Here is a 115,343-nt window from a genome sequence, read left to right as displayed (position 1 = left end):
AGCGGGCCTGGTTGTAAGCCGCCTGATTGGCGCGGACCAGCTCGCCAGCGCTCTGATAGTTGTATTCGACATGCTTGACCAGGTCGTCTTCCAGCTTGCCGGCCAACTGGAAAAGATCGCCGCCGTCCAGCTGCGCGTTCGCTACGGACATGTAATTGGAACGGGAGTTATTGAAAAACTCGCCCATTGCCGCGCGATAGCGCGCCATATCGTCCTTGTCCTGCTTCACCAGCTTGCGGTCGGTGTCTTCATCCGCCAGGTTCTTCTCGTAATAAGCAATCGCCTGATCGAAATCCGTCAGCGCCGCCTCCACCTCTTTCTCATCCAGCTGCTTTTTTTCCGCATTGACGTGCGCGGCGTGATTGCGCAGCGCAATACGAACCCGCGCCAGCGACTTTTGCGCGGTTTCCAGAGATTTCAGGCTGGGGAAAGTATTGCTGCTGATGTATTCGAAGCGGGATTGCGCCGCGCTCAACTGAAACAAACCGACACCGCTGAGCACCACCAGCGCAAGCAGCGCCATGGCCAGCAGCAACGTAATACGAATCTTGATAGTCATCCACTGACTCCCTTATTTGCTTGTAGTTTTGCTGTCCGGCTGCCTGAAGGCGGGATCCGCATCGACGCTCTGCTGGCGACTGTCTGCGGACTGCAGCCGGTTTGCTGTTTTATACATCATGCCCAAGGGATTCAGCCAGCCACATCACACACTTAGGCGGTTGCGCTGACTTAGCGCGCCATCGCATGCAAATTGGATGACCGGCGGCCATGAAAAACCCCGGTCAGCCTCTTCGGCCAACCGGGGTTTCAGATTATGCAACAGAGGCTCAGGCCTTTTTCACATACATGGATTTCAGCTGCATCGCGCCAATGCCGTCGATTTTGCAATCGATATCGTGATCGCCATCCACCAAGCGGATGTTCTTCACCTTGGTGCCAACCTTTACCACCAGCGAAGAGCCCTTGACCTTGAGATCTTTGATCACGGTCACCGTATCGCCGTCCTGCAGTACATTGCCGTTGGCGTCTTTCACCTCCGCCTTGCCGGCGGTCTCCTCTTCCGCGCCAGGCTGCCACTCATGCGCGCATTCCGGGCAAATCAGCATTTCGCCATCCTGATAAGTGAACTCGGACGCACACTGCGGACATTTGGGCAAAGCGCTCATAGCGATCTCCAGAAACAGTACGGCCAGCCGGGGCCGGTAAGCAAAAACCCCAGTCATTGCTGACTGGGGTTTGGAATGGTTGGCTCCCCGAGCAGGGCTCGAACCTGCGACCTGCGGATTAACAGTCCGTCGCTCTACCGACTGAGCTATCAGGGAATTGCCTTGAGAGATCGACATAATACTGATGCGCCAACCTCTCGTCAAGCCCTTGATCCGAAGATCAAGGGCTTGACAATGCGCTTAGGAGCGGGTTTCCACCTGCACCAATTGCACCGGCGCGGCTTCCGCATCCGCCGCCTTCACGACATCGCGACGACGCGGGCCGGCGGCCACTTCAAGCTGCGGCGCTTCTTCCTGCTGGCTGGCCGGCTTGGTGGACACCATGACCAAACCACCCAGATCCTGCGGCGCATCTACCTTGGCGGTTTCCACCGGCTTGACCTGCTCGGCCACAACAACGGTTTCGACTACTGCAGGCGCTTCAACAGCGGCCTCCACCACCGGGGCAGGCTCCATCGGCGCCGGCTCGGCTGCCACGGTTTCCACCACCACCGGTGCCGGCTCGGCCGCCACCGTTTCAGCCACTACCGCTTCCGGTTGCGCCGGTGCGACGGCCACTTCCGCAGCTGCGGTTTCTACTGCGGCTTCCGCCACGACAGGCGCCTCAACCGGAGCCACAGCGTCGACAGCTTCAACTTGCGGAGCCGGCTCTTCCACCACAAGCGGCTGCTCGGCAACCGGCTCGGCCTGCGGCGCAGGCGCGGCAGCCTCTGCAACGGCGACTGCCGCTACAGCCGCTGCGGCCACGCCGGCTGCGGCTGCTACGCCGGACTCGGCGTTGTCCTCAGCGGATTGCTGCTCCTCGCCGCCTTCCACTTGATCGCGACGACGATCGCGACGACCGCGACGACGACGGCTGCGCTCACCACGCTCTTGCTGCTCGGCGGACTGCTGTTCGGCAGCCTCGGTCACGCCTTCGGCCAACAGCGGCTTTTGCTCTTCGCTCAGCGGTTGCTTGCCGGCCTTCTCGATTTTTTCCGCTTCGTTGCGATCATTGTTCTGACGACGACGACCACCCTTTTCCGCAGCCTGCAGCGGCGCTTGCTGATCGCCAGCCTGCTCATTCAGTTCAGCGGCGTTCTGCGGGCGATTGTCGCGAGCTTCGCGCGGTTCGCGTTCGCGACGGCTGCGCTCGCGGCCTTGCTGCTCGCCACGCTCCGGACGCTCTTGACGCTCTTGACGCTCTTGACGCTCTTGACGTTCCTGGCGTTCGCCGCGTTCAGCGCGGACTTCGGCATTGCGTTCGCCGCGCTCGTTGCGATCCTGACGGTTGCGGCCGCGAGACTCTTGACGCTCGCCCTCGGTGCGCGCTTCCGACGGATTACGCTTGCCGGCCTCTTCACCATTCGGGTGACGACGCTCGTTGTGCTCGCGACGCGCCTGGCTGCCCGGACGGCGATCGCCGTTGCGACCACGGTTGTTGCGCTGGCCGTCGCGGTTGGCGGCGGGCTTTTTCTTCTCAGCCGGCTCTTCGGCCTTTTCCGGTTCGGCCAGCAGGCTCTTGAACCAGGCGCCGATACGGGACAGCAAGCCGGCGGATTCAGCCGGCACAGCCGGTTTGGCTTCCGACTGAGCGGAAACCGGTGCCGGCTGCTGCGGCGTGATGCCCTTGACGGCGGCTTCCTGGCGCTCGACCTTCGGCTTTTCCTGACCGAAGTTGGTGATGACGTCCTCTTCCTGCACCTCCACGCGCAGATAGCTCGGCTCGTCGCCCATTTCCGCCAGATCGTCGTGACGCACGCGCACGATCTTGTAATGCGGGGTTTCCAGATGAATGTTGGGAATCAGCACCACGCCGACATCCAGACGCTCTTCGATCGAGTAGATCTCGGCGCGCTTTTCGTTCAGCAGGAAGGTGGCTACATCCACCGGCACCTGCGCGTGCACCGCGCCGGTGTTTTCCTTCATTGCCTCTTCCTGAATGATGCGCAGGATGTGCAGGGCGGAGGACTCCGTGCCGCGGATGAAGCCGATGCCGTGACAACGCGGGCAGGGTTCGTGGCTGGTTTCGCCCAGGCTGGGTTGCAGGCGCTGACGGGACAGCTCCAGCAAGCCGAAGCGGGACAGCTTGCCCATCTGTACGCGGGCGCGGTCGTGCTTGAGCACGTCGCGCAGCTTGTTTTCGACCTCGCGCTGGTTCTTCGGGTTTTCCATGTCGATGAAGTCGATCACGATCAAACCGCCCAAGTCGCGCAGACGCAACTGACGGGCAATTTCCTCAGCCGCTTCAACGTTGGTGCGCAATGCGGTTTCTTCGATGTCCGCGCCCTTGGTGGAACGGGCGGAGTTGACGTCGATGGAAACCAGCGCTTCGGTGTGATCAATGACGATCGCGCCGCCGGACGGCAGCTGCACGCTGCGCGAGAAAGCGGTTTCGATCTGGTGTTCGATCTGGAAACGGGAGAACAGCGGTACGTGGTCTTTGTAGAGCTTCACGCGATGCACCATATTGGGCATCACGTGGCTCATGAACTGACGGGCCTGTTCGTAGATTTCATCGGTATCGATGAGGATCTCGCCGATGTCCGGGTGGTAGTAGTCGCGAATGGCGCGAATCACCAGGCTGCCTTCCTGCAGGATCAAGAAAGGCGCGTTCTGTGCGCCGGCAGCGCCTTCAATGGCGCGCCACAGCTGCATCAGATAGCCCATGTCCCACTGCAGCTCTTCCAGACTGCGGCCAATACCGGCGGTGCGAGCGATCAGGCTCATGCCGTTCGGTACTTCCAACTGGGAGAGCAGGTCTTTCAGTTCCTGACGCTCTTCGCCCTCGATGCGACGGGACACGCCGCCGCCACGCGGGTTATTGGGCATCAAGACCAGATAGCGACCGGCTAGGCTGATGTAGGTAGTCAACGCCGCGCCCTTGTTGCCACGTTCGTCTTTTTCCACCTGCACGATGACTTCCATGCCTTCGCGCAGCACGTCCTGGATGCGCGGACGGCCACCTTCATAGCCCTGGAAATAGGAGCGGGAAACTTCCTTGAACGGAAGAAAACCGTGGCGCTCGGTGCCGTAATCGACAAAGCAGGCTTCCAGCGAGGGCTCAATGCGAGTGATGATGCCCTTGTAGATATTGCCCTTGCGCTGTTCCTTGCCAACGGTCTCGATATCGAGGTCGACAAGCTTTTGCCCATCGACGATGGCGACGCGCAGCTCTTCAGCTTGCGTCGCGTTGAACAACATGCGTTTCATGTAACGTTCCCTGCGCGGCACTCACGCAAGGGCGCAGCCAGTATTTGACGGCCCAGAGACTATTGATGGGCGCTTTCCGAAAGAAGTATGGATCTAAAGAGCGCGATAAAACCGAATTATCAAGCCGACTTCCTGATTGTGCTCACACGTGCCCGTGCATCGGGCGCCTTGGCGCTCCGGAAAACCTTCAGGCCGCCATGTAAGGGCAACCTGAAAAAACTGTGGGGCAAACGTGCCGGGTCAAACTTCGCTGCGATATTCCCTGACTGGCTTTGCATCAGGAAATGGAATACTCGTGAGTGCGTTATGCGTATAAATGCATTACCATCGCTGCTTTTTGGTGAGCGAGTTAACCTTGGCTGCGGCCGGTGACGAAGGGCATCAGGTCAGGATGCGACATCCTGCCGGCCGTTTCGTTTATCCCGCAGCGGCATCACGGACAGACTGCCCGCGACCTTGGCTTGCCGGTGCGCTGTCATCGCACTGAAATATGCGACGGAGCGCCAGAAGTATAAGCAATATGACTGACATTCGCAAAGATTCCGTCTCCTTCCTCAAGGTGGACGAGGCCGACGCCGGCCAACGCATCGACAACTATCTGGTGCGCATTCTCAAAGGCGTGCCCAAAAGCCACGTTTACCGCATCCTGCGCTCCGGCGAAGTGCGTGTTAACAAGGGGCGCGTCGACGCGTCTTACCGCCTGCAGGCGGAGGATGAGCTGCGCATTCCTCCGATCCGCATCGCGGAGCGCGCGCCCTCCGCCGTGCCGCCGGGCAGCTTCCCCGTAGTGTATGAAGACAACGCCATGCTGGTGATCGACAAACCGGCCGGCGTTGCCGTGCATGGCGGCAGCGGGGTGTCTTTCGGCGTGATCGAGCAACTGCGCCAGGCGCATCCGGACTGGAAATATCTGGAGCTGGTGCATCGTCTTGACCGTGAAACTTCCGGCTTGCTGATGCTGGCGAAAAAACGCTCCGCCCTGGTGAAACTGCATGACATGATGCGCGACAATGTGCCGGACAAGCGTTATCTGGCGCTGGGCATCGGCCAGTGGCAAGGCGCAGGCAAAGCCGTCAAGTTGCCGCTGTTCAAGTTTCACACGCCGGAAGGCGAACGCCGCGTCAAGGTGGCTGATGGCGACGGGCAATCAGCCCACACCATTTTTACCGTGGTGGAGCGTTTTGAAGCGTTCACCCTGGTGGAGGCCCGCCTCAAAACCGGCCGCACTCATCAGATTCGGGTGCACATGCAGGCCAGCGGCCACGCCATTGCCGGCGACGAGAAATACGGCGACTTCGCGCTCAACAAGGAACTGGCCCGCCGCGGCCTCAAGCGCATGTTCCTGCACGCGCGCAGCCTCACCCTGCCCCACCCACTCACCGGCGACCCGCTCAAGCTGGAAGCGCCGCTGCCCGCCGAGCTGGAACGTTTCCTGGCGACACTGAGACCTCATGGCTAGAGCATACGACCTCATCGTTTTCGACTGGGACGGCACCCTGATGGATTCCACCGCCCATATCGTCAACTCTATCCAGAACGCCTGCCGCGAGCTGGCGCTGCCGGTGCCGGATCGCAAAAGCGCCAGTCATGTGATAGGCCTGAAGCTGGATCAAGCCTTGCACATGGCCTGCCCCGGCCTCGACGCCCAACAGCATCAGGCGCTGACGCAGGCTTTTATCCGTCATTACCGCAGCAACGACGATGGTGTCGCCTTGTTCGACGGCGTGCGCGAGGGCCTTGGCGCGCTGCAGCAGCGCGGGCTTTTTCTCGCCGTCGCCACCGGCAACAGTCGGGTCGGCCTCAATCGCTTGCTGGGCGAGACCGGCCTGGGCCCGCTGTTCGACGCCACCCGCACCGTGGATGAGTGCCACTCCAAACCGCACCCGGCCATGTTGCTGGAGCTGACCGACCAGCTGGGCGTGCAAACTGCGCGCACGCTGATGGTGGGCGACACCACGCATGACCTGCAAATGGCGCAAAACGCCGGCACCCACGCCGCCGGCGTCGCTTACGGCGCTCATCACCCCGACGCGCTGGCTGGCTTTGGCGCTCGCATCATCGCTGGCGATTTTGCGGAATTCATGGCATGGCTGCTGCCGCTCGTCGACTGATCTGCCCTTCGGCCAACCTTGTGGACGGTCATCGAGCCTTCCGCTTTGACGTCACCAATAGCCAAGGCCAAACGCAAGCCGCGCTGGCGTTGCGCTACCAAGGGCGCGTGTACGCCTATCTCAACGCTTGCCGCCACATCCCGGTGGAACTGGACTGGCAGCAAGACGGCAATGTTTTCGACATCAGCGGCCAGTATCTGGTGTGCAGCATGCACGGCGCCATCTATCGCCCGGACAACGGCGTTTGCGCCGGCGGCCCCTGCCGCGGCCAAAAGCTGGTTTCACTGCCGGTGCATGAGGAGGACGGGCAGGTCTGGCTGAATGTCATCGAAGAATGATCTTTGCTAGACTGCCGGCATCGGCAAAAAAGGAACGACAGCATGAACGACAACCCGAACTGGGAACGACAACTGGTGGAGAAACTGGCCATGGCCGCACTGGTGGAGCAACGTCGCGCGCGCCGCTGGAAGATTTTCTTCCGCCTGGTCTGGCTGGGCCTGATCGGTTTCATCGTCGCCATGCTTTTCCTCAAGAAGGATGACGACGCCGCCGAAGCGCTTACCGGTGGCGGCCATACCGCAGTCATTGCGCTGGATGGCGTGATCGACAGCGAGAACAACACGGCGGACAAGCTGATCGCCGGGCTGGAGGACGCCTACGCCAGCCGCGCCACCAAAGGCATCATTATCGAAGCCAACAGCCCCGGCGGCAGCCCGGTGCTGTCGGGCATGGCCTATGATGAAATCCGCCGCCTGAAAAAGCTGCACCCGGCCATACCGGTTTATGTCGTGGTGGATGAAGTCTGCGCCTCAGGCTGCTACTACATCGCCTCGGCCGCCGACAAGATTTTCGTCGACAAGGCCAGCATCGTCGGCTCCATCGGCGTACTGTCCGACGGCTTCGGCTTTACCGGCCTGATGGAAAAGCTGGGCGTTGAGCGCCGTCTGAAAACCGCCGGCGAAAACAAGGCGATGGGCGACCCCTTCTCGCCCACCAATCCGAAACAGGAAGCCATTCGCCAGCAACTGCTGGACGACATCCACCAGCAATTCATCAAGGCGGTGAAAGACGGCCGCGGCAATAGGCTGAAGAACGACCCGGAACTCTTCTCCGGCATGGTGTGGCTGGGCGACCGCAGCATACCGCTAGGCATTGCCGATGGTATCGGCAACACGCGCTCGGTGGCGCGCGACATCATCAAGGTGGAGAAAACCGTGGATTTCACTCAGCAGGACGACTTGTCCAGCCGTGTGGCGCGCAAGATCGGCGTGGAGTTTGCCGGCGGCGTGAAAACCCTGTTCAATACGCGCTGGTTCTGACACGAATCCTTGCCGGGGAGCATAAGCGATGGCGCGCAGAAGACGCAGACAGGAAGAAGAACACGAGAACCATGAACGCTGGCTGGTTTCCTACGCCGACTTCATTACCTTGCTGTTTGCCTTCTTTGTGGTGATGTACGCCATTTCCTCTGTCAACGAGGGGAAATACCGCGTACTGTCCTCCGCCATCCTAGATGCTTTCCGCAGCGGCTCAACCGTCAATATCCAGACCACCCCTCCCACCGGCGGGGCCAACACCATGATCGAGATCCCGGAAACCAAGCCCATCGCCAAGGCGGTGAAAGGGGATCACAGCATCCAGCCCAATCCCAAACTGGGCTCGCTGGCCGAGGATCTGTCCAAGGTGATGGACCCTCTGGTGAAAGGCGGACAGGTAAAGATCACCCAAAGCCCCAAGGGCATCACCATCGATATTCGCGACAGCGCCCTCTTCCCCGTCGGCCAGGCCCAGCCCAATGAGCAATCCACCCGCATCATGGCCGGCATGGCCGCCCTGCTGGCCAAGGTGGATAATCCCATCCGGGTGGAAGGTTTCACCGACAACGTGCCTATCCGCAATCCGGTCTTCCCGTCCAACTGGGAATTGTCCGCGGCGCGTGCCGGCAGCGTGGTGCGCCTGTTTCAGGAAAACGGCATCAAGGCCGACCGGCTGGTGGCAGTGGGCCGCGGCGAAAACCTGCCGATAGCCGACAACGCCATTCCGGAAGGACGCGCCACCAATCGGCGCGTGTCGGTCACCGTGTTGGCCGAAGACCAGAATGAAGCAGAGGTCATGCCATCCCAGCCAAGCACCACCCCCGCCCCAGCGCCTGCCGCGGCGGCGAAACCATAATCAAGACCGGCGCCAGACGCCGACTCCGGAGGAAACACCATGTCTACGCCAATCGCCAGCACCGCGCTGGAACAGCTGTTTCATAACGCCCGCACTCACAGCCACTGGCAAAACCGCCCGGTGAGCGACGAGCTGATGCGCCAGCTGTACGACTTGCTCAAACTGTGTCCGACCAGCGCCAACTGCTCGCCGGCGCGCTTTGTCTTCATCAAGTCGGCCGAAGCCAAGGCCCGGCTCAAGCCCTTCCTGATGGAGGGCAACATCGAAAAAACCATGGCTGCGCCGGTCTGCGTGATCGTGGCGCAAGACCAGCGTTTCTACGAGCACCTGCCCGCGCTCTACCCCCACGCCGACGCTAAAAGCTGGTTCGAAGGCAATCAGCCCGTCATAGACGCCACCGCATTCCGCAACAGCAGCCTGCAAGGCGCCTACCTGATGCTGGCTGCGCGCTCGCTGGGGCTGGATTGCGGCCCAATGTCCGGTTTCGATGCCGCCGGACTGGAACAGGAATTCTTCCCCGACGGCCGTTTCAAGGCCAATTTCCTGGTCAATCTGGGTTACGGCGAGGCCGGCAAACTGCACGCGCGCTCGCCGCGCTTCGGCTTTGACGAGGCCTGCAGCATCCTCTGACGCCTCCTGACGCCAGCCCGATGGCGCTTCGGCCAACCTCATTGCCCGGTTATAATGCCGGGCAATGTCATTTTGGAGACGCGCCATGCTTTACCCGCTTCTGCGCCCCCTGCTGTTCCGTATGGACGCAGAAACCGCGCACGAACACACCTTGTCCATGCTGGACAAGGCCTACAGCCTGCACCTGACCAGCCTGGCCGTAGACGCGCCCACGCGCCGCCCGGTGGAGGCCATGGGGTTAACCTTCCCCAATGCGGTAGGCCTGGCCGCCGGCCTCGACAAAAACGGCGAGCACATTGACGCACTGGCGGCGCTTGGCTTCGGCTTCATCGAAATCGGCACCATTACTCCGCGGCCGCAAGACGGCAATCCCAAACCCCGCCTGTTCCGCGTACCCGAGCATCAGGGCATCATCAACCGCATGGGTTTCAACAATCTCGGTGTGGATGTGCTGCTGGACAATGTGCGCCGCTGCCGCTTCAAGGGCGTGCTGGGCATCAACATCGGCAAGAACGCCGTCACGCCCATCGAAAATGCCGTGGATGACTACCTGATCTGCCTGGACAAGGTATACGCCTACGCCAGCTACGTGACGGTAAACATCTCCTCGCCCAACACCAAAAACCTGCGACAGCTGCAGCAAGGCGACGAACTGGCCCGCCTGCTGTCGCAACTGAAAACCCGCCAACAGGCGCTGGCCGACCAGCATGGCCGCTACGTGCCGCTGGCAGTGAAAATTGCGCCCGATCTCGACGACGAGCAGATCGTCGAGATCGCCCGCCTGTTGACCGAGCACAAGATCGACGGCGTCATCGCCACCAATACCACGCTGTCGCGCGCGGAAATCGCCGGCCACCCGCTGCAGGACGAAGCCGGCGGCCTCTCCGGCGCCCCCGTGCGCGAGCGGGCTACAACACTTATTCGCAAATTGGCGCGTGAACTCGACGGCAGTCTCCCTATCATAGGGGTGGGCGGCATTCTCGCCGGCAAGGACGCCGTAGAGAAGCTGCAAGCCGGCGCTTCGCTGGTACAGGTATACAGCGGCCTGATCTATCGCGGCCCGCAACTGGTATCCGAGTGCACCCGCGCCGTGGCCGAAGAACTGGCGCGTAGACAGTAAATATCGAATCAAGGAGGACAATATGGTTAACAAATACGCAGGCATGGCGCTGATCGCAGCCCTGTCGGCCGGCATGCTCACCGGCTGCGCCTCGTCCGACTCCGCAGCGGTCTACTCCAAAAGCCAGATGCGCCAGGCGCAAACCGTACGCTTTGGTACCGTGGTGTCGGTGAACCAAGTAAAGATGGAAGGTCAGAACAACGAACTGATCACGCTGGGCGGCACCGCGCTGGGCGGTCTGGCCGGCAGCAGCATCGGCGGCGGCAAGGGCTCCATCGCCGCCGGGATCGTCGGCGCCATGGCTGGCGGCCTCGGCGCACAAGCAGCACAACGCAATATGGGCGGCAAGAACGCGCTGGAAGTCACGGTGCGATTGGATGAGTCCGGCAAGATGCTGTCCATCGTGCAAGAGGCTGATATCGCCCTGAGCGCCGGTCAGCGCGTGCGAGTGCTCTCCGGCGGCGGCTCCGACCGCGTCGTGCCCAACTGAATCCTGTCCGGACTCTAAACAAAACAGGCTGACATAGTCAGCCTGTTTTTCTTTATGCCACCCCTCGCTTGCCAAACTGGTTCTACCCCAGGGCCTGCCAGCGCCCGTCCCGCAATTGCTCCAAAGGTCGAAAACCGGACTTGTAAGACATCTTGCGGCAATCCTCAATCCAGTAGCCAAGATACACATAAGGCAGGCCCCAATCGCGCGCCAAGGCTACCTGCCACAGCACATTGAACACGCCATAACTGGCCTGCGGCTCATCCGGCTCGTAAAAGGTGTAAACCGCGGACAACCCGTCATCCAGACGGTCGATCAGACTGACCATTTTCAATACGCCATCCCGGCGGAATTCGGCCAGAAAACTGTCCACGCCGCTCTTGAGAATGAATTCGGCGTACTGCTGGCTATTATCCTCGGACATGCCGCCGCCCGCGTGTCTCGCCTGCTGGTAACGCTGATAAAGACGATAGTGCTCATCCCGAAACACCAGCGGTTGCAGCGACGCCTCAATGTCCGCCAGTCGACGGAATGCCTTGTTCTGCGTACGGGACGGCTGAAAGCGTTCTATCGGCAAGCGTACCGGGATGCAGGCCTGGCAACCATCGCAATAAGGACGGTAGGTATAGAAGCCGCTACGGCGAAAACCCAGCTTCACCAGCTGGCTGTAAACACTGGCATCAATGGCCTCTGCGGGAATGGCCACCTGTGAACGCGCCTGCTTCCCCGCCAGATAACTGCAGGCGTAGGGCGCGGTGGCGTAAAAATGAATGGCAATGGCCTGGGTGCCGTCACGATGACTCATGGCTGTAACGATAGGTCCAGAAAGTGTCCAGGGGTGCCTGGCGACAGGCATGCTTCAGGTTAGCAAGAAAATCGCCCCTTGGAATCATTCTCGCGCCAAGGCGGGCTAGGTGCGGCGTGTGCATCTGGCAATCAATCATCGCCACGCCCTGCTCGCCCAGATGGCGCGCCATGTGCGCGAAAGCGATCTTGGAGGCGTCAGTGCGGCGCGAGAACATGGATTCGCCATAAAACATCCTACCCAGCGACACGCCATACAGACCACCTGCCAGTTCGCCGTCCATCCACACTTCAAACGAGTGTGCATGCCCCAGTTCGTGCAAGCGGCAATAAGCGTCGATCATCGCTTGCGTAATCCAGGTGCCGTCCGCATAGGGGCGCGGTGCGGCGCAGGCTTCGATGACAGCAGGAAAGGCAGCATCCACCGTCACCGAATACGGGTGATTGCGCAAAGTTTTGCTCAGCGATCGGCTGAGCTTGAGCTCTTCGGGGAACAGCACCATGCGGTGCGATGGGGACCACCAGAGGATGGGTTCGCCTTCGGCAAACCAGGGGAAGATGCCTTGAGAGTAGCCGGTCAGCAAGCGCACCGGCGACAAGTCGCCACCGGCGGCCAGCAGCCCGTCTGGCTCGGCAAGCGCTTGCGACACAGGAGGAAACACCGGCTCGGGGCCGAGCCAGGGAATCATTACTTCTTGCCGTCCTTGCGCAGGCAATTGGCACACTCGCCATACAGGTAGAGGGCATGCTCCGCAATGCGGAAACCATGCTGCTCGGCGATGCGATCCTGCAGGGCTTCGATTTCAGGGTCGAAGAATTCCTGCACACTGCCGCACTTCACGCACACCATGTGGTCGTGATGGCCGCCCTGATTGAGCTCGTATACCGCCTTGCCCGACTCGAAATGATGACGCACCAGAATGCCGGCCTGCTCGAACTGCGTCAGCACGCGGTAAATGGTGGCAAGACCGATATCGATGTTCTCGGCAAGCAGTTTGCGGTAGACATCTTCGGCGGACATGTGGCGATCGTCGGCCATCTCGAACAGGTCGAGGATTTTCAGCCGGGGGCCGGTGGCTTTGAGGCCGATATCTTTGAGGTGACTGGCTTTGCTCATCGTGATATAAATTAGGTCGATTTTGAATCATGATAAAGCCTTTTCACGGCTTTGCCTAATCATCGCCAGATTATCCATTCAGCCCATTCGGAGTCCCATGCGCGCCCTGATCTTCGCCGCCGTCATCGCCCTCTCCGGCTGCAGTTCCATGAATCCCCTTAACTGGATCTCCCCGCACAAGATGGAAATCCAGCAGGGCAATTACGTCACCGCCGACGCCGTCGCCAAACTGAAGCCGGGCATGACCCGCTCGCAAGTACGCTTCTTGCTGGGCACGCCGTTGTTGACCGATGCCTTCCACGCCAACCGCTGGGATTATCCGTATCAGGACACCAAGCAAGGCAAGCTGGTCAGCAACAAGCTGCTGACGGTGTACTTCGAAGGCGACACCATGGTGCGCGTCGAAGGCGACAGCCAGCCGGCCGAGAAGGCCATCCTGCCGCCTGACGCTTCCGCACCGGCGCAAGAATCCGCCAAACAAGACGCTTCCGGACCCGCCAAACAATGAGTGACCTGAACATTGTCATCGTCGGGGCCGCCGGTCGCATGGGCCGCACTCTGATCGAATCCGTGCTCGCCACCCCCGGCGCGCGTTTGCATGCCGCTGTCGAGCGCGACGGTTCCAGCTTCATCGGCCAGGATGCCGGCCTGTTCCTTGGTCAGCAAACCGGCGTGCTTATCGGTAGCGACTTCGCCACCGCGCTGGATGGCGCTGATTGCGTGATCGACTTCACTCGTCCGGAAGGCACCCTCCATCATCTGTCGCTGTGCGTCGAGCGCGGCGTGCAAATGATCATCGGCACCACCGGCTTCGACGACGCCGGCAAGGCCGCCATCAAGGCGGCGGCGGAAAAGGTGGGCGTGGTATTCGCACCCAACTTCAGCGTGGGGGTCAACCTCACCTTCAAGCTGCTGGACATGGCCGCCCGCGTACTGAATGAAGGCTACGACATCGAGATTACCGAAGCGCACCATCGCCACAAGGTGGATGCGCCGTCCGGCACTGCGTTGCGCATGGGTGAAGTCATTGCCGACGCGCTGGGCCGCGACCTGAAAACCTGCGCCGTTTACGGCCGCGAAGGCGTCACTGGCGAGCGAGACCCCAACACTATCGGCTTCGCCACCGTGCGCGCCGGCGACGTGGTGGGCGACCATACCGCGCTGTTCGCCGCTATCGGCGAACGCGTGGAAATCACTCACAAGGCCTCCAGCCGCGCCACCTTCGCCAATGGTGCCGTGCGCGCCGCCAAATGGCTGAAATCCCAACCGCGCGGCCTGTTCGACATGCAGGACGTGCTGGGCTTGCGTTAAGCCCTCGGGCCGGCCTTGCGCCGGCCCGTTGCTTTCTTCCCTCTCTCATGCGGCCCATCCTGCTGCTTGTTCCGCTCGCCATCCTGCTGACCGCCACCGCCGCCTTGTCCTTGCTGGGCGTCCACGGCTTCGGTCAACTTGCGTCCGGCGCTGGTCTGCCGCCACTGGAATGGCATCTGATCCGCGAACTGCGCCTGCCGCGCGTGCTCGCCGCCGCGGCGGCCGGGGCCTTGCTCAGCGCGGCCGGGTGCGCGGTGCAGGCACGCTTTCGCAACCCTTTGGCCGAACCCGGCCTGATCGGCATCAACAGCGGTGCCGCCCTGGCGGCGGCTCTGGCGCTGGCCTTGGGCGCCGGCATGGGTACTGTGTTCATGTCAGCCTTTGCCGGCGGCATGCTGGCGCTGCTGGCCATCCGCCTTCTGGGTCGCGCCCATCGCGACAGCGTGCGGCTGATTCTGGCGGGCCTTGCCGTCAGTACCATACTGGGCAGCCTGCTCACCTTGCTGATCAGCCTGCTGCCCGACGGCGCGCTGCGCAGCGTCACCTTCTGGCTGATGGGCAGCTTTGCCGGCGCAGACTGGCCACAGGCCTTGACGCTGGCGCTGGCCGCCCCCGCCGTCTGGCTGCTGCTGTATCGGCGCTGGCCGTTGCTCAATGCGTTGCAACTGGGAAACGACGCCGCCTTCCACCTTGGGTTCGATGTGAAACGCGGAGAATGGCAGGTCACCACGCTGGCTGCGCTGGCGGCCGGATTTGTGGTGGCGGCCTGCGGCATGGTGGGTTTTGTCGGACTGATGGCGCCCCATCTCACCCGCCAACTGGTGGGCGGCGATGCGAAGCGACTGTTGCAGGCGGCCCCGCTGACCGGCGCGCTGCTGACCGTGCTGGCCGACTGGCTGGCGCGCAGCGTGATTGCGCCCGCCGAGCTGCCGGTAGGCGTCATCACCTCGCTGATCGGCGCGCCCTTCTTCCTCTGGTTATTGCAACAGGATGGCAAACACCATGCTTGAAGCCGTCGACGTCAGCGTGAGCCGCCAGGGTCGCCAACTATTGGATAAAGTCTCCCTGACCGTGCGGACGGGAGAGGTGTGCGCCGTATTGGGCCCCAACGGCGCGGGCAAAAGCACCTTGCTGCATATTGTTTCCGGCTATGCTAAACCCGATGCCGGACTGGTGCGCATGGCGGACATCACCGTTCATCAAGGTTTGCCGAAGGCGCTGGCGGCTCACCGCGCCGTCATGGAGCAACATCCGGCCGCCCCTGCAGGCTGGACGGCGGCAGACCTGATCCGCACCGGGCTGTACGCCCACCCGACCAGCGCTGGCGAGTCCGCGGTCGGGGAAGCGGTAGCGCTGACCTGCACGGAGGATTTATTGCCGCGCGGATTGCAGGGCTTGTCAGGCGGCGAGCGCCAGCGCGTACATTTGGCTCGCACGCTGTGCCAGTTGTTGGCCTCCCGCGCCCCGGAACGCTATCTCCTGCTGGATGAACCCACCGCAGCGCTGGACTTTGCCGCCGCCGACGGCTTGATGACGCAATTGCAGCGCATTGCCCGCCAATACGACATCGGCGTGCTGGTGGTGCTGCACGATCTCAACCTGGCCTTGCGCCACGCCGATACTGTGATGCTGCTGAAGGCAGGAAGCAGCCAGGCTTTCGGCCCGGCTGCAGAAGTGATGCGCAAAGACCGGCTGGAGGCCATTTATGGCGTGGCGCTGGCTGAATTAATCAGCCCGGACGCGCGCGTCCGGGCTTTCGTACCGATGAGCGGGCACTAACTCCGCTCAGGCGTGCAAGGAGTCCAGCGTCGATTTCACCTCCCAGCTTTGCCGGACCACGCCGTCGGCATCCACGCTTTCCAGCTTCACGTCAAACGCCCACAACCGCCCCACATGCTTGAGCACCTCCTGTGCGCTGCCTTCGTCTAGCGGGCGGCGGTTGTGCATGGTGTGCCGCAGGATCAGGCTGCGATCGCCGCGCACATTCACCGACCACACCTGGATGTTGGGTTCGCGCGAGCCGAGGTTGTATTGTTCGGCCAACTTGGCGCGAATGTCGCGATAGCCCGCCTCATCGTGAATGGCTGACACTTCCAGCTTGTCTTCTTCATCGTCGTCGCGAATGGCAAAGAAACGGAAATCGCGAATCAGCTTGGGTGACAGGTACTGGGAAATGAAGCTCTCGTCCTTGAAGTTCTTCATGGCGAATTCCAGCGAATCCCGCCAATTGCTGCCAGCCAGATCCGGAAACCAGTAGCGATCCTCGTCGGTAGGCGCCTCGCAAATGCGCTTGATGTCCTGGTACATGGCAAAACCCAGGGCATAGGGGTTGATGCCGTTGTACCAGCGCGCGGTAACCGGCGGCTGGTACACCACATTGGTATGGCTCTGCAGGAATTCCATCATGAAGCCGTCGGTAACCAGCCCCTTGTCGTACAGGCGATTGAGAATGGTGTAGTGCCAGAAGGTGGCCCAACCCTCGTTCATCACCTGTGTCTGCCGCTGCGGGTAGAAATACTGCGCCACCTTGCGCACGATGCGCACTACCTCCCGCTGCCAGGGTTCCAGCAGGGGGGCGGATTTTTCGATGAAGTACAGCAGGTTTTCCTGCGGCTCGGCCGGGAAGCGCGGCTGCGCCTTGTTGGCGTCGTCTTTTTCACGTTTGGGAATGGTGCGCCAAAGATCGTTGACCTGCATCTGCAGGTATTGCTCGCGCTCCTCTTGCCGTGCCTGCTCCTTGGCCATGGACAGTTTCTGCGGCCGCTTGTAGCGGTCTACGCCGTAATTCATCAGCGCATGGCAGCTGTCCAGCAACTCTTCCACCGCATCAATCCCGTAGCGCTCTTCGCACTTGCTGATATAGGCCTTGGCGAACACCAGGTAGTCGACAATGGCGGAGGCATCAGTCCAGGCGCGAAACAGGTAATTGCCCTTGAAAAAGCTGTTGTGACCGTAGGCGGCGTGGGCAATCACCAAGGCCTGCATGGTCATGGAGTTTTCTTCCATGAGGTAGGCGATGCAGGGGTTGGAGTTGATGACGATCTCGTAGGCCAGCCCCATCTGACCGCGCTTGTAGCTTTTTTCGGTGGAGACAAAGTGTTTGCCGAAGCTCCAGTGGTGGTAATTCACCGGCATGCCCACCGAGGAGTAGGCGTCCATCATCTGCTCGGCGGTAATCACCTCCAGCTGGACGGGGTATGCATCCAGCTTGTACTCGCCCACGGCGATCTCGCGGATCTTGCGGTCGTATTCGTCTATCAGGTCGAAGGTCCATTCGGACCCGGTGGAAATGGGTGTCATGCTGCAGTCCCCCTTGACCGGTCGGCCTCTCAGCCGCGGTTGCTCGGCTGCCGTTTGAACAGCTCCCGGAACACCGGATAAATGTCGGATGCGTTGCGGATCTTCTGCATGGCAAAGTGCCGTTGCCGCTCTTTCACCTTCAGGTACTCGTACCAAAGGTTTTGCGGCTCGCCCTCGGTGATTTCGATGTAGGCGAAATACTGGCAGTACGGCAGCAGGTTTTCCTCCATGATGCGGCCGCAATTGGCCGAATCGCTGTCCCAGTTGTCGCCGTCCGACGCCTGGGCCGCGTAGATGTTCCACTCACTGCCGGCGTAACGCTTCTTGACAATGTCCGCCATCAGATTGAGCGCGGAGGACACCACCGTGCCGCCCGACTCGCGCGAATGGAAGAAGTCGTGCTCGTTCACCTCAACAGCGCTGGTATGGTGACGGATGAACACCACTTCAATCTTGTCGTAATTGCGCTGCAAGAACAGGTACAGCAGGATGAAGAAACGCTTGGCCATGTCCTTTTTTTGCTCATCCATCGAACCGGACACGTCCATGATGCAGAACATAACCGCCTGGCTGGTGGGCTTGGGCTGTTTGACGCGATTGTTGTAGCGCAGGTCGAAAGGATCGATCCAAGGAATGCTAGACACCTTTTCGCGCAGGGAGTGAATCTGCTTGCGCTTCTCCCGCACTTCCAGCGTGTTGTCTTCATCGTCTTCCAGCAACTCGTCCAGCTCTTCTTCCGCCTCGCCCAAGCGCGCCATGGTGGGTGCCGCCATGGCCACCCGCCGCGCCAGCGCGCCGCGCAAGGAACGCACGATGCTGATATTGGCCGGCGTGCCATCGTTGGTGTAACCGGCGCGCACCGGCTTGAGCTCTTCAACGCCCATCAGCTGGGTCTTGATCAGATTGGGCAGGGCCAGATCGTCGAAGAAAACATTGAGAAACTCTTCACGCGACAGCTCAAAGACGAAATCATCTTCGCCCTCGCCATCCTGACTGGCCTTGCCGCCCCCTCCGCCGCCGCCGCCGCCCTGAGGACGGGCGATGCGATCGCCGCGAATGAACTCTTCATTACCCGGATGCACCTGCTCGCGCACCCCGCCCTGGCCATGGTGGAACACCGGTTCGGAAATATCCTTAACCGGAATGGAGACTTTCTCGCCGCTTTCGATGTCGGTGATGCTGCGGCCCTTCACCGCGCGGGAGACCGCTTCCTTGATTTGCGCCTTGAAACGGCGCAGGAACCGTTCGCGGTTGACCGCGGACTTGTTCTTGCCGTTCAGACGTCTGTCTATGATGTGCGACATGGCAACCTCGCTCTCGTCTCGTGCCTTGCGGCGACGGGCTTGACCACCCGCCGTCGGCGGTATCCCTTCGGCCAACCTTGAGCACCGCAGGTTGGCCGAAGGGATGGCAGGCTATCCCCTTCAGGGCCGGCCACCGGAATGATCCATGCAGGGCATGGACCGCGTCAGGACGACTTGCGCACGCGCAGATACCATTCGCACAACAGACGCACCTGCTTGGCGGTGTAGCCCTTTTCCACCATGCGGTTGACGAAGTCCTCGTGCTTCTTGGCGTCCTCTACGCTGGCTTTGGCGTTGAAAGAGATCACCGGCAGCAGCTCTTCGGTGTTGGAGAACATCTTCTTCTCGATCACCGTGCGCAGCTTTTCGTAACTGGTCCAGGTGGGATTCTTGCCGCCGTTGTTGGCGCGGGCCCGCAGCACGAAGTTGACGATCTCGTTGCGGAAATCCTTCGGATTGGAAATGCCGGCCGGCTTCTCGATCTTTTCAAGCTCCGCATTCAGCGAAGTGCGGTCGAAGATCTCGCCGGTATCCTGATCCCGGTATTCCTGGTCCTGAATCCAGTAGTCGGCGAAGGTGACGTAGCGGTCGAAAATGTTCTGGCCGTACTCCGAATAACTTTCCAGATAAGCGGTCTGGATTTCCTTGCCGATGAACTCCACGTACTTGGGCGCCAGATACTCCTTGAGAAAGGTGAGGTACTTCTGCTCTGTTTCCGCCGGGAACTGCTCACGTTCTACTTGCTGTTCCAGCACATACAGCAGGTGCACCGGATTGGCGGCCACTTCCTGGGTGTCGAAGTTGAACACTTTGGACAGGATCTTGTAGGCAAAACGGGTGGAAAGGCCGTTCATGCCCTCATCCACGCCGGCGTAGTCGCGGTATTCCTGCAGCGACTTGGCCTTGGGATCCGTGTCTTTCAGATTATCGCCGTCGTATACCTGCATCTTGCTGAAAATGCTGGAATTTTCCGGCTCTTTCAGGCGGGACAGGATGGCAAACTGGGCCATCATTTTCAGCGTGCCGGGAGCGCACGGCGCGCTGGAGAGCGAGGAGTTGCGGATCAATTTGTCGTAGATCTTGATCTCGTCGTTAACGCGCAGGCAATACGGCACCTTGACGATGTAGATACGGTCGAGGAAGGCCTCATTGTTTTTGTTGTTGCGGAACTGCTTCCATTCGGACTCGTTGGAGTGGGCCAGGATGATGCCCTCAAACGGAATGGCGCCAAAACCTTCCGTGCCCTTGAAGTTGCCTTCCTGGGTGGCGGTCAACAGCGGGTGCAACACCTTGATCGGGGCCTTGAACATTTCCACGAACTCGAGCAGGCCCTGATTGGCCAGGCACAAGCCGCCGGAGTAGCTGTAGGCGTCAGGGTCGTCCTGCGCGTATTTCTCCAGCTTGCGGATATCCACCTTGCCCACCAGCGAAGAGATGTCCTGGTTGTTTTCGTCGCCCGGTTCGGTCTTGGCCACCGCCACTTGACGCAGCACCGAGGGATAGCGTTTCACCACGCGGAACTGGCCGATGTCGCCATTGTATTCATGCAGACGCTTGACCGCCCACGGGCTGGGAATGGTCTTGAGATAACGGCGCGGAATGCCGTATTCCTCTTCCAGAATGGCGCCGTCTTCATCAAGATTGAACAGCGCCAGCGGCGAGTCGTTCACCGGGCTGCCCTTGAGGCAGTAGAAGGGCACCATCTCCATCAGCTCTTTCAGCTTTTCGGCGATGGAAGACTTGCCGCCGCCCACCGGCCCGAGCAGATAGAGAATCTGTTTCTTCTCTTCCAGCCCTTGTGCAGCGTGACGGAAGTAGGCCACCACTTGCTCGATCACCTCTTCCGTACCGTAGAACTCGCGGAACGCCGGGTAGACCTTGATGACCTTGTTGGAAAAAATGCGCGACAGGCGAGAGTCGTGGCGAGTATCCACCAGCTCAGGCTCGCCGATGGCGGCCAGCATGCGCTCGGCCGCCGTGGCATAGGCGCCTGGATCCTTCTTGCAGAGTTCCAGGTACTCCTGAATGGTGTATTCCTCTTCGCGGGTCTTGTCGTAGCGGGAGGCGTAGTGACTGAAGATATCCGGGTGCATGGCTCTCTCCTGGCTGGATGCAGGGGTGCGCTCGGTGTGCATGGCGCACCCGGTTCCCCCTTGCAGAATTAGAGTACTGACTACCTTTCGGGTTCTCTTTTTCTGGGTATAGCACAAGCCGCCTGGCGCACGAGGCAAATGCAAGGTTGGCGCAAGCCATTTCGCCAGCAAAGCAAATCACTGTTTCTATTGAATTTTTCCTGAAATTTACGCTGAAAATTCCATAGTCATTTTACGGAATTTTTTATCAGGAAATTTGGATTCTCTGGAAAATCAGCGTCTTAACGCAAAAAGGCCGGCTTGTAAGCCGGCCAAGAAAATTTATGTATCAGGATGCAAGTAAATGTATCAACTCTTGCGCTCGATGATGCGGGCGCCGATTTCGTAAATCAGCCCGCGCTGGATTTCGTTGCAGCGCCTTACCTCCACCTCGGCTTCCAGCTGCTTGCCGGGCAAGCCGCCAATGGCGGGCGCCAGTACGATGATGGACAGTCTTTCACCGTACTGCGGCACATAAGACGAGCGCAGCGACAAGCCGTCTACCGATAGGTCCACGCATTCGCCGTAGTGGGTTTCACCGGTATGCAAGGATTTGATGCGTGCCTTGCAGCCCATTTGCAGCCGCCGCGCCCGACGGCGCTCGTTGTAGGGATCAAACGGTGGCACCCTGCAACCTCCCCTCAAGATAGGCGGCCAGCCAGTGCAGACCGACAATGGATTTGCTGTCGCAGATGTCACCGGTGAGGGCCAGATCAAACACCTCAGTCAGCGGCATGCTGAGCACTTCCAGAAACTCGCCTTCGTCCAGCCTCCGCTCGCCGGCCACCAGTCCCCGCGCCAGGTAATAACTGATCTTTTCATTGGAGTAGCCGATGCAGGGGTAGGCCGTACCCAGGTAAATCCATTCACCGGCGGTATAGCCGGTTTCTTCCAGCAACTCGCGGCGCGCGGTATTTTCCGGCGCTTCGTCCGGGTCCAGCTTGCCAGCGGGAATCTCAAGAAACGCCCTGCCCGCCGGATAGCGATACTGACGCTCCATGATCAGTTTCCCGTCCTCTGTCATGGCCAACACGGCCACCGCGCCAGGATGGGTGATGTATTCGCGATGCGCTTCAGCGCCGTCCGGCAAGCGCACCCTGTCCTTGTGAACCTTGAGAAAACCGCCTTGATATACCTGCTCGCTGGAGAGCTGCTTTTCAACAAGATCCACGACTTGCCTTTCTGTGTTGCCAACGATGAATCACGGCCTGCCCCCAGGCCACCCTCACCAGCACATAGCCGACGAGCGCCAATCCGCTTCCCATTGCCAGCAGGCCTAGCAGCAACGGCCAACCCAGCGACAACAGCCAGCCGCCCATGGCCAGCGACCAGTCGCTGAGCGCCAGCGCCCGCCAGTCAGGAGGCTGGCTCATTGTACCCGCAGCGGCGTCTCCCAGTAACAGCCGCCCAAGCGAGAACGCAAGAAAGTACAAAGGCAAGATGGTGAAGGGGTTGCTATACAGCGTGGTTAACAGCGCAGCAGGTAGATTGACCCGCAGCAACACCGCCAGCGCCAGCGTGCTGAGCCGTTTCGGCGGGCCCGGAATCAGCCCGGTGAAGAGGCCCAGTGCCACGCCGCCAGCGACCTTGCGGCGATTCATCGCCCAGCAGGCAGGATGATCGAGCCAAGGCGCCAGCCAGCGCAGGCCGGGTTTGCCGAAGAGACGGTGTCGGTACTCGCCGACGCGCCGCAATGTTGTCCGGATGCAACGCATGCGGGGTGAAAACCTCCGTTGTCGATATGCCACAAAGGGACAGGGGGCATGCGAAAGGGCTTGTCAAAGCCGGCGGAATAAATTAAACAAGCGTTTGAATTAAACAAGCCGACAGCAGTCGGCGCCAGACAAGGCTATTCGACCCGGAAAATCCGGGCGGCGCAACCAAGGAGAGACCGCATGCCTGCCTACAAAGCCCCCCTGCGTGATTTTGACTTCGTCCTCAACGAGCTGATCCGCGTTCAGGAAGTGATTCCCACCCTGCCGGGCTATGAAGAGGCCACCCAGGACATCTTCAGCTCCTATCTGGAAGCCGCCGCCCAGTTCTGCGAAGCCGAACTCGCGCCGCTGAATCGTCAGGCCGATGAAGAAGGCTGTCAGTTCGACCCCACCACCAAGGCCGTCACCACCCCGCCGGGCTTCAAAGAAGCCTACAAGCAGTATTGCGAGCTGGGCTTTCCGGCGCTGGATTGCGATCCGGCCTACGGTGGTCAGGGCATGCCCAAATCGCTGGCCTTCCCGGTGATGGAAATGCAGTGTTCGGCCAACGTGGCCTGGTCCATGTACCCGGGCCTGTCCCATGGGGCCTACGCCGCCATACACGCGCACGGCACGCCGGCGCAAAAAGACGAATACCTGCCGCACCTGGTGGCCGGCGACTGGACCGGCACCATGTGCCTGACCGAGCCGCACTGCGGCACTGACCTGGGTTTGCTGAAGAGCAAGGCCGAACCCAATGGCGACGGTTCCTACAGCATTAGCGGCACCAAGATTTTCATCTCCGCCGGCGAGCACGACCTGGCCGACAACATCATCCATCTGGTGCTGGCGCGTCTGCCGGATGCCCCCAAGGACGTGAAGGGCATTTCCCTGTTCATCGTGCCCAAATTCCTGGCCGACGGTAGCCGCAACAGCGTGGCCTGCGGCAGCCTGGAACACAAGATGGGCATCAAGGCCAATGCCACTGCGGTCATCAATCTGGACGGCGCCAAGGGTTTTCTGATTGGCGAGGCCAACAAGGGCCTGTCCTGCATGTTCACCATGATGAACGCCGCGCGCCTGGGATGCGGCATGCAGGGTCTGGGTATTGGCGAGGCGTCTTTCCAGGGCGCGCTGGCCTATGCCCGCGAACGCCTGCAGATGCGCGCGCTGACCGGGCCGAAGTGCCCGGACAAGCCGGCCGACCCCATCATCGTGCACCCGGACGTGCGTCGCATGCTGCTGACGCAGAAGGCTTACACCGAAGCCGGTCGCGCACTGACCGCCCTGCTGGCGCTGCAATTGGACATCGAAGACAAGCACGCCGATGAAGCTGCCCGTCAGGACGCTGCGGATCTGGTGGCGCTGCTGACCCCGGTGGCCAAGGCTTTCATGACCGACAACGGTTTTGAAGCGGCCAACCTCGGCATGCAGGTATTCGGCGGCCACGGCTTCATCCGCGAATGGGGCATGGAGCAACTGGTGCGCGACTGCCGCATTTCGCAAATCTACGAAGGCACCAACGGCATTCAGGCTATCGACCTGCTGGGCCGCAAAGTGCTGATGGATCAAGGTCAGAAGCTGCGCAAATTCACCAAAATCATCCACAAGTTCTGCCAGACCCACGAGAGCAATGAACAGCTGGGCGAGTTCATCAAGCCGCTGTCGCAGTTGCTGAAGGATGTGGGCGAACTGACGATGGGCATCGGCATGGCCAGCATGCAAGACCGCGACGCCGCCGGCGCCGCCGCCACTGACTACCTGCGCGTGATCGGCCATCTGAGCTACGCCTGGCTGTGGGCGCGCATGACCGAAGTGGCGCAAGCCAGCCTGGGCAAGGGCGACGACGCGTTCTATCAGGCCAAGATTGCTACCGGCCGCTTCTACATGGCCAAGCTGTTCCCCGAAGTGTATGCGCTGATGGCTCGCATCAAGAGCGGCGCCAAACCACTGATGGCGCTGGACGCTGAGCACTTCGCTTTCTGACAGTTGCCGCCCGTGCAACGGGCGGGACGTCCGACTCCATGTTCACGGCCCGCTGGGGCCGTTTTTTTTGCGCCAAGCCTTTGTTCTGGATCAAGATTGTCGCCATCAGCGATGCCATGGGCCTTCTTCTCATTTATATTAGTGTTTAATTATATTTTGATTAGAGGTGTGCCATGGAACTGCTGACAGGCGCTCTGATAACGCTGCTGGTGGGGCGTTACATCTTCAAGGGCTACTCCCCTACCGGCGTACTGATGCTGGGCGGGCTTGCCCTGCTGGGCATGGCCGCCGGGCTGGGTCACGACATTTTGCCCAAATCAGTGGAAACCACTGGCCACGCCGCTACCGACATCGCGGAGTTCGTCAAATACTTGCTGTCCACCCGCGCCGCCGACCTTGGGCTGATGATCATGGTGCTGTGTGGTTTTGCCGTGTACATGACGCGCATCGGCGCCAACGATGTGGTAGTGAAGCTGGCGGCCAAACCGCTGGCGCGCATCCGCTCTCCCTATCTGTTGATGGTGGCCACTTACCTGGTGGCCTGCCTGCTGTCGCTGGCGATTTCCTCCGCCACCGGGCTGGGGGTACTGCTGATGGCCACACTGTTTCCGCTGATGGTGAACATGGGTATCAGTCGCGGCGCGGCCGCCGCCATCTGCGCGTCTCCGGCGGCCCTGATCCTGTCTCCCACCTCGGGCGACGTCGTCATGGCTGCGCAAGCTTCCGGCATGCCGCTGATCGATTTCGCCTTCCGCACCACGCTGCCGATTTCCTTGCTGGCCATTGCAGGCATGGCCGTCAGCCATTTCTTCTGGCAACGCTATCTGGACCGCAAAGCCGGCTGCGAACCGGTGCTGCGCGACGCCAGCGAACTGAACACCAGCGCACCTGCGCTCTATGCTTTGCTGCCGTTCACGCCTATTGCCGGCGTGCTCTTGTTCAACGGCAAGCTGGCGCCGCAACTCAACATCATCACGGTGCTGGTGATCTGCATCCTGTTGGTGGCGGTGATCGAGTTTGCGCGCCACCGCGACGCGCAGCGCGTGTTTGCCGAAATGGAAGCCGTATACAAAGGCATGGGGGAAGCCTTCACCGGCGTGGTGATGCTGATCGTGGCGGCGGGTGTATTCGCTCAGGGTTTGTCTTCGGTGGGTTTCATCGCCAAGTTGATTGAACTGGCGCAGTCCTTCGGCTCCGGCGCGCTGGTACTGATGCTAGTGCTGGTAATCATCACCACCCTGGCAGCCTTCACCACCGGTTCAGGCAATGCGCCCTTCTACGCCTTTGTGGAATTGATCCCCAAACTGGCGACACACTCGGGCATTAACCCCGCCTTTCTCGCCATCCCCATGCTGCAAGCCTCCAACCTGGGCCGCACCGTCTCGCCGGTAGCGGGCGTGGTGGTGGCCTGCGCCGGCATGGGAGAGGTCAGTCCGATGGAAATCGTCAAGCGCACCTCGGTACCTGTGCTGACAGGCTTGGTGCTGGTGGTGGCGGGAACACTGTTGATGGTGCCGGCCTGAGTACGCATTCGCGGCTGGCGACGGCAGGCTGCGAAAGCAGCTTGAGGCCAGCCGCTGCGCCGTGCCGACAACGGAACGCTGAACCGGCGCCGTAATCGCTTTTTTGCCTGTCGGATCAACGCCTACAAGGTTAGCCAAAACACAAAAAAACGGCCCGAAGGGGACACCTCGGGCCTGGCAAATAAAGGAATGAAAAAAGAGAGCTCGTACTCTCAGACGTCATTGTATTCAAATCTTGCATGGCATGCATGTTTTTTGCTGATGACTGTAATGCCGGCGCTACAAAAAAAATGCCCCGCGTAAAACCACGGGGCATTTTGACGGGTGCGGGAGAGATCAGTTCTTACCGCAGCAAGCCTTGTACTTCTTGCCGCTGCCGCAGGGGCAAACGTCGTTGCGGCCTACCTTGTCGCCGTCGCGGCGCACCGTGCTGGGCGCTTGGCCCTTGGCGCGCCAGTAGCGATGGACGGCCACCAGCGCTTCGGCCAACTGTTCCTTGAAGTGGTTTTGTTCTTCGTCTGTGAAGGAGACCAGATCCTCGCCTTCTTCTTCCTCGAACATGCCGCCCAACACCAGCATCGGCATCAGCAGGTCTTCAAAGCCTTCGTCGTCGGCGGCCTCAAACCAGTCGGTGTCCACCACGTCCAGCGCGTACAGGTAGGCATTGCACCACGGCCAGTAGTCGGCCTCTTCATCGTCGGCGTCGTCGTCAGCGTACAGGATGAGGTCCAGATCGCGGCCATCGGCCAATACATGAGCGGTGACGTCGTACAGCTTTTGCAACAGCGCCTTGAGTTCGTCCAGATCCGCCGGGTTTTCGAAAGCCGGCGCATCGCCCAGCACTTCGGGCAACCACATGTCGATGTCCACGCTGTCCGGGCCGCTGGCCAGCGCGGCGAAGAAGCCCTGGGCCTCGTCAGGGCGCATGGTGCTGCCGCTGACGGAGAGCGGGGTCAACAGCTGCTCCAGCCGGGTGAGGTCGGCGTCGTTGAATACGATGTCAGTCATGATGCGCTCCTGCTTATGGTGGATTTGCGCGCATTGTAGCGAAAAAGCCCCGCGCTGGCGGGGCTTTTCTGCATTTGCTTGACCCAGTACCACGTCAGGCGGTGCGGGCATCGGCCAGGCCCAGCTTTTCCTTCATTTGCTGGCGCATGACGAATTTCTGGATCTTGCCGGTGATGGTCATCGGGAAGCTGTCGACAAACTCGATATAGCGCGGAATCTTGTAATGGGCGATCTGACCCTGGCAGAAGGCGCGGATGTCTTCCTCGGTAGCGGTTTCATCATCCCGCAGGCGGATCCAGGCGCACAACTCTTCGCCAAAGCGATCATCCGGCACGCCGATGACCTGCACGTCCTGAATCTTCGGGTGACGATAGAGAAACTCCTCCACTTCGCGCGGATAGATGTTCTCGCCGCCGCGAATCACCATGTCCTTTACCCGGCCGACGATGTTGACATAGCCCTGTTCGTCCATCACCGCGAGGTCGCCGGTGTGCATCCAGCCGGCGGCATCGATGGCTTCCTGTGTTTTGGCCGGGTCGTCCCAATAGCCCAGCATGACCGAGTAGCCGCGCGTCAGCAGCTCGCCGGTATCGCCATGCGCAACGATGCGGCCATCGTTGTCGACAATTTTTACCTCCACATGCGGATGTACGAGACCTACCGTGGACACGCGCTTGTCCAGCGGCGTATCGGTGCGGCTCTGGAAGCTGAGCGGGCTGGTTTCGGTCATACCGTAACCGATGGTGACTTGCGACATGTGCATCAGTGTGGCCACCCGTTTCATCACTTCAATGGGGCACGGGCTGCCGGCCATGATGCCGGTGCGCAAACTGGAGAGGTCAAACTCGGCAAAACGCGGATGATCCAGCAGGCCGATGAACATGGTCGGCACGCCGTGCAGACCAGTGCAACGCTCCAGTTGCACGGTTTCCAGCACGCTCAGGGCGTCAAAGCTTTCCGCCGGAAACACCATGGCGGAGCCGTGAGTGAGGCAGGTAAGCGTGCCCAGCACCATGCCGAAGCAATGGTAAAGCGGTACCGGGATGCACAGGCGATCGTTCGGGCCAAAGCGCATCGCCTCGCCCGCAAAGAACGCATTATTGAGGATGTTGTGATGCGACAGCGTGGCGCCCTTGGGGTTGCCCGTGGTGCCGGAGGTGAACTGGATATTGATGGCGTCGTCGAACTGCAGCGTCGCGCCCAGCGCCTGCAAGGCGGCTTTCTCTTCCGCCTCCGGAGCGGATAACAGATCGGCGAAGCCCAGCATGCCCGGGGTGGCCTGCTGACCCATACGGATCACCCATTCCAGCTTCGGCAAACGTTGCGCCTGCAGACGGCCCGGCTCCGCCCCGGCCAGTTCCGGCGCCAGATCCTGAATCATCTCGATGTAATTGCTGCTCTTGAAGCTGGGCGACAGGATCAACGCCCGACAGCCTACCTTGTTGAGTGCGTATTCCAGCTCCGCGCGGCGATAGGCCGGGTTGATGTTCACCATCACCAGTCCGGCCTTGGCTGTGGCGAACTGCGTCAACACCCACTCCGCGTTGTTCTGCGACCAGATGCCGATGCGGTCGCCCGGCTTCAGGCCCAGCCTGATGAGCCCGCAAGCCAGCCTGTCCACCTGATCGCGCAGTTCGGCGTAAGTCCAGCGTATGCCTTGATGGCGCACCACCAGCGCCTCGCGGCGGGCATGGGTATCGCAGGCTTCGTCGAAGAACTGCCCGATGGTCTGGCCGATGAGCTTTTGCTCGCTCGCGCCGTGGACATAACTGGGGTGCATCATGATTGCTCGTCTCCTGTGAGTGGTCTCTTTGCCCTTGGGGACGCCCTGTGCCGGGCGCTGACGCCGCTCCCCGTCGCGGTCTGTTTTTTTGCATTAATCCCACAAGTTGACGATTACGTAAACGTAATGCATATCAAAGAGTGAGATGGCGTGGGAAAAACGCTACAATCACCGTCAATTGAGAGCCAATACCATGACAGAACAAGACCTTTTCACCATTTCCGATCTGGCGCAGGAATTCGACGTCACACTGCGCACCATCCGCTTCTATGAAGAACAAGGCCTGATCGAGCCCGAGCGCGATGGCCGCCAGCGCGTCTTCACCCGCCGCGACCGCGCTCGCCTGCGCCTGATTTTGCGCGGCAAGCGCATCGGTCTGTCGCTATCGGAAATTCGTGAAATCATTGATCTTTACGATCTCGCCAAAGGCGAAGCCAGCCAGTCGCTGAAGCTGCTGCATCTGTTGGTGGCGCGACGCGAGCAACTGGAAGAGCAGCGTCGGGACATCGACGTCGTGCTGGCGGAGATTGATGCGCTGGAACAACATTGCCGCACCGTGCTCGACGAAATGACCGCCAAGAGCGATCACGCCGCCTGAGCGCCAGCAGCTCTGCGCCGATCATGCCGCGCCAGGCGGGGCCGCCTCCCTGCCCTTGCAATCATTTGCCATCGCGGCGCGGCGGAATCATGCGCAAACGCTGAACGCCCCTCTGACGGAGGGGCTTTTTCATCAAATCGTATTGACGTTTACGTAAGCGTAATGGAAGATAAAGGCATGACAACGCATGGCGCGTCGTCACCGGCCGGACTCTTGGCCGCCATGCCGCGCCGCCACCTCAGGGCGGCTAACAAAGCCTCGCGCAGAGCCTGTCCGGCACATGCCGGCCGATGCACGGAAAGTTGCGATGCTCAGGCGGGATTCGGGTTTTTGTTAGCCGCGCTTACTTCGGGAGACAACATCATGTATAGCAGCCTGCGTTTTGATTTCGGTGAAACCTACGATCTGCTGCGCCAGAGCGTGAACGACTTCGCCAATGCGGAAATCGCCCCCCGCGCCGCCGATATCGATCGCGACAATCTGTTTCCCGCCGATTTGTGGCGCAAGTTTGGCGACATGGGCCTCTTGGGCATCACCGTGGAAGAAGAGTACGGCGGCAGCAATATGGGCTATCTCGCCCACATGCTGGTGATGGAAGAAATCAGCCGCGCCTCCGCCTCCGTCGCGCTCTCCTACGGTGCGCACTCCAATCTCTGCGTCAATCAGTTGCGCAAAAACGGCAACGCCGAGCAAAAACAACGCTACCTGCCCAAGCTGATCTCCGGCGAGCATATCGGTGCCTTGGCCATGTCCGAACCCAATGCCGGCTCCGATGTGGTCAGCATGAAGTTGCGCGCCGACAAGAAGGGCGACCGCTACGTGCTCAACGGCAGCAAGATGTGGATCACCAATGGCGGCGATGCCGACACCCTGGTGGTGTATGCAAAGACCGACGTCAATGCTGGCCCCAAAGGCATTACCGCCTTCATCGTGGAAAAAGGCTTTTCCGGCTTCAGCCACGGCAGCAAGCTGGACAAGCTGGGCATGCGTGGCTCCAATACCTACCCCATTTTCTTTGACGATTGCGAAGTGCCGGCGGAAAACGTGCTGGGCGGCGAAGGCAATGGGGTGAAAGTGCTGATGAGCGGCCTGGATTACGAACGCGCCGTACTGGCGGCCGGCCCCTTGGGCATCATGCAAGCCGCCATGGACATCGTGGTGCCCTATCTGAGCGACCGCAAACAGTTCGGCCAGGCTATCGGCGACTTCCAGCTCATGCAGGGCAAACTGGCCGACATGTACGTCAAGCTGTCCGCCAGCCGCGCCTATGTGTATGCGGTGGGTCAGGCACTGGATCGCGGCGAAACCGGCCGCCAGACGCGCAAGGACGCCGCCGGTGCCATTCTCTATGCCGCCGAGGGCGCAACCCAGATGGCGCTGGACGCCATTCAGTGCCTGGGCGGCAACGGTTACATCAATGAATACGCCGCCGGCCGCCTGCTGCGCGACGCCAAGTTGTATGAAATCGGCGCCGGCACCAGCGAAATCCGCCGCTGGCTGATCGGCCGCGAACTGATGGCGGAAACCCGCTGAATACAGGGGCGGCGAGTGGGAAATAAAATGCCTGCTCCCCCGCTGCTGAAACATGACGGGGAGCGGGCGCTACCACTCCCCATTCACAACATCACCGACTCCTTAAAATCATGCCCATCATCGAATCCAAACTTTCGCCTCGCGCCGCCGACTTCCAGGCCAACGCCGAGCGCATGCGCGCGCTGGTGGCCGATCTCGAAGAGAAGGTGGCCCAGGCCGCGCAGGGTGGCGGTGACAAGGCGCGCGACAAGCATGTCGCCAAGGGCAAGCTGCTGCCGCGCGAGCGCATCAACCTGCTGCTGGACCCCGGCGCACCGTTTCTGGAACTGTCGCAGCTGGCCGCCTACGGGATGTACGGCGGCGACGCGCCCGGCGCCAGCCTGATCAGCGGCATCGGCCGCATCAGCGGCATCGACTGCCTGATCATCGCCAACGACGCCACCGTCAAAGGCGGCACCTATTACCCGATGACGGTGAAAAAGCACCTGCGCGCGCAGGAAATCGCCCGGGAAAACCGCCTGCCCTGCGTCTACTTGGTGGACTCCGGCGGCGCCTTCCTGCCACTGCAGGATGAGGTGTTTCCCGACAAGGAACACTTTGGCCGCATCTTCTTCAATCAGGCCAACCTGTCGGCCGAAGGCATTCCGCAAATCGCCGTAGTGATGGGCAGCTGCACCGCCGGCGGCGCTTACGTACCGGCCATGAGCGACGAAACCGTCATCGTCAAGGAACAAGGCACCATCTTCCTGGGCGGCCCGCCGCTGGTGAAAGCCGCCACCGGCGAGGTAGTGTCGGCCGAAGAACTGGGCGGCGGCGATGTGCATACCCGCATCTCGGGCGTGGCCGACCATCTGGCGCAAAACGATGCCCATGCCCTGTCCATCGCCCGCCGCATCGTGGCCGATCTCAATTGGAGCAAACAAGGCCGGCTGGACCGCGCCGACGCGCGCCCGCCGCGCTACGCGCCGGAAGACATTTACGGCGTGATTCCGGCGGATCCGAAAAAACCGTTCGACGTGCGCGAAATCATCGCCCGGCTGGTGGATGACTCGGACTTCGACGAATTCAAGCAAAACTACGGCGCCACGCTGGTCACCGGCTTCGCCCGGCTCAACGGCTACCGGGTAGGCATCATCGCCAACAACGGCATTCTGTTTTCCGAATCCGCGCTCAAGGGCGCGCACTTTGTCGAACTGTGCTGCCAGCGAGGCATCCCGCTGATCTTCCTGCAAAACATCACCGGCTTCATGGTGGGCAAGAAATACGAAAACGGCGGCATCGCCAAGGACGGCGCCAAACTGGTCACCGCCGTGGCCTGCGCCCGCGTGCCCAAGTTCACCGTACTGATCGGCGGCAGCTTCGGTGCCGGCAACTACGGCATGTGCGGCCGCGCTTACTCGCCGCGTTTCCTCTGGATGTGGCCCAACAGCCGCATCTCGGTAATGGGCGGCGAACAAGCCGCCGGCGTGCTGGCGCAAGTAAAGAAAGAGCAGCTGGGCGACGCCTTCTCCGCCGAACAAGAAGAAGCGTTGAAAGCGCCGGTGCGAGAGCAATACGAACGCCAGGGCCACCCCTACTACGCCAGCGCCCGCCTCTGGGACGACGGCGTGATCGACCCGGCCCAGACCCGCGACGTGCTCGCCATGGCGCTGGACGCCGCGCTGTCCGCCCCCATCGAACCCACCCGCTTCGGCGTATTCCGCCTGTAAGGACCCGGCCATGAACCGTTACAGCACGCTGGAAATCGAACATCAGGGCAAGGTAGCCACGGTATGGATGAACCGGCCCGACCTGCACAACGCCATGAATGAAACGCTGATTGCCGAGCTGACATCGGCCTTCGGCCAACTACAAACCGACGACACCGTACGCGTCATCGTGCTGGCCGGGCGAGGCAAGAGCTTCTCCGCCGGCGCGGACCTGGACTGGATGCGTCGCGCTGCCGGCTACAGCGAAGCGGAAAACCTGGCTGACGCCAACAAGCTGGCCGCCATGCTCAAAGCCATCTATCGCAGCAAAAAACCGGTCATCGCCCGCGTTCACGGCGCGGCCATGGCCGGCGGCACCGGTCTTACCGCGGTCTGCGACGTGGCTATCGCCACTGCCAACGCCCGCTTTGCGCTGACCGAAGTGCGACTTGGGCTGATTCCCGCCACCATCGGCCCCTATGTGGCCGACGCCATCGGCTGGCGGCAGGCGCGGCGCTACTTCCTCAGCGCCGAACGCGTCGACGCCGCCACCGCAGCACGCATCGGTCTGGTTCACGAAGTAGTGGATGCAGCCGAACTGGACGCCCGCATAGCCCACATCGCCGCCGAACTGGCGCAAGGCGGCCCGCAAGCGCTCTCCGCAGCCAAAGACCTGCTGGCGGCTCTGCATGAAGGCTCGCCCTGGGACGATGACCTGCTGGCCGATACCGCCAGCCGCATCGCCGGCACCCGTGTCGGTCGCGAGGCCCGCGAAGGGCTGGCCGCCTTCTTCGACAAACGTCCGCCCGTCTGGCAGCAAGAACAATAAGGACGCCCCCATGTTCAAGAAAATCCTCATCGCCAATCGCGGCGAAATTGCTTGCCGCGTCATCAAGACCGCACGGCAAATGGGCATGCGCACCGTGGCTGTGTATTCCGATGCCGACGCCGACGCCCGTTTCGTCAAAATGGCCGACGAGGCCTGGCGCCTCGGCCCGGCGCCAGCCGCAGAGTCTTATCTCAAGGCCGAGCTGATTCTGGACATTGCCCACCAAAGCGGCGCGGAGGCCATTCACCCCGGCTACGGTTTCCTCTCGGAAAACGAAGGGTTTGCCGAAGCCTGCGCCAACGCCGGCATCAGCTTCATCGGCCCCCCGGCCGCCGCCATCGCCGCCATGGGCAGCAAATCCGCCGCCAAAGCACTGATGGAAACGGCAGCCGTGCCGCTGGTGCCCGGTTATCACGGTGACAATCAGCAGCCCGACTTTCTGCAACAGCAAGCCGACGGCATCGGCTATCCGGTGTTGATCAAGGCCAGCGCCGGCGGCGGTGGCAAGGGCATGCGCATCGTGGAGGCGGCGGCCGATTTCGCCGCCGCCCTCGCCTCCTGCCAGCGCGAAGCCCGCGCCAGCTTCGGCGATGACAAAGTGCTGGTGGAGAAATACCTGACCCGCCCGCGCCATGTGGAAATCCAGGTGTTCGCCGACCAGCACGGCAGCTGCGTTTATCTGTTCGAGCGCGATTGCTCGGTGCAGCGCCGCCACCAGAAAGTACTGGAAGAAGCGCCCGCGCCTCACCTGCCCGCCGACACCCGCCGCGCCATGGGCGAGGCCGCCTGCGCCGCCGCCCGCGCCGTGGGCTATGTGGGCGCCGGCACGGTGGAATTCATCATGGATGTGGACAGCGGCCGTTTCTACTTCATGGAAATGAACACCCGCCTGCAAGTGGAGCACCCGGTAACGGAAATGATCACCGAGCAAGATCTGGTGGCCTGGCAACTGATGGTGGCCAATGGCCAGCCGCTCCCGCTGCAGCAAGACGCCCTGCGCATCCACGGTCACGCCATCGAGGCCCGCATCTACGCGGAAGACCCGGACAAAGGCTTCTTGCCAGCCACCGGCACGCTCATCCACCTGCGGCCGCCGCAAGAAACCGCGCAAGTGCGGGTAGACACCGGCGTGACGCAGGGCGACACCATCACCCCGTTTTACGATCCGATGATCGCCAAGCTGATTGTCTGGGGCGACACGCGCGAAGCGGCGCTGGCGCAACTGGATGCCGCGTTGGGCCAGTATCAGGTTGTGGGAGTCAGCACCAACATTCCCTTCCTGCGCCGCATCGTACGGCATCACAGCTTTGCCAGCGGCGAGGTGGATACCGGCCTGATCGCCCGTCATCACGACGATCTGTTGCCGCCGCCGGCCGCTCCCACGCCACAAAGCCTGGCGCTGTTGGCGCTGGCGGAAACCCTGGCCACGGCCTCCCCCTCCGACCTGCCCTCTGGCTGGCGCTTGAATGGTCAGCTGCAAAGCCGCCAGGTGTTTGAACAGGAAGACCAGCGCTGGTCGCTGGCGCTGACGCATCAGCGCGACGACTTTCTGGTGCGCGTAGGCGAGGTGTCGTATCAGGCCCGAGCCGAACTGGTCGGCGAACGCCTCACCGCCATACTGGACGGCAAACGCCTGACAGCCGACGTGGTGCGCCACGGCAAGCAGCGGGTGATGTTTGCCGAAGACGGCATCGTCAGTGTGCAATGGCACGACCCCTTCGCCATAGCCGCCGCCGAACTACACGGTGAAACCCATCTCAAGGCCCCGATGCCGGGCCGGGTGGTGGCGGTGCTGGCCGCAGCCGGCAGCAAAGTGGAAAAAGGCCAGCCGCTATTGATTCTGGAAGCCATGAAGATGGAGCACACCATCAGCGCGCCGGCCGACGGCGTCGTAAAGGCCTGCTTCTTCGCCGCCGGCGAACAAGTGTGCGACGGCGACGAACTGGTGGATTTCGAAGCGGCATGACAAGCAAGGCGCAGCAAGGCAAGGTGGCGATATGGAAACGGTAAAACTGGTGGAAGTGGGCCCGCGCGACGGCCTGCAAAACGAAAAACAGGCGGTAGGCACCAACGACAAGCTGGCGCTGATCCGCAAGTTGGCCGAAGCCGGCCTTAACACCATCGAGGCCGGGGCCTTTGTCTCGCCCAAATGGGTGCCGCAGATGGCGGACAGCCTGGCGGTGCTCAAGGCGCTGCCGCTGTCCGGGCCGGTGAACTACCCGGTGCTGGTGCCCAACGACAAGGGCATGGAGCAAGCGCTGGAAGCTGGCGTGAGAGAGATCGCCGTGTTTGGCGCCGCCAGCGAAAGCTTCAGCCAGAAAAACATCAACGCCAGCATCGCCGAGAGCCTGGCCCGCTTCGACAGCGTGATGGCCACCGCCCGCCGGCACAATGTGCGGGTGCGCGGCTATGTTTCCTGCGTGGTGGCTTGCCCATACGAGGGTCGCATCGCACCGGCCAAGGTGGCGGAGGTGGCCGCCCGCCTGCTCGACATGGGCTGCTATGAAATCTCGCTGGGCGACACCATTGGCGTGGGCACACCCAATACGGTGCTGGACATGCTGGAGGCCGTGAGCAAGTTCGTGCCAATGAACCAGTTGGCAGGCCACTTTCACGATACTTACGGCATGGCCATCAGCAACATTCATGCGTCTTTTGGCGCAGGCCTCAGGACATTCGATTCTTCCGTTGCCGGCCTGGGCGGCTGCCCTTATGCTCGTGGAGCGTCAGGCAATGTGGCTACGGAAGATGTGGTCTACCTGATGCAGGGCCTGGGCGTGGCCACCGGCGTTGATCTGTCGCGACTGGTGGCGGCCACCTGGTTTGTTGCCGGCCTGCTGGGCCGCGAGCCAGACTCCCGCGTTGCGCGGGCGCTTGGTCGCCCTGAAGTCTGAGCCTTATCCACATGACAAGAGCCGTCGGGACGGACGCAGCACCCGTCATCGCCGGCCACAGCGGAGCGGCCGAGCCCGCCTGGCGCCGCGCCCTCGCCTGAGCGGGGCAAGCCATGGCCGGGGATGCAAGCCGCTCCTGATAAAGACCCGCTAACCCAACCCCGGTCCCGGCGTTGCGCCTCCTTGTCGTACTTCTTGTACTGCCTGCGTCGGCGCGCCTTGTTCAGGGTCTCTACGAGGTTTTGTTAGTGGCTCTAAAGAGGAGATACCCCATCATGGCCGATCACCCCGTTTGGCAACCTTCCGCCGCCCGTCTGGCCGGCGCGCACCTGACCGCGTTCACCCGACTGGCCGAAGCCGCCTGGTCCCGTGACCTACCCGATTACCACAGCCTGTGGCAAGCCAGCGTAGACGACCCGGCCACGTTCTGGTCGCTGGTGTGGGACTACGCCGGCGTGATCGGCGACAAAGGCGAAGCAGCGCTGGAACACGGCGACGACATGCTGTCCGCCCGCTTCTTTCCCAAAGCCCGGTTGAATTACGCGGAAAACCTGCTGCGCCGCAACGACGACAGCCTGGCGGTAAGCTTTCGCGGCGAAGACAAAGTCAGCCGCGAACTGAGCCATGCCGAACTTTGCGCACTGGTGTCCCGCCTGCAGCAAGCCATGCGCGCTGCTGGTCTGCGCATGGGTGACCGGGTGGCCGGCTTCATGCCCAATATGCCCGAAACACTGGCCGCCATGCTGGCTGCCGCCAGCCTTGGCGCAGTATGGACCAGCTGCTCGCCGGATTTCGGCATTGACGGCGCCATCGACCGCTTCGGCCAGACCGAGCCGCGCCTGCTGTTCTGCCCGGACGGCTATTGGTACAACGGCAAACAGGTGGATATCCGCGACAAGATGCTGGCCCTGGCCGAAGGCCTGCCTTCGGTGGAAAAAATCATTGCCGTACCGTATCTGGGCGAGACGGCGGTGTTTGCCGAAAGCCTGCCGCGCACGCTAACGCTGGCCGATTTCATCGCCCCCTACCGCCCCGCCCCGCTGCATTTCGAACGCGTGCCGTTCAAGCACCCGCTGTTCATCCTTTACTCCAGCGGCACCACCGGCAAGCCCAAGTGCATCGTGCACGGCACCGGCGGCACCCTGCTGCAGCACCTCAAGGAACACCAGCTGCACAGCGACATCCACGCCGGCGATCGCTTTTTCTACTTCACCACCTGCGGCTGGATGATGTGGAACTGGTTGGTCAGCGGCCTGGCCAGCGGCGCGGCGCTGATGCTGTACGATGGTTCGCCCTTCGCCGCTCAGGGCAAAGTGCTGTGGGATTACGCCGAGCAGGCCGGCTTCACCCATTTCGGCACCTCGGCCAAATATATCGACGGCTTGCGCAAGATTGATCTGGCACCGGCCCGCCATTGGCGACTGGCGCCGCTGCGCGCCGTGTTCTCCACAGGCTCCCCGCTGGTGGCGGAGAGCTTTGACTGGGTGTACGACAACATCAAGCGCGACATCAATCTGGCGTCCATTTCCGGCGGCACGGACATCGTGTCCTGCTTCGCGCTGGGCTGCGCCAGCCTGCCGGTGCATCGCGGCGAACTACAATGCCGCGGCTTGGGCATGGCGGTGGACATCTATGACCACGCCGGCAAGCCGGTGCGCGGCGAAAAGGGCGAGCTGGTCTGCACCCGTCCCTTCCCCTCCATGCCGGTGGGCTTCTGGAAAGATGCCGATGGCAGCAAATACCGCAGCGCCTACTTCGCCCGCTTCTCCCATATCTGGTGTCATGGCGACTTCGCCGAGATCACCGAACACGACGGCATGATCATCTACGGCCGCTCGGATGCCGTGCTCAACCCCGGCGGCGTGCGCATCGGCACGGCGGAAATCTACCGGCAAGTGGAAACCTTCGACGAGGTGATCGAAAGTCTGGCCGTGGGCCAGCGTTGGCAGGACGACGAGCGCGTCGTGCTGTTTGTGCGCTTGCGCGACGGCCAGGCGCTGGACGAGACGCTGACCAGCCGCATCAAGGAGAAAATCAAGCTGGGCGCCAGCCCGCGCCATGTGCCTGCCCGCATAGTAGCGGTGGCCGATATCCCGCGCACCATCAGCGGCAAGATCGTCGAACTGGCGGTGAAAAACATCATCCACGGCGAAGCGGTCAACAATCTCAGCGCGCTGGCCAATCCGCAAGCCTTGAAGCTGTTCGAGAACCTGCCGCAGTTGCAATCCTGAGAGACGCGCCAAGGCCGTTGTCAGGCATGGCGCTGCTGTACTGTGTCATCCGGGGCCGCCGCCAGCGGCCCCGTTTGCGTTGAGCGCGGTCAAGGAGCCCGCTCAGCGCCCGCGCGCATACTCGGGGCATACCAAGGAGTCCGCCATGCAACGCCATCCTGCCCTGTCCGGGTTTTCCAGAGAACACCATACCGCGCTGTCGCTGGCTGCGCGGGCGCTGCGCGCGGCCGAGCATTCGCTGCCCGAGCGAGAAACCCTGGCGGCCAGGCTGCGCGAAGCCTGGGACAGCAGCCTCGCCCCGCATTTCGCCGAGGAAGAAGCCACCTTGCTGCCCTGGCTGCTCCGGCAGGGCAAAGACATCATGGCCCAGCGCATCAGTCAGGAACACGAACTGATGCGCAGACAGCTGCTGGAACCCGATCTGGCCAGCCCGGAAAAACTGGCCGCCTTCGGCCAACTACTGCAACAACATGTGCGCTATGAAGAGCGGGTAGTGTTTCCACTGGCGCAGAACATGCCGGACTTTCCCAGCCTGGCGGCCTTGCTGGAAGCCCGCTGACAAAGCCCCTCCAGCCATGCGCCTCCAGGTCTTACGCCCTGCACTGCCTGCGCAAGCGGGCTAGCCCTCAGCCGTGGCGCAGTATTTTTGCTAGCCGCTCTTGGCAAACATCGGCCCAGCAAAAACGCGCCGGCGACTTGCATCACCCGGCGCGTTGCGGTTTTTCCATCCTGTTTGTTCAGTGATTCATCCGCCGCATCAGGCCGAACAATTCCACCTTCTCGCGCGGACGCGCGCCTTGCCAGATCAGCTGCCAACCCGGCTCGGCCAAGCCTTGCTCACGACTGCGCATCACCAGTTCGTATTCACAGGGGCTGGTCGTGCCCGCAGGGTACGGCACCAGATTGATGCCCGAGTAGTACCGCCAGCTGATGCGGGCAATGACATTGCGACTTTCCGTCGCCACGCAGCGCGCCTCCGCCGGCATGGCCTTGACCATGCTTTCCACCACCGGACGGTAACTCTTGGCCGCATCCAGCCAGGGCAGCCACAAGGTCAGCGCCAGCCCCCAGAACAGCGTGATGCCCGCTGCCCAGTTGGTGACCGCTTGCCGGCCTCTCAAATGGCGACGCGTCACAGCCCATACCCAGGCCGCAGTGGCCACGAGCGCGAACACGGCCGCCACCAGCGACACGTGCGGCACATAGTAGGGGCTGAAATACTGCGCCCGGCCAGCCAGCCGTTCCGGCCAGCCATAGTTCATGGCCGCCCAACCGGCCCACACCAGCAAGCCGAAGAAGCCGAAAGTCATCAGACCGAACCAGTTGAGGAAGGCCGCCGCGCCGCGCCGCAGATTGTCCAGCTCCACCGCAGCCAGCACCGACAACGGCAACAGCAAGGGCATGGCGTACTCCATGCTCTTGTTTTCCGACAGGGTCAGCAGCAAGAGAATGACGGCGAAAAACACCAGCGGCAGTTGCAGCAAGGGCTCGTCGTAACGGCGGCTGCGAAACAGCGTCCAGGCCGCCAGCGGCCAGGCCGGCCAGGCAAACCACACCACGTTGAGGGTGTAATAGCCAAAGCTGTGAAACAGCGTGACATGACCGAAACCGCTCAAGGGGCCCAGCGCATGGTGCTGCCACCACACTTGGTATAGCGCCGGATAACTGCGCGCCAGTTGCATCGGCCAGATCAGCATCACCGGCACCGCCACCAGCAATGCCATGGCCAGCGTGATGGCGTAGCGCTTGTTGCGCCAGGCGCTGAAGGTGGGCAGCATGGCCGCCACCGCCCAGATCAGCATGACTTCCAGCAGGCTTGAACTGAGGAAAATCGCGCTGGTGGCCGCGCCCAATACCGCGCCCGCCAATCCGGGCGAACGCAGGGTAAGCGACAGGGCATAGAAGGCCGCCGCGAAACCGGCGAAAGTGGCAGTGACGGTACTGAGCAAGTGGCCGGTGACAATAAGCCCGATGCAGCCGATGAGGATCATCACCACGCTGCGGCCATGGCGACGGCCGATCAGATCGCGCCCGCTCATCCCCGCCAGCAACAAGGCCAGCGACATGAACAGCGGCGTTGCCAGCCGGGCCGCGTCATGCGCGGGCAGCAACCAGGGAGAGAACAGTTTGACGAAGCAGGCGGCCACCCAGTAGTACAGCGGCGGGTAGTCGAGATAGGGCATGCCGTCCAGCGTGGGTAGCAGCCAGTTGCCCGTGCGCAGCATGCCATCGATGACAGCCATCACATAGGGTTCGTCCGGCTTCCAGGGGTCGTGGCCGATGACGCCGGGCCACAGCCAGATGAAACAGAGCAGCAAGAGCACCCACGGTTTTTCCGTTGGCGCCGGCAAGGTGGCGGATTGCGGGGTGTACGTCAGCATCGGGTCGCGCCGGAATGGGAAACGCTCATTTTAATGGCCAGCAACGAAAAAAGGCAGCCGAAGCTGCCTTTTTTGTCTTACCGTTTCTTGCAAGCTTAGCGCTTGAAGAAGCTGCCGAACTTCTGGTTGAACTTGTCAACGCGACCGGCAGTGTCAACGATCTTCTGCTTGCCGGTGTAGAACGGGTGGCACTGGGAGCACACTTCAATGTGGAAGGCGTCTTTGGCCATGGTGGATTTGGTAGCGAACTTGTTACCGCAGGAGCAGGTAACTTCCACTGCCGTGTAATTCGGATGAATGTCAGCGCGCATTTGAGCTTCCTTTGATTAACGGGCACAGGGGTTTTGCCTGTGCTGCATGAACAAGAGGCGCATTATGCGCCCATCGCTCCGGCTTGACAAGTCTGCCCGGAGCGAGGCGCGCCCAAACACCTCTCACCAAACTTACTGGCGACGCCAGATGGTGCCCTGAGCGCCGTCTTCCAGCACGATGCCCTTGGCCAGCAGTTCGTCGCGGATGCGGTCGGACTCTGCCCAGTTCTTGTTGGCGCGCGCTTCCTTGCGCGCCACGATCAGGGCTTCCACCTCCTCGGAGGACAGCTCGCCCTCGCCCACCCCGGCCTGCAGGAAAGTCTCCGGGTCGCGCTGCAACAGACCCAGCACGCCGGCCAGATCCTTCAACAGGCGCGCCTGTTGCAGATCGCGGCTCTTGTTGACCTCGCCGGCCAGATCGAACAGCACCGCCACGGCTTCGGAGGTGCTGAAGTCGTCGTCCATCGCCGCCTTGAAACGGGCGGCGTAGGGGTTGGCCCAGTCGATGCCGTCGGAGGCCGGCAGGCTCAGCCCGCGCAAGGCGGTATAAAGGCGGGTCAGCCCCTGCTTGGCGTCGTTGAGAATGCTGTCGGTGTAGTTCACCGGGCTGCGATAGTGGCTGCGCACGATGAAGAAACGCACCACCTCGCCATCGAAATGCTGCAGCACGTCGCGGATGGTGAAGAAGTTGCCCAGGCTCTTGGACATCTTCTCGCCGTCCACATTGATAAAGCCGTTGTGCAGCCAGTAGTTCACGTACTGATGGCCGTGGGCGCCTTCGGACTGGGCGATTTCATTCTCGTGGTGCGGGAACTGCAGGTCCTCGCCGCCGCCGTGAATGTCGAAATGCTCACCCAGATGATGGCAACTCATCACCGAGCACTCGATGTGCCAGCCCGGACGACCGGGGCCCCAGGGGCTGTCCCAGGACGGCTCGCCCGGCTTGGCGGCCTTCCACAGCACGAAGTCCAGCGGATCGCGCTTGTTGGGGTCGATTTCCACGCGCTCGCCGGCGCGCAGTTTGTCCAGCGTGCGGCCCGACAGCTTACCGTAGCCTTCAAATTCGCGCACGGCGTAGTACACATCGCCATTGGCCGCCGGATAGGCTTTGCCGTTGGCGACAAGTTGCTCGATCAGCGCAATCATACCGCCCACATGATGGGTGGCGCGCGGTTCGAACGTGGGCGGCAACAGGCCCAGCGCGGCGGCGTCCTGATGCATGTCAGCGATGGTTTCCTCCACCAACTGCTCCGGGCTGATGCCGCGCTCCAGCGCGCGATTGATGATCTTGTCTTCGATGTCGGTGATGTTGCGCACATAGGTCACGTCGTAACCGGATTCGCGCAGCCAGCGGTAGATCACATCAAAGGCGGCCAGCATGCGGGCATGGCCGATGTGACAGAGGTCATACACGGTCATGCCACAGACGTACATACGCACCTTGCCGGCTTCGATAGGACGGAAGACTTCTTTCTGGCGGGTCAGTGTGTTGTACACGTTGAGCATGGTTGCGCTGCCTATGTCAGGGGGTAAAAGGAAGATTGTATCAGAGTCGTCAAGCCCCTTCCCGCGCGACGGGCCCGGATGACAGCCAATGTCGCAAGAGAAGGGGCTTACGGAAACTCGTCAGGTCCACCGGTCAAAACCGGCCGGACCGGATTCCAGATGGGGTCAGACCGCCGGCCATTCAATGCGGCGGTAATCAGGCAGGCCATGGCGGAACACCGGCATGCGCTCTCCCTGCATCAGCGGCAATACGTAATCGAGAAAAGCCGGCGTCACGCTGAAGCCGTCCGCGCCAATGTACTCCGGCGGCAATGCTTTTTCCTGATCGCCCACCACGCCCAGCGGCACGGCGTCCACGTCCCAGCGGTAAGGGATGCCCGGCAAGCGGCGGATGCCGGCCATCAGGCCGGTCTTGCCCGCCAGCGCCCACTCCACGCCCTTGCAGCCCATGGTGTAGGCCTGCTCGATATCCGTGGCCGAGGCCAGATGACCGGCGGCGCGCTGCAGATAATCCACCTGCGCCACATGCGCGGACAGGCCGCGTTCGCGTTTGATCAGCGCCGCCAGCCAGCTGCCTACGCCGCCCAGTTGCTCGTGGCCATAGATGGCTGAAGGATTCGCCTCGGTGACAAAACGGCCGTCCGGCCCTGTGATGCCCTCGGCCACGGCCACGGCGCACTGACCGTAGCGCGCCATATTGTCGTCCACCGCCGCCAGGAACTTGTCTGCGTCAAACGGCACCTCCGGCAACAGAATGATATGCGGCGCCTGGCCCTCCTTGCGTCGCGCCGCGCCGCAGGCGGCGGCCAGCCAGCCGGTATGGCGGCCCATGGCCTCCATGATGAACACCCTGCCCCGCCCCATGCTGATCATGTCCAGCCCCACTTCCAGCATGGTGCTGGCCAGAAACTTGGCCGCCGAACCGTAACCGGGGCTGTTGTCGGTGCCCATCAGGTCGTTGTCGATTGTTTTGGGGATACCAATCACCCCCAGCGGGTAGCCGGTTCTGGCCTCAAAATCGGCCAGCCGCTCGGCACAGCCCAACGAACCATTGCCGCCGTTCACCAGCAGATAGTGGATACCGTGGCGCTGCAACACATCGCGGATGCGCAGCCAGTCTTCCGGCGCCTCCTCATAACTGCCCACCATGCGGCGGCTCACGCCAAAATGCCCGCCGGGCAGATACCCCAGCCGCGCGATGCCCTCGTCCGGTACCAGATCGGTATTCACCAATCGTCCGTCCAGCAGGCCGGCCAGTCCGTCCAGCGCGGCATAGATGGAGACGCCCAGCTTGCGCGCGGTTTCGATCACGCCTTGCGCCGAGGCGTTGAGCACGGCGGTGGGGCCGCCGGATTGCAGGTACAGCATGCGGGGTGGGGTCATGAGCATGTCCTGTTTTGGCTATGGTGATGCGGTCGATGCTAGGCCGCCATGTTGTAGCCGGCAAATTACATTGGCAAGGATTGGATTTGGCTCAAGGTTTGCCGAAGCCGGCAGACGCCCGTTACTCAGACTCAGGCGTAAATGGCAGAAAATTTTCATATTCACGGCAACAATCTGCGATACATTATCGAATCAGCGCAATATATTAAACATTCATTTACAGCAGATTTTCCGGCTCATGCCATCCGCCCCCCTTCCCGTACTTGTCCCGGTGTTCATGGTTACCGAGGTGCTCAACTGCGCCATGCTGATGGTGCTGGCTTCGCTATGGCGCACTCGCTTGCCCGGTTGCCGCGAATGGATGGCGAGCATGGCGGCCGTGATCGTCTATCTGCCGCTGCTGGGCTTGCGCGGCATCATCCCGGACAGCCTGTCGATTGTGCTGGGCAATACCATGCTGGCGCTGTCCGCCGCCAGCCACTACGCCGGTTGCGCGCGCTTCCTGCGCCAGTCCGTCCCCGTGCGTGCGCTGACTCTGGGTGTACTCTGGGTGGCGCTGGGCGTATCGGCCTGCCACTATCTGGTGGAGAGTCTGGCGGGGCGCGTGGCGACGGTGTCGGTGTTTCTGGTGCTGTTGTTCAGCGTTGAATCCCGCCTGTTGCTGCGCCACCGCATTCGCGAGCACAAGCCCGCCGTCTATTGGGCCTCGGCCCTGTGCGCAGCGCTGCTGGCCGCCCTGCATCTGGCGCGCGGGCTTTATTTCGCCACCGGCCAAGCCGAAGCCGACCAGCTGCTGGCGCCCAGCCTTGCCAATGTGGTACTGCTGTCGCTGTCCGCCGCCATGATGCCGGGCCTCGCCATGCTGGCGGTGTTGCTGCTGCACGAATCCATGCTGGCCGACATGCGCTATCAGGCGCACCACGACGGCATGACCGGCTCGCTCACCCGCCGGCAGCTGGAAAGCCAGGTGGCTGCGCTGATCCGCGAGGCGGAGCGGCAAGCCGCTCCCCTGTCCCTGCTGGTGATCGACTTCGACCACTTCAAGCGCATCAACGACAACCACGGCCATGCCGCTGGCGACCAGGTATTGCAGGCCTTCATGCGCATCGCCCGCGCCCATATGCGGCAACAGGACCTGATTGGCCGGATGGGCGGCGAGGAGTTCGCCATTCTGCTGCCGGGCGCATCGGCCGATGCGGCGCGCCAAGTGGCGGAACGCCTGCGCCGCGCCGCCGAAGCGCAAGCGGTAACCGTGGCCGACAAGCTATTGCCCTACACCCTCAGCATCGGCGTGGCCACGCTGCTGCCGCAAGAAGGCTTTGCCGAGCTGTATCGCCGCGCCGACCGGGCGCTGTATCAGGCCAAGCACAGCGGGCGCAATCGCGTCTGCCCGGCCCTCGACGCGGAAGCGCTGCCTGTCGGCGCCTGAGGGCACGCGCTGCTTGAGCTGCATCTCAGCCTGAACAGGCCGGCTTCAATTCATCAGCAATAAAAAAAGCCCCGCCATGGCGGGGCTTTGCTTCGGCCAACCCGGGTTGGCGATGGGGCTTACTTGCTCCAGTTGTCGCGCAGGCCAACCGTGCGGTTGAACACCACCTTGCTGCCTGGCTGATGTTCATAGCGATCGGTGACAAAGTAACCGAGACGCTCGAACTGATAGCGGGTTTCCACCGGGGCACTCAGCACGGCGTCTTCCACATAGGCGGTGATGGTTTTCAGCGATGCCGGATTGAGGAACTGGCGGAAATCGACATATTCGCCATCCTCGCCGCGCACGGCGTCCGGGCGCGACTCGGTGAACAGGCGGTCGTACAGGCGCACTTCTGCGGGGATGGCGTGTTCGGCCGACACCCAGTGGATCACGCCCTTTACCTTGCGGCCTTCCGGGTTCTTGCCCAGCGTGTCGTGGTCGATGGAGCACTTCAGCTCCACCACTTTGCCATTGGCGTCCTTGATCACTTCTTCGCACTTGATCACGTAGCTGTAACGCAAGCGCACTTCGCCGCCGGCGGTCAGGCGCTGCCACTTGGGCGGCGGCACTTCGGCGAAGTCGTCCTGCTCGATCCAGATTTCGCGGGCGATGGGCACTTCGCGCTCGCCGAATTCAGGATGATGCGGATGGAAAGGCGCGCTGCGGCTGGCGGTCACGGCGGCGTCGTAATTGGTGAAGCTCACCTTGATCGGGTCCAGCACCGCCATCACGCGCGGCGATTCGTTTTCCAGCATCTCGCGCACAGCGCCTTCCAGCACGCTCATGTCGATGATGTTCTCGCCCTTGGACACGCCGATGCGCTGGGCAAACAGGCGGATGCCGGCCGGGCTGTAGCCGCGACGGCGCATGCCTTCGATGGTGGGCATGCGCGGGTCGTCCCAACCGGACACCAGGCCGTCATTCACCAGCGCCTGCAGCTTGCGTTTGGAAGTGAGCGCGTACAGCAGTTCCAGACGGGAGAACTCGTACTGGCGCGGATGGCAAGGAATGGTGATGTTGTCCAGCACCCAGTCGTACAAGGGGCGATGGTCTTCGAACTCCAGCGTGCACAAGCTATGGGTAATACCTTCCAGCGCGTCGGAAATGCAGTGGGTGTAATCGTACATCGGGTAGATGCACCACTTGTCGCCAGTGCGATGGTGATGGGCGCGGCGGATGCGGTAGATCACCGGATCGCGCAGGTTGACGTTGCCCGAAGCCATGTCGATCTTGAGACGCAGGGTGCGGCTGCCGTCCGGGAACTCGCCGTTCTTCATGCGGGTGAAGAGGTCGAGGTTCTCTGCCGGCGAGCGGTCGCGGTAGGGGCTGTTCTTGCCCGGCTCGGTCAGGCTGCCGCGATAGGCGCGCATTTCTTCTGCGTTAAGGTCACAGACAAACGCCTTACCGCTGTTGATCAGCTCGACGGCGTAATCGTACAGCGCGTCAAAGTAGTCGGAAGCGAAACGCACATTGCCGTCCCACTGGAAACCCAGCCAGGTCACGCTGTCCTTGATGGACTGCACGTACTCGTCGGATTCCTTCTCCGGATTGGTGTCGTCCATGCGCAGATTGCACTTGCCCTGGTAATCGTCGGCCAGGCCGAAGTTGAGGCAGATGGACTTGGCGTGACCCACGTGCAGGTAGCCGTTGGGCTCCGGCGGAAAGCGGGTGACGATGGACGTGTGTTTGCCGGAGGCAAGGTCCTCATCGATGATGTTGCGGATGAAGTTGCTGACGACTGGCGCGTTGTTTTCCGTGCTCATGATTCTGGCGCTGGCGAAATAATGGCAATCGGCCATTGTAACCGACTTGATCGGCAATTTTAAGCGCAGCGCCCGGCCCCACGCGCGGCCCTGCCGGGAGCTGGCCCGCAAGGCGCGGGAATCGCATGCTTACAGCAAGCGGCGACCGGCCAGTTTCTCCAGCCGCGCCAACGGCGATGCGGCCGGGTCCGCCATTTTGTCCGCCGGCAGCCACAAAGTCTGCTCCAGCATGAACTGGCCGGACATCACAGCGTGCGACACGTGGTCGGAAAAACAGATCCACATGCAACCGGCGGGAAACGGCATGCTTTCCTGCGGGCAGTTGGCCTGATAGCTCATGTCCGCTTTCATGGCGTCATGCAGGTTCAGCATGATGTGGTCGTAGGCGGAACGCTTGCGCTTGGTGATTTTCAGCGCCGCCATCAGCGAGGCGGAGCCAGGCCATTGTCGCGGTACGCGCGGCAGCATGCGCCGCGCCATGTCGTCGAAAGGCTCTCCCACGCGCCACACGCGCGGCTCGCCCTGCGGGTTGATGTTGCAGAACACGCGCAAGATGCGCTCGCCGTAAGTGGGGCGCGACGGAAAAGCGTCCACGTGCAGACGGCTGTCGTCCTTGCGCCAGGAAGTCTGGCGATTCTCCACTCGCATCAGGCGCAGGCTGGTGGGCGCCGCGCGCAGCTTGCCCTGATACTCCGGCAGCAAGCGCGCCACCGTCGCCATGGCCGCTTCGCGATAGCGATCGATCAGCGCGCGCACCGCCGCCTGGTTGCCGGCGTCGGCCACGCCGTGCAGCTTGCCGTCCACGCCCGGATCCAGGCTGATGTTCTTGCGGCCCGGGTCGGCCACGGCGGGGTTCATCAGCGCCCGCTCTTGCTCCAGCAAGGCGAAATCCGGCCGGCCGATGAACAGCACCTTGCCGTTTTCCAGTTGTTCCACCAGGCCGCCCTGCGCATCGGCCCCCACGTGAATGATCTGACTTTGCGTCATGTTATGGCTCCCTTTCTTCCGGCGTAGACTGGGCACATTGTTACGCCGGTAAACCGCCTAGCTTACGCCCCCGTCATGAGCAAGTCACATGCCTGCGGCGCGGCGAACTGGCGAAACGCGCCGCTTTGACGGACAATCGCAGCCCCGCCTCGCACCCCACCCTTCGGCAAACCCTATCGCCGCCGGGGTCAATTCATCAGAAAAAACAATCGTTTATGATGAAAGGCGAGGAAAAACATGGCATAATCGCCGGTTACCCGCAGGCCTTGCGCCGCGCCCAACAGCAGACAGCATTCAGCATGACGACACAGCACGCCGCCAAACCCATCACCTCTTACCGCCAGTACTGGGCCAGCCGCTTCGGCACTGCCCCGTTCCTGCCCATGAGCCGCGCCGAAATGGACCAGCTTGGCTGGGACTCCTGCGACATCATTCTGGTGAGCGGCGATTGCTACATCGACCACCCCAGTTTCGGCGTGGCGCTGATCGGCCGGCTGCTGGAAGCGCAGGGTTTCCGCGTGGGCATCATCGCCCAGCCGGACTGGCACTCGGCGGACGCCTTCCGCGCATTGGGCAAGCCCAATCTGTTCTTCGGCGTCACTGCCGGCAACATGGATTCGATGATCAACCGCTACACGGCTGATCGCAAACCGCGCTCCGACGACGCCTACACCCCGCACGGCGAGGCCAACAAGCGCCCGGACCGCGCCGTCACCGTCTACGCCCAGCGCTGCCGCGAAGCCTATCCGGGCATCGGCGTGATGATCGGCTCCATCGAAGCCTCGCTGCGCCGCATCGCCCACTACGACTACTGGAGCGACAAGGTGCGCCAGTCGGTGCTGGTGACCTCCAAAGCCGACATCCTGCTGTTCGGCAACGCCGAGCGCGCGGTCGTGGAAATCGCCCACCGGGCAGCCAAAGGCGAGAAGCTGAGCGAAATCCGCGACGTGCGCGGCACCGCCTTCATGGCGCCGCACGGCTGGCTGCCCGACGACGAGTGGCAGGAGATGGATTCCAGCGTGGTGGACCTGCCGGGCAAGGTGGACCCGCACCTGAACCCGTATCAGGAAATCCCGGAGCAAGCCGCCGAGGCGACAAAAAACAGCGACCCGACCGCGCCGCAAGTCATCCGCATTGAATCGCGCGAAGAGCGTTTGGCCAAGCGCCGCGCCGAACGCGCCAAGACCGTGATCCGCATCCCCGCCTACGAGGCCGTGGCGCATGACCCGGTACTGTACGCGCACGCCAGCCGCACCCTGCATCTGGAATCCAATCCCGGCAACGCCCGCGCCATGGTCCAGTTGCACGGCAGCCGCGATGTCTGGCTCAATCCGCCGCCCATCCCGCTCACCACTGAAGAGATGGACCACGTATTCGGTTTGCCCTACGCCCGCAATCCGCACCCCAGCTACGGCAACGCCCATATCCCAGCCTGGGAAATGATCAAGTACTCGGTCAACATCATGCGCGGCTGCTTCGGTGGCTGTACTTTCTGCTCCATCACCGAGCACGAAGGCCGCATCATCCAGAGCCGTTCGGAAGCATCCATCCTGCGCGAGATCGAAGAAATCCGCGACAAGACCCCGGGCTTCACCGGCCACATTTCCGACCTGGGCGGCCCCACCGCCAATATGTACCGGTTGTCCTGCAAGGACCCCAACATCGAGCGTTCCTGTCGCAAGCTGTCCTGTGTGTACCCGGACATCTGCGAGAACCTCAATACCGACCACAGCCACCTGATCCAGCTGTACCGCAAGGCGCGTGCACTGCCGGGCGTGAAGAAAATCAACATCCAGTCCGGCCTGCGCTACGACCTGGCCGTGCGCTCGCCCGAGTACATCAAGGAGCTGGTGCAGCATCATGTGGGCGGCTATCTGAAGATTGCGCCGGAACACACCGAAACCGGTCCGCTGTCCAAGATGATGAAGCCCGGCATGGGCGCCTACGACAAATTCAAGGAGCTGTTCGAACGCTTCAGCCGTCAGGCAGGCAAGGAACAGTATCTGATCCCCTATTTCATCGCCGCCCACCCCGGCACCAGCGACGAAGACATGATGAATCTGGCGCTGTGGCTGAAGAAGAACAACTTCCGCCTCGACCAGGTGCAAACCTTCACCCCGACGCCGATGGCGCTGGCCACCACCATGTGGCACACCCGCCGCAACCCGCTGAAGCGGTTGGGTCGCAGCTCGGAAAAAGTGGACGTAGTGCGCGACGGTTATCGCCGCAAGCTGCACAAGGCCTTCCTGCGCTACCACCATCCGGACAACTGGCAGATCATCCATGACGCACTGGTGCAGATGGGCCGCACCGACCTCATCGGCCACAGCAAGCAGTGCCTGATCCCGCCCACGCCGCCGGGCGACAAGGCCGCCGCCGCGCGCCACCGTTTCAGCGGCGCGGCGCACGGCAAGACGCAGGCCCAACGCAACAGCCAGCCCATCAACGCCAGTCGCGCCAAGCCGGCCGCCGGCAAACCGCGCGGCGCAGCCCCGGCCGGACGCCCGCCGGTAAAAAACGGCGGCAAGAACAAACACAGCCGATAAGAACGGCCAGCAAGACAACGCAAAAAACCTGAACCAAGACGCACCGACGCCAGCACTACAAGGCGCACAGCGCGCTGGATCAGGCGTTTTGTCAGCGAATCCAAGCCCCACGGCGCGCCGCTTCCCTGACGGCGTGCCCCACCCCGATGAGGTTTGCCGCCATGCGCATTGCCTTCCAGCACAGCTACGCCGAACAACTGCCGGACGCCTGGGCGGCAGCCCGGCCGGACGCGCCATCCGCGCCGGTCCTGTTGTACTGGAATGCCGGGTTGGCCGAAGAGCTTGGCCTGCCCACGGTGGATGAGGCGACGCTGGCCCGCCTGTTCTCCGGGGCGCAACTGCCCGACGGCGCCCGTCCCATCGCGCAAGCCTACGCCGGCCACCAGTTCGGCGGGCTGTCGCCCTCCCTGGGGGATGGCCGCGCCCTGCTGCTGGGCGAAGCGACAGACCGCTTCGGCCAACGTCGGGACATCGCCCTCAAAGGCAGCGGCCGCACGGCGTTTTCCCGGCGCGGCGACGGCAAGGCCGCTGTGGGCCCCATGCTGCGCGAACTCATCCTGGGCGAAGCCATGCAGGCGCTGGGCATCCCCACCACCCGCGCACTGGCGGTCTGCGCCACCGGCGACACCGTATATCGCGATCGCCCGTTGCCCGGCGCGGTGCTCACCCGGGTAGCCGCCAGCCATCTGCGCGTCGGCACCTTCCAGTACTTCGCCATTCGCGGCGACCGCGAGTCGCTGCGCCGCCTGGCCGACTACACCCTGCAGCGCCACTACCCGCAACTGGCCGAGCAAGACCAGCCCTGGCTCGCCCTGCTGGCGGCCATCTGCGAGCGTCAGGCTGATTTGCTGGCGCGCTGGATGCATGCGGGCTTCATTCATGGCGTGATGAACACCGACAACATGGCCCTCAGCGGCGAAACCATCGACTACGGCCCTTGCGCCTTCATGGAAGCGCATCACCCGTCCACCGTGTTCAGTTCCATCGACGAACAAGGCCGCTATGCCTACGGCAACCAGCCGGCCATCGCGCAATGGAATCTAGCCCGGCTGGCGGAAACCCTGCTGCCGCTGATCCAGCCCGACGACCCCGCTGCCGCCGTCCCGGCAGCCAGCGACGTGATCGACGCCTTTGCCGAACAGTATCAGCAATGCTGGCTGACGCAGGGCCGCCGCAAGCTGGGCCTGATGGGCGCCGAGCCCCGCGACGAAGCGCTGCTCTACAACTGGACCGCCCTGCTCACCGACAATCAGGCAGACCACACCCTGGCCTGGCGCGCGCTGGCGGATGAGGCGGCCGGCCAGCCCGCCGCGTTGCGCGCGCTGATTGCCAATCACGCCGCGCTGGACGACTGGCTGGCGCAATGGCGCGCCCGCCTGGGCCCCAGCGCTCAGGCCGCCACAACGTTGGCCGAAGCCCTGCGTTCGGCCAACCCGCTCTATATCCCGCGCAATCATCTGGTGGAAGAAGCGCTGGCCGCCGCCAGCGAATACGGCGACATGGCGCCCACCCTCGCCCTGCTGGACGTGCTGCGCAGCCCCTTTGACCAGCAATCCGGGCGCGAGCGCTACGCCCAGCCGGCAGCGCCGGAAGTGGCGCAGGACTACCGCACCTTCTGCGGCACCTGAGCCGAACTTGCATCGCGCCCGCATCGCCTGCATAAATTGAGGGTAACCTTGCCGCCTTAGGCCAAACCGTCACCCGGACTCCTGGCATGCCAGACACCCTCAAACTCTCAGAACTCATCGGCTCGCTCAGTTATGCGCTGGACCTCACCGAAGGCCAGCCGGTTGGCCATTGCGTGCGCAGCTGCTGGATAGGCGTGCACATCGGCCGGCATCTCGGCCTGGCGGACGATGCCTTGTGGGAGCTTTATTACGCCATTCTGCTGAAAGACCTCGGCTGCAGCAGCAACGCCGCCCGTATCAGCGAGCTTTACCTCGCCGACGACCGTCTGTTCAAACAGGATTTCAAACTGGTGGGCGACAGCCTACCGCAGATGCTCGGCTTCCTTTTCAGCCACACGGGTCGCCACGCAGGCTGGGCCGATCGCCTGCGCTCCATTCTCAACGTACTGCGCAACGGCAAGAAAATGGCCGACGAACTGATCCATACCCGTTGCCATCGCGGCGCGGATATTGCCCGTCAGCTGCGCTTCAACGAAAACGTGGCGCGCGGCATCCAGTCCCTGGACGAGCACTGGGACGGCAGCGGTCGCCCGCTGGGCGCGGCGGGCGACGCCATTCCCCTCAACGCGCGCATCGCGCTGCTGTCGCAAGTGATCGACGTCTTCCACGTTACCGGAGGACGCGAGGCCGCCGTCGCCGAGACCCAGCGGCGCGCCGGCGGCTGGTTCGATCCGGCGCTGGTGCGCACGTTTGCCGAAGGCCCAGCCCGCGATGAAGCCTTCTGGCGCACCTTGGAATCGGACGACATCGACGCGGCGGTATTCGCACTGGAGCCCGCCTGCCATCACATGACGGTGGACGAAGACTATCTGGACGACATCGCCGAGGGCTTCGGCCTGGTAGTGGACTCGAAAAGCCCTTTCACCGCCGGGCACAGTCAGCGCGTGGCGCATTACGCCGATGCCATCGCCCGCGACATGGGTCTGGACGACTCACGCCGGCGCTGGCTGCGGCGCGGCGCGCTGCTGCACGATGTGGGCAAGCTGGGTGTCAGCAACACCATCCTCGACAAACCCGGCAAGCTGGACCCGGAAGAATGGGTCGCAGTCCAGCGCCACGCCGTCCATACCCGCGAAATCCTATCCCGCATCGGCCTGTTCCACGAACTGGCCGACGTCTCCGCCGCGCATCACGAACGCCTGGACGGCAAGGGCTATCCGCTGGGTTTATCCGCGCCCGACATCGCGCTGGAAACCCGCATCATCACCACCGCCGACATCTTTGACGCCATTAACGCCGAACGCCCTTACCACCCTGAAACCCCGGTGCCGGAAACACTGGACATCATGCGCAAGAATGTCGGCAGCGCCATCGACCCGGACTGCCTGGCCGCGCTGGAAGGGGTATTGCGTCGCGAAGGGTTGCTGGACTGAAACGCCGTCATTCCAGCCGCCCCACTCTTGCTGACAGCGCACGACGGTCGCATATCGACACCCCTGTGCGACAGGCGTAGCATGGTTTCAACCACTTCACCAAGAGGGACACTGCATGACCGACGAGAAGAAATCCCCCGCCACTCCCGAAACCCAGTCCAACCCCGCCGTCGCTCCCGCACCCGCTGCGGCAGCCGCGCCGGCCGCAGCCAAACCCGCGCCGCGCCGTCGCGCGCCCACCAACGCCAAACGCGTTCACGACGAATCGGTCAAAGCGATCGAATCCGTCAGCCATGAGCCGGTTGCCCTGCAAGTGGCCGCCGCGCCCCACGGCACCAGCGAAGACAGTACCACCGCCGAACTGCCGGCCGGCTTTCCGTACCGCACGCGCATGCGCCGCGCCGAGTACGAGAAAATCAAGATGGAGCTGCAAATCGAGCTCCTGAAAGTGCAAAGCTGGGTGCGTGAAACCGGTCAGAAGATCGTCATCCTGTTTGAAGGCCGCGACGCCGCGGGCAAGGGCGGCACCATCAAGCGCTACATGGAACACCTCAACCCGCGCGGTGCCCGTGTCGTGGCGCTGGAAAAACCCTCCGAGCGCGAACGCGGCCAGTGGTATTTCCAGCGTTACATCCAGCACCTGCCGGCCGCCGGCGAAATCGTCTTCTTCGACCGTTCCTGGTACAACCGCGCTGGCGTTGAGCGCGTCATGGGCTTCTGTACGCCCGATGAATACCTGGAATTCATGCGGCAGACGCCGCAACTGGAACGCATGCTGGTCAACAGCGGCATCAAACTGTTCAAGTTCTGGTTCTCCGTCAGCCGTGAAGAGCAGTTGCGTCGCTTCATCTCCCGCCGCGACGACCCGCTCAAGCACTGGAAGCTGTCGCCCATCGATATCCAGTCGCTGGACAAGTGGGATGACTATACCGCCGCCAAGCAGGCCATGTTCTTCCACACCCATACCGGCGACGCACCCTGGACTGTAGTGAAATCCGACGACAAGAAGCGTGCCCGCCTCAACTGCATCCGCTACTTCCTGTCCCAGCTGGATTACCCCAACAAGGACCCGCGCGTGGCGCACGCCCCCGACCCGCTGATTGCCGGCTTGCCAGGCGACATGCTGACGGATGAGGAAAAATCCTCCCTGCGCTTCCCGGTGTAAACGCAAGAAACAGCTGCGCTCCCAATCAGGGGCCTGCCGGATGGCAGGCCCTTTTGCATGCGCCCGAAACTTGCGCTTTGCGACGCTGTGGTAGAATCCCGGGTTCTGCAGTCCGCTCCACAACACGGAAACCGTCATGAAAAAACTGATTTGCAGCCTGGCTCTCGCCACACTGCCTGTTTTCGCCCACGCCGTCACCATGGTGGAAATGACCACCAACAAGGGCAATATCGAACTGGCGCTGGACGAGGCCAAAGCGCCCAAGACCGTCGCCAACTTCGTCGCCTACGCCAAGGCCGGCTTCTACAACGGCACGGTGTTTCATCGCGTGATCGACGGCTTCATGATTCAGGGCGGCGGCTTCGACGCCAAGCTGCAACAGAAAGCCACCAAGGCATCCATCCCCAATGAGGCCGCCAACGGCCTGAAGAACAACATCGGCACCATCGCCATGGCCCGCACGGCCGACCCCAACTCCGCCACCGCGCAGTTCTTCATCAATGTGGTCAACAACGATTTCCTCGATTACAAGAACCCGTCCCCGCAAGGCATCGGCTATGCGGTATTCGGCAAAGTGACCCGCGGCATGGATGTGGTGAACCGCATCGCCAAGAGCCGCACCGGCAGCATGAACGGCATGGAAGACGTGCCGTTTGAACCCATCGTTATCCAGAAAGTGGTGGTCAAGCCGTAACGCGGCCCGACTCACGCACTGCGGGCCGTCCCCCGGGACGGCCTCACCCATTCGCAAGGAAGACATCATGATCAAATTCAGCACCAATTTCGGCGACATCGTCATCGAACTGTTCAGCGACAAAGCGCCGGCCACCGCCGCCAACTTTGAAGCCTATGTGAAGAGCGGCCACTACGACGGCACCATCTTCCATCGCGTGATCAACGGTTTCATGATCCAGGGCGGCGGTTTTGACGCTTCCATGAATCAGAAGCCCACCAACGACCCGATCAAGAACGAAGCCAACAACGGTGTCTCCAACAAGACCTACACCGTCGCCATGGCCCGCACCATGGACCCGCACTCCGCGTCCGCCCAGTTCTTCATCAATGTGGCTGACAACGACTTCCTCGACTTCAAATCCGAAACCACCCAAGGCTGGGGCTACGCTGTGTTTGGCCAGGTAGTAGAAGGCCAGGACGTGGTTGACCGCATCAAGACCGTGCGCACCGGTCGCAGCGGCGGCCATCAGGACGTCCCGCTGGAAGCCGTGGTAGTCGAAAAGGCCGAGATCATCTGATCCCGCGCCCACTTCGCAACGGGCCGCGCCCTATCTGGCGCGGCCCTTGTCTTATGGTTTGCCGATGACACTCCATTTCATTTCCGACCTGCACCTCGCCGATGACACCCCGGCGCTCAACCGCCTGTTTCTCGATACGCTGGCCGCCTGGCAAGGCCGGATCGACGGCTTGTACATTCTGGGCGATCTGTTCGAATACTGGGTGGGCGACGATGACGACTCCCCCTTTCTCGACGAGATGCTGAGCGCCATGCGCCGCTTTGCCGAGACGACGCCGCTATACGTGATGCGCGGCAATCGGGATTTCCTGTTCGGCGCCGGTTTTGCCCAACGCAGCGGAGCAACACTGCTGGAAGAGCCCTGCCTGATCGAGGCCTTCGGCCAACCTTGGCTGCTGTGCCATGGCGACGCGCTGTGCACGGACGACACCGCTTATCAGCAATTCCGCGCGGTAAGCCGCAGCCCGGCCTGGCAGGCCGCCATGCTGGCGCGCCCGTTGGCCGAACGTCACGCCATCGCGGCACAGGCTCGCCAACAAAGCGAGATGGCCAAACAGCAGAACGGCCTGACGCCCATTTCCGACGTCACTGAACAGGCGGTTGCAGCCTTGCTGGATGCTCATGGCTGGCCCACCCTGATTCACGGCCACACTCACCGCCCGGCCACGCACTGGCACCGCCATGGCGAGCACGCGGCGCAACGTTGGGTCATCCAGGACTGGCACGGCAGTGCTGGCGGCTATCTGCGACTGGATGAAAACGGCCTGCGGGCACTGCCGCTCAGCGCTTAGCCCCGCACTGTTTTCGCCGGTCTTGACGCCCTGGCTATCGGCAAAATCATTGGGGGACATTGTGCCGGGCCAGCCAGGCCCGTCCCTTCGACTCAACTTAGCGCGCCTAACAACAATCAGTATCACGACTGAGGCAAAATGCGCCGACACAGGCCGTGCTTGAGTACGGCAAAGAGGCGCAACGCAGCGTCAGGGGTTTGTCAGCGCTCTCAATTGCCGCCGCAGTCATCCCGTTTGCGACCCGTCCTTGCTCTGCAAGACAGCCTCCCTTTCTGCCCCCAAATCGTGAGGGGTTTGCCACAGCAAGTCTCTTGCGCAGCACCGGCGTAAAGGGACGAACGCCGCGCCCAGCCTGCTTTTCAAGGGTAAACCCGCAAGGGCAAGCCCTAAATGACGACTGGCTCTCTCCTCTCTACAGTTCGAGCATCCGCCACCCTCATACAGAGCGGAACTGCATGAAGCAACGCGGCCAACCGAGCCGCGATCCTCAACGCTTGAATCAACATTGGAGAGAACCATATGTGGTCGCAAGTCTATGACCCGTTGGGCAACCCCTGGCTGTCGACGCTGTGCGCGGCGCTGCCGGTGATCGTACTGCTGGGCGCGCTCGGCATTTTCCACATCAAGGCCCACATCGCCGCCCTGCTGGGTCTGGCAACTTCCTTCATCGTGGCCGTGGGCATCTTCGGCATGCCCGGCAGTATGGCGGTCAGCGCTTCGCTGATGGGCGCGCTCAATGGTCTGATGCCCATCGGCTGGATCATCCTGAACGTGATCTTCCTGTACCAGCTTACCGAGCGCAAAGGTCAGTTCGCCGTACTGCGCGAAAGTATCACCGGCGTCACCAAGGACCGCCGGCTGCAGCTCCTGCTGATCGCCTTCTGTTTCGGCGCTTTTTTTGAAGGCGCAGGCGGCTTTGGCACCCCGGTGGCAGTCACCGGCGCCATGCTGATCGGCCTGGGCTTCTCTCCGCTGGCGGCTTCCGGCCTGTCGCTGATCGCCAATACCGCGCCGGTAGCCTACGGCGCGCTGGGCACTCCGATCACCACGCTGGCCAAGGTAACCGGCATTGATGTGCTGCAGATCTCCTCAATGGTGGGGCGCCAGATGACCATCTTCGCCATCATCGTGCCTTTCTGGCTGCTGATTGCCTTCTGCGGCTGGCGCAACACCCTGCGCATCTGGCCGGCCGTACTGGTGGCAGGTCTGTCTTTCGCCATCCCGCAACTGATCGTGTCCAACACCATGGGCCCGGAACTGGTGGCCGTGATCGCCTCGGTCTGCTCCATCACCGCGCTGGTGCTGTTCCTCAAGGTATGGCATCCGGCCGAGATCTACGCCTCCACCGCCGGCACCATGGCCGGCGCCGCTGCCGAAGCCGCCAGCGTCACCCGCGAAGAGAAGAAGCACGGCTACTCCACCGGCGACGTGATCCGCGCCTGGCTGCCGTGGCTGATCCTGTCGGTTCTGGTGTTCGCCTGGGGCTCGCCCACCGTCAAAAAAGCGCTGGACGCCATCTTCACGATGGACATCCAATGGCCGGGCCTGCACAACCTGGTGCAGAAAATGCCGCCGGTGGTTGGCAAGCCGCATGCCGAAGCCGCCATCTACAAGCTCAACATCCTCTCCACCACCGGCACCGGCATTTTGGTGGCTGGCCTGATTTCCGGCCTGATCATGGGTTACCGTCCGGGCGAAATGCTGAAGGTGTACCGCCAGACTTTCTGGTCGCTGCGCTACTCGCTGATCACCATCGTCGCCATGCTGGCTCTGGGCTACCTGACCCGCTACTCAGGCGTAGACATCACCCTGGGGCTGGCTTTCTCCCACACGGGCGCGCTCTATCCCTTCTTCGGCACGCTGCTGGGCTGGCTGGGCGTAGCGCTGACTGGCTCGGACACAGCGGCCAACGTACTGTTCGGCGGCTTGCAGAAAGCTTCGGCACAGCAACTGGGCCTGTCCCCGGTACTGATGACCGCCGCCAACTCCGCGGGCGGCGTGATGGGCAAGATGATCGACGCCCAGTCCATCGTGGTGGCATCCACCGCCACCCAGTACTACGGCAAGGAAGGCGTGATCCTGCGTTATGTATTCCTGCATTCGCTGGCGCTGGCCTGCCTGGTGGGTCTGGTGGTTACCGCCATGGCCTATCTGCCGCCGTTCACCGCGCTGGTGATCCACTAACCCGGCCTTCGGCCAACATGACAAAGCCCCCGCATGCGGGGGCTTTTTTGTGTCTGGAAAGCGTTGATCGCCGGCAGGCGCTCAAACGGCCTTGGATTGCTTCCACACCTTGCGCATGTCGTGCACGGCATTCAGAGAGGCGGAGGAAAGACGGGTAGCGGCAAAATGCCCTACTTGGCGCGAAGCCTTGCTGAAAGCCGAACCAGAGGCTTGCCCCAGCTGCAAGGCCTGCCGCATCACATCCAGCGAGGGATGCAGCCCGGCACGCTGCAGCGAAGCCTGCATGTTGCGGTTCAGCTCGCTCCAGCATTTTTCGTTGAGCAGCATCAGGTCGCGCTGATTGTCGGCTTGCGCCTGCAGCAAGGACACGCCGCTCAACAGGCTTCCGTCGATACGGCGCTGCACTTCCACATCAGGCAGAGGATAGGCGGGCGACCAGGCGGCCGCCCAGCTTCTACAGGCCTCCTGTTGGGCATCCAGCAGGCGATGCTGGCTTTGTTCCAGAGCGGCAAGGTAACGCTGAAAGGCTTCGGCAAACCACTCATAGCTCATGGAACATCCTCATGTGGCGGGGAGAAATCAGACCTGATCCGGCGACAAGGCCCAGACCCGGATCAGCTCTTGCAGCAAGGCCTCGAGGATGGGGTCGCCCACCCGGTCGGAAGGATACACAAACTGCAATTCGGCCAGTTTGCGCACGCCCGGCACCACCGTCAACCGACCGGCGGCCTCCCAGGCCAGCGCATCGTCCTCCCGCGCCAGCGCCACCCCCACGCCACAGGCCACCAGTTCAAGGATGGCGGCCAGATTGTCGCTCTCCGCAACTTTTTTCGGCGAGATGTTGAGTTCTCGCCACAACTCTCCGGTGATCTTGTACAGGCTGGAAAACTGCGACAGGCCTATCCAAGGCAACTTGCCCAGATCCTTGCCGGTTTCCTGCCCCACTTTGTCCTTCCAGGCATTGGGCACCACTACGCGAAACGGCAAATTGGCTAGCATCACCGTATTCACGTTCACATAAGGGTTCTTGCCCAGATAAAAACCGGCGTCCAGCTCCTTCTTGCGCACCAGGTTGAGCACTTCGCCGGTGACGCCATGCTGCAAGCGCAAATCCAGCAGCGGATATTTTTCCACCAGCGCCGCCACCCACTCGCCCACTTTCAGCGTGCCCGGCGTAAGTGTGATGCCAATCTGCGCCTTGCCGGCAGTCTGGCCTTTCAGGTTTTTGGCGTGATTGAGAATATTGCGCGCCGACGCCAGGATGGACTGTGCTTGCGGCAGCAGCTCCTGTCCGGCGCGCGTCATGGTGACGCCGCCAGCGGTGCGCTCGAACAAGGGCATGCCCACCTCCTCCTCCAGAGCCTTGATCTGCGCCGTCACGGCGGGCTGGGACAGATGCAGCAGTTCCGCCGCCTGTGTCAGGTGCCCTTGCTGCGCAACGGTGACGAAGGTTCTCAGTTGGTAGATTTCCATGCTCGGCCTGTCTGTTGTCGGAGGTGGTAACGGGGCGACTACATCACGACGTCATTTCGCGTCTTTGTGAGACATTGTGCGGGGTTTTGCCTGTCCGCGACAAGAATGTTCCAGTGTTTTACACGAAAAAACCCCCACTCCCGGCACGGACAACAGAGTAAAAATTCCACTCCAACACCTTGAAAAAACTGGATTTTTGCATTGCAGCATCCGTCTGACAAATTTCCTCTATCAAAAAATGCGATTAGCTGAGCAACCGCTTGATCTTTTATGTTTCCTCCAACGATCCAGACGATCGTGATGACAAAGGAGGATGCAATGAACGAGGACGTACTCAAGCAGGTACAGTCCAACCCCAAGTTTCAAGAGCTTGTTCAGAAGAAGACAAGCCTGGGTTGGACGCTCACCGTGGTGATGCTGGTCATTTACTACGGTTTCATTATGGTGTTGGCCTTTTCGCCCGCCACGCTCGGCACGCCGCTGGGCGCCGGCACAACCATGACGGTCGGCATCCCGGTAGGGATTCTGATCATCCTGTCCGCCTTCGTGCTGACCGGCATTTATGTGAACAAGGCCAACGGCGAATTTGATCAGCTGAACCGTGAGATCGTCGAGGAGACAAAACAATGAAAAAACATCTTCGCTCCCTGGCCTGCCTCGCGCTGGCCTCGATGCCCGCCCTGGCTTTCGCCTCGGGCGCCATCGAGGGCGACGTGAAGCAGCAGGCCACCAACTGGCACGCCATCATCATGTTCCTGGCCTTTGTGCTGCTGACCATGGGCGTGACTTACTGGGCATCCCGCCGTACCCGCTCTGCCGCCGACTTCTACACTGCCGGCGGCGGCATCACCGGTTTCCAGAACGGCCTGGCGATCGCCGGCGACTACATGTCCGCCGCGTCTTTCCTGGGCATTTCCGCCATGGTGTTCGACAAGGGCTACGACGGCCTGATCTACTCCATGGGCTTTCTCGTCGGCTGGCCGGTCATCCTGTTCCTGGTAGCTGAACGCCTACGCAACCTCGGCAAGTACACCTTTGCCGACGTGGCCTCCTATCGCTTGCAGCAAACCCCGGTGCGCAGCTTCGCCGCCACCTCCACGCTGGTGGTGGTAGCTATCTACCTGATCGCGCAAATGGTGGGTGCCGGCAAGCTGATCCAGCTGCTGTTCGGTCTGCCCTACACTTACGCCGTGCTGCTGGTAGGCGTGCTGATGGTGTGCTACGTGCTGTTCGGCGGCATGCTGGCCACCACCTGGGTGCAAATCATCAAGGCCGTGTTGCTGCTGTGCGGCGCTACCTTCATGGCGCTCATGGTGCTGTCCTCGGTCGGCTTCAGCCCGGAACTGATGTTCGAGAAGGCCGTTGCCGCTCATGCCAAGCACGCCGCCATCATGGCGCCGGGCAAGGCCGATCCGGTCGACTCCATCTCGCTGGGCCTGGCGCTGATGTTCGGTACCGCAGGCCTGCCGCACATCCTGATGCGTTTCTTCACCGTGGCTGACGCCAAAGAAGCACGCAAGTCCGTGTTCTTCGCCACCGGCTTCATCGGTTACTTCTACATTCTCACCTTCATCATCGGCTTCGGCGCGATCATGCTGGTGCTGAACCAGCCGGGCATGATGGAAACCATCACCAAGGACGGCAAGCAAGTTACCCAGTTGATCGGCGGCAGCAATATGGCGGCCATCCATCTGGCCAACGCCGTCGGCGGCGATATCTTCCTGGGCTTCATCTCCGCCGTGGCCTTCGCCACCATTCTGGCGGTGGTGGCTGGCCTGGCGCTGTCCGGTGCCTCCGCCGTGTCGCACGACCTGTACGCTTCCGTAATCAAGAAGGGCAAGGCCAACGAAGCCGATGAAATCCGCGTATCCAAGATCACCACCGTGGTGCTGGGCGTGGTAGCCATCGTGCTGGGTCTGGTGTTCGAGAAGCAAAACATCGCCTTCATGGTGGGTCTGGCCTTCTCCATCGCCGCTTCGGCCAACTTCCCGGTGCTCTTCCTCTCCATGTTCTGGAAGGGTCTGACCACTCGCGGCGCGGTTATCGGCGGCTTCATCGGCCTGCTGTCGGCCGTGATCCTGATCGTGGTGGGACCGGCGGTATGGGTGGACGTCATGAAGCACAAGACTGCCCTGTTCCCCTACAAGAACCCGGCCCTGTTCTCCATGACCCTGGCGTTTGTCACCACTTGGCTGTTCTCGGTGTTGGACACTTCGCGTCAGGCAGAAGAAGAGAAGTCCAAGTTTGACGCCCAGTTCGTCCGTGCCATGACCGGCATCGGCGCCAGCGGCGCATCCAAGCACTAAAGCAGCACAGGACCGTCCGCCGCCCACGCTGGCGGACGGTCTTCATCAAAAGCCAAAAGCGGCTAACAAAACCACGCAACGCCTGCAACCGCTGTGCCGCCACAGCAAGCAAAGGCCAGACGAAACGGCCGGTTTTGTTAGATGCCGTTAAAGAAACAAAAACTGACTGACTAGGAGAAGGTAATGTCCACCCTCGAATCCATCCTGAAGGAAACCCGTAGCTTCCCGCCGTCCGACGACTTCCGTCGCAAGGCCGCCGTATCCGGCATGGAAGCCTACAACGCGCTGTGCGAACAGGCTGATGACCGCTACCTGTCCTTCTGGGGAGATCTGGCCCGCGAACTGATCACCTGGAAAAAGCCGTTCTCCCGGGTGCTGGACGACAGCAACGCGCCGTTCTTCAAATGGTTTGACGATGGTGTGCTGAACGTTTCCTACAACTGCCTGGATCGTCACCTGGCGGTCAACGCCAACAAGATTGCCGTCATCTTCGAAGCCGACGATGGCGAAGTGACCCGCGTCACCTACTCCGAACTGCATCGCCGCGTGTGCCAGTTCGCCAACGGACTGAAGAGCCTGGGCATTGGCAAGGGCGACCGCGTGGTGATCTACATGCCGATGGTGATTGAAGCCATCGTCGCCATGCAGGCTTGCGCCCGCATCGGCGCCATCCACTCCGTGGTGTTCGGCGGCTTCTCCGCCGGCGCGGTGCGCGACCGCATTCAGGATGCCGGCGCCAAGCTGGTGATCACCGCCAACGAAGGCCTGCGCGGCGGCAAGACCGTACCGCTGAAAGCCACCGTGGACGAAGCGCTGGCGCTGGAAGGCTGCGAGTCCATCGCCAATGTGGTGGTGTACCAGCGCACCAATGGCGGCGCGCCGTGGACCGAAGGCCGCGATGTCTGGTGGCACAAGCTGATCGAGGGGCAGTCCGAAGCCTGCGAACCGGAATGGATGGGCGCGGAAGACCCACTGTTCATTCTGTACACCTCCGGCTCCACCGGCAAACCCAAGGGCATCCAGCACAGCAGCGCCGGTTATCTCTTGGGCGCGATCAACAGCTTCCGCTGGGCCTTCGACTACAAACCGAACGATGTGTACTGGTGCACCGCCGATGTGGGCTGGATCACCGGTCACTCTTACATCTGCTACGGCCCGTTGGGCATCGGCGCGACCCAGGTCATCTTTGAAGGCGTGCCTACCTACCCGGACGCCACACGCTTCTGGCGCATGATCGAGCAGCACAAGGTCAGCATTTTCTACACTGCACCTACCGCCATCCGCTCCCTGATCAAGCTGGGTTCCGACCTGCCCAAGCAGTTCGACCTCTCCAGCCTGCGTCTTCTGGGCACGGTGGGCGAACCGATCAATCCGGAAGCCTGGATGTGGTACTACGAGGTGGTGGGCGGCGGCCGTTGCCCGATCGTGGATACCTGGTGGCAAACCGAAACCGGCTCGGCCATGATTGCGCCGATTCCTGGCGCCGTGCCCACCAAGCCGGGCTCTTGCACCCTGCCGCTGCCGGGCATCATGGCGGATATCGTTGACGAATCCGGGGCGCAGGTCGAGCCGGGGCGCGGTGGTTTCCTGGTGATCAAGAAGCCCTTCCCGTCTCTGGTACGCACCATCTGGAACGACCCGGACCGCTTCAAGAAAACCTACTTCCCGGATGAGTTCAACGGCCAGTACTACCTCGCCGGCGACTCCGCCAACCGCGACGAAAACGGTTACTTCTGGATCATGGGCCGCATCGACGACGTGCTGAACGTCTCCGGCCACCGTCTGGGCACCATGGAGATCGAATCGGCGCTGGTGGCCAACCCGCTGGTGGCGGAAGCCGCCGTGGTGGGCAAACCGCATGAAGTGAAGGGCGAAGCCGTGGTGGCCTTCGTGGTGCTGAAGGGCGCGCGCCCGGTTGGCGACGAAGCCAAGAAAGTGGCGGCGGAACTCAAGAACTGGGTGGCGCATGAAATCGGCAAGATCGCGCAACCGGACGACATCCGCTTTGGCGAGAACCTGCCCAAGACCCGTTCCGGCAAGATCATGCGCCGTCTGCTGCGCTCTATCGCCAAAGGCGAAGAGATCACCCAGGACGTGTCCACACTGGAAAATCCGCAGATCCTGTCGCAACTGCAACAGCCTCTGTAAGCAACGATTTGTTGGGAGCACACTGACTTTGGCCCGGCGCAAGCCGGGCTTTTTTCTTGTCTTGCCGGCTTGCGGCGCCCATCGCCGCATCGACAGCCCGCCACAAAGCCCCCGGGCAGCCTCGCAGCCCGATACGGCCTGGCTAGTGCAAGAAGATGCCGCGCGGCTCGGGCGCCGCCACCGTCATCGGCAGGCCTTGCATCTCGCGCACAGACGATTCGATGACATGACAAATGGCCGACAGGGGCAAATCATTGCCTTCCTTGCCAAACGGCTCTTCCAGCTCCTCCCCTATCACCTCCAGTGCCAGAAAGGTGTAGGCGATGAACATGGCAATGGGGGGTGTCAGCCAGCCAATGCTGCTGACCAGCCCCATCGGCAGCAGCAGGCTGTAGATGATGATGGTGCGGTTGAGCAGTACGCGGTAAGTAAAAGGAATGGGCGTGGTGGCGATGCGCTCGCAGCCGCCCAGAATCTCGGACAAGGTATTGAGATTGCGGTCTAGCGCATGCCATTGCAGCTCGCTCAGCGCGCCCTCCCGCTGCAAGGCGGCGGCCCATTGGCCCAAGCAACGCAAGATGACGGCAGAGGGAAAACGAGCGGCGGCCACTTCGGCAAACAGCGCTTCGGGCAACAGACGCCGCAAGCTCTCGCGTTCCGGCTCTTCGCGCAATTGCAATTTCAGTGCATAAGCCAAGGCGCAGGCGCCGTCCAGCATGCGGCCGGTCAACGCATGGTCCGGCGCGGCGGACAGCAATTGCCGTGTAATGGAGCGATTGGTGATCAGCAGGCTGCCCCACAACTTGCGCGCCTCCCAAAAGCGGTCGTAACTGACTGTGTTGCGAAACCCCAGGAAGATGGCCAGCGATACGCCCAGCAGGGTAAACGTGGGAATGCTCAGGGCCGAATCGGCAAAGCTTTGCAACCACCAGTGTTTGGCGGCGGAGGCCAGAATGGCGATGAAGCCCACCAGCAACAGGCGGGGCAAAATGCGGGGCAGGACCGAACCATGCCAGACAAACAATAGGCGATACCAGCCGTGGGGCGGACGGACAATCATGGGCGGGGCGTCAACAGTAATCGGATCAAGCCGCCATTTTAATGCATTCTATCGCCATGCTGCAGCGCAACTCCAAGCGGCATCTTGACGCGTCATTTTCCTTGCAAGCACAAACCAGCACATTCAAAGCATACGTTGGCCGAAGAGCTTTCGGCCACGAAACAACCAGCGCCGCGGGGGTTTGGCCGGCGCGAGCCGGATATCGCCAGGCGTAGCGCAGCGAGCATCCCGCCGTACCGCCTCGATAGTCGGCCCATGCGGCCGGCAAACAGGAGCCGGGGCAGCCGGCGCCGGACTAAAACTCAGCATCAGCGACAGAAGCGCCGCCAGCACAAGCAGCTCGAGCGTACGCCTCCAAACACGCTTGTTCGTCATTTCGCCTCCATTTCGTGGGAAATTATCCCATTAATTCTCATTTTCAGAGGGAAACTTTCCCATGTCAAACAATGGGCATGCTATTCTCCACCACAGACCTTTCACCCTAGGCGCCTGTCTCCTCGACGCATCATGTCTACTCCGGCCACCCCCTCACCCAAACTCATTCGCGCCCTGCGACATTTGCTGGCGCCACTGATCCGTCTGCTACTGAGTCAAGGTTTTGGCTACCCGGCTTTCGCAGAACTGATGAAACGCGTGTATGTGGATGTGGCCGACAAGCATTTCCAGCTCAACGGCAAGCAAACCGATAGCCGAATCAGCCTCTTGTCCGGCGTGCACCGCAAAGATGTGAAGCGTTTGCGCGAGGCAGCGGAAGCGCCGCTGGATCTCACGCGCGACAGCCATAGCTCCCAGTCGGCGCAGCTGCTGTCGGTGTGGATGGGCGACGAGCGCTTCACCGACAGCCAGGGGCAGCCGCTGCCGTTGGCCCGTCTTGCCAGCCAGGGGGGAGAAAAATCTTTTGAGTTCATGGCGCACGACTTCAACAAGGACATGCGCCCGCGCGTGTTTCTGGATGAATGGCAACGAGTAGGCATCGTCAAAGTGGACGAGCAGGACATGGTGCATCTGGATATGTCGGCGCTGGCGACAGCGCCTGATCTGGAACAGAAACTGGACTTCTTCGGCCGCAACATTCATGACCACATGGCCGGCGCAGTCAGCAATATCGAAGGCCGCACGCCGCCGCATCTGGATCGCTGCGTGTTTTATCACGGCCTGACGCTGGAGCAGACGCAAGAGCTGAAAGCGCTGTCGGAGAAACTGGCCATGCAGGCGCTGCTGGATGTCAACCGCCGCGCCCGCGCCATGATGGAAAGCAACCAGGGCAAAACCTTTTCGCCTTGGCGCATGCATTTCGGCAGCTACTTCTACCATGCGGAAGACGAGTACGAGAGTGGTCATGAATAGGCTTTCTCTCTGCCTCGCCCTGCTTGCCGCCATGTGGCTGCCATCCACCGCTGAAGCGGCGGCGCAGTGCGTTTTCGACCCGCAAGGGCGCTTGCTTGCGCCCTTGCCTTCCATCGATCCTGGCAAAGGCTGGGGCGGCATGGGCGGTACCGGACACCAGGAAGACGCATCCCCGGACACGACAGCGGCCGCGCCAAACAACCAGACCCCCGGCTGGGGCGGCATGGGCGGCACCGGCATCGACAAGGGCTTGGCCGAGCAGGACAGCAGCAAACCCGCCACCATTCCTCCCAAGGGCTGGGGCGGCGTGGGCGGCACCGGCATCCGCAGCGCCAGCGTCTCCGGCTGGGTGCTTTACGATCTGGGCAACGCGACGGCCCGCCAAGGCGACTTGCCCCCGCGCCGGCTGGCCAAGGGCGACCCCATCTGCGAAGGCGACACTATCGCTACAGGCGTAGGCAACAGCCTGTTGCAAATCCGGCTGGCCGATAAGGGCTTTGTGCAACTGCGCGCCGACAGCAGACTGCGCATGGATCGCTTCCTGCTGCCGCCCAAACTGGATGGCAGCGAGAAACTGGCCATGACGCTGGATCGCGGTGCAATGCGCGCCATCACCGGCGACATCGGCAAACTGCACAAAGAGAACTACCGCATCCGCACTCCCCTTGCGGAAGTGCACATCCGCGGCACCGATCACGAAGTGTTCCATATCACGCCGGACAAGGCCCAGAGCCTGCATCTGGCAGCCGGCACCTATAACCATGTGCTGCGTGGTGGTACCACGCTGTCTACCGATCTTGGCAGTGTGCGCATCGATCCGGAACAGTCCGGTTTCGTGCCCTTGCAGAATAATGTAGCGCCCAAGCTGATCACCCTGCCCTCGGCACTGCGCGCTTTGCCTCTGCCGCAGGCATCGGATAATCAAAGCGGCGCCAATCAAGCCCTGCCTACGTCGCAACAGTCCGCCACTGACATCACCAACAGCTGGCTGGACCTGGGTAATGGCGTATACAGCCAGCCCGCGCCTTCCGCCTCCGCCTACTTCGGCGTAACCTCGGTCAGCGGCGCGGGTGGCGTTGCCCATTATTTTGGCGGACTAGACAGCCAGCTGAACAGCGCTGATTGGATGCAGATCAACCCCGTCACCGGGGTACCGGTGGCCATGATCGCGCCGGAGGGCTCCGTCAACCTGGTAGTGGATGAGTCCTCGCGCCTGATCGAACTTGGCTCGGCCAAAGTAGATGGCGCACCTGTCACCTGGGGCAGCTGGGCCGACATCTGGCGGACTGGCCCACTGGAAACCGACCCTTGGGAATGGGGAGATTTCCACCACTTTGCCTATAGCGCCGGCGGGGTCACGCCGATGAGCGTAATCCAGAATCTGCAAGGCACCGCCACCTTCGGCAATCTGGTGGGAGCCACTACCCCCACCAGCGAGAACGGCGCTCGCGGCGGCCAGCTCAACAACCTCACTGTCAATGTGCAGCTGGGCGCCAACCCGGGCGCAACCGGCTATCACATCAATGTTACCGACGGCTATCAGCGCACTTGGCAGGGCGACTTCAACGGCTTTGTCTCCCTGAGCGACTTCAGCGCCGGCAAACTGCCGCTCAACGTCAGCTGCAGCGGCTGCGACCCGGGTACCGCCAGCGGCGCGGCTGGCGGCGTCATCATTGGCACCCATGGCAAGGGGCTGATCACCGGTTACGGCATGAACACCAGCAGCGGCAACGCTGTCAGCGGGGCTGCCGTTGTGTCCCGTCCCTGAGCCGCAACCCGTGCCAATGACACCATTGCGCAGTCTCTTCTGGCTGCCTGCCCTGCTCTCGCCCCTGGCTCAGGCCGGCGTATGCGCCGACTTGGCCGGCAAGGCCCTGAACGACCTGGCCGCAAAGCACTTCGATCTGGTCATAGAGCAACTGGCGCCGGCAGAGATTGCCTGCAGCGGCGACCCCGCCTTCGACTATCCCTACGGCGAAGCCTTGCTACGCACGGGACAAGCCGCTGAAGCCACGCTGGCGCTAGAAAGAGCAACGCACTCCGACCCCCGCCACGGCGGGGCATGGCTGGACTTGGCCGAAGCCTATCTGCGGCTGGGCGACCGCACCCAGGCCGCCTCAGCGCTACAACAGGCGCAAGCGCTGGCGCCGCCGCCCTCGGCGCGCCAGCATGCCGACCGGCTCCAGGCAGCCATACTGAGCGCGGCGCCATCGCCCTTGTCGCTAAGGGGCTATGTCCGCACCGAATTCGGCCGCGACAGCAATATCAACTCTTCGGCCGACCTGAGCACCATCGCCATCCCCTCGCTCAGCGGCCTGAAGGTAGCACTGGACCCAGCCAATCGCCGGCAAAGCAGCGACTATCAGGATGCGGAGGCCGGCGGGGAACTCGACTGGACGCAAAACCCGCGCTGGCGGCTGTTTGCCGCCCCCACGCTCAAGGCCCGCAACTACGGTGGTCACCATGGCTACAACCGTGATCACTACAGCCTTAACGCCGGCAGCCAATTCTGGCTGACGCCCACCCTGCAATGGACAACAGCCCTGCAGGGTGAAAAACAATACCAAGGCGGCAAGCCTTACATGCTGCAGCGCGGTTTCAGCAATGAGCTGTTGCTGCAAACCGACAACCGCAATCTGTTCCGCCTCACGTGGCAATCGCTGCAGAACCGCTACAGCGATCCCTCCCTGAGCCCCAACGACGTCAACCTCTCCAGTCTGGGTGGCAGCTACACCCACTACTGGCTGGACGGCAAACTCTCCACCCAGGCAGCCTTTTTCATCAATCAGGAAAGCGCTGAGCGCCGCCGCGCCGACGGCGACCGCAATGGCCAGTACGCGCAGGCCAGCCTGCGCTATCTGCTGCTGCCCACACTGGAGCTGAACGCCGCAATCAGTCGCGACAGCAGTCATTACACCGCACAGAATCCGGTCTTTCTGAAAACCCGGCGCGACTCGCTGCTCAGTCGCGATGTCGGCATCGTCAGCTATTGGCCGCACGGCGTTAGCGTCAGCCTCAACTACACCGAGCAGCGCAACAGCTCCACCATCGACCTTTATGCCTATACCCGACGCATAAGCAGCCTCAACGTACAAATGACGTTCCGCTGAAGCGCGACGGATTTCCCCAATTGGGCGCGCGCCGACCTATGACTATAGTGTCGATCCCGCCATTACCGCCGTGCAGGAGTCCGCATGCCGACCCGATCCACCCCCGTCTGGCCTGAACTGCTGCGGCACGAACCCTTCGCCCAGATGTCGTCCGAGCATCAGGACCGGTTGCTGGCCAATGCCCGGCGCCTGCACTACCGCCGTGGCGATACCGTGCTCTCGCCGGCGCAAGGTCCCGCCGAACGCCTGTTGATCGTGCTATCGGGGCAAGTGTCGGCCGAAGACATGCAAACCGGCGAAACCTTTGTCGAACTACTGCCCGGAGAGATGTTTCCCTTGGGCGCGCTCACCTCCCGGCGCGCGGTCACCAATCACTATCGCGCCGTGGGTGACCTCAGCCTGTTGCACGTGCCGGAAGCGGACTTCCACGCCGTACTGGCTGACTCCGCACCCTTCCAGCAATTCTGCGCCCAAAGGCTGGCGCATCTGCTGTCGCGCTCACGCCAGCAGCCGCCGCCGGGGCTGGCCGGCCAAGGCATGAGCCTACACACGCCCTTGTCCGGCATCATCCGCCGACCACCGGTCACTTGCCGCCCGGACGCCCCCTTGCGCCAAGTACTGGCTGTCATGCAGCAGGAAAACATCGGCTCCACCGTCATCACTAGCCCGGAGCAACGACTGCTGGGCATCTTCACCCTGCGCGACCTGCTGGCCGCCCACTTGAAACACGTCGACGACAACACGCCCGTCGACCGTCTGATGCGCAAGCCCGCCAGCATCCTGCCGCCCGACGCCCTGGCCAGCGAAGCCATTCTGCTGCTGGCCCAGACCGGCGAGCGCCACGTCATGGTGTGCGACGGCCCGCATCTGGTGGGTCTTGTCACCGAGCACGACCTCTATCGCCTGTCGCGGCTGGACCTGAAAGAACTGCTGGTGCGCTTGGCGCAATGCGACAGCACCGCCGCACTGGCCGGCGTGGCCACCACCTTTCGCCGCCAAGCGCTGCAACTGTTTCGCCAGGGCATGGAAGCCGACGCCGCCACTCGCCTGTTCAGCCTGTTCAACGATCAACTGGTGCAGCGCCTGTGCCAGTTGCACATCGCCGACGCCGGTCTTGGCGACGACGTCTCGCTAACCTGGTTGCAATTCGGCAGTCACGGTCGCCAGGAACCCACTCTCACCGCCGATCAGGACAACGGACTCCTGTTCAGCGCGCGCGACCCGCTCAGACAGCAGGAAATCGGCCAGCGCCTACCGGCGCTCGGTCAGGCGGTATGCTCGGCCTTGAGCGTGTGCGGCATCCCCCTGTGCCGCAACGGCATCATGGCGGGCAACCCCACCCACTGCCTGTCGGCCGAGGACTGGCAAGACACCTTCCTCAACAACCTGATGGCCGACCCGGCCAGCGCCGGTCACATCGGCCTCTACCTGGATATGCGCGCGGGCTGGGGCGATCGCGCGCCGGCCAGCGCCCTCGCAGACACCCTGCATCGCCACGCTTCGGCCAACCCCATGGTGATGAAAGCCCTGCTTGCCAGCGCATTGCGGCAGGTGCCGCCGCTGAGCTGGAGCGGCCGCCTGCTGGCGGACGACGACAGCCGGCTGGATCTCAAACCCGCTGCGCAGATCTTCGTGGACGGCGCGCGCCTGATGGCGCTGATGACCGGCAGCCGGGCCAGCCGCAGCGCAGACCGCTTCAGCGACGCGGCAAGCCTGCCCGGCATGGGCGAAGGCGACGCCCGCGCCTACGCCGACAGCCTGCAATTCCTGCAGTCTTTGCGGCTGCGCCACCAGCAAGGCAGCCTGGAAGCCGGCTTGCCGCTGGACAACCTGCTGCCGCTGGAGCAGCTCAGCCCGCTCGATTACCGCATCCTGAAGGAAACCTTGCGGCAAGGACGCAAGCTGCAGCAGTGGCTGGCGCGCCACGTCGCTTGATAGCAGACCGGCGGCATCTCCCATGAGCAAAGTCGACCGGCCTGCGGCCGCGGGTGTTGAAGCGCTGTGCGCTAGCGACGATAATTAGCGGTTTTTGAAGCGGAATCCGACAGCATGGCCGTCATCACTCTCGTCGAACGGATCGACGCCCTCTTGCCGCAAACCCAGTGCGGGCAATGCGGCCACGCCGGCTGCCGCCCGTACGCCGAGGCGCTGGCGACAGGGCAAGACCCCATCAACCGCTGCCCGCCGGGCGGCGACGAAGGCGTACAGGCGCTGGCCGCCCTGCTCGGCGTGCCGGCCATTCCCTTCGACCCCGCCGGCCCCTTGCCCAAACCGCGCGCGCTGGCGCTCATCCGCGAGGACAGCTGTATCGGCTGTACGCTGTGTATCCAGGCCTGCCCGGTGGACGCCATCGTCGGCGCGGCCAAACTGATGCACACCGTCATCGCCAACGAATGCACCGGCTGCGAACTGTGCCTCGCCCCCTGCCCGGTGGACTGCATCGACCTGATCCCCGTCAACGACCCGGCCGACAATCAGCGCCCGCAGGTCATGGCTCGCGCCGCGCAAGCGCGCAAACGCTTTGAAGCAAGGCAGGCCCGCAAAAATCGCGACGCGGCGGAAAAGGCCCAAAGGTTGGCCGAACGCGCCGCCGTCCCGGCGCCTGCTGCCGGCGCAGCCCCCGCTTCGGCCAACTCCGACAAGAACGACCTCATTCGTCAGGCCATGGAGCGCGCGCGCCAGCAAGCCCCCGCTCCGGCGGAGAAGCCCGTCGCAGAACCGGTAGACAAGATGGCGGTGATCCGCGCCGCCATGGAACGGGCCGCCGCCCTGAAAGCCGCTCAGCAGGAAGCCGACAAGGACAAACAGTGAACGCCGCCAAACGCCTGGAAATCTTCACTCGCCTGCGCGAACACACGCCCCACCCCACCACGGAGCTGGAGTACGAGACGCCGTTCGAGCTGCTGATCGCCGTACTATTGTCCGCCCAGGCCACCGACGTCAGCGTCAACAAAGCCACTCGCCTGCTGTACCCGGTGGCCAATACGCCCGAGAAAATGCTGCAACTGGGCGAAGAACAGTTGGCGGATTACATCAAGACCATCGGCCTGTATCGCACCAAGGCCAAAAACGTCATCGCCACCTGCCGGCTGTTGCTGGAAAAGCACGATGGCGAAGTACCCACCGAACGCGAAGCGCTGGAAGCCTTGCCCGGGGTGGGCCGCAAAACCGCCAACGTGGTGCTCAACACTGCCTTCGGCCAACCTACCATCGCGGTGGACACCCATATCTTTCGCGTCGCCAACCGTACTCGTATCGCGCCAGGCAAAGACGTGCGCGAGGTGGAGGACAAACTGGTGCGACTGGTGCCCAAGGATTTCCGTCTTGACGCTCACCACTGGCTGATCCTGCATGGCCGCTACGTGTGCAAGGCCCGCAAACCCGAGTGCGCCCGCTGCGTGATCCTCGACCTCTGCGAATATCCGGCAAAAACGGTATGATGATGGGCATTGCCGAGGCATGCCCCTTTTCCCGCCCGGAGGGACTGGAAATCCCGCGGCTCGACCGCATCTGCGGTTGAAAAGACCTGAAAGGATAGCTCTGTGAACCCGACCCTGCGCACCCTTGCCGTGACCGCTCTGGCGGCGTCGCTGCTCACCGGTTGCGACAAGATCGAAAGCCTGTTCAAAAAAGACGCCCAGCCCGCCCCGGTGGCCGTGCCGGCGCAGGCTGACGGCCGCGTGGCCATGCTGCTCCCCGACTTCACCCAGCTGGTGGAGCGCGACGGTCCGGCCGTGGTGAACATCCAGGCCAATCGCGTGGATGCCTCCCCGCAGCAGAGCGAACTGCCCTTCCCCGTGCCGGAAGACGATCCGCTGTTCGACTTCTTCCGCCGCTTCATCCCCAATCAGCCCAATCCGCAAGACCAGCAGCCCGAAGAAAGCATCTCCTTCGGCTCCGGCTTCATCATCGGCGCGGACGGTTACATCATGACCAACGCCCACGTGGTTAGCGGCGGCAGCCAGATCAAGGTCATGCTCACCGACAAGCGCGAGCTGAAAGCCCGCCTGGTGGGCCTGGACAAACGCACCGACGTCGCCGTGCTGAAAGTGGACGCCTCAAGCCTGCCGGTGGTGAAGATCGGCAGCCCGTCCCAGCTGAAGGTGGGCGAATGGGTAGCCGCCATCGGCGCGCCTTTCGGCTTTGAAAACACTGTTACCGCCGGCATCGTGTCCGCCAAGGGCCGCAGCCTGCCGGACGAAAACTACGTGCCCTTCATCCAGACCGACGTCGCCATCAACCCGGGCAACTCCGGTGGCCCCCTGTTCAACCTCAAGGGCGAAGTAGTCGGCATCAATTCGCAGATCTACAGCCGTTCCGGCGGATTCATGGGCATTTCCTTCGCCATCCCGATCGACTTGGCCATGAACGTGGCCGAGCAGATCAAGGCCAAGGGCAAGGTCAGCCGCGGCCAACTGGGCATCAACATCCAGGAAGTCACGCAAGAGCTGGCGCAATCCTTCGGACTGCCGAAGCCGTCCGGCGCGCTGGTGGTGCGCGTCGATCCGCAAGGCCCGGCCGGTCGCGCCGGCCTGCAAACCGGCGACATCATCCTCAAGCTGGACGGTCGCGACATCGACAGCTCGAAAGACCTGCCGATGATGGTGGGCGCGCTGCAACCCGGCGCCAAGGTCAAGCTGACCGTCTGGCGCAAGGGCGGTGAAAAGACCATCGAAGCCACGCTGGCGGAACTGGCGCCGGAACCGGGCGTCCAGCCCCGTCAGAAAGAAGAGACCCAGCCGCAGAATTTCCAGTTCGGCAAACTGGGCCTCACCGTCACCGAGCTGACTCCCGGCCAACGCAATGAACTGGGACTGCGCGGCGGCTTGCTGGTGCAAAAGGCGCAAGGCGCATCGGCGCGTTCCGGCCTTCAGCACGGCGACATCATCATGGGATTGAACCAGACGGAAATCACTGGCATCGCTGCGTTTGAAAAGGCGCTGGCCAGCGCCAAAGGCAATATCGCCCTGCTGGTTCGCCGGCAGGACAGCACCTTGTTCGTACCCTTGCGCCTCGATTGATACCGTTTGCCGAAAGCCGCCGACAAGGCGGCTTTTTTACGCCCGGACACACCAGCCACAACAATGCAAAGGAGAAACTCATGAGCTTTCTGACCACTGATCTGTGCGACGCCAACGAAGGCCGCGTGCGCGTGGTGGAACCCATGTTCAAACGCTATGGCAACCATCCGCGCTTCAGCGGGCGCATTGTCACGCTCAAGCTGTTCGAGGACAACACGCTGGTGCGCGAGGCGCTGTCCCAGGACGGGCGCGGCAAGGTGCTGGTGGTGGATGGCGGCGGTTCGCGCCGTTGCGCACTCTTGGGCGACCAGATTGGCGACCTGGCGGTGGATAACCACTGGGACGGCGTGATCATCTTCGGCTGCATCCGCGACTCGGTCGCGCTCAACCTACTGCCGCTGGGCATCCGCGCGCTGGACACCCACCCGATGAAGTCGGTCAAGCGCGGCGAAGGCCAGCGCGACATTCCAGTCACCTTCGGCGGCGTCACCTTCCAGCCGGGCGAATGGCTGTATGCCGATGAAGATGGTGTGATCGTTGCGGAAAAAGCGCTGCTCTGAGCTTTAGTCTTGCAGAGCCGCGCTGCCTCCCTTGCCTCTCCCCTCATCAGGACCAAAAACACGCGGCGTCCTCATCCGCTGCCGCTAACCGTGGTTGCGGGCGTAGGTGGGCAACGCGGCCTGCTCGTCCGGGTGCGCCCAATCGATGTGCTCTTGCCACCAGGTGTGATGTTCGGGGGTGAGGATTTCCGGCTGATCCAGCGACGCCGCCGTGATGTCGATATCGTCCGGGTCCGACTCGTGGTGATAGGTGAGCGTGCTGCCGCAACGCAGGCAGAAGCCACGCTCCACTGCGGTGGAAGAGTGATAGGCCGCCGGCTTTTCTCCCAGCCAGTCCAGCTCGATCAGGCGCACGGAAAACCAGGTAACGAAGGGCGCGCCGCTGGCCTTGCGGCAACTGAGGCAATGGCAGTGCGTGACATGAAAAGGCTGGCCGCGCAGCCGGTAACGAACAGCGCCGCACAGGCAGCCGCCGGTCAAGGGTGCAGTCATGACGGTCTCCCGGATGAATACGGCGCAAGCGCCGCCGGCCGGAATCTGACGCCCCGGTCCGGGAAGTGACCCCGCCTTGATACTATAGAAAGCGTTTGCTTGCACAGGCAAACGCCTTCAGCCGTTTCGCACCGCCGCGCTGTCCATGAAAAAAGCGATGCCCAGGCATCGCTTTTTTCATTCTCGCCCCGCTCAGGCTTGCTGGGTGGGGGTAGCGGCGGCCAGTTCGGTCATGCGATTGTCGCCATCGACAAACACCAGCTTGGGCTGATGATTGTCCAACTCGCTGTCTTCGTACTGGGCGAATGAGGCGATGATCAGCAAGTCGCCCGGCGCAGCGCGGCGCGCGGCCGAGCCATTGACCGAGATGATGCCGGAGCCACGGGCGGCCTTGATGGCGTAAGTCGCGAAACGCTCGCCGTTGTTGACGTTCCAGATCTGGACTTCTTCGTACTCACGGATATCGGCTGCTTCCAGCAGGTTTTCGTCGATGGCGCAGGAGCCGATGTAGTGCAGCTCCGCATGCGTGGTGGTCACGCGATGGAGCTTGGATTTGAGCATGATGCGTTGCATGTGGGTATTCCTGTGCCGCCTCAGCGGTTCACTTCGATATTGTCGATCAGGCGGGTGCGGCCCAGACGGGCAGCCGCCAGCACGACCAGACGCTTTTCGCCGGCATGGGCAATTTCCAGCGTATCGGCCTGCCGCACTTCCACGTAGTCCACTTTCCAGCCAGCCTTGTCGAGGTCTTCGCTGGCCGCAGCTTCCAGGCCTGCATAGTCGCTGTCGCCGGCCAGCAGCGCATCGCGCATCTGGCTGAGGTTGCGATACAAGCGCGGCGCTTCGGCGCGCTCTTCGGCCGACAGGTAGCCATTGCGGGAAGACAAGGCCAGGCCGTCTTCAGCGCGACCGGTATCCACCGGCACGATGCGCACCGGCATGTTGAGGTCGTCCACCATGGCCTTGATCACATGCAGCTGCTGGTAATCCTTCTTGCCGAAACAGGCCAGGTCCGGCTGCACGATGTTGAACAGCTTGCTGACCACCGTGGCTACACCGCGGAAGTGTCCGGGGCGGAAAGCGCCGCACAGTTCGTTCTGGATGTGCGGCGGCTCCACGTTGAAATCCTGCTTCACGCGCGGGTACAGCTCTTGCTCGGTAGGAAAGAACAAAGCGTCCACGCCGGCGGCGCGCAATTTGTCGCAGTCGGCTTCAAAGGTACGCGGATAGGCGTCGAAATCTTCGCCCTGGCCAAACTGCAGACGGTTGACGAAAATGCTGACCACCACCTTGTCCGCCTGCTCGCGGGCGGCGGCGACCAGCGCCAGATGCCCTTCGTGCAGATTGCCCATGGTGGGAACAAATGCCAGCTTGCCCGCCTGGCGTCGCCATTCGCGCATGGCGGCCACACTGCGGATGATTTCCATTGCTTACAGCCCTATGAGAAGTTCTGTCGCCGACAGGCCGCGCCCGCCCGGGCGGCGGCCATGATGGCCGGCGGCGTTAGAATCAGTTCACAATCCATGCGCGGGCCCAATGCGGCACGACACCGATGTGCCCTGCCCGCCCTTGCGCGCCGGATCGCGAGCGCGTTCTTAGAAAGTGTGCTCTGCCGCGGGGAAAGTCTTGGCTTTCACGCCCTTGACGTAGGCTTCTACCGCGCCCTGGATGCTGCCGGCTTCGTTCATGAAGTTCTTCACGAAGCGGGCTTTCTTGCCCGGATAAACGCCAAGGATGTCGTGTAGCACCAGCACCTGCCCGCTAACGTCAACGCCCGCGCCGATGCCGATGGTGGGCGCCGACACGCTTTCGGTGATGCGCGCAGCCAGCGCGGCCGGCACGCACTCCATCAGCACCAGGCTGGCTCCGGCGTCGGCCAGCGCCTTGGCGTCGGCCAGTACGCGCTCGGCGTCGCTCTCGCTCTTGCCTTGCACGCGATAGCCGCCGAAGGAGTTGACGAACTGCGGCGTAAGACCGATGTGCGAGCAGACCGGGATGCCGCGCTCCACCAGAAAACGAGTGGTTTCGGCCATGAAGGCGCCGCCTTCGAGTTTCACCATGTGGGCGCCGGCCTGCATCAGACGAGCCGCACTGGCAAAGGCCTGCTGCGGGCTTTCCTGATAACTGGCGAACGGCAAGTCGCTCAGCACCAGCGCGTTGCCCGCGCCGGCGGCCACACAGCGGGTGTGGTAAACCATTTCGTCCATGCTCACCGGCAGGGTGGAATCCCGGTTCTGGATCACCATGCCCAGCGAATCGCCCACCAGCAGAATTTCCACGCCCGCCTGATCAAGGAGGGTGGCGAAGCTCGCGTCATAGCAGGTAAGCATGGCGATCTTTTGGCCTTCAGCGGCCATCTTCTGCAGGGTGTTGACGGTAATTTTCATACCTGTGCTTCCTCGGTGTGGTCGGGAACTCAGGGCGTCTGTGTATCAGGCGCTCTTGTTGAAATAGGTGCGCTGACCGCGCATTTCGGTGATGCAGCGCAACAATAGCTCGAAATCCTCATTGCCATCAACAAGGTTCAAGTGGTCGGTGTTGACGATCAGCAGTGGAGCTTGCTCGTACTGATGGAAAAACTCGCTGTAGGCTGCGTGCACGCGCTTCAGATAGCCTTCGGGGAAAGGCACGTCGCTGTCGCTGGCATGCGACGCCGCCCGTTCCAGCAACACGTTTTCCGAAGCTTGCAGATAGATCACCAGATCCGGCACCGGGTATTCGGGCAGCAGTTTGGCCGCTACTTTCTGGTAGAGCTGATGTTCCGCCTCATCCAGATTCACCCGCGCAAACAGGGCGTCCTTCTCGAAGAGAAAATCCGACACCACCGACGTGGACAACGTGTCGCCCAGCAGCATGCCCTGCGCCATCTCGGCGCGTTGCATCAGGAAAGACAGCTGGGTAGCCAGGCCATGCGCCGCCACGTTGCGGTAAAAGCGTTGCAAGAAGGGGTTGGCCGAAGGGTCTTCGGCCAACAGCCGCACGCCCCAGTAGTCGGCCAGCCGGCGCGCCAGCGCCGATTTTCCCGAGCCGATCGGGCCTTCCACCACCACGTATCGCAGATGACTCATGCTTATTCTCCCTGTGACGACAAGGACCGCACGCCGGCGGTATCCAGTCCGGCGGCGATCACGGCGGCTTCGCCGTGCGCGCCCACACGCAACGATGGCGCAATTTCGGCCAGCGGCACCATGACGAAGGCGCGCTCGTGCATGCGCGGATGCGGCACGGTGAGCACTTCGTCGGCCAGCTCCAGCCCCTCGTACAGCAACACGTCCAGATCCAGCACGCGCGGAGCGTTGCGAAAACTGCGGCGGCGGCCGAACTGTTCTTCGATGCGCATCAGCGCCGCCAGCAAGTCGTGCGCGGACAGCGTGGTGTCCAGACAGGCAGCGGCGTTGATGAAATCGGGTTGATCAAGATAACCCACCGGGGTGGTGAGATAGAGGGACGACTGACTGACCAAGCGAATGCCCGCCGTATTGGCAAGGGCCGCAAGAGCGGCCCTGATCTGTTCAGCCGGTTGCTCCAGGTTGCTGCCCAGAGCGACGTAGGCGATGCTCACTCGCTGCCTCCCGACCCTTCGCCCGGAGCGCGGCGACGAGGACTGCGACGACGGCGGCGCTTTTTCTGCGGCTCGGCCTCGCCGCTGTTCTTGGCGTCGCTGATGAGGGATTCACGGTCCTGCGCGTCGCCGCGCTGGAAGTCCTCCCACCATTGCACCAGCTCGCGCGGCACCTCGCCCACTTCCGCCCGCAGGGCGAAGAAGTCGTAAGCGGCGCGGAAGCGCGGCTGCTCCATGAAGCGGTAAGGACGCTGACCGGAGCGGCCATCGAACCGGGCTTGCAAGGTCCAGATCTCACGCATGGTAACGCTGAAGCGGCGCGGGATGGCGAAGTCGTTGTCCTGCTCGGCTTCCACATCGCTGATGGCCTGCAACAGCGCGTGCAGGGATTTCTCATCCTGCGCGATCAACTCCTGCCAGCGGCGATTCACCTGCCCCCACAACAACGTGGCCAGCAGGAATCCGACGGATACCGGCTTGTCGGCGCGGATGCGCGCATCGGTGCTTTCCAAGCCCAGTTGCAAGAAACGGTCATCGCCGTCGTCGGCCATCACCGCGTCCAGCAGCGGGAACACGCCGCGCGACAAGCCTTCGTCGCGCAGCTTGCGCAGACAGGCGTAAGCATGGCCGGACATCAGCAGCTTGAGCATCTCGTCAAACAGCCGCGCCGGCGGCTCTTTTTGCAAGAGATGCGCATGCGCGCGGATAGGCCGCCGGGTGTCTTCATCAATCTCGAAGCCCAGCTTGGCCGCCAGGCGCACCGCGCGCAGCATACGCACCGGGTCTTCCTGATAACGGCGCGCCGGCTGACCGATCATCACCAGGCGACGGGCCTTGAGATCCTTGACGCCGTGGTGGTAATCGATGATGGATTCGTCGGACGGGTCGTAAAACAGCGCATTGACGGTGAAGTCGCGGCGATGCGCGTCCTCTTCCTGGCTGCCGAAGGTATTGTCGGCCATGATGCGGCCGGTTTCGTTCAGATCATCGATGCCGCCGCCGCGGAAGGTGGTCACCTCGATGGTTTCCGGGCCCATCATCACGTGGACGATGCGGAAACGGCGGCCAATGATGCGGGAACGGCGGAACAGGTGATGCACCTGCTCCGGCGTGGCGTTGGTGGCCACGTCGAAATCCTTGGGCGACACGTCCAGCAGCAGGTCGCGCACCGCGCCACCCACCACATAAGCCGAAAAACCGGCTTCCTGCAGACGATTGGTCACGCGCAAGGCGGCCGAACTCAGCTGGTCGCGACGGACGCCATGTTGAGAGACGGGGATCACTTTGGGTTTGGTGCGGCCTTTAGCCATGCCGGAAGGCAGCTCCAGAACTTTGCGGATAAGCTTGCGGATCATGTGGAGGAATCAGGGACTTGGAATGGAAGGATTCGCAAGAAATGCATTCAAGGGGCTGATTATAGCGTGAATGGCCAAGCAAAATACACCGGCGGCGAACGAAATAATCCGCGCGCGGCGGCAAAGCGCATTGCCGGGCGACAGTCATCAACCTAGAATCGCTGTCACAACCCTTACAACGATATGACTGGCCCCACGCCGTGATCCCCGTTCTTGCCCTGGATATTCAGACCCAACCGGATGTCGCCGGCATCCGCACCCTGCATCAGCTGGACCATGCCATCAGCGAGGGCGACGTCGTGTATTACGCCCTGCAACGCTGCCGGGCGCACCGCGGAGACGACTTCCTCCCCTTTCATCTGCATCGCGTCGCCGCCTTGCATGGCGTGCTGCACACTCATCAGTCCACCCTGCTGTTTGCTCCCGACCCGGCGCAGGGCGAAGCCGGCATGTTGCGCGAGCTGGCCACCCTTCTCAGCGAGCACGCGCCGCAAGTGGTGAGCTGGCGCGGCGCTCAATTGACGCTGCCGGTGCTGCGCCACCGGGCCATGATTCACGACGTTCCCTTCCCGCCAGCCGCGCACGGTCTGTTCGACAACGGCGTTGAGGTGGCCCGCCTGCTGGAATCCGGCGCGGAAGCGGGCTGCGTGCCGATGTGCGAACTGGCCCGCTTGTGCGGCCTGCCGGCCACGGCAGAGCCGGACATTCCGCAATCCTGGGCTTTGTTGCAACAAGGCAAGGACGCGGAGCTGCGCCACGACAGCGCCCGCCGCGCCGCCACGCTGTATCTTTTGTGGCTGCGAGCCGCCAGCCTGCGCGGTCAGTTATCTGCGCTGCAACGCCAGCAGCAGCAAAGTCGCTTGCGCGAATTGCTTGGCGCCCGCTCGGAATGGCAGGCTTTTCTGAACGAATGGCCGGTAGACAAACAGGGTTGACAGAGAAATTCATCAGGAATAACCTGTGACTCATGCGCCGATTTGAATACAGCTTGCGGGCGCACTACAAATGCCAGCTAAAGCGTAAGTCGGAAACCCGCTGCGCTCTTTTGCCGGCGGGTTTTTTCATTTTGTAGTCGTTCGCCGTATTCAGTCAGTCGCAGCATGTGTTTTACGCGTCGCCTCCAGGCGGCGCAGGCGCCGAGTTAATCGACAACTTGCAGGGCGCCCAAAAATCCTGCTAAAGCGTCGCCTGGCGGGTGCCGGGCACGCGAAGCGCCTCAACAAGCAATGCGGCGCGCGGCCTTCGGCAAACCTTTCCGACGGCCGTCGCCCGATGGAGAACCGCCATGTACGACTGCCTGCAAGACAGCTATACCGACTTTTCTTTTGCCGTATTCGACGCCGTGGGAAGAAAACGCCCCTTATCCGGCAGCCTGACTGCCTCCCCCTTGTCTGCCAAAGACTATCTGCACCTGACCGACCTGGCCGCTTTCGCCAACGATCTGGGTTACCGCAGCGAACTGTGCGGCAGCCAGCTCACTGTCTGCGACATTTCACTGACAGACGCGCTGGCCATCAACAGCCGCTTCGGTGCAGACCTGATCATCAGTTGCGACCTCAGGCGCGACCCGCCGGCGCAGTTTTGAACGGCAGCCCGGTGCGCCTCTGACCGATATTCAGCGCCACAGCCGCGTCGCAGTCTCGCAAGACGTTGCCTGCGACGCTCCGTATAATGGATAGCTTTCCCTCGAGGAACTCCAGGATACGGCATGCTGTTTGAACTGCATCGCGCGCCGCGCGCCAAGATACGCGCCGAAGTCGGTCAGATTGTTCGGCTGGCGCTGCCCATGATGATCGCGCAGGTGGCGCAGGTGGCTACCGGCTTTGTCGACACCGTGATGGCGGGCCGTGTCAGCACCGACGATCTGGCCGCCGTGTCGCTGGGCGCCAGCGTCTTTATCACCTGCTACGTCACGCTGATGGGCGTGGTGACGGCGCTCAACCCGGTGCTGTCGCATCTGGTGGGCGCTGGCGAAACAGGCAAGATCGGCGAAACCGGTCGCCAAGGCATCTGGTTCGGCCTGCTGGTGGGTCTGTTCGGTGCGGCGATCATGCTGCTGGCCGAAGCGCCCTTGCGCGCCTGGCTGACCCTGCCGGAAGACGTGGAAGACAAGATGATGCTGTTCATCAGCGGCGCGGCCTTCGGCATGCCCGCCGCCATGATGCATCGCGCGCTGCACGCCTATGCCTCCAGCCTCAACCGACCCAAGGTCATCATGGTGGTGAGCCTGCTGGCGCTGGCGCTCAACATCCCGCTCAACTACATGCTGATTCACGGCCTGTTCGGCTTGCCGCGCATGGGCGGCGCCGGCTGCGGCTGGGCCACCGGCATCGTGTTCTGGTTCAACTGCATCGCCCTGTTCTGCTACATCGCCTGGCACCGCCACTTCAAGCCCTATGGCCTCACTTCGCGCTTCAGCTGGCCCGACTGGCGGCAATATCGCGGCTACCTCAAGCTGGGCCTGCCCATCGGCCTGTCCTTTTTTGTGGAAGTCAGCCTGTTTTCCTTCATTGCCCTGCTGGTGGCGCAGCTGGGCATGGTGGTGGTGGCCAGCCACCAATCGGTACTGAATTTTTCCAGCATCATTTACATGCTGCCGCAGAGCATCGCCACCGCGCTGACGGTGCGCGTGGGCCAGCATGCAGGCGCAGGCGACTACATCGGCGCGCGTTTTGTGGCCGGAGTGGGTCTGATGACCGGCCTGGCCGCTGCCGTGTTCACCATGCTGCTGGTACTGGTGCTGCGCGAACCCATCATGCGCGTCTACACACCGGACCCGCAGGTGGTGGCCATGGGTGCCAGCCTGCTCTTGTTCGCCGCCGTGTTCCAGCTGACCGACGCGGCGCAAACCATCGCCTCCGGCGCATTGCGCGGCTACAAGCTCACCACGGTGCCGATGGCCATCCACATTACCGCCTTCTGGGGCATCGGCCTCGGGCTCGGCATGACGCTGGGGCTGACGCGCTGGATCACCTCGCCGCCCATGGGCATTTTCGGCTTCTGGCTAGCGCTGGTCATCAGCCTGACCGCCGCCGCCATTCTACTGGTGGCCTATCTGGCGCGCGAAAGCCGCCGCCGCCTGCCCCGTCACTCTTCTAGCACCGCCACATCATGACCATCGCCATTCAGTCCGACATCCCGCTCAAGCCTTACAACACCTTCGGCATGGCCGTAACGGCCCGCCATTTCTGCGAGCTGCGCACGCTGGCGCAACTGCCGGCCCTGCTGCAAAGCGAAGCCTTTCGCACCGGGCCAGTGCTGTGGCTGGGCGGCGGCAGCAATCTGCTGCTAACCCGGGACTACCCCGGACTGGTGGTGAAAGTGAGCCTCAGCGGCGTGCACCTGTTGGCCGAAGACGCCGACAGCGTGCTGGTAGAAGCCGCCGCCGGCGAGAACTGGCACGACTTTGTGCGCTACAGCCTGACGCAAGGCTGGTTCGGACTAGAAAATCTCAGCCTGATCCCCGGCACGGTCGGTGCCTGCCCGGTGCAGAACATCGGCGCCTACGGCGTGGAGGTGAAAGACCTGATTGACTCGGTAGTCTGCGCCCGCCTCGACGCCGACGGCGAAGCGTTAACCCTGGGCAACGCCGACTGCCGTTTCGCCTATCGCGACAGCGTGTTCAAGCATGAGGCGGCCGGCAAACTGCTGGTGACCGCCGTGCGCTTCCGCCTGGGTCGTCGGCCCCACCTCAAAACCGCCTATGGCGACATCGCCGGGCAACTGGAAAAGATGGGCGTGAACGAACCAGGCCCGCTGGACGTCAGCGAGGCGGTGATCGCCATCCGCCGCAGCAAGCTGCCGGACCCGGCGCAGCTGGGCAATGCCGGCAGCTTCTTCAAGAACCCCATCATCGATGCCGATCAGGCTGAACGCCTGCTGGCCCGCTTTCCCGCCCTACCTCACTACCCGGCAGGCGAAGGGCGCGTCAAACTGGCCGCCGGCTGGTTGATCGACCAGGCGGGACTGAAAGGCTATCGCGACGGCGACGCAGCCGTGCACGACCGGCAAGCGCTGGTGCTGGTCAACCACGGTAGCGCCAGCGGCGACGACATGCGCCGGCTGGCCGAGAAAGTCATCGCCACGGTGCGCGAACGCTACGGCGTGGAACTGGAACCGGAGCCGCTGGTCCTGTAATTAGCGCTTCGCTCAGCGCAAACCACCCCGGCCAACGCGCTCTTCGGCCAACCTCGCCTTCAGGAGTCACCATGCCCAACACCGCCATGCACCCACCCGCTGTCATCGTTTTTGATCTGGGCGGCGTGCTCGTCGACTGGAACGGCACCGACCCGCTGGTGCGACTCACGGGCGGCCGACTGAGTCGGGAACAAGCTCGGCGCTTCTGGATGGAAACACCCTGGGTATCCGGCCTGGATACCGGCCAGCTGTCCCCTGCGGACTTCGCCAGCGCTATGGCCGACGCCCTGCAACTGGATCTGGATCAGGCCCAGATGCTGCAAGCGCTGGATGATTGGCTGCAAGGCCCCTATCCCGGGGTGCAGGAAACACTCAGCCGACTGTCGACACGCCACCGCCTGGCCGTGCTCAGCAACAACAACGCCCTGCACTGGGGCAAGATTGATCGGGAATTCGACTTGCTGCGCCACTTTCCCCAGCAGTTCGCCTCCCACCAATTAGGCTTGCGCAAGCCGGACGCCGCCATTTACCGCCATGTGCGCGAATCCCTGGCGGTGGAACCCGGCGACATCCTGTTTTTTGACGACAACATCGAATGCGTGCAAGCCGCCCGCGCCGAGGGTTGGCAAGCTTGCCACACCGTAGGCTTCGTCGCCGTACAGGCCGAACTGGCCAAGCGAGGACTACTGGACTGACCTCAAGGTTGGCCGAAGGGTCTGTCATTCAAAAAGCCCGCTAGCGCGGGCTTTTTTACATGGGGATCAAGACTGCCGGGCCACGCCAGGATCAGACCACCCCGCCCGCCATCAGGAACAAGGCCACCACGACCAGATACCCCCCCAGCCAGCTGAGCGAGCGCAAACCCGCCTGATCGGCCAGATAGCAGAGACCGTGGCACACGCGCAGCAAGATGAACACCAAGGCCGCCAGATCCAGCCGGGCATCCGGCACTTTCATCTGCCAGGCCAGCAGCATGGCGGCAGCGTAAGTGGGAAAAGCCTCCCAAGCGTTTTGCTGGGCCCAGTTGGCCCGCTGGCGATAACCGGAAGCGGCTGCCAGCACTTCGCGCGGACGGTTATTGTCGTAAGGCGCGCCAGCCTTGGCCACCAAAGCCCACGCCAGCGGCAGCAGGGCTACCAGCAAAATGCTCCATAAAGCGAAAATCATGGTATTTCCTTACGGTATCAATCGTTGTCGTCCGGCTCTCGCCCCAGATAGCGCACATCATCGAAAGTGGCCACCCATTGTGGACGGTAGACAATCAGTATGGCCATCACCAGCCCGCTGATGAAAGCCTCGGACCAGGACAAGAGAAAATAAAACGGCAAGGCTTCGTCCAGCAAGTAGTCGGCCGGATAAGCCCCGGCCAGCCCCAAGGCCGCCACCCCGCCCGCCCCGCAAAGAAACAGGCTCAAGCCGCCGGTTAAAAAAGCATTGACGAACACATAGACAAACAGCTGCGCTGGCAGATGGCGGCGACAAAACGCCAGCACCGCCGCGCTGACGCCCACCGGCATGGCGCCGGCCAATAGCCAGTTCAAACCCAAGGAGGTCCAGTCGCCATGCCCGCCAGCCGCCAAAGCGGCCAGCACAAGAGCCAGCGCCAGCAAAGCCAGCCACGGCCCCATCAACAGGGTAAACACCGTAGCCCCCAAGAGATGAAAAGACAAACCGGGCTTGAGCCCGCCCTTCATCAACCACAAAGCCATCACCAGCACGCAAGCGCCCATCCAGGCATTGAGCGCTTCGCCGGGCAAGCGCTTCCAGTCCACGCGCCAGGCGGCCAGCGCCAGAGCGAAACCGGCAAGCGCATTGCACGCCAGCAGCGGGCCGGGAGCAAACAGGGATGCGGGCAGATCCATCTTCGGCGTTCCAGACAGGGGATGCCGGCATGATACCACTGGGCAGAGGTCCACAGCCGCGCCCGGGACCGGTACAATAGCGCTTTCCTTTCGTCCAGGCCGTCCCATCATGAGCAAGCAGCCAGCCAATCACATTATCGCCCAGCAAGTCAGCATCGCCCTGGCGGAAGACCTGGGCACCGTTGACTGGACCGCCATGCTGATTGCCGAAACCGCCGAAGGCAGCGCCACCGTCGTGGCGCGCGAAGACGCGGTGATCTGCGGCAAGGCCTGGTTCGAGGAATGCTTCCGGCAAGTGGACGAACGCTGTGTGGTGCTGTGGCACGTGCGCGAGGGGCGCAAGGTTGCCGCCGGCACCGTGCTGTGCGAGATCAGTGGCCCGGCCCGCGCGCTGCTCACCGCCGAACGCTCCGCGCTGAACTTCATGCAGATGCTGTCCGCCGTGGCTACGCAAACCCGTCGCTACGTCGACGTAGTGGCCGGTACGCGCGCCCGTATTCTCGATACGCGCAAAACCCTGCCCGGCCTGCGTCTGGCGCAGAAATACGCGGTCACCGTGGGCGGCGGCCACAACCAGCGCATCGGTCTGTACGATGGCATCCTCATCAAGGAAAACCACATCATGGCCGCAGGGGGCATCCGCGAGGCACTAACGGCCGCTTTCAAACTGATTCCGGCCGGCGTCACACTGCAGATCGAAGTGGAAAACCTGGATGAGCTGCAACAGGCCCTCGCCGGCGGTGCGACATTGATCTTGCTGGACAATATGTCACTGGACGACATGCGCGAAGCGGTGCGACTGACGGCGGGCCGCGCCCAGCTGGAGGCCTCCGGCGGCGTGGATCTGGACACTGTGCGCGCCATTGCCGAAACCGGCGTGGACCGCATCTCCGTTGGCAAGCTCACCAAGGATGTGCAGGCCGTCGATCTGTCCATGCGCTTCGCCTGAATTCCATTGCTTGCTGGCGCGCGGCGGATCATGAGGTATACCTGTAAGAGCCGCTGCCTTTTCCGCCGCCTCAGGAGACCTCCGCACTTTGCGCACACCCCATAACGGCCGCCTTGCCACCTGGCTTGCCATTGTCTTTCTAGCCGCCACGCTACTGATTGTGGCGCTGGACCTTGCCGGCACCCGCCAGCAAGGCGAGGGAGAGGCCCGCAATCAGGCAGCCAGCCTCAGCCTGTTGCTGGAGGAGCGCCTTTCTTCCGGTCTGCGGGAAACCAATCTCATCCTGCAAAGCATCAGCGACAGCAGCCAGGTACAGGCTCTGCTGCAAAACCATGTCCTGTCGCAAGAGCAACAGCAGAAGCTACGCCAGCTCGCCGATGCCAAACTGCGCCAGCAAGCGTACCTGACCCGCATCGACGTACTGGACAGCGCCTGCGCCACCCTGTTCAGCAGCCAGCGCGGCGACACGCCGTCGCAACTGAAAACCGACTATTGCCGCTGGTACCATCGCACCGGCGTTCAGGACACCGGTTTCATGTCCACCCGCCCCGACGCCGGCGGCAAGAATATCGTACTGGCTCTGAAACTGCTGTCGCCAACTGGCGAACCGCTTGGCATGGTGATCGGCACCATGGACCGGCAGTTCTTCCAGTCCGAAGTCAGCAAACTGCCGGTGGGCAATCACGGCGAAATACTGGTGATGGACCTGCGGCAGGTACTGATGGCCAACTGGCCGGCCTACCCGCGCGCGCAAGAGCAGCCGCTGGGCGAACTGGTGGCGACCGAGGTCTTCAGTCGTCACGAGGAAACCCTGTTGTTCAGCGCCAACTCACTGCTGGACGCAGAACGTCGCATTTACAGCACCCGGCTAGTGGAAGGCTTTCCGCTGCGAGTGTTGGTTGGCATCGGCGAGCGCGACTTCTCCCGACCCTTCAACGACAAAGCCACAATGGCGTTGCTGGCCTGGTTGTTTACCGCCGCCCTCACTATCGTCGCCTTGCGCAGCCATCTGGCCGGCCTGCGGCAAAACCGCCTGCTGGCCGACAGCGCACAGCGCATCCGCCAGAGCGAAGAAATGGCGCGGCTGATTCTGGACACCGCGCCGGTCGCTTTGCTGCTGGTGGCCATGGGACAGTGGCGCATCCTGCGCGCCAACGCGCCGGCGCGGGAGCTGCTGCGCATGCCCGGCCCGCCGCCAGGTGACAAGCAGGCCGACCGGACGCTGGACCTGCCGCTGCAACTGGCGCCGCTCAGCGACTGGCTGCGCGACGGTACGCAGGCGGACAAGGAAGAAGTGGAACTGGAACGCGAAGACCTGACCCGACTATGGGCCATCGTTTCCATTCAGTATCTGCCGGACCATCAGCCCCCGGCGGCGCTGGTATCGTTGTACGACATCTCCAGCCGCAAGGCACTCGAGCAAGAGCTGGAAGAGAAGAACCGTCAGCTGAACGACATGGCGGTAACCGATCCGCTGACGCGGCTGGCCAACCGGCGCCACGCCGATCAGACCCTGAAGGAAGAGGTGGTGCGCTGCGAACGTTACAGCCAACCCTTGTCGATCGCGGTATTCGATATCGACCATTTCAAGCAGTTTAATGACAGCTTCGGCCATCAGGCCGGCGACAATGTGCTGCTGGCCGTGGCCAATTCGCTGGTGGACGGCACGCGCGGCACGGATGTCTGCGCGCGGATCGGCGGGGAGGAGTTTCTGGTGATTTTCCCCTGCACCCGGCTCAAGGATGCAGAAAAAGTCATGCAACGGGTACAGATGATGCTGGCCCGCACCATCTTCCCGTTCACGGATGAAAAAGTGACATTCAGCGGCGGCCTGACCGCTTGGCAGCCAGGCGATACACCGTCCAGCATGCTGAGCCGCGCCGACAAACTGCTCTATCAGGCAAAAATGTCCGGCCGCGACCTGATGCTGAGCGACAAGGAAGACTGAACTGGCGTGGTGCCGCCAACAAAACCCATGATTCTGCGGTGCGCTTCCTTGTCGCACTCCGGCCACAGCCTGTGTCGGCGCGCGATTCTACGAGGTTTTGTTAACGGCGCTTAGTCAGTCAGCGCCTGCGACAGCAATCGCAACATGGCCGCCGTGGCCCCCCAGATGGTGTGTTGCTGCCAGTTCATGGCGAGATAAAAACCCTCCACCCCGTCGCGCACATAGCAATGCCGTTCGTACTGATGCGCGTCCAGCGCCTGCGCCAGCGGCACTTCAAATACGGCGGCCACCTCGCCCGGCTCCGGCGTCAGGCTCAGCGGCGGCGTCACCAGCCCCACCACCGGGGTCACCACAAATCCGGTAATGGTGACGTACTGGGGCAAGCTGCCAAGCACTTGGACACAGGCCCGCTCCAGGCCAATCTCTTCACGTGCTTCGCGCAAGGCGGCGTCTTCGGTCGACCTATCGTCCGCATCGACCTTGCCGCCGGGAAAGCTCACCTGCCCCGCATGAGTGGACAAAGACTCGGTGCGCTGCGTCAACAGCACGGTAGGACCGGCCGCATGCCACACCAGCGGCACCAGCACCGCTGCCGGCCGATGCGCGTCCGACGCCGCGCGCCAAGGGATATCGCCCGCCTGACCATCAAAACGAAACTCGGCCAGCCGTTGGCTGAACCAGCGCGCCGCCTCTTCCTTGTCTGCCGGCCACATATCGCTCATCCTTTCGCCGAATCCGGCCCGATCTTGGGCAAGGCCAGCTCGCTCCAGTGCGCGAACAGGCGCAAGAGCAGGCCCGCCAGGAACAGCAGTTGCAGCGACAGCGCCCCGACCCAGCCGGTCTGATCCATGATGAAAAGTCCGGCGGCCACCAGTATGGACACCGTGCCGTAAAAGTCCTTGTGCAGGATGAAGGGAATGTCATTCACCATCATATCCCGCACAACGCCGCCGCCCACGGCGGTGATGAAACCCAGCAACACCACGCCAAAGGCATTGAGGCCAAACAACAACCCCACCTGCGCGCCGGTAATACTGAATGCCACCAGCCCGAGCGAATCGGCAATGATGAACAGCCGGTTCAACGTACGGCTTTGCCGCTTGTGCAAACCCACCAGCCAGGACACCAGCAGCGTGCCGGCAATGATGGCCAGATTGGTGTAATCAAAAAATACCAGCGGCACCCGCGCCACCAGTACGTCGCGGATAATGCCGCCGCCAATGGCGGTGAGCAGGGCCACCACCACAATGCCCAAAATATCCAGATGCTTGCGCACGCCGATCAGATAGCCGGAAAAGGCGAAGGCCACCGTACCGACGGCGGAAAAGATTTCCATCTGAAACAGCCGATTACTGATTTCCATATTCGCACGTCGCATGAAAAACGCCAGACAGAATGTCTGGCGTTGATTGATTCCTGATCCCGGCCCGCTATCAGCGGCGCATGGAGTCGAAGAAGGCCAGATTGGACTTGGTGGCCTTGATCTTGTCCTGCAGGAATTCCATTGCTTCCAGATCGTCCATCGGGTAGAGCAGCTTACGCAGCACCCAGATGCGTTGCAGCTGGTCTTGCGGGATCAGCAGCTCTTCGCGGCGCGTGCCGGAGCGATTGATGTTGAGGGCCGGGAAAATCCGCTTTTCCGCCATCTTGCGGTCAAGATGGATTTCACAGTTGCCGGTACCCTTGAATTCTTCATAGATCACATCGTCCATGCGGCTGCCGGTATCGATCAGCGCAGTGGCGATGATGGTGAGGCTGCCGCCTTCCTCCACGTTGCGCGCCGCGCCGAAGAAGCGCTTAGGGCGCTGCAGCGCATTGGCGTCCACGCCGCCGGTCAGCACTTTGCCGGAAGCCGGCACCACGGTGTTGTAGGCGCGGGCCAGACGGGTGATGGAGTCCAGCAGGATGACCACGTCCTTCTTGTGTTCGACCAGGCGCTTGGCCTTCTCGATCACCATTTCCGCCACTTGTACGTGGCGGGTGGCCGGCTCGTCGAAGGTGGAAGAGACAACTTCACCCTTCACCGAGCGCTGCATTTCGGTTACTTCTTCCGGACGCTCGTCAATCAGCAACACGATCAGCACCGCTTCCGGATGGTTGGCGGTGATGGCATGGGCGATGTTCTGCAGCATGACGGTTTTGCCGGATTTCGGCGGAGCCACCAGCAGGGCACGCTGCCCCCGGCCGATTGGGGCGATCAGGTCGATGATGCGGCTGGTGGTGTTTTCCTCGGCCCGGATGTCGCGCTCGAGCTTGAACTGCTCGGTGGGAAACAAGGGGGTGAGGTTTTCAAACAGGATCTTGTGCTTGGAGTTTTCCGGCGGCTCGCCGTTGACCTTGTCCACCTTCACCAGCGCGAAGTAACGTTCGCCGTCCTTCGGCGTGCGGATCTCGCCGTCGATGGAGTCGCCGGTATGCAGATTGAAGCGACGGATCTGCGAAGGACTGACATAGATGTCGTCCGGGCCGGCCAGATAAGAGGTGTCCGGGCTGCGCAGGAAGCCGAAACCGTCCGGCAGCACTTCCAGCGTGCCGTCGCCGAAGATGCTCTCGCCCTTCTTGGCCTGGTTTTTCAGCAAAGCGAAGATCAGGTCCTGCTTGCGCAGGCGGCTTGCGCCTTCGATCTCGTTGGAAATGGCCATTTCCACGAGCTGGGATACGTGAAGGTGTTTGAGGTCAGATAAATGCATAGCGGCCGTTAGTCGACTCGTGAACGGTTGAGCAGAACGCTGTTCGGGGGTGAGGAAGCAGGTACGAAACAGGCGGCTTGGAAGCCGCCTGTATTAAGAGATGTCCGGGGGAGAATAGACGCTTTACAGATTGCTGTCAATAAAGGCGGCCAGCTGGCTCTTGGCCAGTGCGCCCACCTTGGTGGCAGCTACCTGGCCATCCTTGAAGATCATCAGGGTGGGGATGCCGCGAATGCCGAACTTGGGCGGCGTTTGCTCGTTCTGGTCGATGTTGAGCTTGGCCACTTTCAGGCGGCCTTCGTATTCCTTGGCCACTTCGTCCAGGATGGGGGCGATCATTTTGCACGGACCGCACCACTCTGCCCAGTAGTCCACCAGAACGGGAACATCGGACTTCAGAACGTCTTGTTCGAAGGAATCGTCGGTTACGTGCAGGATCAGATCGCTCATGGCTTCCTCTTCTATCTGTGAGTGCTGTGTCTTGGGGTCAATGCAGGATGGTAGCAAGCGACCGCGCCAGCGGCAACCGCCACGCCCGGCGCCGCCCGACACGGAGGGTGTGTGTGTCATTGAGAGATGGGGAGCGGATTGCGCATTTCAAGACGGGGGCAAGGCGGCTTGCAGCAATTCCCGGGTATAGGGATGGCGCGGCTGGCTGAAAATGGCCTCAGCCGGCCCCTCTTCCACCACCCGCCCGTCCTTTAGCACCAGCACCTGATGCGCCACGGCGCGGATGACGGCGAGGTCGTGGCTGATGAAAAGATAACTCAGCCCATACTTGCGCTGCAGGCTGTGCAGAAGTTGCAACACCTGCTTTTGCAAAGTGGCGTCCAGCGCACTGGTGGGCTCGTCCAGCAACATCAGCTTGGGGCGCAGCACCAGCGCGCGGGCGATGGCGATGCGTTGACGCTGGCCGCCGGAGAATTCGTGCGGGTAGCGCGGCATCATGTCCTGGTGCAGGCCCACCTCCTGCAACACGGCGGCCACCCGACGGCGACGTTCGTCCGCCGGCATGTGCGGCTGATGCAGCGCCAGCCCTTCGCCGATGATCTGCTCTACCGTGCGCCTGGGCGACAGCGAGGCGAACGGGTCCTGAAACACGATCTGGAAATCCCGCCGTGCATGACGCAGCGCGCGCCCCTTGAGCTTGTCCAGCGCATGGCCGTCCAGCCGGATATCGCCTTGCGCCGGCAGCATGCGCAGCAAGGCCATGCCCAGCGTGGTCTTGCCCGAGCCGGACTCGCCGACGATGCCCAGCGTCTGCCCGGCCGGCAAGGCGAGGGAGACGTCGCGCAGCACCGGGATGTCGCGGTGTCCAAACCAGCCGGTGCGCTGCCGATAGCTGACGCTGACCGCGCGCGCGGTCAGCCGCTCCCGGCTGCTTTCCGGCGCTTCGGCCAACCTTTCCGGCCGGCTGGCCAGCAATTCGCGGGTATAGGGGTGAGAGGGGTTGGCAAACACCGTGTTCACCTCGCCGCTTTCCACCACCAACCCGCCGCGCATGACCACCACCCGGTCGGCAAAACGACGCACCAGATTGAGGTCATGAGTGATGAACAACACCGCCATGCCGGATTCGCGCTGCAAATCGGCCAGCAGGGTCAGTATCTGCGCCTGCACGGTAACGTCCAGCGCGGTGGTGGGCTCGTCCGCCACCAGCAGGCGCGGCTTGCAAGCCAGCGCCATGGCGATCATGGCCCGTTGCCGCTGACCGCCGGAGAGCTGAAACGGGTAGCTGTCCACCTTCCGCTCCGCATCGGCAATGCCGGTACGCGCCAGCAGACGAATGGCTTCGGCACGGGCTTCGCGGGCATTCAACCCCAGATGCAGGCTCAGTCCTTCGGCAATCTGCTCGCCCACGCGAAACAGCGGATTGAGCGCGCTCATCGGTTCCTGGAAGATCATGGCGATGTCGCGGCCGCGAATCTGCCGCAAACGCTTCTCTCCCACGCCCAGCAGTTCTTCACCGTCCCAGCGCACCGAGCCGCTGAGCGCCACATCCGGATTAAGCTGCAACAGCGCCTGCGCCGTCACGGTCTTACCGGAACCGGATTCGCCCACCAAGGCCACCTTCTCGCCGGCCGCCACTTGAAAGCTGGCGGCCGTCACCACCTGATGTTGGCCGAAGCGGGCATTCAGCCCTTCTACTGTCAGCAGTTTTTCCATCCTCAGCCCTTTCTGGTGTCCATGGCGTCGCGCAAGCCCTCGCCGATAAAGATCAGCAGCAGCAGGGTGAGCGTGAGCAGCCCGAAGGTGGGCAAGGCGATCCACCAGGCGTCCAGATTATCTTTGCCCTGCGCCAGCAACTCGCCCAGGCTGGGGGTGGATGACGGAACGCCCAGGCCGAGAAAATCCAGGCTGGTCAGCGCCAGAATGGCGCTGGAAACGCGAAACGGCAGGAAGGCCAGCACCGGGGTCAGGCTGTTGGGCAGCACGTGCCGCCACATGATCTGCCAGTTGGGCAGCCCCAAGGAACGCGCCGCCGCCACGTAGTCCATCTGCCGGTTGCGCAGGAACTCGGCGCGCACGTAGTCGGACAAGCCCATCCAGCCGAAGGCAGTGAGCAGCAACAGCAGAATCCACAAACCCGGGTTGAACAGCGACGAAAGGATGATGAGCAGATACAGCTCCGGCAGGCTGCCCCACACCTCCAGCAAGCGCTGCAGCACCAGGTCTGTCTTGCCGGCGAAATAGCCTTGTATCGCCCCCATCAGCACGCCGATCAGCGTGCCGCTGGCGGTCAGGGCCAGCGCAAACAGCACGGAAACACGGAAACCGTACAGCAGTCGCGCCAGGATATCGCGACCGCGATCATCCGTGCCCAGTACGTTGTCCTCGGACGGCGGCGCGGGATTGGGCCGCGAAGCAAACTGGTTCACCGTGTTGCTGCCATAGGGATTCGGCGCAAACACCACCCAATTGCCCGGCCGGGCAAATTGGTCCTGGATGAAGGGATCAAGATAGTCGGTGGGCGTATCGAAATCGCCGCCGAAAACGGTTTCGTTGTACTGGAACAGAATCGGGAAATACAGCTGATCGTGGTAACGCGCCGCCAGCGGCCGATCGTTGGACAGCACTTCGGCAAACAGCGACACCACAAACATCAGGCCAAACAGCCACAGGCTGACCCAAGCGCGCTGATTGCCCTTGAATCGCCGCCAGACGCGGCGGCCCGGCGTCATCGCAACGCTCATGATTCGCCTCCGCCAAAAGTGACGCGCGGATCCACCAGCACGTAAGAAAGATCGGACAGCAACTTGGCCAACAGGCCCAACAGGGTGAACACATACAGGCTGCCCATCACCACCGGGTAATCGCGCCGCATCACCGACTCGTAGGACAGCAAGCCCAGGCCATCCAGGGAAAACAGGGTTTCAATCAGCAAGCTGCCGGTGAAGAAGGCGCCGATGAAGGCGGCGGGAAAACCGGTGATCAGCGGAATCAGCGCATTGCGCAGCACGTGCCGGTAAAGGATGCGCCCCTCCGACACGCCCTTGGCGCGCGCAGTGAAAACGTACTGGCGGCGGATCTCTTCCAGAAACACATTTTTGGTCAGCATGGTCATCACCGCCAGATTGCCCACCACCGATGCGGTGACCGGCAGCGCGATATGCCACAGATAATCCAGCACCTTGTCCACCGGCCCCAGACTGGCCCAGTTGTCGCTGACCAGATTGCGCAGCGGAAACAGCTGCCAGAAACTGCCGCCGCCGAACAACACCAGCAAGGCCACCCCCAGCACAAAGCCGGGAATGGCGTAGCCGGCCAGAATGAGCGTGCTGGTAAGCAGATCGAAACGGCTACCGTCGCGCACGGCTTTGGCGATGCCCAGCGGAATGCACACCAGATAGGTGATGAAGAAGGTCCACAGGCCGATGCTCATCGACACCGGCAACTTGGAGGCAATCAGCGCCGCCACCGACTGGTGATGGAAAAAGCTCTCGCCCAGATCAAAACGGGCGAAACCGGCCAGCATGTGGGTAAAGCGCTCCAGCGGCGGCTTGTCGAAGCCGTACAGTGTTTTCAGCGCCGCCACCTCCTCCGGCCGCAATCCGCCCCGCCCTTTCATACCCATGCTCGAGGCCGTTTCACCGCCGACGCTGGCATGCGTGAGCTGTTGCACCATTTGCTCCACCGGGCCGCCCGGCACCATCTGGATGATGAAAAAAGTGACCGCCAGCACGCCCACCAGCGTGGGAATCATCAATAGCAGTCGCTTGAGAAGATAGCGCCAGAGACTCATGGTTGTTTCCACCAGGTTTCGATGACCCAGTCGGTCGGGCTGTAATAAAGCGGCAGGTGCGCAGCTTGGCCGAAGCCGCGCCACCACGCCATGCGGTTGTAAGACAGATACCAGTTGGGCACCACGTAATAACCGGCGCGCAAGACGCGGTCCAGCGCGCGGCTGGCGGCCACCAGTTGCCGGCGATTGGCGAAATCGAGAAAACGCGGCAACAGGGCCTCCACCGCCGGATCGCACACGCCGGCGTAGTTTTGCGAACCATTGGCGCTGGCAGCCTTGCAGCTGTGGAAATCCAGTTGCTCATTGCCGGGGCTGTTGCTGGCAGCGTACACCACCACCGTCATGTCGTAGTCGAAGTTGTCCACCCGGCGCTGGAAAATGGCCGGGTCCACCACCCGCACCGTCATCTGTATGCCCAGTTTGGCCAGGTTTTGCGCCCAGCCGCTGACAATGCGTTCGTAAGTGCGCGAGTAGGTGAGGAATTCGATCCGCAACGGCGTACCCATGCGATCCACCAATCGCCCGCCCTCGTAGCGCCAACCAGCCTCAAACAACAATTGCCGCGCCTTGCGCAGGTTGGGACGCGCGCCGTAGTAAGGGTCGCTGACCGGCGGCATCACCGCCGGGCCAAATACTGCCGGGTCCAGTTTGCCGCGCAGCGGCTCCAGCAGCGCCAGCTCATCCGGCCCGGGCATGCCGCTGGCGGCCAGCTCGCTGTTGGTGAAATAGCTGTCGCTGCGCCGGTACTGCTGGTAAAACAGGTTGCGATTGGCCCATTCAAAGTCGAAAGCCAGCCCGATGGCCTGCCGCAAGCGTTTGTCGGCAAACTGCGGTCGCCGCAGATTGAAGACAAAGCCCTGCATCCCGGCGCCGTTGCCGTGCGGCAAGGTCTTTTTCAAGATGCGCCCATCATCGAATTTGGAACCGCTGTAACCGCGAGCCCATTGCTTGGCGATGTTCTCCACCGACACATCGAACTCGCCGGCCTTGAAGGCCTCAAGCCGGCTGGTTTCATCGCGGTAATAGCGGTAGACGATCTCGTCGAAATTGAACATGCCCTTGCGCACAGGCAGATTGGCGGCCCAATAGGCCGTATTACGGCGGTAACGGCTGTATTTGCCCAAATCATAGCCGGCCAGCACATAGGGGCCGGAACCGATGGGCGGCGTCTGGTTCACATCAGCCAGCGTCTTGCCGGCAGGAATCCAGCGACGGGAAAACACCGGCAGCTCGCACAGGATCATGTGCAGCTCAGAATTGCGACGCTGAAAATCAAAGCGCACCGTGCGGGCATCCAGCGCCGTCACCCGGGCGACATCGGCCCAGTACATGCGGTAGAGCGGCGTAGCGCCGGGGTCTTTGGTGAGGGTATTGAAAGAAAACACCACATCGGCGGCGCTGACAGGCTGACCATCGGAAAACCGCGCCAGCGGGTTAAGACGGAAGGTGGCGGACAAGCCATCCTTGGCCAGCACCATGTCTTCGGCCAACAGGCCATAGCAGGTATAGGGCTCGTCCTCCCCTTTCACACCGAGGGTTTCCACCGTCAGTTTGGAGAGGCCTGCCTCCTTGTCGCCCTTCAGGCTGTAAGGGTTGAGCGTGTCGAAGCCGCCCTGTGCCGACAGCGTCAGCCGCCCGCCCTTGGGCGCGGCCGGGTTCACGTAGGCAAAATGATCAAAGCCGGGCGCATAGCGCGGCGCATAGCCCATGGCCATGGACGGCGCGGCCATCCCCTTGGCCGAGCACGCGAGCAACAGTATCCCCATCAATAACAGTGGTTTCATCTTGTTCTTGGCGGTTCCCGCTTACACAGACTGTCCGTCTGTCTTATCATGCCGTCTTTGAGCCGCCCGCGTTGGCGCTGGCGGCGATTCTTAATCGACATAATAGGGCCTGATGTCGGCATGCTGCAAAGCCACATCGCGCCGCGTTCATCTGGGGCTGTCGGACAATCTCCACTACTGTGGAGCGCCGGCTTCGGTATAATGCCCCCCTGTTTCTACCAAGAAGGACTCCTCATGGGCTTTCTGCAAGGCAAAAAAATTCTGATTACCGGCATGATCTCCAACCGTTCCATCGCTTACGGCATCGCGCAAGCCTGCCATCGCGAAGGCGCGGAGCTGGCGTTCACCTATGTGGTGGACAAGCTGGAAGATCGTGTACGCGAAATGGCCGCTGATTTCGGTACCAAACTGGTTTTCCGCTGCGACGTACAAAACGACGAAGAAATCAATCAACTGTTTGCCGATCTGGGCAAAGAGTGGGACGGCCTTGACGGCCTGGTGCACGCCATTGCTTTCGCCCCGCGCGAGTCGCTGGAAGGCGACTTCCTGGACGCGCTGTCCCGCGAAGCGTTCCAGACCGCACACGATGTGTCCGCCTACAGCTTCCCGGCGCTGGCCAAGGCTGCCCGCCCGATGATGCAAGGCCGCAATGCCGCGCTGCTGACCCTGTCCTACCTCGGCGCCGTTCGCGCTATCCCCAATTACAACGTGATGGGCCTTGCCAAAGCCAGCCTGGAAGCCTCGGTGCGCTTCATGGCCGCCAGCCTGGGCAAGGACGGCATCCGCGTGAACGGTATCTCCGCCGGTCCGATCAAGACCCTGGCCGCCGCCGGCATTTCCGGCTTCGGCAAACTGCTGTCCATCGCCGCCGGTCAGTCCTGTCTGCGCCGCAACGTGACCACCGAAGAAGTGGGCAACACCGCCGCCTTCATGCTGTCCGACCTGGCTTCTGGCATCACCGGCGAAATCACCTATGTGGACGCCGGCTTCAGCATCAACTCCATGAATGTGCCGGACGCCTGATCCTCAGGCCCTGCAGTCCATGCCGACCGGCGCCCTAGCGGCGCCGGTTTTGTTTTACAAACCGATTTCCCCCTCAGACAGTTCCCCCTCCTCCGCCTGACGGTTCTCAGCTGCAGTCCGCGTGGTTATAGTGGTGGGCATGATCCTCTACCGCAACGACGGGCTGGAATTGGCCGAAGTGGCCGCCAGCGCCGCCGGGTTCCCCCGCCACACGCACGACGAATACGTCGTCAGCGCCAATATCGACGGTCTGGAAGCCATCTGGCTGGATGGCAAGACTTTCGAGGCCGACCCGCGCGTGCTCACCGTCTACCCGCCCGGCGCTCTGCAATCCAGCCGGCAGCTGGGCGATGGCGGTTGGCGTTGCGTGTCGCTGTATGTATCGCCCGAGCGCCTGCGCCCCCTCGCGGGCGAGGACTGGTTGCCGGCTCGTCCTGACCTGCAGCGGCCGGACCTCGCCGCCGCCCTGCGCGGCCTGGGCGATGCGCCCGCCGAGTTGCGCGAAGAGGCCGTCATCGGTTTCTTGCTCAATCTGCTGGACAGCGCCCCCCGACGAGCGGACGGACCGCCGGCCAGCCTCTCTTCGCCGCGCCTGCGCCGTCTGCAGGAAAGATTGCTGGATCAGCTGGACTCGCCGCCTACGCTCGACGCGCTGGCCGCAGAAGAAGGCCTGAGCGAAGCGCATCTGGTGCGGGCATTCAAAACCGCCGCCGGATTGCCGCCGCTGGCCTGGCTGATGCAGCGCCGCCTATCGGCCGCCCGCGCTCTGCTGCGCCAAGGGGAGGATATCGCCGAAGTGGCGCTGGCCACCGGCTTTGCCGATCAGGCGCACTTCAGTAAAACGTTCACCCGCTTTTGCGGCATGTCGCCCGGACGCTTCCGTCGCGTCAATTTTTGACAAGACCGGCCCGGCGCAGCGCGCCTATCATGGCCGGCACCACCACCCGAATACGCAGGTTGCTTCATCATGCTGGCCATCGCCACCAAAGGTTTTCTCTTGTCCGTCTCGCTGTGCCTGGACATCGGCATCGTTAACGCCGCCCTCATCAACACCGGCATGCGCAATGGTTTGCGCCCGGCGCTGCTGATGGGGTTGGGCTCTTGCTTCGGCGATCTCTTCTACGCGGTATTGTCCGTACTGGGCATGGCCTTGCTGTTCAGCTTTACCCCGGTGCGCTGGGTGATGTGGCTGGGCGGCGGCAGCGTGCTGATCTGGCTGAGCTGGAAAATGGCGCGCTCCGCCTGGCTGGAATGGCGGCACCCGCACGCCACCTTGCCGGGCGCGCATCATCAGCACAAGGTGCGCTCCGGTTGGGCCGAATTCTGGCGTGGCCTGTTGATGGCGCTGGCCTCCCCCTCCTCCCTACTGTGGTTCGCCGCGGTGGGCGGCAGTGTGATTGCGCAGAGCACGGATGGCAGCGCGCTGTCCGCAGGCGTGTTCCTCACCGGATTTTTCCTTGGCGGCGCGGCGTGGTCGTCCTTCCTCGCCTTGCTGGCCAGCCACGGTCAGAAGTTGGTGGGGCACCAGTTGCTGCTCTATTGCAACGCCGCCTCGGCCGCGCTGTTCGCCTGGCTGGCGTTCGGCGTGATCGTGCATGGCTACCAGACCTTGCTGTGAACCCTGTTACATGAAGACAGCATCAAGGCAGACGCGGTAGAGTGTCCGTTCAGCTCGTACTACTCGATAAAATGCGGCTAACAACACCCGGCCCGCGCCTTGTCACACCACTGGCTACGGCAAGCCCCGGCAGTTGTTAGCAGCGCAATAACGGACAAAACGCCATGATCCACCAGCAACATCCGCTGACGTCCACCTGCCTGGGCACCCACCGCCTCATCAACAGTTTTCATTTCGGCCAGGCCGGCAGCTCTGCTGGCAAAGCCTATATCCAGGCCTCGCTGCATGCCGATGAACTGCCCGGCATGCTCACGGCCTGGCACTTGAAGCAAGCCCTGAAAACGCTGGAAGCGGCCGGCCGCATCGAAGGCGAAATCATTCTGGTGCCGCAGGCCAACCCCATCGGCCACGCCCAGTCCCTGCAGGGCTATCATCTGGGTCGTTTCGAACTGGGCAGCGGGCAGAATTTCAATCGCCACTACCCCAGCGTCACTGGCGCGGTGTACGCATCAGTCAAGGATCAGCTGGGCACGGACGCCAAAGCCAACACCCGCTTGATTCGCGCCGCCATCCGCGACGCCGTGGCCGCCTGCCCGCAGGAAACCGAACTGGCCAGCCAGCGCAAGACGCTGATGGGGCTGGCGGCAGACGCCGACATCGTGCTGGACCTGCACTGCGACTGCAACGCCGCCCTGCATGTGTACACCGGCACACCGCTCTGGCCGCAATGCGAGCCGCTGGCGCGCCTCTTGGGCTCGCATGCGCAGTTGCTGGCCACGGAATCCGGCGACTACCCCTTCGATGAAGCCTGCAGTCAAACCTGGTGGGAAATCGAAACCTTGTGCCGTCGCGACGGCATCGACGCGCCCATCGAGATGGCATGCCTGTCAGTCACGGTGGAGTTGCGCGGCCAGCACCATGTCAGCCATGCACTGGCGGAGAAGGACGCCCTGGCGATCCTGGATTTTCTGCGTTATCGCGGCCTGATCACGGCGGATGACAGCCCGCAATTGCCGGAACTGGTTTATCCCGCCACGCCGCTGGCGGGTTCGGAAAACCTTGTGGCGCCGCACGCCGGGGTAGTGAGTTATCTGGTTGCGCCAGGCAGCGTCGTTAGCGCCGATCAGCCAGTGGCGGAAGTGATCGATCCGATCAGCGACACCGTAAGCGTGCTGGCCTCGCGTCACGGCGGCATGTTGTACGCGCACGAGCTGCACCCCTACGCCACGACGGGCATGAGCGTAGCCAAAGTGGCCACGCAGCAGGCCTTCAAGAGCGGCAAGTTGTTGTCGGCCCGTTAATCAAGACCCACCAACAAAACCCTTGCCTTGCGCCTTCAGGACGTACCTCCCGTGTCGGCGCGCCTTGGTTCAGGGTCTCGACGAGGGTTTGCAAACGGCTCCAAGCGCCGAGATCCCACGGCTGCCGGCAAGTCTTGCGGTAGCCGGTGGCGCGCTTCGCTGCGGGAACAATAGGACCTTACTTGCGGGTTTTAATGGGAAGAGGATATGCCGCCGGCCTCGCGCTGGCGGATAGCGTCTTTCAGGCAGGTGGGGCACAGGCAATCGCCGTGGTCCGTCTCCAGCGGCATGATGTTGGGCAGGTCGGAACACCAGCAGCGCGCGTTGAGGCCGCCATCGCCGCAAACAAAGGCGGCACTGCAAACCGGGCAACGCTTTTCCACCATTTGCGGCGGCAAAGCCAGCAGCCGGTTCCAGACCGACTGCTTGTCGAAATTGCTGTAGCCGGGCCAACCGGCGATCTCCTTGATGGTACGGCGGCAGCTGAGGCAGCTTTCGCCGGCAGGATCGAGCTGGCAACTGCCAACACAAGGAGAGGGGATGTCGCGACTATTCATACGGTTTGATCTGAAATACGGCCGGGCACCGCGGCGGACCGCCGACAAGGTTGGCCGAAGGCGACATCATACCGTGGCTTGACCTTCCTAACATGGCCCATTCATCCACATGGCCGACAAATGAACGAATCAGCCGCGCTTTGCTAGAATCCGTGCGACAAACCGCTTTCAGAAAGGCAAATCATGGGTTGGATCGCTACGCTGCTGACCGGCGCGCTGATAGGCTGGCTGGCCGGCAAGGTCACCGACGTCAGCAAAGGGCTGTTTCTCAACATGCTGATCGGCGTACTGGGCTCAGGCCTGGGGCGCTGGCTGTTTGGCGAAGTGTTGGGCATCGGCAAGGCTTATAACGCCGGACATTTTTCCCTGTCGGGCCTGGTGTTCGGCGTGATGGGCGCCGTGGTATTGATTGCCGCGCTGCGGGCGCTGGGATTGCTCTCCTCCCGCTAAGCGGGCCGGCTGTTGTAACGCATCAGCTTTCAATCACCTTGTAGCCGTAGCCCTTGTCCGGCACCGGCACCGAAACCGGCTCCAGCGTGTCCAGCGGCAAGAGGGTGAGCTTACGACCGTAGACGCCGCCGGTATCCAGATAGTGCACATTGTCCACCTGCCGCACTTCCTGCCGCGGCGTATGGCCCACGCACAGCATCACCACGCCCACTACCGGCTGGCGCTCGCCGCCCTTGGCGCGCTCGCGGCTCCAGATCAGCTCGTAACGCCATTTGCGGTCTTCCTCGCTCAGCAGGGACTCATCCTGCCAACCCTTGAGTTTGTCGCGCAGCGCATTCCAGTTGTCGCCGGGGCAGTCCGCGTGCAACAGGCCCACCAGCCCGTGTTCGCAGGCCACTTCCATTGCTAGCGGCATGGCGGAGAAAGCCTCGCGATAGCGCTGCTTTTCTTCTTCCGGGCGGCAAATGAACCAGCCACCGCCATTATGCAGATAGCGCTCGCAGGAGTCGGTATCGGCCAGATCAAACTCCAGCGCCATTTGTTCGTGGTTGCCGCGCACGGCGTAAAACCACGGGTAGGCCAGCCACTCCAACACCGCCGCCGACTCTGGCCCCCGATCCACCAAATCCCCCACCGACAACAGCCGGTCCCGGCTGCCGTCAAACACCACCGTTTCCAGCAATTGACGCAACTCGGTGAAACAGCCATGCACATCGCCGACGACAAAATCCCTTCCCTGGGTATTGGCGGGCAGACTGGCAAACAACTTGCTCATGGGGAACAGCCATCCTTGTGAGTGGTGAGACGGCCATTATGCACCTGTCGCGCAATCGGCGGGCAAGGCATTTGCTCCTCCTCTTCCGGGCTGGCCCGCCGCGTCGGCACGACGCGATGATGAACGTCAGCCGGCATGCTTGGCCTGCGCATGCCTTGAGCTGCGGCGCCGTTCAAACTTGGCCTTGCGCGCGAAAACAAAAACGGCACAGGAAACCCTGTGCCGTTGGTCTTTGAAGCGGTGAAACGCTTACTGGGCTGCGGAAGCCGCGGCCGGAGCGGCTGCACCGCCACCGATGGTCTGCATGACCTTCCACTGACCGCCTTCAACCTTGTAAACGGTGATGCCGCCGTCTTTCAGATCGCCCTTGTCGTCGTAGGTCCAGTTGGCCGAAGTCACGCCGGAGTACTTGATCTTGGCCAGAACCGGCAGGTAAGCCTTCGGATCAGCGGAGTTGGCGTCCTTCATGGCCTGGATCAGCGCACGAGTAGCGTCATAGCCGTACGGAGAGTAGGTGGCTACGTCGGTCTTGAAGCGGGCCTTGTAGCGGGCTTCGTAGTCCTTGCCCTTGGGCATTTGCTCCAGCGGCAGACCAGCCAGGGAGGCGATGGAGCCTTCGGCTTCCTTGCCGGCCAGTTGCAGGAAGTTCGGGGTCTTGGTCATTTCGCCGGAGATCAGCGGAGCCTTCAGACCCAGGCGCTTCATTTGCTTGGCCATCGGAGCGGACTGGGCGTCTGCGCCGCCGTAGAAAATCACGTCCGGATTCACGCCCTTGATGGAGGTGAGGATGGCCGCGAAATCGGTAGCCTTGTCATTGGTGAATTCACGCTTGGACACTTCGCCGCCAGCGGCCTTGACGGCCTTTTCAAACTCGTCGGCCAGGCCCTGGCCGTAAGCGGTGCGGTCGTCAACGATGACGATCTTCTTGGCCTTCAGGGTTTCCACCACGAACTTGCCCATCACGCTGCCCTGCTGGGTATCAGAGGTCATGGAGCGGAAGGTGTTCTTGAAGCCCTGAGCGGTGAACACCGGGGAGGTGGCCATGGCGATCATCGGGATGCCGGCGTCGGAGTAAATCTTGGATGCGGGGATGGCGCAGCCGGAATTGAAGTGGCCGATGATGCCGGCAACCTTGCCATCAACAAACTTCTGCGCCAGCTGAGTGGCGGTTTTCGGGTCGGCCTGGTCGTCCTGGGCATCCAGTTCGAAAGTCACCGGCTTGCCGCCAATGGTCGGCTTTTCAGCGTTGGCGTCTTCGATGGCCAGGGTCACGCCATTCTTGTATTCCTCGCCGTAGTGGGCTTGCGGGCCGGTCAGCGGTGCGGCAAAGCCGATTTTCACTACATCGCCAGCCGCAGCGGCGGCGGGAGCGGAAGCAGCGCCAGCCGGAGCGGCGGCGTCGTCTTTCTTGCCGCAAGCGGCCAGAGCCAGGGCAGCAGCAACAGCCAGGGTAACGGTAGTCAGCTTGGTAAATTGCATCTTGAATCCTCTATCTTTAGGGTCTCTCCTGCCCGCTTGTGGCGGACAGTTCTCTTGCAGCGAGTTTATATCGTTACGTGCAACGCTGGCGGCATTATTCCAATGACGACAGCACATGACAAGTAACGTTTATCAATCATCGGTTTCCGGACAAAACGGCGAACAGTCCGACAAGGGGCTGACGCCGTTCCGACCTTACCGCTTTGCACTGCGGACAAACCTCGTCATGAGGCCGCCCCGCACTGCGCCGGCACAGCCGACGCACGCGAAGCGGCATGTCCGCCGTGCTTAGTCGCCGATGCTCATCAGGCTGGCGTTGCCGCCAGCGGCGGTAGTGTTGACGCTGACTGCGCGCTCCACCACCAGTCGGTGCAGGTTGTACCCTGCGCCGGCATTCTGCAACAGGGGCAACAAAGCCCCATCGCGTGCCGCCAACGCGCGTCGCGCGCCAGCGGCATCCTTGCCTTGATACAGGACGGCGCTGACATCGGCCGCCAGCACATCGCCTGCCAACTCAACGCAAGCCGGCAACAAACTGGCGAACTGGCGGTTTTCCGCCGTATCCGCCAGCACGGCCACATTGCCGGTGGCCAGCGCGGCTACTAGTTGCTCCGCCAATTCGGCGACGCTATCTGCCACGCACGCCACCTTGCCGCGACCGGCAAAGCGCAGGGTGTTCTTCTCGCCAGTAGGACCAGGCAGCGTCACCAAATGATTGAGCGGGCTGTTGCGGCGAGCAGCAGCCACCGATGCCGCCAGGCCGCGCACGCCGATGCCGTCGGCTGCGGCGGCCAGACGATCCAGCGCGCTGAAGTTCACTTCCACCGCCTCTTCGGCCAAGGTCGGCGTCCAGACGGCGCGCGTCAGCCGGTAGAGGTAGAACGGGCCGCCGGCTTTCGGGCCGGTGCCGGACTTGCCTTCGCCGCCGAAGGGCTGCACGCCCACCACCGCGCCCACGATGTTGCGGTTGACATAGATATTGCCCACTTTGATGCGGTCGACGATGTGATTGATAGTTTCGTCGATGCGGCTGTGAATGCCGTGCGTCAGGCCATAGCCGGTAGCGTTGATCTGATCGATGACGCTGTCCAGTTCGCTGGCCTCAAAGCGCAGCACGTGCAGCACCGGACCGAACACTTCGCGGGTAAGGTCGGACAGGTTGTCGATCTCGAACAGCGTCGGCGGCACGAAAGTGCCTTGGGCGCAGTCTTCGCCCATGGGGGTTTGATAGTAGCTGCGGGCGCGGGTTTTCATCTTGTCGATGTGCGCCAGCAAACCGGCCTGGGCTTCGGCGTCGATCACCGGACCCACATCAGTAGTGAGGCGTGCGGGATTGCCCACCGTCAGCTCATCCATCGCACCCTTGATCATGGCAATGACCTTGTCGGCGATGTCGTTCTGCAGGCACAGCACTCGCAGCGCGGAACAGCGCTGGCCGGCCGAGTCGAAAGCCGAGCTCAGCACATCGGTCACCACCTGCTCCGGCAAGGCGGAGCTGTCAACGATCATCGCATTTTGCCCGCCGGTTTCAGCCACCAGTACCACATCGTCGGGGCGCTTGGCCAGCGTGCGGTTGATAATCTGCGCCACCTCGGTGGAGCCGGTGAAAATCACGCCATGGATACGTTCGTCGCTGGTCAACGCCGCGCCCACCACCTCGCCGCGCCCCGGCAGGAACTGCAGCACATCGCGCGGCACGCCCGCCTCGTGCAACAGGCGCACGGCGAAAGCGGCGATCAGGCTGGTTTGCTCTGCAGGCTTGGCCAACACCGGGTTGCCGGCCGCCAGCGAGGCGGTCACTTCGCCGATGAAGATGGCCAGCGGGAAGTTCCACGGGCTGATGCACACCACCGGGCCCAGCGGCGGGTGGGTGTCGTTGTTGAATTCGGCGACAATCTGCGCGGCATAGTAGCGGCAGAAATCCACGGCCTCGCGCACTTCGGCGATGGCGTTGCTGAGCGTCTTGCCGGCTTCGCGCACGGCCAGGCCCATCAACGCCGGCATATTGTCTTCCATCAGGTCCGCCATGCGATTGAGGCAGGCGGCGCGCTCCGCCACCGGCGTGGCGGCCCAGCGGGCGGCGGCGGCTTCGGCCAACGTCAGGGCGCGATCAACATCGGCGGCGGTGGCTTCAATCACCTGCCCCACCACGTCGTCGCGCTGCGCTGGATTGCGCACCGGCTGCCAGTCGCCAACGGTGATGTCGGCATCGCCCAGCAGCGGGAAAGCCTGCCAGGTTTCATGCTCGGCAGCTTGCAGGCCCATCTGCAGCGCGGCCAGCACGTGCTCGCTGGAAAGGTCCAGCCCCTTGGAGTTGCGGCGGGCGTTGCCATACAGCGACAAGGGCAGCGGGATCTTCTTGTGCGGCTCGCCGCCATGCTTGGCGGCCTCGGCCACCTGATCGCTCACCAGCTCGTCGATGGATACCTTCTCGTCCACGATGCGGTTGACGAAAGAACTGTTGGCGCCGTTTTCCAGCAGGCGGCGCACCAGATAGGCCAGCAGGGTTTCATGCGAGCCCACCGGTGCATAAATACGGCAGGCTTTACCCAGATTACCGGCGCCCACCACCTGGTCGTACAGGGTTTCGCCCATGCCGTGCAGGCACTGGAACTCGTAATCCAGTCCTTGGCCCAGTTGATAAATGGCGGACAAGGTGTAGGCGTTGTGCGAAGCAAACTGCGGGTAAATGGCATCCTGCGCCGCCAGCAGACGCTTGGCGCAGGCCAGATAGGAAATGTCGGTGTACACCTTGCGGGTATACACCGGATAGCCCGGCAGGCCGTCCACTTGAGCGCGCTTCACCTCCGCATCCCAGTAAGCGCCCTTCACCAGACGCACCATGAAGCGATGGCCGCTGCGGCGGGCCAGATCCACCAGATAATCAATGATGAAGGGACAACGCTTCTGGTAAGCCTGCACCACCAGGCCAATACCGTTCCAGCCTGCCAGATCCTTGTCGAAAGCCAGCGCCTCCAGCAAATCCAGCGACAGCTCCATGCGGTCGGCTTCTTCGGCATCGATATTCAGGCCGATGTCGTACTGGCGCGCCAGCAACAACAGCTCTTTCAAGCGAGCCAACAATTCGCTCATCACCCGTTCGCGCTTGGCACGGCTATAGCGCGGATGGATGGCGGACAGCTTCACTGAGATCCCCGGGCCGTCATACACGCCGCGCCCGGCCGATTCCTTGCCGATGGCGTGAATCGCCATGATGTAATCGTTCATGTAGCGCTGCGCGTCCGCCTCGGTCATCGCCGCTTCGCCCAGCATGTCGTAAGAGAAGCGATAGCCGCGCGCTTCGCGCTCGCGGCCGTTGGCCAGCGCCTGTTCGATGGTTTCGCCGGTGACAAACTGCTTGCCCAGCATGCGCATCGCCATGTCCACACCCTTGCGGATCAGCGGCTCCCCGCCCTTGGCGATCAGCCGCGTCATGGCGGAAGACAAACCCTGCTCGCTGTGGGAAGACACCAGTTTGCCGGTTACCACCAGGCCCCAGGCTGCAGCATTCACAAAGAGCGAGGAGCTGTTGCCCAAGTGCGCTTTCCAGTCGCCGCGCGAAATCTTGTCGCGAATCAGCTTGTCGGCGGTTTCCTTGTCCGGGATGCGCAACAAGGCCTCTGCCAGACACATCAGGGCGATGCCCTCGGCACTGTCGAGCGAAAACTCGTGCATCAGCGCATCCACGCCGCTGGAGCGCGTACGCTCCTGACGTACCTGGCTCACCAGCTTGCGCGCCAGCTGCTGTGTGGCGGCCACTTGAGGCTCCGTCAGCGCGGCCTGCGGCAGCAGGGCCTGAACGCATTCCTGTTCATCTCGACGATAAGCGGATGTAATGGCATCGCGCAGGGCCGTCTGGGATTGGGCAAACACCTCGAATTGCATGGATAACTCCCGATTTTGTTCGCAGCGCCGGTTTATACCGGCTCAAGATTTGCCTATTGTATACAATTGGAATTGCAACTGTTCGACAATATAAAATATTCCACATAAAGACACCCGGAAAGCAGCGCGCGATCAAGGAAAATCAAGCCACTTGTCCTATCATGGCATGGCCCGACTGTTGCAATCTTGTTGCATCACCACAACGTCCATACCAGCGCGGCCCTCCTCCGCCCTGCTTTTTCCCATTGAGTTGTAGTCAATACCGAGGTCAAGCATGCAAAACATTCTGATCACGCTCAGCGCAAGCCCCTATGGCAGCGAACGCGTTCTCACTAGCCTGCGCCTGACGCTGGCCCTGGCCAGCCACGCCAACCATCCACGACTGCGGCTGTTTCTGCTGTCTGACGCCGTCATCACCGCCATGCAGGGACAGGCCGCTTCGGCCAACCCCAGCCTGGGCGACATGCTGCAAGAGGCCATCTCAATGGGTGTGGAAACTTATGTATGCCGAACCTGCGCTGACGCGCGGGGGCTGAGTGAAAACCGGCTGATTCAAGGCGTGAAAATCGGCACCATGCCAGAACTGGCCAACTGGACGCTGGAAGCTGACAAGGTTCTCGGATTCTGACAAAAAAACGGCCTGCCTCTCGGGGGAAAAGGCAGGCCAAAGGGCAGTCTTGGAGTCATACAAACAAAGGAACAGCAGAAATCAGCCGGGTTTGATCCTTACTTCGGATCTCACCTCAAGTACACCAGGCACATTGGCAGCCACCTCCATCATGCGGCGCAGGGCATCGCGACTGGGTGACGAACCTTTCAGCGCCACCTTGCCATTCTTCACCTCCGGCGTAATCACCGAACCGGACCCGTCCGCCAGCGGCTTCAATACTTCATTCAGTTGCCAGGCAAGCTTGTCGTCATTGCTGACCGAAGCAATGGCTACATGCTCGGCTACCGGGTCGAACAAACTCATACCGTGCGCCTGCGGCAGCACGGCAATCCAGGCAAACAACAGCCCTTGGCTCAGATGTCTGAAAGTCATGGCATCACCTCATCGCTTGCGTTTCACAACACGCATTGCAAACGGCGTGCCAGCCTTTTCGAATCCTTTCATATCAACAACTTGCATCATTTCACAAGCACAGCAAGCGATCGGTGCCGGCGCAGTTCGTCGCCAATTGACGACAAGATTTCCATGCATGCCGCGCATTGCGCTGAAAACAAAAGAAAAACCCCTGTCGCTGCTTAACGACAGGGGTCTCAGCCAATCCGCCTCACAGGCCGCCTTTTGACTCAACCACCCTCTTTGAAGGTAGACGCCACCAACTGATGCTTTTGCAGCAGCCGGTAAAATTCGGTTCGATTGCGATCCGCGATGCGCGCCGCCAGCGAAACGTTACCGCTGCTTACCCGCATCAACTTTTCCAGATAATCGCGCTCAAACTCGCGCTTGGCTTCGGCCAGAGTAGGAATGCTGGCCATACCTTCCGACACCGCTTTCTGCACCTGCGTCAACGGAATAAGTCCGGAAGTGCTCAGCACGCAACACTGTTCCACCGCATTGGCCAACTGCCGGATGTTACCCGGCCATCGCAGCCCGCACAGGTACTCCATGGCATCCGGCGCAAACCCCGTCACCTCTTTGCCGTAACGGCCCGCCACGTCTTGCAGGAAGTGCCGCGCCAGCAAGGGAATATCCTCGCGCCGCTCCGCCAGCGGCGGCAAATTCAACGCCACCACATTCAAACGATAAAACAAGTCTTCACGAAACAGACCGTCGCTGATCAGAGACTCAAGATCCCGATGCGTGGCGGACACCACCCGCACATCGACCGGCGCAGCCTTGGCGGAACCCACCGGCCGCACTTCGCGCTCTTGCAACACGCGCAACAACTTTACCTGCAAGGCCAGCGGCATGTCGCCGATTTCATCCAGAAACAATGTACCGCCGTCGGCCTCGGCAATCAGGCCCTGATGCCGCGAAGCGGCGCCGGTAAATGCGCCCTTTTCATGACCAAAGAGCTCACTCTCCAGCAGATTGTCCGGAATGGCGCCGCAGTTCACTGCAACAAATGCGCCTTTGGCGCGTGGGCTGGCCAGATGCAGCGCCTTCGCCAGCACTTCTTTGCCAGTACCGCTCTCACCGCGGATCAGCACACTGGCGTCGGTAGCCGCCACCAAGCGGGCTTCGGCCAAAAGTTCTTCCATCAAAGGGCTGCAACTGACCAGCCCGGCGCGCCAGGCATTGTCGTCATCCACCGCAACGGCCCGCGATGAAAAGGCCAGCGCTTGCGATACCTTGTCCAGCAAGGCCTGACTATCGAAAGGCTTCACCAGGTAACCGAATACACCGCGGCTTACCGCCTCAACCGCATCCGGGATGGTGCCATGCGCAGTCAGCATGATCACCGGGATGGTCGGGTAGCTTTTCTTCACCTGCTCAAACAAAGCCAGGCCGTCCATGCCGGGCAAGCGCCAGTCTGTCAGCAGCAGATCAGCCCGGCGTGCAGCCAGCACACCCAGTGCGGTCTCGGCCGAATCTGCCCTGTCCACCTCATAGCCCGCCGCCTCAAGACGCAGCGCGAGGAGTTTCAATAAATCGGCGTCATCATCCACCAGCAAGATTCTGCTGCTTCTACTCATGGTTGGGTCTTTTTCAGTCTGGCTTTGTCAGCCATGGATTTCTCAATCGCACGCAACGCATCCAGCTTGGCGGCCAGGTCGTCTGCGCGTCGTTGTTGTTCCGACAACTGCCCGTTAAGTCGGTTCAGCTGCTCTTCGAGCCGCCGACGCTCCGCCAGCTGACCAGCAAGCAAGGCAGCCAAGCCGTTCAAACCCTCCTGACCACCGTCGGCCTTCAGCGACTGCTGGGCAGCCTCCAATTGCGCATACGCTCTGGTATAGTCCGGCTTGCCATCCTGCACCAACTGGTGCGCCACATAACGCAGTCGGTCGCCAGCGCAAGCATCCTTACCCGGCGCCCCGATGTCCTTTCCATGCCGCAATCCCGCCAGGGCGGCGTCCGCATCCGGACAAAGCCGTATCATGCGCGTCGCCGCGGCAGGTGCCCCCTTGCCGGCAGGCAAGGCGCCGCAGGCAGACAATGCTGCCGCTAATGTTGCAGCCATCATTTTTTTCATCATCACATCAACTGCCTTTGGGTTCGCCATCTGGCCACCACACATAAAATTGCGCTCCCATTGCCACAGCAGGGCAAGCCACGTCCCCCCCCATCAGCTGTGCAAAAGTCTTTACCATGGTCAAACCGATACCGCTGCCCGGCACCTCTCCAGCCGGAGGGGGGCCGGTGAAAAAGGGGTCGAATATTTTCTCGCGCACGCCGTCCGGCACCCCCGGCCCCTGGTCGCAGACCCGGACACCGCAACGCCCATCCCGACGCGTCACCTCTATCTTGATAATGCCGTCCTGCGGAGAGAAACGGATTGCGTTTGATACCAGATTATCGAGAATGGTGCGCAGCCGTTCACGATCGGCACTGATCGGCAACTCATCGCCGACCGCCTCAAAGCTCAGCCGCTTTTGTCGCAACAGCGGGCGCAAGCTGGCTTCCATTTCCGCCAGCATCCCCGCCAGCGCAAAACGCTCCATGGTCAAAGGTCGTTCCAGCCACTTGCCGGCATCCTGCTTCAACAGTGTATCCACACGCTGGCGCAATAGCCGGGTATTGGCCAGCGTTATACTCGCGATCTCCTGCTGAGCCAAATTCATCGGCCCGGGTATCTGGTCATGCAATAACGACGACGCTTCTTGAATCGCCGCCAGCGGCGTTTTCAGTTCATGCGACACATGGCGAAAAAAACTGGTCTTGTCCTCCTCCAACTGCTTTAGCCGGGAGTCCAGTTCGGAGAGGGCATTGGCCAATTGCAACAAGTCATAAGGCGCGGACATATTCCAGTCCTGCCCGCGTTCTCCGCGCGCCAATCGATTGATCTTCTGCCGCAATACCGTGAGCGGCCTTACCAGCAAGTGTGCCAGCAGGAAACCGCCGGCTATCGCGGTCATCAGAGAAATGATCGCCATTCGATCCGCTTGCTGGCGCTTATTGCGCAAATTGGCCTCCCAGCGCTGGCGACGCTCGGCAGCAGCCTGTTTCACCCGCCCATCCAAGCTCTGCCCTAACGCAGTGAGCCGTTCGTATTGCCCTTCCAGCTGTGACTGGCGCATCGCGGGGGCTGCATCGCCGGTCATCAGCGTGACGCGCGATTTGCCGACCCAGTCATGCAAGGATTTGGCAACCGCCTGCATTCCGGCATCATCTGTCTGTTGCAACTTGTCCGACAACTTGTCCAAGGCCTGCAACGCCTGCAAACTGCTATCGGCAAATGTTGGCTCATCCAGAGCCAGCCACTGTCGAGACGAGCGCTCGAAGCGCTCTCCCTGCTCCGCAAACGTATGCGACCAGTCTGACCAAGCGACTGACAACTGCTGGCTGTCGTTCACCGAATCCGACAACTGCTGCAAATGCCACCATGTTTGCACCAGCGCCAACGAAGGAAGCAGCGTTACCGCAAACAGGCTAGCCACCAGCAAAGTTTTAAAGGAAAGATGCCGCAACAACATGGGACATGACTCTTCGGTTCGATAGCCCAATTGTCCAGCAATGCCGCTACAACAACAATCGATAACGGACGCCCGGGCAGTGACCATTGCCAAGACAATGGGCCAATAAGGCGTGATGAAGAGGCGGGAGGTTTGCCGAAGGCAGGCGCG

The 115,343-nt window shown here is 62.2% G+C and carries 103 protein-coding genes and 1 tRNA gene (1 of these 104 running past the window's edge); 55 read left to right on the top strand and 49 right to left on the bottom strand.

What is annotated here, in order from left to right:
- From Q0P52_RS13535 to Q0P52_RS13520, 4 genes are all read right to left on the bottom strand, one after another.
- Window positions 1–559, bottom strand: the 5' portion of a protein-coding gene (locus Q0P52_RS13535) for a methyl-accepting chemotaxis protein (RefSeq protein ID WP_293763176.1). The gene continues 1,061 nt to the left of window position 1, outside the view; 559 of the gene's 1,620 nt are visible here — the first part of the coding sequence; its start codon is at window positions 557–559; its stop codon lies beyond the left edge, outside the window.
- Window positions 560–827: 268 nt separating this feature from the next.
- Window positions 828–1,166 carry a zinc ribbon domain-containing protein YjdM gene (locus tag Q0P52_RS13530; protein WP_293813721.1) on the bottom strand — a complete coding sequence of 113 codons (339 nt, stop codon included), beginning with the start codon at window positions 1,164–1,166 and terminating at the stop codon, window positions 828–830.
- An 80-nt stretch (window positions 1,167–1,246) separates the two neighbouring features.
- Window positions 1,247–1,322, bottom strand: a tRNA-Asn gene (locus Q0P52_RS13525).
- A gap of 84 nt (window positions 1,323–1,406) precedes the next feature.
- Complete coding sequence (locus Q0P52_RS13520; protein ID WP_293763180.1) at window positions 1,407–4,418, bottom strand: Rne/Rng family ribonuclease; 3,012 nt, start codon at window positions 4,416–4,418, stop codon at window positions 1,407–1,409.
- Between the two features lie 520 nt (window positions 4,419–4,938).
- Between Q0P52_RS13520 and Q0P52_RS13515 the strand changes: the two genes are divergently transcribed.
- From Q0P52_RS13515 to Q0P52_RS13480, 8 genes are all read left to right on the top strand, one after another.
- The gene (locus tag Q0P52_RS13515) at window positions 4,939–5,877 is read left to right on the top strand and encodes an RluA family pseudouridine synthase (RefSeq protein ID WP_293763182.1); all 939 of its coding nucleotides are present in this window, start codon (window positions 4,939–4,941) and stop codon (window positions 5,875–5,877) included.
- Complete coding sequence (locus Q0P52_RS13510) at window positions 5,870–6,529, top strand: HAD-IA family hydrolase (RefSeq protein ID WP_293763184.1); 660 nt, start codon at window positions 5,870–5,872, stop codon at window positions 6,527–6,529. The genes Q0P52_RS13515 and Q0P52_RS13510 overlap by 8 nt, the downstream gene beginning before the upstream one ends.
- Window positions 6,505–6,867: a Rieske 2Fe-2S domain-containing protein gene (locus tag Q0P52_RS13505; RefSeq protein WP_293763186.1), complete on the top strand. Its 363-nt coding sequence runs from the start codon at window positions 6,505–6,507 to the stop codon at window positions 6,865–6,867. The genes Q0P52_RS13510 and Q0P52_RS13505 overlap by 25 nt, the downstream gene beginning before the upstream one ends.
- Window positions 6,868–6,909: 42 nt before the next feature.
- Window positions 6,910–7,848: a S49 family peptidase gene (locus Q0P52_RS13500; RefSeq protein WP_293763188.1), complete on the top strand. Its 939-nt coding sequence runs from the start codon at window positions 6,910–6,912 to the stop codon at window positions 7,846–7,848.
- A gap of 28 nt (window positions 7,849–7,876) precedes the next feature.
- Window positions 7,877–8,701 (top strand): flagellar motor protein MotD, encoded by an 825-nt coding sequence (motD, locus tag Q0P52_RS13495; RefSeq protein WP_293763190.1) that lies wholly within the window; start codon window positions 7,877–7,879, stop codon window positions 8,699–8,701.
- 39 nt (window positions 8,702–8,740) lie between these two features.
- The gene (locus tag Q0P52_RS13490) at window positions 8,741–9,331 is read left to right on the top strand and encodes a malonic semialdehyde reductase (RefSeq protein ID WP_293763192.1); all 591 of its coding nucleotides are present in this window, start codon (window positions 8,741–8,743) and stop codon (window positions 9,329–9,331) included.
- A gap of 85 nt (window positions 9,332–9,416) precedes the next feature.
- Entirely contained in the window at window positions 9,417–10,451 is a 1,035-nt protein-coding gene (locus Q0P52_RS13485; RefSeq protein WP_293763194.1) for a quinone-dependent dihydroorotate dehydrogenase, read from the top strand.
- A gap of 22 nt (window positions 10,452–10,473) precedes the next feature.
- Window positions 10,474–10,941 (top strand): hypothetical protein, encoded by a 468-nt coding sequence (locus Q0P52_RS13480; protein ID WP_293763196.1) that lies wholly within the window; start codon window positions 10,474–10,476, stop codon window positions 10,939–10,941.
- A gap of 82 nt (window positions 10,942–11,023) precedes the next feature.
- Here the strand turns inward: Q0P52_RS13480 and Q0P52_RS13475 are convergent, their stop codons facing one another.
- Genes Q0P52_RS13475 through fur form a run of 3 tightly spaced genes read right to left on the bottom strand, consistent with a single transcriptional unit; the run spans window position 11,024 to window position 12,862 of the window.
- Window positions 11,024–11,746, bottom strand: a complete 723-nt coding sequence (locus Q0P52_RS13475) for an arginyltransferase (RefSeq protein ID WP_293763198.1) — start codon at window positions 11,744–11,746, stop codon at window positions 11,024–11,026.
- Window positions 11,733–12,434, bottom strand: a complete 702-nt coding sequence (gene aat, locus Q0P52_RS13470; protein WP_293763200.1) for a leucyl/phenylalanyl-tRNA--protein transferase — start codon at window positions 12,432–12,434, stop codon at window positions 11,733–11,735. The genes Q0P52_RS13475 and aat overlap by 14 nt, the downstream gene beginning before the upstream one ends.
- On the bottom strand, window positions 12,434–12,862 hold the full coding sequence (fur, locus tag Q0P52_RS13465; protein WP_293763202.1) for a ferric iron uptake transcriptional regulator: 429 nt from the start codon (window positions 12,860–12,862) through the stop codon (window positions 12,434–12,436). The genes aat and fur overlap by 1 nt, the downstream gene beginning before the upstream one ends.
- A gap of 97 nt (window positions 12,863–12,959) precedes the next feature.
- On the opposite strand from fur, the gene bamE reads away from it, so the two are divergent.
- The 4 genes from bamE to Q0P52_RS13445 are packed head-to-tail and all read left to right on the top strand — an operon-like array spanning window position 12,960 to window position 15,952.
- The gene (bamE, locus tag Q0P52_RS13460) at window positions 12,960–13,370 is read left to right on the top strand and encodes an outer membrane protein assembly factor BamE (RefSeq protein ID WP_293763204.1); all 411 of its coding nucleotides are present in this window, start codon (window positions 12,960–12,962) and stop codon (window positions 13,368–13,370) included.
- Window positions 13,367–14,173: a 4-hydroxy-tetrahydrodipicolinate reductase gene (gene dapB / locus Q0P52_RS13455; RefSeq protein WP_293763206.1), complete on the top strand. Its 807-nt coding sequence runs from the start codon at window positions 13,367–13,369 to the stop codon at window positions 14,171–14,173. Before bamE ends, dapB begins: the two co-directional genes overlap by 4 nt.
- A 47-nt stretch (window positions 14,174–14,220) precedes the next feature.
- On the top strand, window positions 14,221–15,183 hold the full coding sequence (locus Q0P52_RS13450) for an iron ABC transporter permease (protein WP_293763208.1): 963 nt from the start codon (window positions 14,221–14,223) through the stop codon (window positions 15,181–15,183).
- Entirely contained in the window at window positions 15,176–15,952 is a 777-nt protein-coding gene (locus Q0P52_RS13445; protein ID WP_293763210.1) for an ATP-binding cassette domain-containing protein, read from the top strand. The genes Q0P52_RS13450 and Q0P52_RS13445 overlap by 8 nt, the downstream gene beginning before the upstream one ends.
- Window positions 15,953–15,958: 6 nt before the next feature.
- Here the strand turns inward: Q0P52_RS13445 and Q0P52_RS13440 are convergent, their stop codons facing one another.
- From Q0P52_RS13440 to Q0P52_RS13415, 6 genes are all read right to left on the bottom strand, one after another.
- Window positions 15,959–17,473 carry a SpoVR family protein gene (locus Q0P52_RS13440; protein ID WP_293763213.1) on the bottom strand — a complete coding sequence of 505 codons (1,515 nt, stop codon included), beginning with the start codon at window positions 17,471–17,473 and terminating at the stop codon, window positions 15,959–15,961.
- A gap of 29 nt (window positions 17,474–17,502) precedes the next feature.
- Window positions 17,503–18,777, bottom strand: coding sequence for a YeaH/YhbH family protein (locus Q0P52_RS13435; RefSeq protein ID WP_293763215.1), 1,275 nt, complete (start codon window positions 18,775–18,777; stop codon window positions 17,503–17,505).
- A 164-nt stretch (window positions 18,778–18,941) separates the two neighbouring features.
- Window positions 18,942–20,870, bottom strand: a complete 1,929-nt coding sequence (locus Q0P52_RS13430) for a PrkA family serine protein kinase (protein WP_293763217.1) — start codon at window positions 20,868–20,870, stop codon at window positions 18,942–18,944.
- A gap of 348 nt (window positions 20,871–21,218) precedes the next feature.
- Complete coding sequence (locus tag Q0P52_RS13425) at window positions 21,219–21,536, bottom strand: PilZ domain-containing protein (protein ID WP_293763218.1); 318 nt, start codon at window positions 21,534–21,536, stop codon at window positions 21,219–21,221.
- A complete protein-coding gene (locus Q0P52_RS13420; RefSeq protein ID WP_293763220.1) occupies window positions 21,523–22,080 on the bottom strand; it encodes an NUDIX hydrolase in 558 nt (185 codons plus the stop codon). The genes Q0P52_RS13425 and Q0P52_RS13420 overlap by 14 nt, the downstream gene beginning before the upstream one ends.
- Window positions 22,067–22,624, bottom strand: a complete 558-nt coding sequence (locus Q0P52_RS13415; protein WP_293763222.1) for a DUF2062 domain-containing protein — start codon at window positions 22,622–22,624, stop codon at window positions 22,067–22,069. The genes Q0P52_RS13420 and Q0P52_RS13415 overlap by 14 nt, the downstream gene beginning before the upstream one ends.
- A 180-nt stretch (window positions 22,625–22,804) precedes the next feature.
- Between Q0P52_RS13415 and Q0P52_RS13410 the strand changes: the two genes are divergently transcribed.
- A complete protein-coding gene (locus Q0P52_RS13410; protein ID WP_293763224.1) occupies window positions 22,805–24,589 on the top strand; it encodes an acyl-CoA dehydrogenase C-terminal domain-containing protein in 1,785 nt (594 codons plus the stop codon).
- Window positions 24,590–24,762: 173 nt separating this feature from the next.
- Complete coding sequence (gene dcuC, locus Q0P52_RS13405; protein WP_293763226.1) at window positions 24,763–26,112, top strand: anaerobic C4-dicarboxylate transporter DcuC; 1,350 nt, start codon at window positions 24,763–24,765, stop codon at window positions 26,110–26,112.
- Between the two features lie 336 nt (window positions 26,113–26,448).
- Here dcuC and Q0P52_RS13400 read toward each other — a convergent pair whose 3' ends face one another.
- Together Q0P52_RS13400 and Q0P52_RS13395 are read right to left on the bottom strand one after the other, a co-directional pair.
- Entirely contained in the window at window positions 26,449–27,120 is a 672-nt protein-coding gene (locus Q0P52_RS13400; protein ID WP_293763228.1) for a UPF0149 family protein, read from the bottom strand.
- Between the two features lie 94 nt (window positions 27,121–27,214).
- Window positions 27,215–28,903 (bottom strand): AMP-binding protein, encoded by a 1,689-nt coding sequence (locus Q0P52_RS13395; protein ID WP_293763230.1) that lies wholly within the window; start codon window positions 28,901–28,903, stop codon window positions 27,215–27,217.
- 193 nt (window positions 28,904–29,096) lie between these two features.
- Here Q0P52_RS13395 and Q0P52_RS13390 point away from each other — a divergent pair, with 193 nt between their 5' ends.
- The 8 genes from Q0P52_RS13390 (at window position 29,097) to Q0P52_RS13355 (ending at window position 39,235) form a co-directional block, all read left to right on the top strand.
- Window positions 29,097–29,501 carry a MerR family DNA-binding transcriptional regulator gene (locus tag Q0P52_RS13390; RefSeq protein ID WP_293763232.1) on the top strand — a complete coding sequence of 135 codons (405 nt, stop codon included), beginning with the start codon at window positions 29,097–29,099 and terminating at the stop codon, window positions 29,499–29,501.
- Between the two features lie 360 nt (window positions 29,502–29,861).
- Window positions 29,862–31,034, top strand: a complete 1,173-nt coding sequence (locus tag Q0P52_RS13385; protein WP_366062400.1) for an isovaleryl-CoA dehydrogenase — start codon at window positions 29,862–29,864, stop codon at window positions 31,032–31,034.
- A 110-nt stretch (window positions 31,035–31,144) separates the two neighbouring features.
- Window positions 31,145–32,743: a carboxyl transferase domain-containing protein gene (locus Q0P52_RS13380; RefSeq protein WP_293763236.1), complete on the top strand. Its 1,599-nt coding sequence runs from the start codon at window positions 31,145–31,147 to the stop codon at window positions 32,741–32,743.
- A 10-nt stretch (window positions 32,744–32,753) separates the two neighbouring features.
- A complete protein-coding gene (locus Q0P52_RS13375; RefSeq protein WP_293763238.1) occupies window positions 32,754–33,551 on the top strand; it encodes an enoyl-CoA hydratase/isomerase family protein in 798 nt (265 codons plus the stop codon).
- 10 nt (window positions 33,552–33,561) lie between these two features.
- On the top strand, window positions 33,562–35,517 hold the full coding sequence (locus Q0P52_RS13370) for an acetyl/propionyl/methylcrotonyl-CoA carboxylase subunit alpha (protein ID WP_293763240.1): 1,956 nt from the start codon (window positions 33,562–33,564) through the stop codon (window positions 35,515–35,517).
- A gap of 31 nt (window positions 35,518–35,548) precedes the next feature.
- The gene (locus tag Q0P52_RS13365; RefSeq protein ID WP_293763242.1) at window positions 35,549–36,445 is read left to right on the top strand and encodes a hydroxymethylglutaryl-CoA lyase; all 897 of its coding nucleotides are present in this window, start codon (window positions 35,549–35,551) and stop codon (window positions 36,443–36,445) included.
- Between the two features lie 275 nt (window positions 36,446–36,720).
- Window positions 36,721–38,676, top strand: a complete 1,956-nt coding sequence (locus tag Q0P52_RS13360) for an acetoacetate--CoA ligase (protein ID WP_293763244.1) — start codon at window positions 36,721–36,723, stop codon at window positions 38,674–38,676.
- A gap of 145 nt (window positions 38,677–38,821) precedes the next feature.
- Window positions 38,822–39,235 carry a hemerythrin domain-containing protein gene (locus tag Q0P52_RS13355; RefSeq protein WP_293763246.1) on the top strand — a complete coding sequence of 138 codons (414 nt, stop codon included), beginning with the start codon at window positions 38,822–38,824 and terminating at the stop codon, window positions 39,233–39,235.
- Window positions 39,236–39,413: 178 nt separating this feature from the next.
- Here the strand turns inward: Q0P52_RS13355 and Q0P52_RS13350 are convergent, their stop codons facing one another.
- From Q0P52_RS13350 to Q0P52_RS13335, 4 genes are all read right to left on the bottom strand, one after another.
- Window positions 39,414–41,057, bottom strand: a complete 1,644-nt coding sequence (locus Q0P52_RS13350) for a hypothetical protein (RefSeq protein WP_293763248.1) — start codon at window positions 41,055–41,057, stop codon at window positions 39,414–39,416.
- Between the two features lie 95 nt (window positions 41,058–41,152).
- Window positions 41,153–41,368 (bottom strand): 50S ribosomal protein L31, encoded by a 216-nt coding sequence (gene rpmE, locus Q0P52_RS13345; protein WP_293763250.1) that lies wholly within the window; start codon window positions 41,366–41,368, stop codon window positions 41,153–41,155.
- 132 nt (window positions 41,369–41,500) lie between these two features.
- Window positions 41,501–42,874, bottom strand: coding sequence for a cysteine--tRNA ligase (gene cysS, locus Q0P52_RS13340; RefSeq protein WP_293763252.1), 1,374 nt, complete (start codon window positions 42,872–42,874; stop codon window positions 41,501–41,503).
- A 165-nt stretch (window positions 42,875–43,039) separates the two neighbouring features.
- Window positions 43,040–44,257: a 6-phosphofructokinase gene (locus tag Q0P52_RS13335; RefSeq protein ID WP_293763254.1), complete on the bottom strand. Its 1,218-nt coding sequence runs from the start codon at window positions 44,255–44,257 to the stop codon at window positions 43,040–43,042.
- A 238-nt stretch (window positions 44,258–44,495) separates the two neighbouring features.
- Between Q0P52_RS13335 and Q0P52_RS13330 the strand changes: the two genes are divergently transcribed.
- Entirely contained in the window at window positions 44,496–45,686 is a 1,191-nt protein-coding gene (locus tag Q0P52_RS13330) for a GGDEF domain-containing protein (RefSeq protein ID WP_293763256.1), read from the top strand.
- A 119-nt stretch (window positions 45,687–45,805) separates the two neighbouring features.
- Here the strand turns inward: Q0P52_RS13330 and Q0P52_RS13325 are convergent, their stop codons facing one another.
- Window positions 45,806–47,491 (bottom strand): glutamine--tRNA ligase/YqeY domain fusion protein, encoded by a 1,686-nt coding sequence (locus Q0P52_RS13325; protein ID WP_293763258.1) that lies wholly within the window; start codon window positions 47,489–47,491, stop codon window positions 45,806–45,808.
- 129 nt (window positions 47,492–47,620) lie between these two features.
- Entirely contained in the window at window positions 47,621–48,478 is an 858-nt protein-coding gene (locus Q0P52_RS13320; RefSeq protein WP_293763260.1) for a Kdo hydroxylase family protein, read from the bottom strand.
- Window positions 48,479–48,777: 299 nt separating this feature from the next.
- Here Q0P52_RS13320 and Q0P52_RS13315 point away from each other — a divergent pair, with 299 nt between their 5' ends.
- From Q0P52_RS13315 to Q0P52_RS13280, 8 genes are all read left to right on the top strand, one after another.
- The gene (locus Q0P52_RS13315) at window positions 48,778–51,024 is read left to right on the top strand and encodes a YgiQ family radical SAM protein (RefSeq protein WP_293763262.1); all 2,247 of its coding nucleotides are present in this window, start codon (window positions 48,778–48,780) and stop codon (window positions 51,022–51,024) included.
- A 161-nt stretch (window positions 51,025–51,185) separates the two neighbouring features.
- Complete coding sequence (locus Q0P52_RS13310) at window positions 51,186–52,652, top strand: protein adenylyltransferase SelO (protein ID WP_293813720.1); 1,467 nt, start codon at window positions 51,186–51,188, stop codon at window positions 52,650–52,652.
- An 86-nt stretch (window positions 52,653–52,738) separates the two neighbouring features.
- Entirely contained in the window at window positions 52,739–54,085 is a 1,347-nt protein-coding gene (locus Q0P52_RS13305) for an HD-GYP domain-containing protein (protein ID WP_293763266.1), read from the top strand.
- Between the two features lie 307 nt (window positions 54,086–54,392).
- Complete coding sequence (gene ppk2 / locus Q0P52_RS13300; RefSeq protein ID WP_293763412.1) at window positions 54,393–55,250, top strand: polyphosphate kinase 2; 858 nt, start codon at window positions 54,393–54,395, stop codon at window positions 55,248–55,250.
- 136 nt (window positions 55,251–55,386) lie between these two features.
- Complete coding sequence (locus Q0P52_RS13295) at window positions 55,387–55,944, top strand: peptidylprolyl isomerase (RefSeq protein WP_293763267.1); 558 nt, start codon at window positions 55,387–55,389, stop codon at window positions 55,942–55,944.
- 67 nt (window positions 55,945–56,011) lie between these two features.
- Window positions 56,012–56,503 (top strand): peptidylprolyl isomerase, encoded by a 492-nt coding sequence (locus tag Q0P52_RS13290; RefSeq protein ID WP_293763269.1) that lies wholly within the window; start codon window positions 56,012–56,014, stop codon window positions 56,501–56,503.
- Between the two features lie 64 nt (window positions 56,504–56,567).
- The gene (locus Q0P52_RS13285) at window positions 56,568–57,293 is read left to right on the top strand and encodes a UDP-2,3-diacylglucosamine diphosphatase (RefSeq protein WP_293763272.1); all 726 of its coding nucleotides are present in this window, start codon (window positions 56,568–56,570) and stop codon (window positions 57,291–57,293) included.
- A gap of 519 nt (window positions 57,294–57,812) precedes the next feature.
- Window positions 57,813–59,477: an L-lactate permease gene (locus tag Q0P52_RS13280; RefSeq protein ID WP_293763274.1), complete on the top strand. Its 1,665-nt coding sequence runs from the start codon at window positions 57,813–57,815 to the stop codon at window positions 59,475–59,477.
- Window positions 59,478–59,558: 81 nt separating this feature from the next.
- Here Q0P52_RS13280 and Q0P52_RS13275 read toward each other — a convergent pair whose 3' ends face one another.
- Together Q0P52_RS13275 and Q0P52_RS13270 are read right to left on the bottom strand one after the other, a co-directional pair.
- Window positions 59,559–60,029, bottom strand: a complete 471-nt coding sequence (locus tag Q0P52_RS13275) for a hypothetical protein (protein ID WP_293763276.1) — start codon at window positions 60,027–60,029, stop codon at window positions 59,559–59,561.
- Window positions 60,030–60,056: 27 nt separating this feature from the next.
- Window positions 60,057–60,950 (bottom strand): LysR family transcriptional regulator, encoded by an 894-nt coding sequence (locus Q0P52_RS13270; protein WP_293763278.1) that lies wholly within the window; start codon window positions 60,948–60,950, stop codon window positions 60,057–60,059.
- Between the two features lie 318 nt (window positions 60,951–61,268).
- Here Q0P52_RS13270 and Q0P52_RS13265 point away from each other — a divergent pair, with 318 nt between their 5' ends.
- The 3 genes from Q0P52_RS13265 to acs all read left to right on the top strand — a co-directional run bounded on the left by Q0P52_RS13265 (window position 61,269) and on the right by acs (window position 65,404).
- The gene (locus Q0P52_RS13265) at window positions 61,269–61,580 is read left to right on the top strand and encodes a DUF485 domain-containing protein (protein WP_293763280.1); all 312 of its coding nucleotides are present in this window, start codon (window positions 61,269–61,271) and stop codon (window positions 61,578–61,580) included.
- Window positions 61,577–63,256: a cation acetate symporter gene (locus Q0P52_RS13260; protein WP_293763282.1), complete on the top strand. Its 1,680-nt coding sequence runs from the start codon at window positions 61,577–61,579 to the stop codon at window positions 63,254–63,256. Before Q0P52_RS13265 ends, Q0P52_RS13260 begins: the two co-directional genes overlap by 4 nt.
- Window positions 63,257–63,439: 183 nt before the next feature.
- Window positions 63,440–65,404, top strand: coding sequence for an acetate--CoA ligase (acs, locus tag Q0P52_RS13255; RefSeq protein WP_293763285.1), 1,965 nt, complete (start codon window positions 63,440–63,442; stop codon window positions 65,402–65,404).
- Between the two features lie 142 nt (window positions 65,405–65,546).
- Here acs and Q0P52_RS13250 read toward each other — a convergent pair whose 3' ends face one another.
- On the bottom strand, window positions 65,547–66,464 hold the full coding sequence (locus tag Q0P52_RS13250; RefSeq protein WP_293763288.1) for a bestrophin family ion channel: 918 nt from the start codon (window positions 66,462–66,464) through the stop codon (window positions 65,547–65,549).
- Between the two features lie 507 nt (window positions 66,465–66,971).
- On the opposite strand from Q0P52_RS13250, the gene Q0P52_RS13245 reads away from it, so the two are divergent.
- The 8 genes from Q0P52_RS13245 (at window position 66,972) to rraA (ending at window position 76,502) form a co-directional block, all read left to right on the top strand.
- The gene (locus tag Q0P52_RS13245; RefSeq protein ID WP_293763291.1) at window positions 66,972–67,811 is read left to right on the top strand and encodes a DUF6502 family protein; all 840 of its coding nucleotides are present in this window, start codon (window positions 66,972–66,974) and stop codon (window positions 67,809–67,811) included.
- Window positions 67,804–69,579, top strand: coding sequence for a FecR family protein (locus Q0P52_RS13240; RefSeq protein ID WP_293763294.1), 1,776 nt, complete (start codon window positions 67,804–67,806; stop codon window positions 69,577–69,579). The genes Q0P52_RS13245 and Q0P52_RS13240 overlap by 8 nt, the downstream gene beginning before the upstream one ends.
- 16 nt (window positions 69,580–69,595) lie before the next feature.
- A complete protein-coding gene (locus Q0P52_RS13235; RefSeq protein WP_293763297.1) occupies window positions 69,596–70,921 on the top strand; it encodes a tetratricopeptide repeat protein in 1,326 nt (441 codons plus the stop codon).
- A gap of 84 nt (window positions 70,922–71,005) precedes the next feature.
- Window positions 71,006–72,856: a DUF294 nucleotidyltransferase-like domain-containing protein gene (locus Q0P52_RS13230; RefSeq protein ID WP_293763300.1), complete on the top strand. Its 1,851-nt coding sequence runs from the start codon at window positions 71,006–71,008 to the stop codon at window positions 72,854–72,856.
- Window positions 72,857–72,970: 114 nt separating this feature from the next.
- Window positions 72,971–73,732 (top strand): electron transport complex subunit RsxB, encoded by a 762-nt coding sequence (gene rsxB / locus Q0P52_RS13225; RefSeq protein ID WP_293763303.1) that lies wholly within the window; start codon window positions 72,971–72,973, stop codon window positions 73,730–73,732.
- Complete coding sequence (gene nth / locus Q0P52_RS13220; RefSeq protein ID WP_293763306.1) at window positions 73,729–74,361, top strand: endonuclease III; 633 nt, start codon at window positions 73,729–73,731, stop codon at window positions 74,359–74,361. Before rsxB ends, nth begins: the two co-directional genes overlap by 4 nt.
- A gap of 102 nt (window positions 74,362–74,463) precedes the next feature.
- Window positions 74,464–75,942 carry a DegQ family serine endoprotease gene (locus tag Q0P52_RS13215; protein WP_293763309.1) on the top strand — a complete coding sequence of 493 codons (1,479 nt, stop codon included), beginning with the start codon at window positions 74,464–74,466 and terminating at the stop codon, window positions 75,940–75,942.
- Window positions 75,943–76,022: 80 nt separating this feature from the next.
- Window positions 76,023–76,502, top strand: a complete 480-nt coding sequence (rraA, locus tag Q0P52_RS13210) for a ribonuclease E activity regulator RraA (RefSeq protein ID WP_293763311.1) — start codon at window positions 76,023–76,025, stop codon at window positions 76,500–76,502.
- Window positions 76,503–76,586: 84 nt separating this feature from the next.
- On the opposite strand, the gene Q0P52_RS13205 is transcribed toward rraA, so the two are convergent.
- The 7 genes from Q0P52_RS13205 to pcnB form a co-directional block, all read right to left on the bottom strand.
- Window positions 76,587–76,994 carry a GFA family protein gene (locus Q0P52_RS13205; protein WP_293763313.1) on the bottom strand — a complete coding sequence of 136 codons (408 nt, stop codon included), beginning with the start codon at window positions 76,992–76,994 and terminating at the stop codon, window positions 76,587–76,589.
- A 192-nt stretch (window positions 76,995–77,186) separates the two neighbouring features.
- On the bottom strand, window positions 77,187–77,567 hold the full coding sequence (panD, locus tag Q0P52_RS13200; protein ID WP_293763316.1) for an aspartate 1-decarboxylase: 381 nt from the start codon (window positions 77,565–77,567) through the stop codon (window positions 77,187–77,189).
- Window positions 77,568–77,587: 20 nt separating this feature from the next.
- Window positions 77,588–78,421 (bottom strand): pantoate--beta-alanine ligase, encoded by an 834-nt coding sequence (panC, locus tag Q0P52_RS13195; protein ID WP_293763318.1) that lies wholly within the window; start codon window positions 78,419–78,421, stop codon window positions 77,588–77,590.
- Between the two features lie 168 nt (window positions 78,422–78,589).
- Entirely contained in the window at window positions 78,590–79,381 is a 792-nt protein-coding gene (gene panB, locus Q0P52_RS13190) for a 3-methyl-2-oxobutanoate hydroxymethyltransferase (protein ID WP_293763321.1), read from the bottom strand.
- Window positions 79,382–79,426: 45 nt separating this feature from the next.
- Entirely contained in the window at window positions 79,427–80,062 is a 636-nt protein-coding gene (locus Q0P52_RS13185) for a deoxynucleoside kinase (RefSeq protein ID WP_293763323.1), read from the bottom strand.
- Between the two features lie 2 nt (window positions 80,063–80,064).
- Window positions 80,065–80,556, bottom strand: a complete 492-nt coding sequence (gene folK, locus Q0P52_RS13180) for a 2-amino-4-hydroxy-6-hydroxymethyldihydropteridine diphosphokinase (protein WP_293763325.1) — start codon at window positions 80,554–80,556, stop codon at window positions 80,065–80,067.
- Window positions 80,553–81,911 carry a polynucleotide adenylyltransferase PcnB gene (pcnB, locus tag Q0P52_RS13175; RefSeq protein ID WP_293763327.1) on the bottom strand — a complete coding sequence of 453 codons (1,359 nt, stop codon included), beginning with the start codon at window positions 81,909–81,911 and terminating at the stop codon, window positions 80,553–80,555. Before pcnB ends, folK begins: the two co-directional genes overlap by 4 nt.
- A 200-nt stretch (window positions 81,912–82,111) precedes the next feature.
- On the opposite strand from pcnB, the gene Q0P52_RS13170 reads away from it, so the two are divergent.
- From Q0P52_RS13170 to Q0P52_RS13150, 5 genes are all read left to right on the top strand, one after another.
- The gene (locus tag Q0P52_RS13170) at window positions 82,112–82,846 is read left to right on the top strand and encodes a hypothetical protein (protein WP_293763329.1); all 735 of its coding nucleotides are present in this window, start codon (window positions 82,112–82,114) and stop codon (window positions 82,844–82,846) included.
- A 350-nt stretch (window positions 82,847–83,196) separates the two neighbouring features.
- Window positions 83,197–83,496 (top strand): hypothetical protein, encoded by a 300-nt coding sequence (locus tag Q0P52_RS13165; RefSeq protein ID WP_293763331.1) that lies wholly within the window; start codon window positions 83,197–83,199, stop codon window positions 83,494–83,496.
- Window positions 83,497–83,619: 123 nt separating this feature from the next.
- Window positions 83,620–85,026 (top strand): MATE family efflux transporter, encoded by a 1,407-nt coding sequence (locus Q0P52_RS13160; protein ID WP_293763334.1) that lies wholly within the window; start codon window positions 83,620–83,622, stop codon window positions 85,024–85,026.
- Window positions 85,023–86,048, top strand: a complete 1,026-nt coding sequence (gene murB / locus Q0P52_RS13155) for a UDP-N-acetylmuramate dehydrogenase (protein ID WP_293763337.1) — start codon at window positions 85,023–85,025, stop codon at window positions 86,046–86,048. Before Q0P52_RS13160 ends, murB begins: the two co-directional genes overlap by 4 nt.
- Before the next feature lie 71 nt (window positions 86,049–86,119).
- Window positions 86,120–86,743, top strand: a complete 624-nt coding sequence (locus Q0P52_RS13150; RefSeq protein ID WP_293763339.1) for an HAD family phosphatase — start codon at window positions 86,120–86,122, stop codon at window positions 86,741–86,743.
- A gap of 91 nt (window positions 86,744–86,834) precedes the next feature.
- Here the strand turns inward: Q0P52_RS13150 and Q0P52_RS13145 are convergent, their stop codons facing one another.
- The gene (locus Q0P52_RS13145) at window positions 86,835–87,215 is read right to left on the bottom strand and encodes an MAPEG family protein (RefSeq protein WP_293763342.1); all 381 of its coding nucleotides are present in this window, start codon (window positions 87,213–87,215) and stop codon (window positions 86,835–86,837) included.
- A 17-nt stretch (window positions 87,216–87,232) separates the two neighbouring features.
- Window positions 87,233–87,910, bottom strand: coding sequence for an energy-coupling factor ABC transporter permease (locus Q0P52_RS13140; protein ID WP_293763345.1), 678 nt, complete (start codon window positions 87,908–87,910; stop codon window positions 87,233–87,235).
- Window positions 87,911–88,019: 109 nt separating this feature from the next.
- On the opposite strand from Q0P52_RS13140, the gene nadC reads away from it, so the two are divergent.
- Window positions 88,020–88,859: a carboxylating nicotinate-nucleotide diphosphorylase gene (gene nadC / locus Q0P52_RS13135; protein WP_293763348.1), complete on the top strand. Its 840-nt coding sequence runs from the start codon at window positions 88,020–88,022 to the stop codon at window positions 88,857–88,859.
- A gap of 88 nt (window positions 88,860–88,947) precedes the next feature.
- On the top strand, window positions 88,948–90,807 hold the full coding sequence (locus Q0P52_RS13130; RefSeq protein ID WP_293763351.1) for a diguanylate cyclase: 1,860 nt from the start codon (window positions 88,948–88,950) through the stop codon (window positions 90,805–90,807).
- Window positions 90,808–90,917: 110 nt separating this feature from the next.
- Here the strand turns inward: Q0P52_RS13130 and Q0P52_RS13125 are convergent, their stop codons facing one another.
- The 8 genes from Q0P52_RS13125 to Q0P52_RS13090 form a co-directional block, all read right to left on the bottom strand.
- A complete protein-coding gene (locus tag Q0P52_RS13125; protein ID WP_293763354.1) occupies window positions 90,918–91,529 on the bottom strand; it encodes a CoA pyrophosphatase in 612 nt (203 codons plus the stop codon).
- Window positions 91,526–92,170 (bottom strand): TRIC cation channel family protein, encoded by a 645-nt coding sequence (locus Q0P52_RS13120; RefSeq protein WP_293763357.1) that lies wholly within the window; start codon window positions 92,168–92,170, stop codon window positions 91,526–91,528. Before Q0P52_RS13120 ends, Q0P52_RS13125 begins: the two co-directional genes overlap by 4 nt.
- Window positions 92,171–92,240: 70 nt before the next feature.
- A complete protein-coding gene (gene rho, locus Q0P52_RS13115; protein WP_293763360.1) occupies window positions 92,241–93,497 on the bottom strand; it encodes a transcription termination factor Rho in 1,257 nt (418 codons plus the stop codon).
- A gap of 123 nt (window positions 93,498–93,620) precedes the next feature.
- On the bottom strand, window positions 93,621–93,947 hold the full coding sequence (trxA, locus tag Q0P52_RS13110; protein ID WP_293763362.1) for a thioredoxin TrxA: 327 nt from the start codon (window positions 93,945–93,947) through the stop codon (window positions 93,621–93,623).
- 147 nt (window positions 93,948–94,094) lie between these two features.
- On the bottom strand, window positions 94,095–95,663 hold the full coding sequence (locus Q0P52_RS13105) for a dipeptide ABC transporter ATP-binding protein (protein ID WP_293763365.1): 1,569 nt from the start codon (window positions 95,661–95,663) through the stop codon (window positions 94,095–94,097).
- A gap of 2 nt (window positions 95,664–95,665) precedes the next feature.
- On the bottom strand, window positions 95,666–96,691 hold the full coding sequence (locus Q0P52_RS13100) for an ABC transporter permease (protein WP_293763366.1): 1,026 nt from the start codon (window positions 96,689–96,691) through the stop codon (window positions 95,666–95,668).
- Entirely contained in the window at window positions 96,688–97,740 is a 1,053-nt protein-coding gene (locus Q0P52_RS13095; protein ID WP_293763368.1) for an ABC transporter permease subunit, read from the bottom strand. Before Q0P52_RS13095 ends, Q0P52_RS13100 begins: the two co-directional genes overlap by 4 nt.
- Window positions 97,737–99,524: an extracellular solute-binding protein gene (locus Q0P52_RS13090; RefSeq protein ID WP_293763371.1), complete on the bottom strand. Its 1,788-nt coding sequence runs from the start codon at window positions 99,522–99,524 to the stop codon at window positions 97,737–97,739. The genes Q0P52_RS13095 and Q0P52_RS13090 overlap by 4 nt, the downstream gene beginning before the upstream one ends.
- Before the next feature lie 234 nt (window positions 99,525–99,758).
- Between Q0P52_RS13090 and fabI the strand changes: the two genes are divergently transcribed.
- The 4 genes from fabI to Q0P52_RS13070 all read left to right on the top strand — a co-directional run bounded on the left by fabI (window position 99,759) and on the right by Q0P52_RS13070 (window position 103,466).
- A complete protein-coding gene (fabI, locus tag Q0P52_RS13085; RefSeq protein ID WP_293763374.1) occupies window positions 99,759–100,547 on the top strand; it encodes an enoyl-ACP reductase FabI in 789 nt (262 codons plus the stop codon).
- Between the two features lie 121 nt (window positions 100,548–100,668).
- Window positions 100,669–101,445 carry an AraC family transcriptional regulator gene (locus Q0P52_RS13080; protein ID WP_293763377.1) on the top strand — a complete coding sequence of 259 codons (777 nt, stop codon included), beginning with the start codon at window positions 100,669–100,671 and terminating at the stop codon, window positions 101,443–101,445.
- A gap of 69 nt (window positions 101,446–101,514) precedes the next feature.
- On the top strand, window positions 101,515–102,165 hold the full coding sequence (locus Q0P52_RS13075; protein ID WP_293763380.1) for a LysE family transporter: 651 nt from the start codon (window positions 101,515–101,517) through the stop codon (window positions 102,163–102,165).
- Window positions 102,166–102,329: 164 nt separating this feature from the next.
- On the top strand, window positions 102,330–103,466 hold the full coding sequence (locus Q0P52_RS13070; protein WP_293763383.1) for a succinylglutamate desuccinylase/aspartoacylase family protein: 1,137 nt from the start codon (window positions 102,330–102,332) through the stop codon (window positions 103,464–103,466).
- Window positions 103,467–103,657: 191 nt separating this feature from the next.
- Here the strand turns inward: Q0P52_RS13070 and Q0P52_RS13065 are convergent, their stop codons facing one another.
- Window positions 103,658–104,023, bottom strand: a complete 366-nt coding sequence (locus tag Q0P52_RS13065; RefSeq protein ID WP_293763385.1) for a cysteine-rich CWC family protein — start codon at window positions 104,021–104,023, stop codon at window positions 103,658–103,660.
- Window positions 104,024–104,206: 183 nt separating this feature from the next.
- Between Q0P52_RS13065 and Q0P52_RS13060 the strand changes: the two genes are divergently transcribed.
- A complete protein-coding gene (locus Q0P52_RS13060) occupies window positions 104,207–104,473 on the top strand; it encodes a GlsB/YeaQ/YmgE family stress response membrane protein (RefSeq protein WP_293763387.1) in 267 nt (88 codons plus the stop codon).
- A 22-nt stretch (window positions 104,474–104,495) separates the two neighbouring features.
- Here the strand turns inward: Q0P52_RS13060 and Q0P52_RS13055 are convergent, their stop codons facing one another.
- The 3 genes from Q0P52_RS13055 to putA form a co-directional block, all read right to left on the bottom strand.
- Window positions 104,496–105,248 (bottom strand): metallophosphoesterase, encoded by a 753-nt coding sequence (locus tag Q0P52_RS13055; RefSeq protein ID WP_293763390.1) that lies wholly within the window; start codon window positions 105,246–105,248, stop codon window positions 104,496–104,498.
- 249 nt (window positions 105,249–105,497) lie between these two features.
- On the bottom strand, window positions 105,498–106,727 hold the full coding sequence (locus Q0P52_RS13050) for a branched-chain amino acid ABC transporter substrate-binding protein (RefSeq protein WP_293763393.1): 1,230 nt from the start codon (window positions 106,725–106,727) through the stop codon (window positions 105,498–105,500).
- A 288-nt stretch (window positions 106,728–107,015) separates the two neighbouring features.
- Entirely contained in the window at window positions 107,016–110,612 is a 3,597-nt protein-coding gene (putA, locus tag Q0P52_RS13045; protein WP_293763396.1) for a trifunctional transcriptional regulator/proline dehydrogenase/L-glutamate gamma-semialdehyde dehydrogenase, read from the bottom strand.
- 274 nt (window positions 110,613–110,886) lie between these two features.
- Here putA and Q0P52_RS13040 point away from each other — a divergent pair, with 274 nt between their 5' ends.
- The gene (locus Q0P52_RS13040) at window positions 110,887–111,240 is read left to right on the top strand and encodes a DsrE family protein (protein WP_293763399.1); all 354 of its coding nucleotides are present in this window, start codon (window positions 110,887–110,889) and stop codon (window positions 111,238–111,240) included.
- An 81-nt stretch (window positions 111,241–111,321) separates the two neighbouring features.
- On the opposite strand, the gene Q0P52_RS13035 is transcribed toward Q0P52_RS13040, so the two are convergent.
- The 4 genes from Q0P52_RS13035 to Q0P52_RS13020 form a co-directional block, all read right to left on the bottom strand.
- Window positions 111,322–111,654: a BON domain-containing protein gene (locus Q0P52_RS13035; protein WP_293763402.1), complete on the bottom strand. Its 333-nt coding sequence runs from the start codon at window positions 111,652–111,654 to the stop codon at window positions 111,322–111,324.
- Between the two features lie 251 nt (window positions 111,655–111,905).
- Window positions 111,906–113,255, bottom strand: a complete 1,350-nt coding sequence (locus tag Q0P52_RS13030) for a sigma 54-interacting transcriptional regulator (RefSeq protein ID WP_293763405.1) — start codon at window positions 113,253–113,255, stop codon at window positions 111,906–111,908.
- On the bottom strand, window positions 113,252–113,782 hold the full coding sequence (locus tag Q0P52_RS13025) for a hypothetical protein (RefSeq protein ID WP_293763407.1): 531 nt from the start codon (window positions 113,780–113,782) through the stop codon (window positions 113,252–113,254). Before Q0P52_RS13025 ends, Q0P52_RS13030 begins: the two co-directional genes overlap by 4 nt.
- Window positions 113,760–115,343: HAMP domain-containing sensor histidine kinase (locus tag Q0P52_RS13020; RefSeq protein ID WP_293763409.1), on the bottom strand; the 1,584-nt coding region annotated here is incomplete at its 5' end. The genes Q0P52_RS13025 and Q0P52_RS13020, both read right to left, overlap by 23 nt.

The organism is uncultured Aquitalea sp., assembly GCF_945957525.1.
Taxonomy (GTDB): domain Bacteria; phylum Pseudomonadota; class Gammaproteobacteria; order Burkholderiales; family Chromobacteriaceae; genus Aquitalea.
The sequence above is the reverse complement of the archived record's forward strand: the minus strand, read 5'-3'. Positions and strand labels throughout refer to the sequence as shown.

Coding starts and splice junctions, on each gene's coding strand:
- Q0P52_RS13145 (WP_293763342.1), bottom strand. CDS start 87,215: ATGATTTTCGCTTTATGGAGCATTTTGCTGGTAGCCCTGCTGCCGCTG.
- nadC (WP_293763348.1), top strand. CDS start 88,020: ATGAGCAAGCAGCCAGCCAATCACATTATCGCCCAGCAAGTCAGCATC.
- Q0P52_RS13240 (WP_293763294.1), top strand. CDS start 67,804: ATGAATAGGCTTTCTCTCTGCCTCGCCCTGCTTGCCGCCATGTGGCTG.
- Q0P52_RS13275 (WP_293763276.1), bottom strand. CDS start 60,029: ATGAGCTATGAGTGGTTTGCCGAAGCCTTTCAGCGTTACCTTGCCGCT.
- Q0P52_RS13280 (WP_293763274.1), top strand. CDS start 57,813: ATGTGGTCGCAAGTCTATGACCCGTTGGGCAACCCCTGGCTGTCGACG.
- Q0P52_RS13320 (WP_293763260.1), bottom strand. CDS start 48,478: ATGACGCAAAGTCAGATCATTCACGTGGGGGCCGATGCGCAGGGCGGC.
- Q0P52_RS13060 (WP_293763387.1), top strand. CDS start 104,207: ATGGGTTGGATCGCTACGCTGCTGACCGGCGCGCTGATAGGCTGGCTG.
- Q0P52_RS13260 (WP_293763282.1), top strand. CDS start 61,577: ATGAAAAAACATCTTCGCTCCCTGGCCTGCCTCGCGCTGGCCTCGATG.
- Q0P52_RS13490 (WP_293763192.1), top strand. CDS start 8,741: ATGTCTACGCCAATCGCCAGCACCGCGCTGGAACAGCTGTTTCATAAC.
- Q0P52_RS13165 (WP_293763331.1), top strand. CDS start 83,197: ATGTACGACTGCCTGCAAGACAGCTATACCGACTTTTCTTTTGCCGTA.
- rraA (WP_293763311.1), top strand. CDS start 76,023: ATGAGCTTTCTGACCACTGATCTGTGCGACGCCAACGAAGGCCGCGTG.
- Q0P52_RS13515 (WP_293763182.1), top strand. CDS start 4,939: ATGACTGACATTCGCAAAGATTCCGTCTCCTTCCTCAAGGTGGACGAG.
- Q0P52_RS13090 (WP_293763371.1), bottom strand. CDS start 99,524: ATGAAACCACTGTTATTGATGGGGATACTGTTGCTCGCGTGCTCGGCC.
- Q0P52_RS13435 (WP_293763215.1), bottom strand. CDS start 18,777: ATGTCGCACATCATAGACAGACGTCTGAACGGCAAGAACAAGTCCGCG.
- Q0P52_RS13265 (WP_293763280.1), top strand. CDS start 61,269: ATGAACGAGGACGTACTCAAGCAGGTACAGTCCAACCCCAAGTTTCAA.
- Q0P52_RS13335 (WP_293763254.1), bottom strand. CDS start 44,257: ATGACCCCACCCCGCATGCTGTACCTGCAATCCGGCGGCCCCACCGCC.
- fabI (WP_293763374.1), top strand. CDS start 99,759: ATGGGCTTTCTGCAAGGCAAAAAAATTCTGATTACCGGCATGATCTCC.
- Q0P52_RS13065 (WP_293763385.1), bottom strand. CDS start 104,023: ATGAATAGTCGCGACATCCCCTCTCCTTGTGTTGGCAGTTGCCAGCTC.
- motD (WP_293763190.1), top strand. CDS start 7,877: ATGGCGCGCAGAAGACGCAGACAGGAAGAAGAACACGAGAACCATGAA.
- Q0P52_RS13250 (WP_293763288.1), bottom strand. CDS start 66,464: ATGATTGTCCGTCCGCCCCACGGCTGGTATCGCCTATTGTTTGTCTGG.
- Q0P52_RS13315 (WP_293763262.1), top strand. CDS start 48,778: ATGACGACACAGCACGCCGCCAAACCCATCACCTCTTACCGCCAGTAC.
- Q0P52_RS13230 (WP_293763300.1), top strand. CDS start 71,006: ATGCCGACCCGATCCACCCCCGTCTGGCCTGAACTGCTGCGGCACGAA.
- Q0P52_RS13365 (WP_293763242.1), top strand. CDS start 35,549: ATGGAAACGGTAAAACTGGTGGAAGTGGGCCCGCGCGACGGCCTGCAA.
- Q0P52_RS13040 (WP_293763399.1), top strand. CDS start 110,887: ATGCAAAACATTCTGATCACGCTCAGCGCAAGCCCCTATGGCAGCGAA.
- Q0P52_RS13105 (WP_293763365.1), bottom strand. CDS start 95,663: ATGGAAAAACTGCTGACAGTAGAAGGGCTGAATGCCCGCTTCGGCCAA.
- Q0P52_RS13480 (WP_293763196.1), top strand. CDS start 10,474: ATGGTTAACAAATACGCAGGCATGGCGCTGATCGCAGCCCTGTCGGCC.
- panD (WP_293763316.1), bottom strand. CDS start 77,567: ATGCAACGCATCATGCTCAAATCCAAGCTCCATCGCGTGACCACCACG.
- Q0P52_RS13380 (WP_293763236.1), top strand. CDS start 31,145: ATGCCCATCATCGAATCCAAACTTTCGCCTCGCGCCGCCGACTTCCAG.
- Q0P52_RS13125 (WP_293763354.1), bottom strand. CDS start 91,529: ATGAGCGATATGTGGCCGGCAGACAAGGAAGAGGCGGCGCGCTGGTTC.
- Q0P52_RS13360 (WP_293763244.1), top strand. CDS start 36,721: ATGGCCGATCACCCCGTTTGGCAACCTTCCGCCGCCCGTCTGGCCGGC.
- Q0P52_RS13330 (WP_293763256.1), top strand. CDS start 44,496: ATGCCATCCGCCCCCCTTCCCGTACTTGTCCCGGTGTTCATGGTTACC.
- Q0P52_RS13290 (WP_293763269.1), top strand. CDS start 56,012: ATGATCAAATTCAGCACCAATTTCGGCGACATCGTCATCGAACTGTTC.
- Q0P52_RS13075 (WP_293763380.1), top strand. CDS start 101,515: ATGCTGGCCATCGCCACCAAAGGTTTTCTCTTGTCCGTCTCGCTGTGC.
- Q0P52_RS13305 (WP_293763266.1), top strand. CDS start 52,739: ATGCCAGACACCCTCAAACTCTCAGAACTCATCGGCTCGCTCAGTTAT.
- trxA (WP_293763362.1), bottom strand. CDS start 93,947: ATGAGCGATCTGATCCTGCACGTAACCGACGATTCCTTCGAACAAGAC.
- Q0P52_RS13410 (WP_293763224.1), top strand. CDS start 22,805: ATGCCTGCCTACAAAGCCCCCCTGCGTGATTTTGACTTCGTCCTCAAC.
- murB (WP_293763337.1), top strand. CDS start 85,023: ATGACCATCGCCATTCAGTCCGACATCCCGCTCAAGCCTTACAACACC.
- Q0P52_RS13500 (WP_293763188.1), top strand. CDS start 6,910: ATGAACGACAACCCGAACTGGGAACGACAACTGGTGGAGAAACTGGCC.
- Q0P52_RS13205 (WP_293763313.1), bottom strand. CDS start 76,994: ATGACTGCACCCTTGACCGGCGGCTGCCTGTGCGGCGCTGTTCGTTAC.
- Q0P52_RS13510 (WP_293763184.1), top strand. CDS start 5,870: ATGGCTAGAGCATACGACCTCATCGTTTTCGACTGGGACGGCACCCTG.
- Q0P52_RS13185 (WP_293763323.1), bottom strand. CDS start 80,062: ATGAGTCATCTGCGATACGTGGTGGTGGAAGGCCCGATCGGCTCGGGA.
- panC (WP_293763318.1), bottom strand. CDS start 78,421: ATGGAAATCATCCGCAGTGTGGCCGCCATGCGCGAATGGCGACGCCAG.
- Q0P52_RS13120 (WP_293763357.1), bottom strand. CDS start 92,170: ATGGAAATCAGTAATCGGCTGTTTCAGATGGAAATCTTTTCCGCCGTC.
- Q0P52_RS13070 (WP_293763383.1), top strand. CDS start 102,330: ATGATCCACCAGCAACATCCGCTGACGTCCACCTGCCTGGGCACCCAC.
- fur (WP_293763202.1), bottom strand. CDS start 12,862: ATGAGCAAAGCCAGTCACCTCAAAGATATCGGCCTCAAAGCCACCGGC.
- Q0P52_RS13350 (WP_293763248.1), bottom strand. CDS start 41,057: ATGCTGACGTACACCCCGCAATCCGCCACCTTGCCGGCGCCAACGGAA.
- Q0P52_RS13030 (WP_293763405.1), bottom strand. CDS start 113,255: ATGAGTAGAAGCAGCAGAATCTTGCTGGTGGATGATGACGCCGATTTA.
- Q0P52_RS13485 (WP_293763194.1), top strand. CDS start 9,417: ATGCTTTACCCGCTTCTGCGCCCCCTGCTGTTCCGTATGGACGCAGAA.
- Q0P52_RS13440 (WP_293763213.1), bottom strand. CDS start 17,473: ATGACACCCATTTCCACCGGGTCCGAATGGACCTTCGACCTGATAGAC.
- Q0P52_RS13100 (WP_293763366.1), bottom strand. CDS start 96,691: ATGAGCGTTGCGATGACGCCGGGCCGCCGCGTCTGGCGGCGATTCAAG.
- putA (WP_293763396.1), bottom strand. CDS start 110,612: ATGCAATTCGAGGTGTTTGCCCAATCCCAGACGGCCCTGCGCGATGCC.
- Q0P52_RS13415 (WP_293763222.1), bottom strand. CDS start 22,624: ATGCGTTGCATCCGGACAACATTGCGGCGCGTCGGCGAGTACCGACAC.
- Q0P52_RS13235 (WP_293763297.1), top strand. CDS start 69,596: ATGACACCATTGCGCAGTCTCTTCTGGCTGCCTGCCCTGCTCTCGCCC.
- Q0P52_RS13285 (WP_293763272.1), top strand. CDS start 56,568: ATGACACTCCATTTCATTTCCGACCTGCACCTCGCCGATGACACCCCG.
- Q0P52_RS13395 (WP_293763230.1), bottom strand. CDS start 28,903: ATGATGCACCCCAGTTATGTCCACGGCGCGAGCGAGCAAAAGCTCATC.
- Q0P52_RS13055 (WP_293763390.1), bottom strand. CDS start 105,248: ATGAGCAAGTTGTTTGCCAGTCTGCCCGCCAATACCCAGGGAAGGGAT.
- Q0P52_RS13530 (WP_293813721.1), bottom strand. CDS start 1,166: ATGAGCGCTTTGCCCAAATGTCCGCAGTGTGCGTCCGAGTTCACTTAT.
- pcnB (WP_293763327.1), bottom strand. CDS start 81,911: ATGATCCGCAAGCTTATCCGCAAAGTTCTGGAGCTGCCTTCCGGCATG.
- aat (WP_293763200.1), bottom strand. CDS start 12,434: ATGATTCCCTGGCTCGGCCCCGAGCCGGTGTTTCCTCCTGTGTCGCAA.
- Q0P52_RS13475 (WP_293763198.1), bottom strand. CDS start 11,746: ATGAGTCATCGTGACGGCACCCAGGCCATTGCCATTCATTTTTACGCC.
- Q0P52_RS13400 (WP_293763228.1), bottom strand. CDS start 27,120: ATGACTGACATCGTATTCAACGACGCCGACCTCACCCGGCTGGAGCAG.
- rho (WP_293763360.1), bottom strand. CDS start 93,497: ATGCATTTATCTGACCTCAAACACCTTCACGTATCCCAGCTCGTGGAA.
- rpmE (WP_293763250.1), bottom strand. CDS start 41,368: ATGCGCGCTGACATTCATCCGAATTACACGGCAGTGGAAGTTACCTGC.
- Q0P52_RS13295 (WP_293763267.1), top strand. CDS start 55,387: ATGAAAAAACTGATTTGCAGCCTGGCTCTCGCCACACTGCCTGTTTTC.
- Q0P52_RS13035 (WP_293763402.1), bottom strand. CDS start 111,654: ATGACTTTCAGACATCTGAGCCAAGGGCTGTTGTTTGCCTGGATTGCC.
- Q0P52_RS13025 (WP_293763407.1), bottom strand. CDS start 113,782: ATGGCGAACCCAAAGGCAGTTGATGTGATGATGAAAAAAATGATGGCT.
- Q0P52_RS13310 (WP_293813720.1), top strand. CDS start 51,186: ATGCGCATTGCCTTCCAGCACAGCTACGCCGAACAACTGCCGGACGCC.
- Q0P52_RS13445 (WP_293763210.1), top strand. CDS start 15,176: ATGCTTGAAGCCGTCGACGTCAGCGTGAGCCGCCAGGGTCGCCAACTA.
- Q0P52_RS13325 (WP_293763258.1), bottom strand. CDS start 47,491: ATGAGCACGGAAAACAACGCGCCAGTCGTCAGCAACTTCATCCGCAAC.
- acs (WP_293763285.1), top strand. CDS start 63,440: ATGTCCACCCTCGAATCCATCCTGAAGGAAACCCGTAGCTTCCCGCCG.
- Q0P52_RS13505 (WP_293763186.1), top strand. CDS start 6,505: ATGGCTGCTGCCGCTCGTCGACTGATCTGCCCTTCGGCCAACCTTGTG.
- dapB (WP_293763206.1), top strand. CDS start 13,367: ATGAGTGACCTGAACATTGTCATCGTCGGGGCCGCCGGTCGCATGGGC.
- Q0P52_RS13355 (WP_293763246.1), top strand. CDS start 38,822: ATGCAACGCCATCCTGCCCTGTCCGGGTTTTCCAGAGAACACCATACC.
- Q0P52_RS13520 (WP_293763180.1), bottom strand. CDS start 4,418: ATGAAACGCATGTTGTTCAACGCGACGCAAGCTGAAGAGCTGCGCGTC.
- Q0P52_RS13390 (WP_293763232.1), top strand. CDS start 29,097: ATGACAGAACAAGACCTTTTCACCATTTCCGATCTGGCGCAGGAATTC.
- Q0P52_RS13430 (WP_293763217.1), bottom strand. CDS start 20,870: ATGCACCCGGATATCTTCAGTCACTACGCCTCCCGCTACGACAAGACC.
- Q0P52_RS13450 (WP_293763208.1), top strand. CDS start 14,221: ATGCGGCCCATCCTGCTGCTTGTTCCGCTCGCCATCCTGCTGACCGCC.
- Q0P52_RS13375 (WP_293763238.1), top strand. CDS start 32,754: ATGAACCGTTACAGCACGCTGGAAATCGAACATCAGGGCAAGGTAGCC.
- Q0P52_RS13050 (WP_293763393.1), bottom strand. CDS start 106,727: ATGCAATTTACCAAGCTGACTACCGTTACCCTGGCTGTTGCTGCTGCC.
- Q0P52_RS13270 (WP_293763278.1), bottom strand. CDS start 60,950: ATGGAAATCTACCAACTGAGAACCTTCGTCACCGTTGCGCAGCAAGGG.
- Q0P52_RS13140 (WP_293763345.1), bottom strand. CDS start 87,910: ATGGATCTGCCCGCATCCCTGTTTGCTCCCGGCCCGCTGCTGGCGTGC.
- rsxB (WP_293763303.1), top strand. CDS start 72,971: ATGGCCGTCATCACTCTCGTCGAACGGATCGACGCCCTCTTGCCGCAA.
- dcuC (WP_293763226.1), top strand. CDS start 24,763: ATGGAACTGCTGACAGGCGCTCTGATAACGCTGCTGGTGGGGCGTTAC.
- panB (WP_293763321.1), bottom strand. CDS start 79,381: ATGAAAATTACCGTCAACACCCTGCAGAAGATGGCCGCTGAAGGCCAA.
- Q0P52_RS13245 (WP_293763291.1), top strand. CDS start 66,972: ATGTCTACTCCGGCCACCCCCTCACCCAAACTCATTCGCGCCCTGCGA.
- cysS (WP_293763252.1), bottom strand. CDS start 42,874: ATGCTCAACGTGTACAACACACTGACCCGCCAGAAAGAAGTCTTCCGT.
- Q0P52_RS13095 (WP_293763368.1), bottom strand. CDS start 97,740: ATGAGTCTCTGGCGCTATCTTCTCAAGCGACTGCTATTGATGATTCCC.
- bamE (WP_293763204.1), top strand. CDS start 12,960: ATGCGCGCCCTGATCTTCGCCGCCGTCATCGCCCTCTCCGGCTGCAGT.
- Q0P52_RS13370 (WP_293763240.1), top strand. CDS start 33,562: ATGTTCAAGAAAATCCTCATCGCCAATCGCGGCGAAATTGCTTGCCGC.
- Q0P52_RS13160 (WP_293763334.1), top strand. CDS start 83,620: ATGCTGTTTGAACTGCATCGCGCGCCGCGCGCCAAGATACGCGCCGAA.
- Q0P52_RS13150 (WP_293763339.1), top strand. CDS start 86,120: ATGCCCAACACCGCCATGCACCCACCCGCTGTCATCGTTTTTGATCTG.